Source organism: Kitasatospora sp. NPDC088391 (assembly GCF_044753345.1).
Classification (GTDB): domain Bacteria; phylum Actinomycetota; class Actinomycetes; order Streptomycetales; family Streptomycetaceae; genus Kitasatospora.
Map to the genome: position 1 here is coordinate 56,233 of NZ_JBIVNB010000005.1, position 112,261 is coordinate 168,493.

Below are 112,261 nucleotides of genomic sequence, written 5' to 3' on the forward strand. Positions count from 1 at the left end.
CCCGATCACCCCGTCACCGCCACGGTCCGCGGCCACCTGGAGTTCTGGCGCGCCGATTGCTGAACCGCTTTCTACGCTGGACGTATGGCGGAAGCGGCCGTGGCGTTGGCAGAGGGGTTCCGGGGGGAGATCCTGGTGCCCGGGGACGCGGGGTACGACGGGGCGCGGCGGGTGTGGAACGCGGCGGTGGACCGGCGGCCGGAGGTGATCGCGCGGTGCACGGGGGCCGCGGACGTGCTGCGGGCGGTGCTGGTGGCCCGGGAGCACGGGCTGGTGGCGGCGGTGCGGGGCGCGGGGCACGGCCTGGCGGGGCTGGGGACGTGCGAGGGCGGGATGCTGATCGACCTGTCGGGGATGCGCGGGGTCCGGGTCGACCCGGAGCGCCGGACGGCGCGGGCGCAGCCGGGGGTGACCTGGGGCCTGTTCGACCACGAGACGCAGGCTTTCGACCTGGCGACGCCCGGCGCGCCGTACTCGGCGGCGGGGATCGCGGGCGCGACGCTCGGCGGGGGAGTCGGCTGGCTGGCCCGGGCCTACGGCCTGACCTGCGACAACCTGGTCGAGGCGGACGTGGTGACGGCCGAGGGGCGGCTGCTGGTGGCGAGCGCGTCGGCGCATCCGGAGCTGTTCCGGGGCCTGCGCGGCGGCGGCGGCAACTTCGGGGTGGTGACCTCGTTCACGTACCGGCTGCACCGGGTCGGGCCGCACGTGCTGTGCGGGGCGGTGTACCTGCCGGTGGAGCTGCTGGCGCCGACGGTGGCGGCGGTCCGGGACTTCATGGCGCAGGCCCCGGACGGGCTGACGGCGGGCATCGAGTTCGGCCCGCCGCGCGGCGTGCCGGGGCTGCCGGCCCGGACGGCGCTGCGGGTCGGGATGTGCTGGTCGGGCCGCCCCGACCGGGGCCGGGAGGCGCTCGCCCCGCTGCGCGCGCTGCCGGGGGTGCTGCTGGACACCGTGCAGACCCGCCCGTACACGCGCTGGCAGCGGATGCTGGACGAGGGCCGGGGCCCGGGCGCGGGCAACTACGGGCGCTCGGAGTTCCTGTCGGTGCTGGACGGGGCGGCGATCGACTGCCTGGCGGAGCGGGTCGCGGCGCTGCCCGGTCCGGGCGCGCAGCTCCAACTGGCGTTCCTGGGCGGGGCGGTGGCCCGGGTGGGGCCGGAGGACACGGCGTACGCGTACCGCTCGGCGCCGTACCTGCTGAGCGCGACCGGGCGGTGGACGGACGGCCCGGCGGAGCCCCAGGTGGCCTGGGTGCGGGAGTGCTGGGAGGCGATGCGGCGGTTCTCCTCGGGCGGGGCGTACGTCAACCTGATGGGGCAGGAGGGCCCGGCCCGGGTGGTGGAGGCGTACGGGCTGCCGATGTACGAGCGGCTGGTGGCGCTGAAGGACCGCTACGATCCGACGAACCTGTTCCGGGTCAACCAGAACATCCGGCCGAGCGGGTGACGCCGTCGCCCGCTCGGGCGTGACGCTCGCCACGTCGGGGCGTCCGGAAGGTTGAGGGCGGCTGTCGCGTGGGTAGAGCGGTGGCGAACGTCTCTCTTGACGGTCGCCCGGCCGCCCGGATACTGAGCGTGAGCGCGCGTCAGCCCCGGTGTACCGGACCACCGTCCGGCGGGGCGTGTCGCGCTTTTCCCGGGCCGGGCCGATCCCCGTCCGGGCACACCTCGGACAGGAACCGGTGCCGGACCCTCACTCGTGCGCGCCGGGCACTTAACGATGGAGGCCCCCGCACATGGGCATGAGTGTGATCATCGCAGCGGCGCGACCCGAGGAGGTGGAGCAGGTCCTCAAGCTCCAGTACCTCGGCTACCAGAGCGAGGCGGAGCTGTACAGCGACTGGACGCTGGAGCCGCTGACCCAGACCCTGGAGAGCCTGCGGGCCGAGTTCACCGAGCACCGGGTGCTGGTCGCCCGCCTCGGCGACGAGGTGGTGGGCAGCGTCCGCGGCTGGGTGGACGAGAACGGCGTCGGCCGGATCGGCCGACTGGTGGTGCACCCCCGGATGCAGCGGCACGGCCTGGGCCGCCGCCTGCTGGAGGCCCTGGAGGCGCAGCTGACCGAGGACGGCGCCAGTGGCGGCTTCGAGCTGTTCACCGGCCACCGCAGCCTGGGCAACCTGCGGCTCTACCGCAAGCTCGGCTACCGCGAGACCGAGGTGCGCGAGGTCTCCCGCCGGCTGTCGATCGTGACGCTGGCCAAGCCGGTGGCGGCCTCGCTGGCCGCCTGAACCGCTCCCCGCACGCCCGCGGCGCCCGACCCGAACGAGGGGTCGGGCGCCGCTGCGCTTGTGCCGCAAGGGTCGTGTCCGGATGTCGGACAGCAAGTCCTGAAAACTGGGACGTGGACCAATTGTCTGATTTACTGGGTTCCATGACCACGACGACGACATGCATCCCCACCGGCGCGACGCCGGCAGGTGAGTCGCGCATGTGCGGTCGTCGAATGTGTTGCCGCTGAGAGCCTTCGCCCAGCGCCTGCTGACCCACTGTCCGCTGATGACTCGTCAGGGCTAGGCCCGCGAGCGGACCGCCCGTCCGGCGGTCATGATCGACACGACGGCAGCACCCCGATCCCCTCCCGGCACCCCCGCGTGCCCATCCCGCCATTGGCGCGGACGCCCCCACGGCCGTCCGCCGACGAACTACGGAAGCAGCTGTGATCACCACCAAGGGCCTGACCAAGGTCTACCGCTCCCGGGGCCGCGAGGTCCGGGCGCTGGACGACGTGGACCTGCACGTGCGGCAGGGCGAGGTGTTCGGGGTCGTCGGCACCAGCGGCGCCGGCAAGTCCACCCTGATCCGGTGCGTCAACCTGCTGGAGCGCCCGACCTCCGGCACCGTCACCGTCGACGGCGTCGAACTGACCGCGCTGCCCGGCGGCGAGGAGCGCGCCGGTCGCGAGCTGCGGGCCGCCCGGCAGCGGATCGGCATGGTCTTCCAGCACTTCAACCTGCTCTCCTCGCGCACCGTCCAGGACAACGTCGAACTCCCGCTGGAGATCATCGGCCTGGACCGCCGCGAGCGCCGCCGCAAGGCCGCCGAACTGCTCGACCTGGTCGGCCTCGCCGACAAGGCCCGCAGCTACCCGGGCCAGCTCTCCGGCGGCCAGAAGCAGCGCGTCGGCATCGCCCGCGCCCTGGCCGGCGACCCCAAGGTGCTGCTTTCCGACGAGGCCACCAGCGCCCTCGACCCGGAGACCACCCGCTCGATCCTCAAGCTGCTGCGCGAGCTCAACCAGCAGCTCGGCCTGACGGTCCTGCTGATCACCCACGAGATGGAGGTCATCAAGGCGGTCTGCGACTCCGCCGCCCTGATGCGCGGCGGCCGGGTCGTCGAGACCGGGCAGCTCACCGACCTGCTCGCCGACGGCCACTCCCGGATCGCCCGCGACCTCTTCCCGCTCGGCGACTTCGGCACCGGCGGCGACCCCGACCGCACCGTCCTGGAGATCACCTTCCAGGGCGACGCCCCCGCCCAGCCGTTCGTCTCCCAGCTCGCCCGCACCTACCAGATCGACATCAACATCCTCGGCGCGGCCGTAGAGACCATCGCCGGCCGCCTGGTCGGCCGGATGCGGGTCGAACTGCCCGGCAGCCACACCGACAACGTGGTGCCGATCGGCTACCTGCGCCAGCAGGGCCTGCAGGTGGACGTGCTCGACCAGTCGAACGGAGCGGCCGCATGACCTGGGACCAGATGCAGGAACTCATGTGGCCCGCCACCTGGGAGACCCTCGGCATGGTCGGCATCGCCGGCCTCGCCACCCTGGTGATCGGCCTGCCGCTCGGACTGCTGTTGGTCCTCACCGACCAGGGCGGACTGCTGCAGAACCTCGCGGTCGGCCGGGCGCTCGGGACGGTCGTCAACGTCGGACGCTCCATCCCGTTCGTCATCCTGATCGTCGCGGTGATCCCGCTGACCCGGGCGGTCGCGGGCACCACGCTCGGCTGGCAGGCCGCCAGCGTCCCGCTCGCCATCGGCGCCATCCCGTTCTTCGCCCGGCTGGTCGAGACCTCGGTCCGCGAGGTCGACGGCGGACTGGTCGAGGCGCTCAAGGCGATGGGCGCGGGCACCGGCACCATCGTCCGCAAGACCCTGCTGCCCGAGGCGCTGCCCTCGCTGGTCGCCTCCGCCACCACCACGGTGATCGCGCTGATCGGCTACTCCGCGATGGCCGGCACGGTCGGCGGCGGCGGCCTCGGCGACCTCGCCATCCGCTACGGCTACCAGCGCTTCGAGACCGCCTTCATGTGGGTCATCGTCGCCGAACTGGTCGTCATCGTCACCGCGATCCAGCTGCTCGGCGACTTCGCCGCCCGCCGGCTCTCGCACCGCGGCGACTACCGCAGCCCGCTCGGCTTCTTCCGCTCCGCCACCGCCAAGCCGGACGGCACCGAGGAAGACCTGCTCTCCTCCCACTGACTCCCCGTCCCGCACCACGGGACGGGTACCCCGGCCCCACCAGGGCCGTTCGCACCCCGCAGAAAGGCACTTTTCGTGCGTAACGTTCTGAAGACCGCCGCCCTGACCACCACCGCCGCCGGCCTCGCGCTCACCCTCGCGGCCTGCTCCTCCGGCTCCTCGGGCTCCGGCGCCTCCGCCGACCCGAACAAGGCCCTGGTGGTCGCCGCCAGCCCCACCCCGCACGGCCAGATCCTCAAGTTCGTGAAGGACAACCTGGCGGAGAAGGCCGGCCTCAAGCTGGACATCAAGGAGGTCAGCGACTACGTGACCCCCAACACCTCGGTCCAGGACGGCTCCGCGGACGCGAACTACTTCCAGCACCAGCCCTACCTCGACGACTTCAACAAGAAGAACGGCACCGACATCGTCGCGGTCGAGACCGTCCACCTGGAGCCGCTCGGCGTCTACTCCAAGAAGGTCAAGACCGTCGCCGAGCTCAAGGACGGCGCCCAGGTCGCCGTCCCCAGCGACGCCACCAACGAGGGCCGGGCGCTCAAGCTGCTCGCCGACAACAACGTCATCACCCTCAAGAGCGGCGCCGGCACCACCGCCACCGTCCAGGACATCGCCACCAACCCGAAGAACCTCAAGTTCAAGGAGCTGGAGGCGGCCCAGCTGCCGCGCTCCCTCGACGACGTCGACGCCGCCGTCATCAACGGCAACTACGCCCTCGGCGCCGGCCTCAAGCCGTCCACCGACGCCATCCTGGTCGAGAAGGCCCAGGGCAACCCCTACGCCAACATCCTCGCCGTCAAGAAGGGCCACCAGGACGACCCGCGGGTCAAGAAGCTCGCCGAGCTGCTGCACTCGCCCGAGGTCAAGAAGTACATCGACGACACCTTCCAGGGCTCCGTCGTCCCCGCGTTCTGATCCCCGCTCAGCACCCGCGGTGCCCCCGGCCTCCCCGCCGGGGGCACCGCGCTGACGGGGCGTGAGGCCGCGAACGGGTACGCTGGCACGCCCGACGGAGGGACGGGGCGTACGGTGTGTCCACGACCCGGCGAGGAGAGACGGCATGGTTGCGAACTTCCCCGAGACAGCCATCAGCACCGAACGGCTGCTGCTGCGCGCCCTTGAGGAGCCGGACGCCCCCGCGCTGACCGCGATGCTCGCCGACGAACTCGTCCAGACCTGGACCGGCCACCCCCGGCCCTACGGCCCCGCCACCGCCCACGACCTGATCACCCGTCATGCCCCCGAACGGCGCGCCCACGGCCGAGGAATCGTTTTCGCCGTCACCGAACACCTCACCCAGCGCCTGGTCGGCCTGCTCGAACTCGACCGCACCGACTGGCACCTGCGCGCCACCGAGGTCCGCTTCGTCACCGCCCCCTGGGCCCGCGGCGAGGGCTACGCCCCCGAGGCCGTCCTCGCCACCGCCCAGTGGCTGTTCGAGGACCGCGGCTTCCAACGCCTCGAACTGCGCACCGCCGCCGGCAACACCGCCGCCCAGCAGGTCGCCCAGAAGACCGGCGCGATCAGCGAGGGCGTGCTGCGCAACGCCGCCATAGTCCGCGGCGGCGAATGGGGCCCCGGCCCCGAGGAGCACACCGACCTGATCGTCTGGAGCCTGCTCCCCGAGGACCTCGAACCGCCCGACCACCGCCACCCCGCCGGCCACCACCCCGCGCTGCGCCACTGACCCGGCCCGCGCCGCACCCCCGCACCACCCCGGCCACGCGGTAGCCTCTGCCCCGGGGACCACCGCCGGACAGCGGCAACTCCCCCTCCAGGGGCGGAACACGGCGTAGGGAGAACAGCCGCAGATGGCTGACCGGATCACGGTCATCGGGTGGGACGGCACCCCCTTGACCCAGGCCGCCGCCGGCGCGCTCGCCGGAGCCACCCTGGTCGCCGGGGCGGGCTACCAGCTCGCCGCCCTCCCCGTCCCCGAACGCGCCGAGCGGATCGGCCTCGCCGACCTGCCCGCCGCGGCCCGCCGACTCGCCGAGCACCGCGGCACCGCCGTCGTCGTCGCCGAGGGCGACCCCGGCTTCTTCGGCGTCGTGCGCACCCTGCGCCGCCCCGAGTACGGCCTCGAACTCGAAGTGCTGCCCGCCGTCTCCTCGGTCGCCACCGCCTTCGCCCGGGCCGGCATGGCCTGGGAGGACGCGCAGGTGGTCTCCGCCCACGGCGGCCGCCTGCGCCGCGCCGCCAACGTCTGCCGCGCCCACCCCAAGGTCGCCGTCCTCACCACCGGCGACGCCGGGCCCAGCGAACTCGCCCTGATGCTGCGCGGCGTCCCCCGCACCTTCGTGGTCTGCGAGGCCCTCGGCACCCCCGAGGAGGACGTCACCGTCCTCACCTCCGAACGCGTCCCCGACCACGACTGGCGCGACCCCTCCGTCGTCCTGGTCATCGGCAACGTCCCGCCCGCCGAGGCCGCCGCCGGCTGGCTGGCCGGCCGCCCCCTCGACCACCCCGGCCCGCAGCGCGGCTGGGCGCTCCCCGGCCGGGCGTACGCCGGGGCGGACGCCGACACCCGGCGCCCCCGCGCACTCCCGCCGCACGTCCGCGCGCTCGCCCTGGCCCGGCTCGCGCCCACCGCCGGCGACCTGCTCTGGACGCTCGGCGCCGGCGACGGTGCACTCGCCGTCGAAGCCGCCCGGTTCGGCGCCGCCGTCGTCGCCGTCGAGGCCGAACCCGCCGACTGCGCCCGGATCGCCGCCAACGCCCGCCGGGCCGGCGTCGAGGTCGAGACCGCCACCGGCACCGGCCCCGAAGTCCTCGGCGCCCTCCCCGAACCCGACGCCGTCGCCGTCGAGCACGGCGGCCCCGCCATGGTCCGGGCCGTCGCCGCCCGCAAGCCCGAACGCGTGGTCGCCGTCGCCCGCAGCCTCGCCGAGGCCGCCGAGACCCGGCAGGCCCTCGACGCCGCCGGCTACCGCACCGACGGCCTGCTGCTCCAGTCCGCCCCGCTCCGCGCCGAACAGGGAAGCGGAGCCGGACCGTCCTTCGGCCGCGGCGACTACACCCTGCTGATCTGGGGCGAACCCCACGACTGACCTCCCGGTGACCACCCGGTGGACGGCCCGGCCCGCTGTCCGACCCCACCGGTACGGTGATCCCCGTCGCATCCGGACAGGGTTTCGAGAACGGCCCCCGCCGGGCCGGTAGGGTTCTGCCCGGGGCCGATCCGTCGAAGCGGCACCGTGTCCGATCCGGCCCGGTTGCCACCCATTTGACGGGTTGCCACCCGAACGGCCCGCTTCGCGGGCATTCGACGCGGTGCGCACCGGCCCGGAAGAATGCCGTGAGGGTCCGAAGCGGCCGTGCCGTCGTGCCGGTTTCTCGGGGCTGTCGTTGTTTCTGATGGCATGCCACCCGTGCGGGTGACGGCCGAAGGAGTAAGGGGGACGGGTCGGTGCGGGCCCGCCCCGGCGAAGTGGCGGAGCCCCGGGGCCCCGCCGAGGACGCGCAAGCGCCCTGGAAGGAGCATTGACATGACCGACGGCGGCCACGCCCCCAGCGCCGGTCCCCTCGCGCCCGAACCCGGGCCCGGCGGACCTGTCCCGGAGCACCACCTCCTCGGCGCGCCCCTTCCGCCCGCCGCGCCCGCGGCCGGCCCCGGCTGGCACGGTGAGCAGCGCCCCGCCTACACCTTCCTCGACCAGCCCGACGGCGACGAGGAGGAGGACGAGCTGCTGATGCCCGCCCCCCAGACCGCCTGGGGCGACGCCGTGCACGGCGTCGTCGAGGCCGGCGAGCCGCAGCCCGCCGGGACGCCCGCCGCGGGCACCCCCGTCGCCCCGTCCTGGCCCCCCGTCGCCCCGCCCGCGGCCGCCGAGCCGCAGGGCGTCGCGCAGCAGACCCCGGGCGCCCCGCTCCAGCCGGTCGAGCCCGGTGTTCCGGCCGGGCCGGTCGCCGAGGCGTCGCCCGTCGCCCCGCCCGCGGCCGCCGCCGAGGCCCCCGTCGCGCCGGAGGCGCCCGGCACCCTGCACCTCGCCGCCGGCGTACAGCAGGCGCCCCCGCAGCCGCGCCGCCCGCTGCACGCGGGCCCGCCGATCCCCGACCCCTCGCTGATGACCGGTCACGTTCCGGTCCGCTCGCTCGCCGACCGCGGCCCGTCCACCCCCGGCGGCACCCCCGCGTTCGGGGTGACCGTGCTGCCCGCCGAAACGGTGCAGCAACAGGGGCCCGTGACGGCGCCGCAGCCCGTGCAGGCCCCGGTCGCCGCGCCGCCCGTCGCGGTGCAGCCCGTGCTGGTGCCCGCGCCCGTCCAGCCGCACGTGGTCGAGGCCGCCGCCGCGGCCGTCGCGCCCGCCGAACCGGTTGTGCCGGTCACGCCGGTCGCGGCCGAGCAGGCGGAGGTCGAGCAGGCCGTCGAAGCCCCCGCCGCCGGGAGCGCCCCGGTGGAGGCCGCGCCCGCCGCCGTCGAGACCGCGGAGCCGGTCGCGGCGCCGGCGGCCGCCGAGGCCGCCAGCCTGGCGCCGGTGTTCGTCGAGCCGGTCCAGCCCGTCCAGCAGGTCCAGCAGGTCGAGGCGCCCGTCGCCGTCGTCGCGCCCGTCGCGCCCGAGCAGCCCGCCGTCGTGTCCGAGCCGGTGGCGGTCGCGCAGCCCGAGCCCGAGGCGGTCGCTGCTCCCGGCCCGGAAACTGACGCCCCGTCGGACGCGCAGTCCGAGGCGCCCGCCGCCGTCGTCGAGGCCGCCGAGGCCGGGCAGCCCGAGGCCGCACCGGTCGAGCAGGCCGCGCCGGTCGCCGAGCAGCCCGAGGCCGAGCCCGTGGCCGTGCCCGTCGAGCCGGAGGCCGCCAAGTCGGGCAGCCGCGGTGCGCACCGCCGGATCTCCGCGTTCCTCGCCGCGCCCGCCGGCCTGCCGCTGCTGGAGGCCGCGCCGGTCGCCGCCGTCGACCCCGCGGAGGCCCCGGAGCCGGTCGTCGCCGGGACCGTCGAACAGCCCGCGCCGGAGGAGCCGGTGGCCGAGCCCGCCGCGCCGGTCGCCGAGCAGCAGCCGGTCGACGCCCCCGAGGCCGTCGAGCAGACGGTGGAGGAGCCGGTGGCCGAGGCTCCCGAAGCCGTCGCCGAGACCACGGAGACCCCCGAGGCCGTCGAGGCCGCCGCGGTCGCCGAGGTCGTCGAAGCCGTCGCCGAGACCCCGGAGACCACGGAGGCCCCCGAGGCGGTCGAGGCCGCCGCGGAGACCCCCGAGGCTCCCGAAGCCGTCGAGGCCGCCGAAGCCGTCACGGAGACCCCCGAGGGCGCCGAGGCCGCCGAGCCGGCCGAGGAGGAGCGTCCGCCCGCCGCGCCCGGTTACGACGAGGCCGGGCGGGAGGCCGTCCACCAGGTGATCCGGGAGCGGCGCGACGTCCGCAACGGGTTCCGGCCGGACGCGATCCCGCACGAGGTGCTGATCCGGGTGCTGGAGGCCGCGCACACCGCGCCCAGCGTCGGCTACTCGCAGCCCTGGGACTTCGTGGTGATCCGTTCCGCGAAGACCCGCCGGAAGATCCACGAACTGGCGGAGCGCCAGCGCGAGGCGTTCGCCGACTCGCTGCCCAAGGGCCGGGCGAAGCAGTTCAAGGAAATCAAGATCGAGGCGATCCTGGAGACGCCGGTCAACATCGTGGTGACCGCCGACCGCACCCGCGGCGGCCGGCACACGCTGGGCCGGCACACCCAGCCGCAGATGGCCCCGTACTCGGCCGCGCTCGCCGTCGAGAACCTGTGGCTGGCCGCCCGCGCCGAGGGCCTGGGCGTCGGCTGGGTGAGCTTCTTCGACGAGGAGGAGCTGGTCCGCGAACTCGGCCTGCCCGAGCACCTGGAGGTCGTCGCCTACCTGTGCGTCGGCTACGTGGACGCCTTCCCCGACGAGCCCGAGCTGCAGCAGCAGGGCTGGGCGAAGAAGCGCCCGCTGTCCTGGGTGGTGCACGAGGAGCAGTACGGCAACCGCGCGCTGCCCGGCGAGGAGCCGCACGACCTGCTCTCCGACACCCTGCGCGGCATCCGCCCGCTGGACGCCAAGGCGCTCGGCGAGGCGTGGGACCGGCAGAAGCGGATGACCAAGCCCGCCGGTTCGCTCGGCGTCCTCGAACTGATCGCCGCCCAGCTCTCCGGCCTGGCCCGGAAGTGCCCGCCGCCGATCCCCGAGCCCGGCTGCGTGGCGATCTTCGCCGGCGACCACGGCGTGCACGCCCAGGGCGTCACCCCGTGGCCGCAGGAGGTCACCGCCCAGATGGTCGGCAACTTCCTGGCCGGGGGAGCGGTGGTCAACGCCTTCGCCGCCCAGATCGGCACCGAGGTGTGCGTGGTCGACGTCGGCGTCGCCGCCGACCTGCCGGACGCCATCCAGCAGGGCCGCACCACCGGCCTGCTGCCGCGCAAGGTCAAGCCCGGCACCGACGACATGACGCAGGGCCCGGCGATGAGCCGGGACGAGGCGCTGCGCGCGATCGAGGTCGGCATCGAGACCGCCCGCGACCTGGTCGCGGCCGGCAACAAGGTGCTGATCACCGGCGACATGGGCATCGCCAACACCACCGCCTCCGCCGCGCTGATCTCGGTGTTCACCGGCACCGACCCGGCCGAGGTCACCGGCCGCGGCACCGGCATCGACGACGAGACCCACGCCCGCAAGGTCGAGGTGATCCGGCAGGCGCTGGAACTGCACAAGCCCGACCCGGCCGACCCGATCGGCGTGCTGTCCGCCGTCGGCGGCCTGGAGCACGCCGCGATCGCCGGCTTCCTGCTCGGCGCCGCCTCGCTGCGCACCCCCGTCATCCTGGACGGCGTCATCGCCGGCTCGGCCGCGCTGGCCGCCAAGGCCATCGCCCCCGAGGTGCTGGCCGCCTGCATCGCCGGCCACCGCTCCGCCGAGCCCGGCCACCAGGCCGCGCTCGCCAAGCTCGGCCTGCGCCCGCTGATCGACCTCGACCTGCGCCTCGGCGAGGGCACCGGCGCCCTGCTGGCCCTCCCGCTGGTGCAGAGCGCGGCCCGGGCGATGCACGATGTAGCCACCTTCGACTCCGCCGGAGTCACCGAGAAGGCCTGATCCACCACCGGCGTCCGGCCGTCCCCGCGTGCGAGCGGGGGCGGCCGTCCCCGCCGGCCCGTACCGGCTCAAGGGCGCGTCGGCACCGGGCTCCCGCCCACGGGGCGGCCCGGCCTCCCGCCGGACCTCCCCGCACCGCCGCCCACCCAGGAGCTCCCCCTCATGACCGCGCCCACCCCGCACCCGCACCCCACCACCCAGGGGCTCACCCCGTACCCCGTCGGCCTGCTGCTCGGCGGCCGCCGCGTCGTGGTGGTCGGCGGCGGCCAGGTCGCCCAGCGGCGGCTGCCCGCGCTGATCGCCGCCGGGGCCGACATCCACCTGATATCCCCGGCCACCACCCCCGCCGTCTCCGCGATGGCCGACGCCGGCGAACTCACCTGGCACCGGCGGCCGTACGCCGACGGCGACCTCGCCGACACCTGGTACGCGCTGGTCGCCACCGACGACCCGGCCGTCAACACCGCCGTCTCCGCCGAGGCCGAGCGGCTGCGGGTGTTCTGCTCGCGCAGCGACGACGCCTCCGCCGCCACCGCCTGGACGCCCGCCTCCGGCCACGACGCCGGGGCCACCGTCGCCGTCCTCACCGGCGACCCCCGGCACTCCGCCGCGCTCCGCGACTCCATCGTGGCCGGCCTGCGGGACGGCTCGCTCGCCGCCCGCCAGTACCGCGCCCGCGGCGCCGGCGTCGCCCTGGTCGGCGGCGGGCCCGGCGACCCCGACCTGATCACCGTCCGCGGCCGCCGCCTGCTCGCCGACGCCGACGTGGTCGTCGCCGACCGGCTCGCCCCCCGCGAACTGCTCGCCGAACTCCCGCCGCACGTCGAGGTGATCGACGCCTCGAAGATCCCGTACGGTCGCTTCATGGCGCAGGAGGCGATCAACCGGGCGCTGGTCGAGCACGCCAAGGCCGGGAAGTTCGTGGTCCGGCTCAAGGGCGGCGACCCGTACGTCTTCGGGCGCGGCGGCGAGGAACTGCTGGCCTGCGTCGAGGCGGGCATCCCCGTCACCGTCGTCCCCGGCATCTCCTCCTCGATCAGCGTCCCCGCCGCCGCCGGCATCCCCGTCACCCACCGCGGACTGACCCACGAGTTCACCGTCATCTCCGGCCACGTCGGCCCCGGCGGGCGCTCGCTCACCAACTGGCAGGCCGTCGCCGGGATGACCGGCACCCTGGTGCTGCTGATGGCCGTCGACAAGATCGGGGCGATCGCCGCCGAACTCGTCGCCCACGGCCGGGCCGCCGACACCCCCGTCGCCGTCGTCCAGGAAGGCACCACCGCCGCCCAGCGCCGGATCGACGCCACCCTGGCCACCGTCGCCGAGACCGTCGCCGCCGAAGGCGTCAAGCCGCCGGCCGTCATCGTGATCGGCGACGTCGTCCACGTCCTCGGCTGAACGCCCGGCCCGCCCGGCCCCCGGCGACGTGCGAAGATCGTGCGGTGTCCGAGCCACTGACCGTCACCGACGCCGCCGACCCCCGGCTGAGCGACTACACCGACCTGACCGACGTCGAACTGCGCCGCCGCCGCGAACCCGCCGAGGGGCTGTTCATCGCGGAGGGCGAGAAGGTGATCCGCCGCGCGCTCGCGGCGGGCTACCGGATGCGGTCGATGCTGCTCACCGCGAAGTGGCTGGGCGTGATGGCCGACGTCATCGACACCGCCGACGCGCCCGTCCACCTGGTCGAGCCCGGCCTCGCCGAGCGGGTCACGGGCTACCACGTGCACCGCGGCGCGCTCGCCTCGATGGAACGCAAGCCGCTCCCCGCGGCCGCCGAGGTGCTGGCGGGCGCCCGCCGGGTCGCCGTCCTCGAAGGGCTGGTCGACCACACCAACCTCGGCGCGATCTTCCGCTCCGCCGCCGCCCTCGGGATGGACGCCGTCCTGCTCTCCCCGGACTGCGCCGACCCGCTGTACCGGCGGGCCGTCAAGACCTCGATGGGCGCCGTCTTCTCCGTCCCCTACGCCCGGCTCGACCCCTGGCCGGACGCGCTCGGCACCGTCCGGGACGCCGGGTTCGACCTGCTCGCGCTGACGCCCTCCGGCGCCGAGGACTTCACCGTCGCCCGCCCGGACCTGCTCCCCAAGGCCGCCCTGATGCTCGGCGCCGAGGGCGACGGCCTCACCCCCAAGGCCCTCGCCGCCGCCGACCGGCGGGTCCGCATCCCGATGGCGCACGGCATCGACTCCCTCAACGTCGGCGCCGCCGCCGCGATCGCCTTCTACGCCGTCAACCACGGCTGACCCGGGGCGCGGAACGGCACCCGCGACCTTCTGTTCGAACACCGCCCGGGGCGGCGGGATCTCCGGTAGACAGACCGCGTGACCAGTCTCCGCCCCGGCACCGCCCTCCGCCAGGGTCTCCGTCAGCCCCTCCGTCAGGTCCTCGGCCGGGTCCTCCGCCGGGCCCTGCGCGGCCCGCTGCCGCCGCTCGTCCTGCTGGCCGGACTGCTGGCCGTCATGGTGCTCGCCCCGGGCCGCCCCCGGCCGCTGCACGCGGCGCTCTCGCTGCTCCTGGTGCTCGGCGGCACGGGCGGCCTCGTCCTGCTGGTGCCGCTCGCGGCGCTGCTCGGCGTGCGGACGGTCGCCGCGCTGTCCGGCACCCGCCCGCGCGGCCCCGGGCCCGGCGCGCTGACCGGCGTCGCACTCGGCGTCCTGGCCGTGCTGCTCGGCGCGAGCGTGCCCGGCCACGACCAGGGACTGCTCGGCCTCGGCCTGGTGACGCTGCTCGGCCTGCCGGTGGCGTGGGTCGGCCGCCGCGAATGGCAGCGCTGGGCCGCCGCGGGCGGGGACCGGCACGGCCCCGGGCGGTTCCGGCGCTGGCGGCAGTGGCGGTACCTGGAACGCCGGCAGCGCGAACAGGCGCGGTTCTGGCAGCCGCCCGCCGACGGGCCCGCCCCGGCACCCCGCCGGACGGGCCGGTGGCGCTGGGCGGCGGCCCCGGCCCTGGTCCTGACCGGCGCGGCACTGCTGGTGCTCGGCGTCCCCGGCGAGGCCCGCTTCGCCTGGGCCCGGCCCGACCTGACCGCCTACGCCGTGTTTTGGTTACGGGCCCGTGATCGTGGCAGGGCCGTCATGATCGCTTTGTGGGGCGTGGGGATCTTGCAGAAGAGCAGTGGCTGGTATTGGAGTCGGTGTTGCCTGCGGCAGGGGTGAGCCGCAGGTCGGAGAGCCGGCGGAGGCTGGTCGACGGAGTGCGGTGGCGGGTGCGCACTGGTGCGCCGTGGCGTGATGTTCCGTCCGAGTACGGTCCTTGGCAGACCGTGTACGGGCTGTTCCGCAGGTGGCAGCGCCAGGGCGTCTGGGCGCGGGTGCTGACGCTGTTGCAGGCCAAGGCCGATGCGGCGGGGCTCATCGTGTGGGAGGTGAGTGCCGACTCGACCGTCTGCCGGGCGCACCAGCACGTGGCCGGCGCGCGGCGGGATGGGAAGGCGCAGGCAGAACTGCCTGGCGGAGTGGTCCGCGAGCCGGAGGATCACGGGTTGGGACGGTCGCGGGGCGGGTTCAGCACAAAGATCCATCTGGCGTGCGAGCAGGGCCAGAAGCCGTTGTCGCTGCTGGTGACGGCGGTGCAGCGGGGTGACAGTCCGCAGTTCGTGGCGGTGCTGGAGGCGATCCCGGTGCCCAGGATCGGGGTGGGTCGTCCCCGGCGGACACCTGTGCGGGTACGTGCGGACAAGGCGTATTCCTCGGCCGCCAACCGTGCCTATCTGCGCAGGTGCGGGATCCGGTGCACGATCGCCGAGCCGGCCGACCAGGCTCGGCATCGCAAGCGGCGGGGGCGCTTGGGTGGTCGCCCTCCGGGGTTCGACAGCGTGGACTACCGGGCACGTCACGCGGTGGAGTGCGGGATCAGTCGCCTCGAGCAGCACCGGGCCGTCGCGACGCGGTACGAGAAGCTGGCCTGCCGTTTCGAGGCGACGGTCCAGGTCGCGGCGATTCACCAGTGGCTGTGACGCGGGGCGGCTCCGTCTGCTCGCGGGCGTTGCGGACCGCGGCCGCGGGTTCGGATGGTGCGCCGCATGGCGCAGGGCGGCCGGGAGTCCGGTGGAAGGTCACATCCGGTTTGAGGGCCAAGGGTTGATTGCTCGCTTATCGTTTAATGGTCCGAAATTGCAGATTTGATTGGGTATGTGATGGTGCAGCGCGCCGACGGGGTTGCGGTTGTTCGGTGGAGGGGCTTCTTCGAGCGGCCGACGGTGTGGAAGGCCGTGGTGGTGACCGTCGCCTATCTGGCCTACTACCTGCTGGTCGGCCTGGTCCTGGGCGCCGTCTTCGGTGACGAGGTGGACAAGGACGACCTCCTGTCGACCGGTGCCAGCATCTTCTTCGCCCTGGTGCTGCCGATCGCGGTCGGCGCAGTGACCCTGGTGGGCTTCACCGCCTCCATCGGCTGGCTGGGCCGGGTCTTCGGCCGGCAGGACGTGACGGGGCGCCGGCCCTGGATGTGGGCGGGCCCCGTGCTGGTGATCGTCGCGATCGTCGGCCACGCCGCGGCCACCGACTGGAGCAGCTGGCGGGCGGAGCAGATCGCCCTCCTCGCCCTGCTCGGGGTCTGCGTGGGCCTGGCCGAGGAACTCATGACACGCGGCCTGGTGGTGCAGATGCTGCGCGGCGCGGGCCGCTCGGAGCGGTTCGTGATGGGGGTGTCCTCGCTCCTGTTCGCGCTCATGCACATGGTCAACCTGCTGTCCGGGATGAAGGCGAGCACGGTGCTGGTCACCCTCGTCTACACCTTCGGCTTCGGCGTGTGCATGTACCTCACCATGCGGGTCACCGGCACCATCTGGGCGGCGATCGTCCTGCACGCCTTGACCGACCCGACCACGTTCCTGGCCAGCGGCGGGCTGGACGAGGCCGTCACCGGGCAGAGCGGAGCATGGTCACTCCTCGCCTCGTTGGTCACGATCCTGATGATCGTCTTCTCGCTCGTCGCGGTCTTCCTGGTCCGCGGCAAGCGCACCGCCCCCGCCGTCGGCTGACCGCCGGGGCCCGCACGGCCCCGGCCGGCATGGCTGCCCCGTCGCGGCGGCGGCACGGACGTGCCACCGCCGCGACGTTCCTCAGACGGCCAGGGTCGTCTTGAGCCGCAGGACCGCGATGTCGAGATCGAGGGTCCAGGAGTTGTAGGCGGAGTCGGCCAGCGTCACCGAGCGCACGTCGGCGGCCGGGGCGCAGGCGCCGCCGGCCGGGCAGGACGAAGAGGGCTGGAGCCACAGGGCGGTGGCGGCGAAGGCCGCGCCGACGGCAGCCGCGAGGATCGCGGCACGCCGGACGGCTGGAAACAGGAACTGACGGGCCATCAGATGAAAACTCCTCAACAGATCTACGGACGGGGTGTGGTGGACGGCCGCGCGGTCCGGTGGGGCGTCCGCTCGCGCGATGGTCGCCGAGCGACCCGTGAGCGGACGCCCCTGCGATGGTCGCCGAGCGACCCGTGAGCGGACGCCCCTGCCGGGAGTGGCCCGCGGGGCTCGGCCGGCAACTGTCAGGCGGGCTGGAAGGCGAAGGTGTCGTTGCGGGACCCCTGCCCCCAGCCGTTGGCGGGGTGGGTGATGACGGCTGCCCCGTCGGCGGTGCCGGCCTGGTCGACGTGGAAGGAGAAACTGCTCTCCCCGGACTTGTCGACCGTGAAGATGCTCTCGCCCGGCCACGGGTGGCCGACGCGGATGCGCAGCCACTGGACGGGGTTGTCGACGCAGGGCTGCTGCGTCACCGGGACGGTCGAGTTGTAGTTGCCGCTGCGGGTCAGGCACTTGCCGGCGAAGGTCTGGAGGAAGGACTGGTCGGGTGCGCCGGTGCGGGCGATGAGGGTGAACCGTTGGGACGGGCGGCCGTCGCACCGGTTCTGCACCAGGACCGCGCCGTCGGCCGTGGACGAGTTCCGGATGTCCAGGCACTTGCCGGAGTGGGCCACCGTGATCGTGTAGCCGCCGGGCACGGGTGCGGCCTGCGCGGGGGCCGCGGCCACCAACAGGACCAGGCCGCCGACGGCGGCCGAAGCGGCGAACATTCGCATGCGCAAGGGGTGAGCTCCTCAGACCGATCGGGACTACGGGGGCAGGGGCCTGCCCGGTTCGGCCCGACGGGGCCGAGGCGCCCCGGCGAACGAGCGGCCGGGTGGATGCGGCACTGCGCGGGCCGGCGGCACCGGCCGGTGGCTCTTCCGGTACCGCCCGCCCGTACAGCGCAAGCACGGTCAGCCGAAGGCGCCGGTGAGCGGGCCGACGATCGGCAGGAGTGATTCGAAGAACGCCAGGATGCTCTCTGTCACGGGGTGGTTTCCACCCTTCCGGTGATCATGCGGGAATCTCCCGCCTCAGCAGAGACGTGGGCCTGGGGAGGCCCCTGCCTCCAGGCCCACCTGGAACACGACCGGGTTCTTGGGCTGGTGACTGCCACTTCCCCGGCGCGTTCCTGCGGTCGGCGTGTCACACGATGACCGGGCCGACGTACGCTCCGGCAACCGAGACGATCTGGATCAGGGCTTCGCCCCAACTCATGGAAGACCTTTCGTGGCGGGGCGACCAGGGGACGCGGCGATGCCCGCCGCAAGCTGATCTTGGTCGGGATGATTGTTGCGTGCGCCGCCACCCTCCGTCACCCCCATCGACCAGTTCACTCGTTCGAGTGAACTGGCGCGCCGTGCACCTCAACAGTCGTGCACATCCCGGCCTCGACGCCTCTTCATGCCTCGCCGCGTCAGACTCGGTCATCCTCGTCAGGCCGCCGGCAAGGACGACACCGCCCGCGTCCGGCCAGGTGCCCAGGCCGCACGGGGTACGGACGAGAAGGTCGACCTCCGCAGCCGCCTCCACCCGCCAAAGCCGCACGCCAACGCCTACCTAAAACACGGCCTACGCCCGGCAGAGCCTGGCCGGCGGCCCGCCCGCGCACTCCGTCGGCGGGTACGCCCTGGCCGGCACCGAACTGGTCGACGGCGGCGTCAGACTGCGGATCGCCGGCGCCGGGACGTTCGGCGGCCACGGCTACGCCTACTTCCCCGCCGGCGGGCCCGCCGACCACCCGGCGCGCTACCGCCCGCTCGGCGACGGCTGGTACGCCTGGGACGAGTCCGAGCGGTTCTGACGGCAGCTCAGGACGCGGCCAGCACCGCCGGATCCGCGTCCACCAGCACGAAGCCGTTGTCGAACCTGACCCGGACCGCGACCTGCGGGCCCCGGGCGGTGAACTCCCGCCAGTGCGGCTCCAGTTCGGCGATCTCCGCCTCCAGGCGGCGCAGGCTCTCCACCGGCATGGTGTGCCCGTAGTCCTCGAACAGCGCCCGCAGCCGCTCGTACTCGCGGACCTCTGCGGGCGGCGGCACCTCCCGGACCCGCTCCACCACGCCGCCGGTCCCGGCCCCCAGCAGCAGCACCCCGGCCGCCGCCCCGTCCGCACCGGCGGACGACACCTCGCCCAGCACCAGATCCTCGGCCAGCCCGACCCGCTGCCCCGCCACCAGGCCCATCGTCCCCGCACCTCCCGCTCGCGCCGCCCGCCGCCGGAACCGGCACACGGTGGCACCATTGTCCGACGGCCGGGGACGTCCGTCGCCCGGGGCCCGCCGCCGAACGGCGCGAACCACCGGCCGCGCCGCCCTGCTACGCCGCCCGGCGCGTCGCCGGGGGCCGGATCGGCTGCGGCGCGGGCCGCCGCGGGTCGTGGTGCCGACGGCCCGTCAGGTCGCCGACCCGCAGCACCAGGTCGGGCTCCGGGGGAGCGGGCCACACCGCCAACCGGTGCTCCTCCACCGGGCGGGCCGCCGTGTCGGCCTCCCGCCCCCGGTCCCGGCCCCGGGTCTGCACCCGCACCCGGTACCAGCCCCGCCCGGCGTGCGCCAGGTTCCCGGCCGCCGCGACCTCCACCCCGTCCCAGGCCCGCAGCCGCAACTCCCCGCTGCTGTACAGCGACAGCTCCACCGCGCTCTCCCACTCCGGCCCCGGCTCCGGCGGCCGCACCGCGCACCGCTCCACCCCCAGCCGGATCAGCCCCGTGTGCGTCCCGCACAGCACCGTCAGGTGGTCCGGGCACCCCGCCGCCACCCCGTTCCCGTGGAACAGCCGGTCCAAGGCGTGCCCGTCCCAGCCCGCCGGCAGCTCCGGCCCGTACAGGAAGTACTGGCAGTACGCGACGTGCATCGCATCGGTCGTCCACATCATGCGCACATGCTGCCGCCGCCCACTGACAGCACGTCACCGCCCGCCGGGAGCGGCGAGGCGTCGGCCCGCCGGGGCCGTCAGCTCGCCGAGCCGGAGACGCCCGCGCCCGGCCAGGACTCCTCCAGGCCGCCGTCCGGGCGGACGGTGTAGCGGGTCGAGGAGACCGCGCCGGTGCGGTCGACCCGCTCCTCGCGGATCAGGGCGCCGTTCTCGACCCGCCAGACCGCGCCGGCCTCCGGGTTGGCGGTGGAGGCGCGGTCCGCGATCAGCACCGGCGCGTCGCCGGTGAAGCCGTACAACTGCACCAGGTCGACCGGGACCGAGCCCTCGACCCGGCGCAGCACCACCAGCGCGGCCTGCGCGTCCCGGTAGCGGGCCGGCAGCACGGCCGAGAGCGAGACCGGGGCCCCCGCGCCCGTCCCCCGGCCGTCGCGCAGCCGGATCGTCGGACCGCCCGCCGGGTCCGGGTAGCTCAGGTTCGGCCAGTCGACCTGCGGCTGGCCGCCCAGCGACGGGCCCAGGCCCGCCCCGCCGCGGACCGACGCGCCGTCCACCGACAGCGTCGCCCCCGCGTCCGGCCCCGGCGCGGTCACCGAGGGCAGCGGCGCCACGCCCCGCGCGTCCCGGTTCTCGCAGCCCTGCGCCACCGCGATGGCCAGCGCCACGCCCAGCGTGACGGTGACGAACACCACCAGGCGCTGGCGCAGCAGCCGCTGACGGGCCGTCGGCCGCCCGCCCAGCGTCGGGTGCGGGGTGCGCCCGGGCGGGGGAGTGCGGTCGCGGCCCGGCACCGGCGTGCGCTCCCGCCCGGCCGGGCGCCGCTCGCGCACCGTGTCGCCGTCCCGGGCGGGGCGGCGCGGCCCGGCACCCGCCGGACGCCCGGCGGGACGGCCCTCCGGCCGCCCCTCCGGACGGACGTCCTGCCGGGGCATCGCGGCCGGCCCCCCGGCGGCGGGCGGCCGGAGGGCCGACGCACCGTCAGGACGCCCGTCCCGGACCTCCGGGCGGGCCCCGGCGCGCACCGCGGCCGCCGCCTCGGCCCGGGACTCCGGCCGCCGCCCCGCACCCGGCACGGCCCGCCGCTCGGCACCCGCCGCCGCGCCCGCGCCCTCCGCCACCCGCTCCTCGGCCCGGCCCGCCGCGCCCCGACCGGCCTCGGCGCGGCCGCCCTCGGCCCGGCCCGGGCGGTCGCCGCCGCGCGCGGCCAGCTCGCTGAGGCGCTCGTGCAGCGCGGCCGCGGGCGGGCGCTCGGCGGGCTCCTTGGCCAGGCAGGCCCGCACCAGCGGGGCCAGCACCGGCGGAATGCCCGTCAGGTCCGGCTCCTCGTGCACCACCCGGTACAGCATCACCTCGGAGGACGCCCCCGACCCGAACGGCGACTCCCCGGTCAGCGCGAAGGCCAGCGTCGCCCCGAACGCGAACACGTCGGTGGCGGGCGTGACGGCCGCGCCGCGCACCTGCTCGGGCGCCAGGAAGCCCGGCGAGCCCACCGCGGTGCCGACGTGCGTCAGCGTGGACGCGCCGCGCGACCAGGCGATGCCGAAGTCGATGATCCGCGGGCCCTTGGGGGAGAGCAGGATGTTGGACGGCTTCAAGTCCCGGTGCACCACCCCCGCCTCGTGCACCTTCACCAGCCCGTCGGCCAGCGCCGCGCCGATCCGGGCCGCCTCCGGCCAGGCCATCGGCCCCTCGTCGGAGACCTGCTTGTACAGCGAGGGCCCGGGCACGTACGCGGTGGCCAGCCACGGCCGGTCGGCCTCGATGTCGGACCCCACCACCCGGGCCGTGCAGCCGCCGCGGATCCGCGAGGCGGCGGCGATCTCCCGGGCGAAACGGGTCCGGAACTCGGCGTCCTCGGCCAGCTCGGCCCGGATCAGCTTCAGCGCGACCCGCTGCCCCTTGCGGTCCGAGCCGAGGTAGACCACGCCCATCCCGCCCGCGCCGAGCCGCCGGTGCAGCCGGTACGGGCCGACGATGCGGGGGTCCTCACGCCGCAGCCGCATCATTGCCATCCGCCCGTACCCGTTCCCGTTCTCTCGACCCTTGGGGTGCGGCCCCGTCCGTCCGGGGCGCCGTCAGACAACCGTCTCGGGACAGCTTACGGACTGGTAGCGGTCGCACGTCGACACGCAACACGCGAACCGCCGGTGGGATTGTCGGATATGAGCCCCGCCCGCTGCCCGCCGCTGCCCGGAACCCGCCACCGGACCCACCGCGACCACGGCCCGGACGGCACCTCCGCGGCGCCCGACGCACCGTCAGACCCCGTCGCCCCAGCCCCGGTCGAGCCGCCCCCCAGGGGCCGCCCTCAGGGTTGGCGTCAGGGTGGCCGGGCCCCCGCCTCCGCCTCCAGGAGTACGCCACCGGGCCGCTCCTCCTACCAGCGGAGGCGCCGGGAACGGTACGCGGGCATGACGCCCCCGAAAGCCCTGCCGCCTAACGTTGTTCACAGCGAGGGCGGGCCCCGCTCGTCCCCCGAGAAACCCGCCCCCGCACCGACCGAGCACCACCCACCGACCCGACCGCAGCACCACAGCCCGGCAGGAGCACCGCACCATGGCACCGCTCAGCAGAGCCCTTCGCCGCCGGCCCCTCCCCGACGCGGAGACCCGGCACCCGATGGTCGCCCTGGCGATCGTGCTCCCCTGCGCAGTCCTGCTGATGGCCCTGTTCGGCGCGTGGGACCAACTGGCGACGCAGACCAAGGCCGTCGCCGACCTGATCGGGCGCTGATCCCGCATGGGGTAGGGATCGCGCCGGCCGGAGCAGTCCTCACCAGTCGTGGACGGACGAGGTGAGGAGCATGGCTGCAGCTCCGGCCCCCAGGATGGCCGGGAACGACACGTCGGTGAGGGCGTGCCGTTCCCGGCCACCGCTCTTTCCCCCCCGCGCTTTCCCTGCCACCGCTTTCTCCCGGCACCCCCTGCCGCCTCTCCCGGTGCCGCCCTGCTCCGCGCCCCGCGAACGCCGAGAGCCGCCGTCCGAAACCGGACGGCGGCTCTCAACTGTGGTGCGCGATACTGGGATTGAACCAGTGACCCCTACCGTGTCAAGGTAGTGCTCTCCCGCTGAGCTAATCGCGCGGGTGCGCCGGAAGCCTCGAGGAGCGTTCCGAGTGCGCGATACTGGGATTGAACCAGTGACCCCTACCGTGTCAAGGTAGTGCTCTCCCGCTGAGCTAATCGCGCGGGTCGATCCGTGCGGACCGGGGCCCGAAGGCCGGTGCGCGATACTGGGATTGAACCAGTGACCCCTACCGTGTCAAGGTAGTGCTCTCCCGCTGAGCTAATCGCGCGGGGAGGAATCGAACCGGTCGGAACCGGGTGCTTCCCCTTGGAGGTGGAGACGGGATTTGAACCCGTGTACACGGCTTTGCAGGCCGTTGCCTCGCCTCTCGGCCACTCCACCAGGCAACTCCGGGAAACGATCTTACCCTGTTTCCCATCGAGCGGACGACGAGATTCGAACTCGCGACCCTCACCTTGGCAAGGTGATGCTCTACCAACTGAGCCACGTCCGCCTGTCTTCCAGCGGGCCCCTCCGGTTTTCCCGGCTGCGCTCCCTGGCGACGTGTTGAACTCTAGCGGATGCCCGGCCCAGCTGAAAAATCCGTTCCCGCAGCGTGGCGCGGGGGTGGCCGCCGGATGCCGGACCCGCGGGGTCGCCCCGGGCGTTCCGGCAGGCCCCCGACCTAGACTTTCCGGTACCGGGGCGATCCCCCGGGGCCCGTCCCCGCGCCGCGCGCGGGGCCCGGGCAGCACCGAAATCCGTGCAGGAGAACCGTGTCCGGCCGCACCGCCCCGCTCAGCCCGCACCAGCCGATGGCCCGCTTCGCCGGACGCCTCGCCACCGGCCTGCGCGAGGTCACCCACGACCCGGCCGCCCTCGACCGCGGCGGATTCTGGGCCGTCGCCCACGACTTCGAGGGCCGGCTCACCTGCGCCCGGTTCGCCGACGTCCGCCCCGACCCGGCCCCGCCCGCCACCGGGCGCTGGCGCGGACCCGACCCGGCGCACTGGCGCAGCTCCCTCGACGCCGAGGCGTACCGCGCGGGCGTCCGCCGGGTCCGGGAGCACATCGCGGCCGGCGAGGTCTACCAGGCCAACCTCTGCCGGGTGCTGAGCGCGCCGCTGCCCGACCCGGAGTTCAGCGACATCGACGCCCTCACCGGGCTGCTCGCCGCCCACAACCCCGCGCCGTACGCAGGAACGATTCGCCTGCCCGAGCACGGCGTCGAGATCGCCACCGCCTCGCCCGAGCTCTACCTGAGCCGGCGCGGCCGCACCGTCCGCTCCGGCCCGATCAAGGGCACCGGCCGCACCGAGGCCGACCTGCTGGACAAGGACCACGCCGAGAACGTGATGATCGTCGACCTGGTCCGCAACGACCTCGGCCGGGTCTGCGACACCGGCACCGTCACCGTCCCCGACCTGTGCGCGGTCGAGAAGCACCCCGGCCTGGTCCACCTGGTCTCCACCGTCGAGGGCCGACTGCGGGCGGACGCCGGCTGGGCCGAACTGCTCGCCGCGACCTTCCCGCCCGGCTCCGTCACCGGCGCCCCCAAGAGCAGCGCCCTGCGGATCATCCGGGCCCTGGAGACCGCCCCCCGCGGCCCCTACTGCGGCGCCCTCGGCTGGGTCGACGCCGACCGCGGCGAGGCCGAACTCGCCGTCGGCATCCGCAGCTTCTGGATCGAGCGCCCGGCCGGCGCCCCGCCCGTGCTCAGGTTCGGCACCGGGGCGGGCATCACCTGGGGCTCCGACCCCGAGCGCGAGTGGCAGGAGACCGAACTCAAGGCCGCCCGACTGGTGGCGATAGCCTCCAGCGGCACCCCCGACCGCCCGCTCGACTGACCGCCCGCTCGACCGACCGCGCCCCGCTCGACCGACCGCACCCCGCTAGGAGCAACCCGCCGATGATCTGGGTCAACGGAACCCTCACCGCCGAGGACGACGCCGCGATCTCCGTCCTCGACCACGGACTCACCGTCGGCGACGGCGTCTTCGAGACCGTCAAGGCCGAGGACGGCGCACTCTTCGCCCTCACCCGCCACCTCGACCGCCTGACCCGCTCCGCCCGCGGCCTGGGCCTGCCCGACCCCGACCACGACGAGGTCCGCGCGGCCTGCGCCGCCGTCCTGGCCGCCAAGCCGCTGCCGCTCGGCCGCCTGCGGATCACCTGGACCGGCGGCACCTCCCCGCTCGGCTCCGAGCGCGGCGACAGCGGCCCCAGCCTGGTCGTCGCCCTCGGCACCGCCAAGCCCCGCCCCGACACCACCGCCGTGGTCACCGTGCCGTGGCGCCGCAACGAGCACTCCGCCGTCGCCGGGCTGAAGACCACCTCCTACGCCGAGAACGTGGTCGCGCTCGCCGCCGCGCACCGGGCCGGCGCCTCCGAGGCGCTGTTCGCCAACACCGCGGGCCTGCTCTGCGAGGGCACCGGCTCCAACGTCTTCGTCGTCCTCGACGGCCGCCTGCTCACCCCGACCCTCGCCTCCGGCTGCCTGGCCGGCATCACCCGCCGCCTGGTCGTCGACTGGACGGGCGCCGAGGAGGCCGACCTCCCGTTCGAGGCCCTCGCCGACGCCGAGGAGGTCTTCCTGACCTCCACCCTGCGCGACGTCCAGGCCGTCACCCGGATCGACGACCGCGAACTCCCCGGCCCCGGCCCGGTCACCCGCAAGGCCATGGACACCTTCGCTGCCCGGGCCGCCCAGGACCGCGACCCGGTCGGCCGGGCCCGCTGAACGCGTGACCCCGGTGGGTCGGCACGCGCCGACCCACCGGGGTCGGTCCCCGTCGATCGCCTCACCGGTCTGCGGGTCGTAGCCGGTCAGCCCACAGGACAGGGCCGGTTCGACGACGGTCGGGAACGTGTCGGCCCGGCCGTGGGACAGAGTGAGCAGGACGAACCGCGACAGGTCCTCCTGCTCCTCCAGCGACTCCTCGCTCCCGGGCCGCCCCAGGGTCAGCCGCTCGCGGAACGCGGTGACCAGCGGGCTGGGCTCGAAGCGGTCCGCGATGCCCTCGGCCGCCTCCTCGTAGAGCTCCTCGGGCGACGCGGACGGCTCACCGCGCCACCGTGCCGTCCGGCAACGGCCGGACCCCGCAGATCTGCACGGGCCGGAGCGGCGCCGTCCCGATCACCGTCACCGAACCCAACCCGTCCGGCCCGAACACCTCCGGCCCGGCCTGCCCGCGCCGGGGCCGGGACTCGCAGATCGCCGACGGCTCCTGGCACTGCGGCGGCGCGATGCCGACGGGCAGTCAGATCCCCGGCGTCATCGCCACCCACGGGGGCACCGACCTCCTCTGCGTGCAGGCCGAGGACAGTGCGGGCAGCACCTGACAGACCGGCCCCACCCCGGTGCTGAGCACCTCCACCGGCCTCGACCCGGCCGGCACCTGCGAGTACGCCATCGACAACCAGGCCCACGGCGCCGTGAGCGACGTCCGGATGTACCCGTACACCCTGACCGCCGGGCAGGTGGGCGCACTGTTCGCCAGCTGCCCCCACCGGGCCCCGCGTCGTTCCGGCGGCGGTACAAGCGCCCGGCCAAGGGGAACACCGCCGGTATGACCACCACGTTGCGGCCCGAGGGCCCCGAGGAGGCCGGCGCGGACGGGGGACGGACGCGGCGCTGGCGGATCATGGTGAACGGCCGCCCGGTCGGCGGCCTGCGGACCAGCGCCACCCCCGCCCGCGGCGGCACCCGGGTCGGCTCCATCGCCGAACTCGAGGTCCGCGAAGGCCACCGGCGCGGCCGGGCCACCGTCGGCGCCCTCGCCGCCGAGGAGGTGCTCCGCTCCTGGGGCTGCGGCCGGATCGACGTCACCGTCCCCGCCGACGCCGAACCCGCCCTGCGACTCGCCCGCGCCCTCGGCTACACCGAGACGATGCGCAACCTCGCCAAGCGGCTCGACGACCAACCCCCTCCGCTGCCAACGGAACTGACGCACCGTCCGATCGGCCCCGCCGAGTACCCCGCCTGGCGCGACGCCTCCGTCGCCGCCTACCGGGAACGCCTGACCGCCGCCGGCGCCACCCCCGCCGAAGCCGCCGAACGGGCCGCCCACGACCACCACCGGGCCCTCCCGGCCGGCCCCGCCACCCCCGACACCGCGCTGCGCCACCTGCTCGACCCCGACGGCCGGGTGCTCGGCAGCCTCTGGGTCGCCCTGCGCCAGGACGTCCTCCCGGACGGCCGCCTACTGGCCTGGGTGATGCTGGTCGAGGTCGCCCCCGAACACCGCGGCCGCGGCCACGGCCGCACCCTGATGCACCTCGCCGAGCACGCCTGCCGGGCGGCCGGCGTCCGGGACCTCGGCCTCAACGTGTTCAGCGACAACACCCCGGCCCTCGCCCTGTACGACTCGCTCGGCTACCGGCCCACCCGGCGGGTACTCGCCAAACCGCTGCTCTGAACCGCTGCTCTGAACCGCCGGTCCGAACCGCCGCTCCGGAGCGCCCCGGCCTCAGCCGCCCAGCAGCTCCACGATCCGCTCGCGCAGCCCCTCCTGGGACTGCCCGCCGTCCAGCCGCGTCCCCGCCACCACGTACGTCGGCGTGCCCTTGACGCCGATCGCCCGGCCCTCGGCCACGTCCGCGTCCACCCACAGCATGTGCCGGCCGTCGATCAGCGCGGTGTCGACCTCCTCCGCGTCCACCCCGACCGAGGCGGCGATCTCCACCAGCACCGGGGCCCCGCCGCGCTCGACCTCCTCCAGCCGCTCCAGCACCGCCTCCGCGAACTCCCAGCCCCGGCCCTGCTCGAAGGCCTCGGCCGCGGCCTCCGCCGCCGGGTACGCGTACTTGTGCTTCTCCAACGGGAAGTGCCGCAGCTCCACGGTCAGCGCGTCGCCGAACCGCTCCCGCAGCGCCCGGACGTCGTCCAGGGCGGTACGGCAGTCGGGGCACAGCAGGTCGCACCAGAACTCGACGCGGGGGAGGGGGGAATCGCTCATGCCCCCCAGTCTCCCAGGTCAGTGCCCGGCCGCGGGCACCGCCTCGGCCGAGCGCTGCCGGGCCCGGTACGCGGCGACGTGCAGCCGGTTGCCGCAGGTCCGGCTGTCGCAGTAGCGGCGCGAGCGGTTCCGGGACAGGTCGACGAAGACCCGGGCGCAGCCCGGCGCCTCGCAGCGGCGCAGCCGCTCCAGTTCGCCCGCCATCACGATGAAGGCCAGCGCCATGCCCAGCTCGGCCGCCAGGTGCCGGCCCACCGCGGCGTGCGGGGCGAAGTAGTGGATGTGCCACCCGTGGTGGTCGTGGTTGGTCAGCCGGGGCGTGGTGCCGGCCTCGGCGACCAGGGTGTTCACCAGCCCGGCCGCCTGCTCCACCGACTCGGCGGCGAACACCTCGCGCAGCCGGGCGCGCAGCTCGTGCACCGCGGCCAGGTCCGCCGGGCCGAGCGAGTCGATCTCGCTGATCTCCTGCCGGACCACGAAGCCGCTCAGCGCCGCCACGTCGGGCAGCTGCTCGCTGCCGCACGCCTCGGGCGCCGTGTTCAGCAGCTCCACCAGGATGCTCAGCGCGCACTCGGTGTCATGGGTGATCAGCACGTGGGGGCTCCTCACGCGGCGACGGCCGGTGGGCCGCCGCGTCGGTCATCGCGGGCCGACTCTACCGGCCCGGGCCGCCGCCGGGGCCGGTACGCGCAGTCCGGGCCCGGCGGCGGCCCGGCTCCGGGCACAGCTGAGCCCCGGGCGTCCGCTCCGGTGGGAGGGGACACCCGGGGCCGGACCCCGAGGCCGCGGTGGGCGGCTGCGAACTGCGACCGTGCCCCCGAGTAGGACGGTGCGCAGCGAGGCGATCCCGCCGCCGCGCGACGGCGGGCCGTATCTCGGTCTGGGGTGTTCAGCTCTCGGCGAGGATGTGGGACAGCTCCCGGTCGAGGTCGAAGTGACGGTGTTCGGTGCCGGGTGGGACCGCGGCGTCCGTCCGCTTGAGGAAGGACTCAAGCGCCCGGGCCGGGGCCTCCAGCAGTGCCTCTCCTTCCGGAGAGCTCAGGGCGATGCAAACCACGCCTTGACCGTGGCTGCGCGACGGCCACACCCGGACGTCGCCGGTACCGGTCGGTCGGTGCAGCCCCTCCGCGAGGAGGTCGCGGGCGAACACCCACTCCACGGTCTCGTCTGCTCCGGTGTGGAACGTCGCATGCACGGCATAGGGGTCGGCAGTGTCGTAGCGCAGGCCCGCGGGGACGGGCAGTGACGACTCGCTGGACACGATGAGGCGCAGGTGCAGCTCGCAGCTGACCGTGGTGTTCATAAGCGCCAGGGCCTTTCGCTCAGTGTGCGCTCGGGGAATCGCACGTCGGCGAACGGACCATCCCACCTGAAAGCCCGGTGTAAACCCGTCTGTCCCGATTCCGGTGCGAGTCGTACCCCTTCCGGCGCATTGCGGAATCGTTCGGGCGGCCCGGCCGGACGGGCCGCGGGCCGGTAACGGCAGGGCATTACCGGCGGTCGCACCGGAGCCGGCCGCCGGGGGTCTGGAGGAACGCACGAACCTGCCCCCGGCGGCCCGTCCGGCGCACCGCCCGGGCCCCCGGGGCCGGTCGACCGCGCTGGTCGGGGCCGGGCGGGCGGGCGGCGGTGCGGCGGCGGGCCGGGGTGTTCGGAGCACCCCCGCCGATGGGGTAATGTTTTCCCTGCACCCGGGCGATTAGCTCAGCGGGAGAGCACTTCGTTCACACCGAAGGGGTCACTGGTTCGATCCCAGTATCGCCCACCGGAATGCAAAGGTGCAGGGCTCCGACTTGTTTATCAGGTCGGGGCCCTGTGTCTTTTCCGGCGTACTCCGCCGAACTGCTGACGCGCATTCAACAGTCGTGCCGCGCAGGGGAACTGGCGGAGCGCCGGGGGAACGGATTGGGAGCCGGGGCCCAAGTGGTGCTACAGTTCTTCTCGTTGCCCGGGCGATTAGCTCAGCGGGAGAGCACTTCGTTCACACCGAAGGGGTCACTGGTTCGATCCCAGTATCGCCCACCGCGCACCAACCGAAGGCCCCGACCACCAGGTCGGGGCCTTCGGCGTTCCCCGCACCGGACGGACCGTCAGGCCGCCAACCCGCAGGCGTGGCCCGGCTCCAGGCGCTCGCCGCAGCGGCAGCGGGCCGGGCGCAGCGGCCAGGCGGTGTCCACCCGCTCCGGCGAGCCCGAGCGCTCGAACCAGCGCTCCAGACCGCGCGCCTGCGCCGCGTACCAGACCGCCTGCCGCAGGTGCAGCTCGGCGGGCGTCAGCCCGGCCAGCCGCGCCTCGTACCGGACGGCCACCGCGCGGACCAGCTCCAGCGAGGCCAGCGCGTCCGCCGCCGCGTCGTGCGCGCCCACCAGCGGGACGCCGTAGTGCGCGCACAGGTCGGTCAGCGTGCGGCGGCCCTTGCGGTAGCGGTCCAGCTGCTTGTCCAGCACCCGGGGGTCGAGCACCAGCAGCTCCGCCCCGCCCAGCACCTCGGCCAGCGAACCCGCCCCGTGCCGGCGCAACTCCCGGTCCAGCAGCGTCAGGTCGTACGGGGCGTTCATCACCACCAGCGGCACCCCGGCCCGGGACTGCTCCGCCAGTGCGAGCGCCACCTCCACCGCGACCGCGCGCGGCGGGCGGCCGTGCGCCCGCACCCGCTCGTCCGAGATGCCGTGCACGGCGCGGGCCGGCTCCGGGATCGGGACGCCCGGATTCGCCAGCCAGTCGCGGACGGCGACCGCCCCGCCGGGTGCGGACTGCACCACCAGGCTGGCCGAAACGATTCTGTCCCGCTCGACGTCGACACCCGTGGTCTCGGTGTCGAAGGACGCCAACGGGCCGAAGTGCCAGGAACGGATCTGCTGCATGACGCCCCCTCAGACGCCGCACGGTCCTCAACCGGGCGCCGCTGCCACCGAGGACCGGTGCAGCGGCCGCGCCGTGCTCAAGTGATACCGCACTTGACGGACGGTCAACCGTGCCCGCCGCCCGCACTGTCGCGGAACGTGACCGAACCATCACCGGACGGCCCGCCGGGCCGTGGCGACGGGGACGCGGCCCGGCTCGGTACCATGCACAACGCAGCGTCGTGCTGCGCCACAGTAGCCAGAACGTCAGGAGAGACCGGTGACGGACGTCCGGATCATCATCAACCGCGAACCCGATCGGGAAGAGCGCGTGGTGACCACGGGCACTACGGCCGCCGAGCTCTTCGCCGACGACCGCGCCGTGATCGCCGCCCGGGTCGGCGGCCAGCTCAAGGACCTCGCCTACGCCGTCCAGGACGGCGACGAGGTCGAGCCGGTCGAGATCTCCAGCCCCGACGGCCTCGACATCCTGCGGCACTCCACCGCGCACGTGATGGCCCAGGCCGTCCAGCAGGTCTTCCCCGAGGCCAAGCTCGGCATCGGCCCGCCGGTCCGGGACGGCTTCTACTACGACTTCGACGTCGAGCGGCCGTTCCAGCCGGACGACCTCAAGGTCATCGAGAAGCGCATGCAGGAGATCATCAAGCGCGGGCAGAAGTTCTCCCGCCGCGTGGTCACCGACGAGGCCGCCCGCGAGGAACTCGCCAAGGAGCCCTACAAGCTCGAACTGATCGGCCTCAAGGGCTCCGCCGCCACCGCCGGCGAGGGCGCGGACGTCGAGGTCGGCGCCGGCGAGCTCACCATCTACGACAACCTCGACCCGAAGACCGGCGAGCTCTGCTGGGGCGACCTCTGCCGCGGCCCGCACCTGCCCAGCACCCGGCACATCCCGGCCTTCAAGCTGATGCGCTCCGCCGCCGCGTACTGGCGCGGCAGCGAGCGCAACCCCATGCTGCAGCGCCTCTACGGCACCGCGTGGCCCACCAAGGACGAGCTCAAGGCCCACCTCGACTTCCTCGAGGAGGCCGCCAAGCGCGACCACCGCAAGCTCGGCACCGAACTCGACCTGTTCTCCGTCCCCGAGCAGATCGGCTCCGGCCTCGCCGTCTTCCACCCCAAGGGCGGCATCATCCGCCGCACCATGGAGGACTACTCGCGCAAGCGGCACGAGGAGGAGGGCTACGAGTTCGTCTACACCCCCCACGCCACCAAGGGGAAGCTGTTCGAGACCAGCGGCCACCTCGACTGGTACGCCGACGGCATGTACCCCCCCATGCAGCTCGACGAGGGCACGGACTACTACCTCAAGCCCATGAACTGCCCGATGCACAACCTGATCTTCGACGCGCGCGGCCGCTCCTACCGCGAACTCCCGCTGCGCCTCTTCGAGTTCGGGACGGTCTACCGGTACGAGAAGTCCGGCGTGGTGCACGGTCTGACCCGGGCCCGCGGCTTCACCCAGGACGACGCGCACATCTACTGCACCCGCGAGCAGATGGCCGAGGAGCTGGACCGCACCCTCACCTTCGTCCTCGACCTGCTGCGCGACTACGGCCTGAACGACTTCTACCTGGAACTGTCCACCAAGGACCCGGAGAAGTTCGTCGGCACGGATTCGGACTGGGAGGAAGCCACCGCCGTCCTGGCGGGCGTGGCCGAGAAGCAGGGCCTCCCGCTGGTGCCGGACCCGGGCGGCGCGGCCTTCTACGGCCCGAAGATCTCGGTCCAGGCGCGCGACGCGATCGGCCGGACCTGGCAGATGTCCACCATCCAGTTGGACTTCAACCTGCCGGAGCGCTTCGACCTCGAGTACACCTCGGCGGACGGCTCGCGGCAGCGGCCGGTCATGATCCACCGGGCGCTGTTCGGCTCGATCGAGCGGTTCTTCGCGGTGCTGCTGGAGCACTACGCGGGCGCGATGCCGCCGTGGCTGGCCCCGGTCACCGTCACCGGCATCCCGATCACCGACGAGCACGTGCCGTACCTGCAGGAGGTCGCGGCGGAGCTGAAGAAGCACGGCGTCCGGGTGGACGTGGACACCTCGGACGACCGGATGCAGAAGAAGATCCGCAACGCGCAGAAGACCAAGGTGCCGTTCATGCTGATCGCGGGCAACGACGACGTCGAGGCGGGCGCGGTGTCGTTCCGCTACCGCAACGGCGAGCAGAAGAACGGCGTGCCCCGTGACGAGGCGATCGCCGAGATCGTTGAAGCGGTGCGGAGCCGGGTGCAGGTTTGATTTGCTCCCCGTGAAGACGGGGGTGTTCCGAACCCGATGCCGCAGCGGCTGTAAGGCACGGCTGTTGTGCTTGTAGCCGCAGGCGACGTGCGGGGCGGTCTCCCACGGGAGTCCGTCCCGCACTGCTCGTTTCCCGAGCGGTGCCGCTTATGCTGGCGGGCATGACGAGTGAGCCGGAACTGCAGCGGGGGGTGGGGGAGCCGGACGGCTTCCGTCGCCTGTGGACACCCCATCGGATGGCGTACATCCAGGGCGAGAACAAGCCCACCGGTCCGGCTCCGGACGACGGTTGTCCGTTCTGCTCGATCCCGAAACTGAGCGACGAGGACGGGCTGATCGTGCAGCGCGGCGAGTCGGTGTTCGCGGTGCTGAACCTGTATCCGTACAACGGTGGGCACTTGATGGTGGTGCCGTACCGGCACGTGGCGGACTACACCGAGCTGGACGGGCCGGAGACGGCGGAGCTCGGGGAGTTCACCAAGAAGGCGATGACGGTGTTGCGGGCGGCCTCGGGGGCGCACGGGTTCAACATCGGGATGAACCAGGGCGCGGCGGCGGGGGCCGGGATCGCGGCGCACCTGCACCAGCACGTGGTGCCGCGCTGGGGCGGGGACGCGAACTTCATGCCGGTGGTGGGGCACACCAAGGTGCTGCCGCAGCTGCTGGCGGACACCCGGAAGGTGCTGGCCGAGGCGTGGTCTGCGTGAGCTGACGGAACGTCGGAGGGGCCCGGGCGGAAGACTCCGCCCGGGCCCCTCCGGCATTGCCGCGGGGGTCAGCCGGCGTCGTACTTGTCGGCGCGGTAGGGGCGGGAGCCCTGCATCTCGGAGCGGATCATGTTGCCGCGGTTGGTGATCCGGTCCACGGCGACGTCGTGCTCCTCCAGGAACTCGACGACGGCGGCGTGCACGACGCCGACCACGGGGGTGGGGATGTAGATCGCGTCGTCGGTCTTGAAGCGGTCGGACCAGACGGGGGAGGCCCAGGCCTGGCGGAGGCTGAGCGGTTCGGGGAAGCCGATCGAGCCGCCGAGCCACTTCAGCAGGTTGGGGATCTTGTGGAAGGGGGCCCGGACGGCCTGCCGGACCACCTCGTCGTCGGTGACGATCGGGAGTTGGACGGTGCGGTTCTCCCAGAACCGGAAGGTCTGCGGGACGTCCTTCTCGGGGACCTTGGGCTTGCCGGTGAAGTAGCCGGCGATCGGGCCGAGCGCGTGCGCGGTGACGTGGATCTGCAGGCTGTGCGACAGGACCATGATGTCGATCACCACGGTGGTGACCAACTGGCCGTTGTGCAGCACGAACTGGACAGCGGTGCGGTGCCGGGTGCCGGTGCCGACGCTCTGCTTGCTGGCGAGTTCCTGGACGGCGAAGTCGCGCATCCGGTCGCCGTCCATGTCGGCGCCGGAGGGGCGCTCGATCTCGTCGGCGCCCTCGCCGATGGCGAGCACCACCCACTGGCTGATCTGCGGCTTGGGCAGGCCGCCGTTGGGGACCTCGCTGCCGGAGAGCGCGCCGAGGCGTTCGGTGATCCGGCGGGCGATGTCCCAGACGTGGAAGCTCCGGAAGTCGTGGTGGCCCTCGGCGGGGCGGAGGTCCTCGCGCAGTGACCACTCGGCCCAGCGGGCGCCGATGCCGAGGATGCCCTTGGTGCCGGCGTAGTGCTGGATGTTGGTGTTCTGCTCGGCGGTGAGCCGGTCCAGCGAGGACTTCAGCAGGTTCGCCCGCTTGTCCAGGTCGTCCCGGGGGACGGCCTTGGGGACGACGGCGGCGACGGCGCTACCGCCGACCAGGTCGCCCCAGCGGGCGCGCTGCTGCATCACGCTGGCCACCACCGTGCGCTTGGCCAGGTACCAGCCGAGCACCGGGCCGAGCAGCACGATCCGGCAGTACAGGCCGAGCAGGCCGCCGAACGGCGGGCGGACCAGCAGCAGCAGGGCCAGGACGACGACGGCGAGCAGCGCCAGCGTGCCGATGAAGCCGTCCCGGGCGGCGGACTTCTTGGTGCCGAGCCAGGCCCGGGCCTGGTAGGCGGCGAGCCAGAGCAGCGTGCCGGGCAGGAAGAGCAGGCCGCAGAACACGGTGATGCCGGAGATCCGGCGGTCCCGGGCGTCGCGCAGGTCCTGGGCGGCGAGGCAGTGCTCGACCACCATCCGGACGTCCACCCCGTGCGAGGGCACCAGCGGTTTGCGCTTGCCGCCCAGGGTGCGGTCGATCAGGGCGCGGCTGAACGCCTCGCCGGCGCTCGGCCGGAACAGGGCGAACTTGCCCTTCTTGACCGCCACGCCGTCGAGGGCGCCGAGTTCGTCGAAGTCGCCGGTCCGGTAGGCGGCGGAGGAGAAGGCCTGGGTGACCGCGGTCTGATGGCCGACGTCCGTCCGTGGTACCTGCGCGCCCGGCGTCATGTCGAGCTGAGTCACCTGTGCAGCTCCTCCTCCCCTTGTCGATCTGCCGCAGGGTACCGCGCGGCGGCCGGGGCGCGTGGATCATCAGCTGATCCGGGGTCACATCTCGGCCGGACGAACGGGGTTGCGGGCTTCCCGGGTGATGGTGCCCCGTGCCGGGGTGTTCGACGCAACGGGTTTGCGGGGCGGGGCGGCGGAGGGGCAGGATCGGCGGTATGACGAGTGGGTACGCACCGGGGCCGGTGCTGGTTTTCGACGGCGACTGCGCGTTCTGCTCCAGCTGTGTGCGCTGGGCGGAGCGCTACCCGCGGCAGAGCCTGTCCTCGGCGGGCTGGGAGGCGGTGGCGTTCCAGTTCGCGGACCTGGCGGCGCTGGAGTCCTTCACCGGCGGGGAGGTGACGGCGGAGCGGGCCGCCCGCGAGGTGTTGTGGATCACTCCGGACCGGAAGGTGTACGGCGGGGCGCAGGCGGTGGCGCGGCTGCTGATGCGCTCGGGCGGGCCGTGGGCGTGGGCGGGCGGCCTGCTGGCGCTGGCGCCGGTGCGACCGGTGGCGGACCTGGTCTACCGCTGGGTGGCGCGGAACCGGGACCGGTTGCCGGGCGGTACGCCGGCCTGTGCGCTGCCGCGCCGTTCCTGACCCGTCCGGACCGGCATGGCTGGCCTCCGGCGGCCCGATCGGCGCGGATACCATGGTCCCGCCGGGCGGGGCCATCCGCGCGGACGCCCGGCGGGCCAGCGGTCCGCGGGTGCCAATCCGAGGAGCGGAGCGGACCGGAAGGCCATGCTCAACAAGTACGCGCGTGCCTTCTTCACACGTGTCCTGACCCCGTTCGCCGCGCTGCTGCTGCGCTGGGGCGTCAGCCCCGACGCGGTGACCCTGATCGGTACGGCCGGGTCGGTGGCGGGCGCCCTGGTGTTCTTCCCGCGCGGGGAGTTCTTCTGGGGCACTATCACGATCACCCTGTTCATCTTCTCCGACCTGGTCGACGGCAACATGGCCCGGCAGGCCGGCCGCTCCAGCAAGTGGGGCGCGTTCCTGGACTCGACGCTGGACCGGGTCGCCGACGCGGCGATCTTCGGCGGTCTGGCGATGTGGTACTCCGGGAACGGGAGCAACGACCTGCTGTGCGCGGTGGCGATCTTCTGCCTGGCCAGCGGCCAGGTGGTGTCGTACACCAAGGCGCGCGGCGAGGCGCTGGGCTTCCCGGTGAACGTGTCGGGGCTGGTCGAGCGGGCCGAGCGGCTGGTGATCAGCCTGGTCGCGGCCGGGGTCACCGGCCTGCACACCTTCGGGGTGCCGTACGTGGAGTGGCTGCTGCCGACCGCCCTGTGGGTGGTCGCGGCGGGCAGCCTGGTGACGGTGGCGCAGCGGATGCTGACGGTGCGTCGGGAGTCGGCGGAACTGGAGGCGGCGACCGCCGCGGTCGAGGGGGGCCGGTGAAGGAACGATTGGTCGACGCCGCCTACGCGGCGGGCTGGGCGGGGCTGAAGCACCTGCCGGAGCCGGTCGCGCGGGGCCTGTTCCAGGCGCTCGCGGACCAGGCGTGGCGGCGGCGGGGCAAGGGCGTGCGGCAGTTGGAGGCGAACCTGGCCCGGGTGCACCCGGACGCGGACGCCGCCCGGCTGCGCGAGCTGTCCCGGGCCGGGATGCGCTCCTACCTGCGGTACTGGATGGAGTCGTTCCGGCTGCCGACCTGGAGCCGGGAGCGGATCGCCGGTGCCGTCACGGTGAAGAACATCGAGGAGCTGAACGCGGCGATGGCGGCCGGGCGGGGCGCGGTGCTGGCGCTTCCGCACATGGCGAACTGGGACTTGGCGGGCGCCTGGATCGCCTCGGCCGGCGGGTTCCCGTTCACCACGGTCGCCGAGCGGTTGAAGCCGGAGTCGCTGTTCGACCGGTTCGTGGCGTACCGGGAGAGCCTGGGCATGGAGGTGCTGGCGCTGACCGGCTCCGACGTGTCGGTGATCGGGACGCTGGCCCGGCGGCTGCGCGAGGGGAAGCTGGTCTGCCTGGTCGGCGACCGGGACCTGTCGGCGGCGGGCCTGCGGGTGGACTTCTTCGGCGAGCCGACCCGGATGCCGGCCGGTCCGGCGGCGCTGGCCCAGCGGACCGGCGCGGCGCTGTTCCCGGTGTCGCTCTGGTACGACGGGGCGGTGCTGCGGGCCGAGGTGCACCCGGAGGTGCGGCCGTCCGGCGAGGGGACCAGGCAGGAGCAGACCGCGGCGATGACGCAGGCGATGGCCGACGTGTGGGCGGTGGCGATCCGCGAGCACTCGGTGGACTGGCACATGCTGCAGAAGCTGTGGCTGGCCGATCTGACGCCCCGTCGGGAGGCGCCGTGAGGATCGGCGTGGTGTGCCCGTACGACTGGGACGTGCCCGGCGGGGTGCAGTTCCACATCCGGGACCTGGCGGAGCACCTGATCCGGCTGGGGCACGAGGTGTCGGTGCTGGCCCCGGCGGAGGACGAGGAGGCGCTGCCGCCGTACGTGGTCTCGGCGGGGCGGGCGGTGGCGGTGCCGTACAACGGGTCGGTGGCGCGGCTGAGCTTCGGGATCCTGTCGGCGGCCCGGGTGCGGCGCTGGCTGCGCGAGGGCCGGTTCGACGTGCTGCACGTGCACGAGCCGAACTCGCCGTCGCTGTCGATGCTGGCGGCGTGGGCGGCGTCGGGGCCGATGGTGGGGACGTTCCACACCTCGAACCCGCGCTCGCGGGCGATGATCGCGGCCTCGCCGATCCTGCAGCCGGGCCTGGAGAAGATGTCGGGCCGGATCGCGGTGTCGGAGTACGCCCGGCGCACCCTGGTGGAGCACCTGGGCGGCGACGCGGTGGTCATCCCGAACGGCGTGGACGTGCGGTTCTTCGCGGACGCCGAGCCGAACCCCGAGTGGCAGGGCGGTGCGGCCGACGGCGGGCCGGGGACGATCGGCTTCATCGGCCGGATCAACGAGCCGCGCAAGGGCCTGCCGACGCTGCTGGCCGCGCTGCCCCGCATCCTCGCGGAGCGCCCGGGCGTGCGGCTGCTGGTGGCGGGCAAGGGCGACGAGGAGGAGGCGGTCGCGGGCCTGGCGCCCGAGGCGCGGGCCCAGGTGGAGTTCCTCGGCATGGTCTCGGACCGCGACAAGGCCCGGCTGCTGCGCTCGGTCGACCTGTACGTGGCACCGAACACCGGCGGCGAGTCCTTCGGCATCATCCTGGTCGAGGCGATGTCGGCGGGCGCCCCGGTGCTGGCCAGCGACCTGGACGCGTTCCGCCAGGTGCTGGACGGCGGCGCGGCCGGCGAGCTGTTCCCGGTCGAGGACGCGGACGCGCTGGCCGCCTCGGCGGTGAAGCTGCTGGGCAGCCCGGACCGGCTGCTGGCGCTGCGCGAGGCGGCGTCCCGGCACGTGCGGCGCTTCGACTGGGAGACCGTCGGCGCCGAGGTGCTGTCGGTGTACGAGACGGTCACCGACGGGCGTCCGCCGGTGGCCGAGGACGAACCGTCCGGCCGGCGTTCGCGTCCGGTCCGGTGACCCCGTGCGAGAGGTAGTGCCATGCCGCTGATCACCGTCGACTACACCGACCGGATCGCCGACTCCTTCGACCGGCGCGGCTTCGGGCTGGCCCTGAACCGGCTCGCGGTGAAGCTGCTGGACGCCAAGCCGGCCGGCTGCAAGACCTGGTTCCGGCCGACGGGGGAGGCGGTGGTCGGGGCGGACGCCGAGACGTACGCGCTGGTCGCGGTCGAGTTCCGGATCTTCCCGGGCCGTTCGACCGAGGCCAAGGCGGCGCTCGCCGAGGCGGTGCTGGCGGCGCTGCCCGAGTACCTGCCGGCGCCGGCCGGGCCGGTGCAGGCCACGGTCGCGATCGGCGAGCTGGACAGCGCGGTGTACCGCGCGGCCGCCCTGGGCGGCTGAGCCGGTACCGTAACGCCCCGTGGCTACCTGGATCTGGGCCCTCGCGGCCGTCGCACTGTTCGCCGTCTACCTGAGCTGGACGGCGGGCAGGCTCGACCGGCTGCACACCCGGATCGACACGGCCCGGGCCTCGCTGGACGCCCAGCTGCTGCGCCGGGCCTCGGTGGCGACCGAGCTGGCCACCTCGACGCTGCTCGACCCGGCGGCCTCGATCCTGCTGCTGGAGGCCGGGCACGCGGCCCGGCAGGCGGAGGCCGAGCAGCGCGAGGTCGCGGAGAGCGAGCTGAGCCTGGCGCTGCGCGCGGTGCTGGACGGGCCGGAGCAGGTGGCGGCGCTGCGGGCGGCGCCGGGCGGCGAGGAGGCGGTCCGGGAGCTGGTGGAGGCGGTGCGCCGGGTGCCGATGGCGCGGCGCTTCCACAACGACGCGGTGCGGGCGGCCCGGGCGGTCCGCGAGCACCGGCTGGTGCGCTACTTCCGGCTGGCGGGGCGGGCGCCGTTCCCGATGGCCTTCGAAATGGACGACGAACCCCCGGTGGCCCTCACACCCGAAGGCGCACCCGCGTAGGCTGGGCGCTGTTTCTGCCCCCGGCCGGTTCGCTGGCCTCTTTGTCGTATGCCGAGGACGGCTCTGGACCATGTGGCACATGGGTTCGGAAGACCCCCGGCCTACGATAGATCGATAGCACCGGTTCATCTCTGAGTGAGGTCCTACGTGTCCAGCACCCCCACCACCGCAGACCAGCCGCAGATCGGCACCGCCCGGGTCAAGCGCGGCATGGCCGAGCAGCTCAAGGGCGGTGTGATCATGGACGTGGTCAACGCCGAGCAGGCGAAGATCGCCGAGGACGCCGGTGCGGTGGCCGTCATGGCCCTGGAGCGGGTTCCCGCCGACATCCGCAAGGACGGCGGCGTGGCCCGGATGTCCGACCCGAACATGATCGAGGAGATCATCGCCGCGGTCTCCATCCCGGTGATGGCCAAGTCCCGGATCGGCCACTTCGTCGAGGCCCAGGTCCTGCAGTCGCTCGGCGTCGACTACATCGACGAGTCCGAGGTGCTCACCCCGGCCGACGAGGTCAACCACTCCGACAAGTGGGCGTTCACCACCCCCTTCGTCTGCGGCGCCACCAACCTGGGCGAGGCGCTGCGCCGGATCGCCGAGGGCGCGGCCATGATCCGCTCCAAGGGCGAGGCCGGCACCGGCAACGTGGTCGAGGCCGTCCGCCACCTGCGCCAGATCAAGAACGAGATCGCCAAGCTGCGCGGCTTCGACAACAACGAGCTGTACGCGGCCGCCAAGGAGCTGCGCGCCCCGTACGAGCTGGTCCAGGAGGTCGCCGAGCTGGGCAAGCTGCCGGTGGTGCTGTTCTCCGCCGGTGGCGTGGCCACCCCGGCCGACGCCGCGCTGATGCGCCAGCTCGGCGCCGAGGGCGTGTTCGTCGGCTCCGGCATCTTCAAGTCGGGCGACCCGGCCAAGCGCGCCGCCGCCATCGTGAAGGCCACCACCTTCTTCGACGACCCGAAGATCATCGCGGACGCCTCCCGCAACCTGGGCGAGGCCATGGTCGGCATCAACTGCGACACCCTGCCCGAGACCGAGCGGTACGCCAACCGCGGCTGGTAAGCACCGTCCGCCCCGGCCCGCCGCGCCAGTGTCCTGGGCGGCGGGCCGCTGCGTGGCGTTCCCGACCCACAGTTCGACGACAGAGGTAGTGAGAAAAGCCGTGAGCACCCCCACCATCGGCGTCCTGGCCCTGCAGGGCGACGTCCGCGAGCACCTGGTGGCCCTGGCCGCCGCCGACGCGCTGGGCCGGCCGGTCCGCCGCCCGGAAGAGCTGGCCGAGGTCGACGCCCTGGTGCTGCCCGGCGGCGAGTCCACCACCATCTCCAAGCTGGCCGTGCTGTTCGGCCTGATGGGGCCGCTGCGCGAGCGGGTCGAGGCCGGCATGCCGGTCTACGGCACCTGCGCGGGCATGATCATGCTGGCGGACAAGATCCTGGACGGCCGGGACGACCAGGAGACGGTCGGCGGCATCGACATGACGGTCCGCCGGAACGCCTTCGGCCGGCAGAACGAGTCCTTCGAGACCGCGATCCCGTTCGCCGGCCTGCCCGGCGACCCGGTCACCGGCGTGTTCATCCGGGCCCCCTGGGTCGAGGCGGTCGGCGCGGACGTCGAGGTGCTGGCCGAGGTGCCCGCCGCCGACGGCCCGGACGCCCGGATCGTCGCGGTCCGGCAGGGCAACCTGCTGGCCACCTCCTTCCACCCGGAGCTCACCGGCGACCACCGCGTCCACGAGTACTTCGTCCGCATGGTCGAGGCCGCCGGGCGGTGACCGTGTGCCACCCCGCGGTGGCGGCACCGGTAAGATCTCCCCTGTTCATTTCCCATTGGCGACGAAAAGGAGCTGGCGATGTCCGGCCACTCTAAGTGGGCTACCACCAAGCACAAGAAGGCCGCGATCGACGCCAAGCGCGGCAAGCTCTTCGCCAAGATGATCAAGAACATCGAGGTGGCGGCCCGCACCGGCGGCGGCGACCCGGCCGGCAACCCGACGCTCTACGACGCCATCCAGAAGGCGAAGAAGAGCTCCGTCCCGATCGACAACATCAACCGGGCCGTCAAGCGCGGCTCCGGTGCGGAGGCCGGCGGCGCCGACTACTCGACGATCATGTACGAGGGCTACGGCCCGAACGGCGTGGCCGTGCTGATCGAGTGCCTCACCGACAACCGCAACCGGGCCGCCTCCGACGTCCGGGTCGCGATGACCCGCAACGGCGGCAACATGGCCGACCCGGGCTCGGTGTCGTACCTGTTCAACCGCAAGGGCGTCGTGATCGTCCCGAAGGCCGACGGCGTGGACGAGGACAAGATCCTCGACGTGGTGCTGGACGCCGGCGCCGAGGAGGTCAACGACCTGGGCGAGGCCTTCGAGGTGATGTCCGAGGCCACCGACATGGTCGCGGTCCGCACCGCCCTGGTCGACGCGGGCATCGACTACGACTCCGCCGACGCCAACTTCGTCCCCAGCATGCAGGTCGAGCTGGACGCCGACGGCGCCCGCAAGATCTTCAAGCTGATCGACGCGCTGGAGGACAGCGACGACGTGCAGAACGTCTTCGCCAACTTCGACGTCTCGGACGAGATCATGGCCGAGCTGGACGCCTGAGTCCCCCTCGGCGCATCCCGCCCGGCGGCCCCGCGGCCGCCGGGCGGAGGCGTGTCCGGGGCCGGTTGTCGGCGGCCGGGGGTAACCTGCGCAGACCGGAGAGAGGCGGGGTCGTGCGAGTACTGGGTGTGGACCCTGGGTTGACCAGGTGCGGCGTCGGGGTGGTCGAAGGGCTGCCCGGGCGGCAGCTCGCCATGCTCGGCGTCGGCGTGGTCCGCACGCCCGCCGAGGACGAGATCGGCCCGCGGCTGCTCGCCATCGAGCAGGGCCTGGAGTCCTGGCTCGACCAGTACCGGCCCGAACTGGTCGCCGTGGAGCGGGTGTTCGCACAGCACAACGTCCGGACGGTGATGGGCACGGCGCAGGCCTCGGCGGTCGCGGTGCTCTGCGCGACCCGGCGCGGCATCCCCGTCACGCTGCACACCCCCAGCGAGGTCAAGGCCGCCGTCACCGGCTCCGGCCGGGCCGACAAGGCGCAGGTCACCGCGATGGTCACCCGCATCCTGCGGCTCGACGCCCCGCCGAAGCCCGCCGACGCGGCGGACGCGCTGGCCCTGGCGATCTGTCACATCTGGCGCGGCGGCACCACCAACCGCCTGACGGCGGCGATCAAGGCGCACGGCGCGGGCGTCTCCTGGCACGGCGCCCAGCCGTCCGAACCGGCGGAGCGGCAACCGGCGGCACCGCGGGCGGCGTACGGCCGGGCGCCGGGCCGGCCGCGCAGTTCCCCGCGCCCCTGACGGGGCGTCCAGAACAGTCGAGTCGAGCAGTGGAAGGAACGGCTTCACCGTGATCGCGTTCGTGCAGGGGCCCGTGGCCGTGCTGGGGGCCGGGGTGGCCGTGGTGGAGGTCGGGGGCGTGGGGATGGCGGTGCAGTGCACGCCGAACACGCTGGCGACCCTGCGGCTCGGCGAGGTGGCCCGGCTGGCGACCTCGCTGGTGGTCCGGGAGGACTCGCTGACCCTGTTCGGGTTCGCGGACGACGACGAGCGGGCCACCTTCGAGGTGCTGCAGGCCGCGCCCGGGGTCGGGCCGAAGCTGGCGCAGGCGATCCTGGGGGTGCACTCGCCGGAGGCGCTGCGGGTGGCGGTGGCCGGCGGCGACGAGAAGGCGCTGATCGCGGTGCCCGGCATCGGCAAGGCGAAGGCGGCGAAGCTGCTGCTGGAGTACAAGGACAAGCTGGGCGCCCCGCACGGCAGCGCGCCGGTCCGCAAGCCGGTCGCCGCCGGCCCGGCCCCCTGGCACGAGCAGCTGCACGCGGCGCTGGTGGGCCTGGGCTACGCTCCGCGGGAGGCGGACGAGGCGGTGGTCCGGGTGACCCCGGAGGCCGAGGCGCAGTCCGTGCCGGACGTGGGCGCCCTGCTGCGGCTCGCGCTCCGCGGCCTGAACCGGACCCGCTGAGCCGACCGTCGCGTCCGGCCGGTCCGTGACCATCTGACGATCCGTCGCCAAGTCGACAAAGGGGAGCAGTCTTCCGATGAACCCGTACGAGTCCGAGCCCGCCGACCGCCTGGTGACGGCGTCCGCCGACGGTGAGGACCAGGCGGTGGAGGCCGCGCTGCGGCCCAAGCTGCTGGACGAGTTCATCGGCCAGGAGCGGGTGCGCGAGCAGCTGTCGCTGGTGCTGCAGGCGGCCCGTCAGCGCGGCGCGACGCCGGACCACGTGCTGCTGAGCGGCCCGCCCGGGCTGGGCAAGACCACGCTGTCGATGATCATCGCGGCCGAGCTGAACGCCCCGATCCGGATCACCTCGGGCCCGGCGATCCAGCACGCCGGCGACCTGGCGGCGATCCTGTCCTCGCTGACCGAGGGCGAGGTGCTGTTCCTCGACGAGATCCACCGGATGTCCCGGCCCGCCGAGGAGATGCTCTACATGGCGATGGAGGACTTCCGGGTCGACGTGATCGTCGGCAAGGGCCCCGGCGCCACCGCGATCCCGCTGGAGCTGCCGCCGTTCACGCTGGTCGGCGCGACCACCCGGGCCGGCCTGCTGCCGCCGCCGCTGCGCGACCGGTTCGGGTTCACCGGCCACATGGAGTTCTACGCCCCGGTGGAGCTGGAGCGGGTGGTGCACCGCTCGGCCGGCCTGCTGGACGTCCGGATCGACCCGGCGGGCGCGGCGGAGATCGCCGGCCGTTCCCGGGGCACGCCGCGGATCGCCAACCGGCTGCTGCGCCGGGTGCGGGACTTCGCCCAGGTCCGGCACGACGGGCTGGTCACCGCGGAGATCGCGGCCCGGGCGCTGGAGGTCTACGAGGTCGACGCCCGCGGCCTGGACCGGCTGGACCGGGCGGTGCTGGAGGCGCTGCTGAAGCTGTTCGGCGGCGGCCCGGTCGGCCTGTCGACGCTGGCGGTGGCGGTCGGCGAGGAGGCCGAGACGGTCGAGGAGGTGGCCGAGCCCTTCCTGGTCCGGGAGGGCCTGCTGGCCCGTACCCCGCGCGGCCGGATCGCCACCGCGGCGGCCTGGCAGCACCTCGGCCTCACCCCGCCGCAGGCGCCGGGCGCACCCCGGGGCGGGCGCGGCGGACAGCAGGCCGGGTTGTGGGCGGACGGCAAGGCATAACACCTCTGCCTTATCGGGGGTTTATGTCCATGCCAAGGCTCGCCACTTTCGGCGGCACACTGGCATGCTTGGCGTTGTCCGTTCAGTGCGGGTCGCCTAGACTCCGCCGGACCGCCCCTGTCACCCGACGGGCCGACGTACACGCACTGGCCGCCGCACCGGCGGCCGACAAAGGACCCTGGCTGTGCAATACATCATCTTCCTCCTTCCGCTCCTCGCCATCTTCATGATGATGCGCTCGCAGAAGAAGCGTCAGGCCCAGGCGCAGACCATGCAGAGCACGCTGCAGCCGGGGGCGGGGGTGCGCACCATCGGTGGCATGTACGCCCTGGTGAAGGCGGTCAACGACGAGACCGTCGAGCTGGAGGTGGCCCCCGGCGTGGTGGCGCACTACACCAAGGGCGCGATCGCGGCCGTGCTGGAGCCGCTCGAGTACGACGCGATCATCAACGGCCGCCCCGCCGAGGACGAGTCGGCCGAGGACGCGGTGGAGGAAGCGGACGCCGACGAGAAGCCGCTGAGCCTGTCCAAGGACGAGGCGAAGGCCGACAGCGAGGCTCCCGAGAGCAAGTAACCACGGCCCGGGGCCTTCCCCCGGCCGGCGGCATCCCGCCGCAAGCCCATCAGGACCTCTTGGGCCGCCGTGCGCCCGTCAGACCCTCCTGCTCCCGGCCGGGAGCCGGGAGGCCGGGCGCCGCGCGGCATGGACAGGGAGAAACGAGCAAGGTGGCAACACCCAAGTCGCGGTCGCGCGACGGATACCCGGGACGGGCGCTGGCGCTCATCCTGGTGGTCACCGTCGGCCTTGTGGCCCTCATGTTCGGGACGGGCTACACCAAGCCGCGTCTCGGTATCGACCTCGCCGGTGGCACCAGCGTCACGCTGACCGCCAAGTCGGACGATCCCTCCGCGATCAACAAGACCAATCTGAACACCGCGGTCGGCATCATCCAGAAGCGTGTCAACGGCATGGGCGTCTCCGAGGCGGAGGTCCAGACCCAGGGCGACAGCAACATCATCGTCAACATTCCCGACGGTGGTAACACGCAGCAGTCCATCGACAAGGTCGGCGACACCGCCAAGCTCTACTTCCGTCCGGTGCTCGCCACCGCGATGACGGGCGTGACCGCGCAGCCCAGCCAGCAGCCGTCCGGTTCGGCCGCCCCGAGCGCCGGCGCCTCGACCGCGCCGAGCGCGGGCGCCTCCGCCACGGCCCAGCCGTCCGCGTCCGCCAGCAAGGCCGGCCGCGCGCTCTCCGGCGCCCTGCAGGCCGACCCGACCACCCCCGCCGCCACGGCCCCGGCCTCGGCCCCCGCCTCCGGCGCCCCGAGCGCCGCCGCCAGCGCCCCGAGCGCCGCGGACATGAGCGCCGCGCTGACCCAGGGCACCGTCCCGGCCGACGTGCAGCAGCAGTTCGCCGCGCTGGACTGCTCGGTGGAGGCGCAGCGCGTCAACTACCAGAAGGCCAGTGACCCGAACGCGAACACGGTGGCCTGCTCCTACGACGCCGAGCAGGGCATCTGGTACAAGTTCGCGCTCGGTGGCGTGGCCGTGAACGGCCAGGACGTCTCCAAGGCGCAGGCCGTCTACGACCAGCAGGGCGCCAAGGGCTGGATGGTCGACCTGTCGTTCAACGGCACCGGCTCCGACGCCTTCCGCGAGACCACCGGCAAGCTCTCCACCCAGCCGTCCCCGGCCAACCAGTTCGCGATCGTGCTGGACGGCCAGGTCGTCTCCCACCCGTACGTCCAGGAGGCGATCGCCGGCGGCAGCGCGGTGATCTCCGGCACCTTCACCCAGGAGGAGGCCAAGTCGCTGTCGAACGTGCTCAGCTACGGCGCGCTCCCGCTGGACTTCGTGAAGAGCGACGTCACCACGGTCTCCCCGCAGCTCGGCTCCGACCAGCTGGAGGCCGGTCTGATCGCCGGTCTGATCGGCATGGTCCTGGTGGTCCTGTACTCGCTGGTCTACTACCGCGGCCTGGGCCTGGTCTCGATCGCCGGCCTGGTCGTCTCGGCGATCCTGACCTGGTCGATCATGAGCCTGCTCGGCGCGGGCATCGGCTTCGCGCTGAACCTGCCCGCGGTCTGCGGCGCGATCGTCGCGATCGGCATCACCGCGGACTCCTTCATCGTGTACTTCGAGCGCATCCGCGACGAGGTCCGCGAGGGCGCCCAGCTCCGGGCCGCCGTGCAGCGCGCCTGGCCGCGCGCCCGCCGCACCATCCTGGTCTCGGACTTCGTCTCCTTCCTGTGTGCCGCGGTGCTGTACCTGGTCTCGGTCGGCAAGGTGCAGGGCTTCGCCTTCACCCTCGGCCTGACCACCGTGCTCGACGTCGTGGTGATCTTCCTGTTCACCAAGCCGCTGATCACCCTGCTGGCGCGCACCAAGTTCTTCGCCAGCGGCCACCCCTGGTCCGGTCTGGACCCGAAGCGGCTCGGCGCCCGCCCGCCGCTGCGCAGCTCGCGCCGCCGCCCGGGCCAGCAGACCCGGACCTCGGCCCCGTCCCAGACCCAGGAGGTCTGACCCATGTCGCTCCGCAACATCGGTCACCGCCTGTACCAGGGCGAGGTGTCCTTCGACTTCGTGGGCAAGCGGAAGATCTGGTACTCGATCTCCGCGGTCATCGTCCTGGTGGCCGGCATCGGCCTGGCGATGGGCCTGCACCTGGGCATCGAGTTCAAGGGCGGCTCGGTCTACACCGTGCACAAGGCCGGGCTGACGGTCTCCCAGGCCAAGGACGCCACCAGCAAGATCATCAACTCCAACACCGCGCTGGTCCAGACCACCGACAAGGGTGACGTCCGGATCCAGATCAGCGCCGAGAACTCGGTGTCGGCGACCACCTTCACCAAGGAGTTCTCCCAGGCCGTCGGGGTCGAGGAGAAGGACATCAACGCCCAGGTGATCGGCCCCTCCTGGGGTTCCGACATCTCCAAGAAGGCGCTGACCGGCCTGGTCGTCTTCATGGTCCTGGTGACGGTCTACCTGGCGATCGCCTTCGAGTGGCGGATGGCGGTGGCCGCCCTGGTCGCCCTGATCCACGACCTCCTGATCACCATCGGCGTCTACGCCCTGGTCGGCTTCGAGGTCACCCCGGGCACCGTGATCGGCTTCCTGACCATCCTCGGCTACTCGCTCTACGACACGGTCGTCGTCTTCGACACCGTGAAGGAGAACACCCGGGGCCTCACCAAGCAGTCCCGCCGCACCTACAGCGAGGCCGCCAACCACGGCCTCAACCAGACCCTGGTGCGCTCCATCAACACCACGGTCGTCGCCCTGCTCCCGGTCGCCGCGCTGCTGTTCATCGGCGGCGGCATCCTCGGCGCGGGCACCCTGAACGACATCTCGCTGGCGCTGTTCATCGGCCTCGCGGCCGGTGCGTACTCCTCGATCTGCGTCGCCACCCCGCTGCTCGCGCAGCTCAAGGAGCAGAGCCCGGAGATGAAGGCGCTGGCCAAGCGGGTCGCGCAGCGCCGCGCCGCCGACGCCAAGGCCGCGGCCGAGGCGGAGGCCCGCGGCGAGACCTTCGACGCCGGCGAGGACGACGGGGACGGCGTGCCGGCCGGTATGGTCGGACAGCGGAACCAGCCGACCGGCCGCACCCGGGGCAAGGGACGGCCGTCCGGCAAGCACTGACCCTTCCCCAAAGGAACCCCCGTGACCTCCACCACCGACCCCGCCCTGTCCGAGCTGCTCACCGCCCGGATCAGGGACGTGCAGGACTACCCGAAGCCGGGCGTCCTGTTCAAGGACATCGCCCCGCTGCTCGCGGACGCCGAGGCGTTCGGCGCGCTGACCAGGGCGCTGGCCGGGCGGGCGAAGGAGCTCGGCGCCACCAAGGTGGTCGGGCTGGAGGCGCGGGGGTTCGTGCTGGCCGCGCCCGCCGCGTTCGCGGCCGGGCTCGGCTTCGTCCCGATCCGGAAGAAGGGCAAGCTGCCCGGCGAGGTGTTCTCCCGCTCGTACGACCTGGAGTACGGCTCGGCGACGCTGGAGGTCCAGTGCGACGCCTTCGAGCCGGGGGAGCGGGTGCTGGTGGTGGACGACGTGCTGGCCACCGGCGGCACGATCGCGGCCTCGCTGGACCTGGTCCAGGAGGCGGGCGCCGAACTGGTCGGCGTGGTGGTCCTGATGGAGCTGGGCTTCCTGCCGGGCCGGGAGCGGCTGGTCCCGCACCTGCACGGGGCGCCGTTGGAGACGCTGGTCCTGGTCTGAGCACCCGGTCCGCGCGGAGCCGTCCGGGAACAGGTCCTGTTCGCGGGCGGCTCCTGCGCGTTCCCGGGGCGCGCACGGGGCGCGCGCGGCGGGCGCGCAGACCGCACGGGGGTGCGCCGCCGGTACGATGAAGGTTGAACCGTCTGCACGTAGGAGTGTCCTTGCCCGACGAGGTTGTGCCCACGGCTTCGGCTGCCAGTTCCCGACCCTCGCCGGGCGGGATGCGGGCTCGCCTCGCCCGGTTGGGCGGACAGCGCAGTTCGATGGTCAACCCGGTGCTGGAACCGCTGTTCCGGACGATCCGGGCCAATGACCCCAAGGCCGACCCGGGGCTGCTGAAGGACATCGAGCGGGCGTACGCGGTCGCGGAGAAGTGGCACCGCGGCCAGAAGCGCAAGAGCGGCGACCCGTACATCACCCACCCGCTGGCGGTGGCGACCATCCTGGCCGAGCTGGGGATGGACGCGCCGACCCTGATGGCGGGCCTGCTGCACGACACCGTGGAGGACACCGACTACGGCCTGGAGACGCTCCGGACCGACTTCGGCGACGCGGTGGCGCTGCTGGTCGACGGCGTGACCAAGCTCGACCGGGTGAAGTTCGGCGAGGCCGCGCAGGCCGAGACCGTCCGCAAGATGGTCGTGGCGATGGCCAAGGACCCGCGGGTCCTGGTGATCAAGCTCGCCGACCGGCTGCACAACATGCGCACCATGCGCTACCTGAAGCGGGAGAAGCAGGAGAAGAAGGCCCGCGAGACGCTGGAGATCTACGCCCCGCTGGCGCACCGGCTGGGCATGAACACCATCAAGTGGGAGCTGGAGGACCTGGCCTTCGCCATCCTCTACCCCAAGATGTACGACGAGATCGTCCGGCTGGTGGCCGAGCGCGCCCCCAAGCGCGACGAGTACCTGGCGACCGTGATCGACCAGGTCCAGGGCGACCTGCGCGGGGCCCGGATCACCGCCCAGGTGACGGGCCGGCCGAAGCACTACTACTCGGTCTACCAGAAGATGATCGTCCGGGGCCGTGACTTCGCCGAGATCTACGACCTGGTGGGCATCCGGGTCCTGGTCGACACCGTCCGCGACTGCTACGCGGCGCTGGGCACCATCCACGCGCGGTGGAACCCGGTGCCGGGGCGGTTCAAGGACTACATCGCGATGCCCAAGTTCAACATGTACCAGTCGCTGCACACCACGGTGATCGGTCCCGGGGGCAAGCCGGTCGAGCTGCAGATCCGCACCTTCGACATGCACCGGCGGGCCGAGTACGGCATCGCCGCGCACTGGAAGTACAAGCAGCGGGCGGTGGCCGGCGCGTCCAAGGTGCGCACCGACACGCCGACGCACGGGCGGCAGCACGACAAGGCCGACGCGGTCAACGAGATGGCGTGGCTGCGGCAGCTGCTGGACTGGCAGAAGGAGACCGAGGACCCCAGCGAGTTCCTGGAGTCGCTGCGCTTCGACCTGTCCAGCAACGAGGTCTTCGTCTTCACCCCCAAGGGCGACGTGATAGCGCTGCCCGCGCAGGCCACCCCGGTGGACTTCGCGTTCGCGGTGCACACCGAGGTCGGCTGCCGGTGCATCGGCGCCCGGGTGAACGGCCGGCTGGTGCCGCTGGAGTCGACGCTGGAGAACGGCGACACCGTCGAGGTGTTCACCTCGAAGGCGGAGAACGCCGGCCCGTCCCGGGACTGGCTGAACTTCGTCAAGTCGCCGCGGGCCCGGAACAAGATCCGCGCCTGGTTCTCCAAGGAGCGCCGCGAGGAGGCGATCGAGCAGGGCAAGGAGGCGATCGCCCGGGCGATGCGCAAGCAGGGCCTGCCGATCCAGCGCATCCTCACCGGGGACTCGCTGGTCACGCTGGCCCACGAGATGCGCTACCCCGACATCTCCTCGCTGTACGCGGCGATCGGCGAGGGCCACGTGGCCGCGCAGGCCATCGTGCAGAAGCTGGTCCAGGCGATGGGCGGCGAGGAGGGCGCGGTCGAGGACCTCGCCGAGACCGCCACCCCCTCGCACCAGCCGCGGGCGATGCGGCGCCGCGCCAAGGGCGACCCCGGCGTCATCGTCAAGGGCGTGGACGACCTGTGGGTCAAGCTGGCGCGCTGCTGCACGCCGGTGCCCGGCGACCCGATCGTCGGCTTCGTGACCCGCGGCAACGGCGTCTCGGTGCACCGCGCGGACTGCGTCAACGTGGAGTCCCTGCAGCAGCAGCCCGAGCGGATGATCGAGGTCGAGTGGGCGGCCACCCAGTCCTCGGTGTTCCTGGTCGCGATCCAGGTCGAGGCGCTGGACCGCTCCCGCCTGCTGTCGGACGTCACCCGGGTGCTCTCCGACCAGCACGTCAACATCCTGTCGGCGGCCGTCCAGACCTCCCGCGACCGGGTGGCGATGAGCCGGTTCACCTTCGAGATGGGCGACCCCAAGCACCTCGGCCACGTGCTGAAGGCGGTGCGCGGCGTCGAGGGCGTGTACGACGTCTACCGGGTCACCTCGGCCCGCAAGTAGCCGCCCGGAGTGCAGGCCGCCCCCACCGCGCCGACACTGGCCGGGTGGGGGCGGTCGGCTTTTCCGGGAGGCACCGTGCACGGGATACGGGTGACGGCGGCGACGGGCACGGCGCTGCTCGCGGTTCTGGCGGCCGGCTGCGGTGGCTCCGGTGGCGGCTCCGGCGGCTCCTCGCCGTCCGCGGCGGGCCCGGGCGGCACGACGGCCTCCGCGACGGCGACGGGCACGGCCCCGGGCACGGCCGCAGGGGCGGCCTCGGGCACCGAGAACGGGATCGGGCAGTCCACCGCCCCGGAGGTGCTGCAGCGGGCGGTGCAGGCGCTCAAGGACGCCGGGGCGGTCCGGGCGGTCGGCACCGTCAGCGGCGGCGGCTCGCAGATCGGCATGGACCTGCGGATGGACACCGCGGGCAACTGCACCGGCACGCTCAGCCAGAGCGGCACCGGCAGCTTCCAGGTGGTCAAGTCCGGGCAGCAGCTGTGGGTCAAGCCGGACCTCGCCTTCTGGCAGAGCCACGGCGGCGCGGCCGCGGCCGAACTGGTCGGCGACCGCTACCTGAAGACCACCGCCGACAACTCCGACTTCGCCGAGATCGGCGACCTGTGCGACCTGGGCGCGCTCGCCGACCAGCTCGGCACCGGCCGGACCGGCCTGGCCAAGGGCGCCCCGACCACCGTGCAGGGCCGCCCCGCCCTCCCGCTGACCAGCACCTCCGGCACCACCTCCGGCACCGGCACCCTCTACGTGGCCTCCACCGGATCACCGGTGCCGCTGCGGCTGGAGAAGGCCACCGGGACGGTCGACTTCAGCGACTTCGGCACGCCCGTGCCGTCCGGGACGCCCGGGCCCGCGCAGAGCCTGGACCTGGACCAGCTGCAGTCGCCCGCCGCGTCCTCGCCGGTCTGACCCCGGGAATGACGGAGCCCCCGCCGGAACACCGGCGGGGGCTCCTGACGCGCGATCAGGCGGTGAACTCCTGCAGGGACTTCTGCGCCTGGTCGAGCAGGGACTGCCGGCCCGCCAGCTCGGCCTCCAGCTTGGCGGCCTTCGACGCGTTGCCGGCCGCCCGGGCCTTGTCCAGGTCGGCCTGGAGCTTGTCCACGGCGGCCTGCAGCAGCGCGGTCATGCCGGTGGCGCGGGCCCGGGCCTCCGGGTTGGAGCGCTGCCACTCGGCCTCCTCGGCCTCGCGGACGGCGCGCTCCACCGTGGCCAGCCGGCCGTCCAGCTTCGGCCGGGCGTCGCGCGGGACGTGGCCGATCGCCTCCCAGCGTTCGGCGACCTCGCGCAGCGCGGCCTTGGCGGCCTTCAGGTCGGTGATCGGCAGGATCGCCTCGGCCTCGACCAGCAGCGCCTCCTTGGCCTTCTGGTTCTCGCCCTGCTCGGCGTCGCGCTCGGAGAACGCGGCGGACCGGGCCTGGAAGAAGACGTCCTGGGCGCCGCGGAAGCGGGCCCACAGCTCCTCCTCCGCGTCCCGCTGGGCGCGGCCGGCGGCCTTCCACTGCGTCATCAGGTCGCGGTAGGCGGCGGCGGTCGGGCCCCACTCGGCGGAGGCGGAGAGCGCCTCGGCCTGGGCGACCAGCTTCTCCTTCACCGAACGGGCCGACTCGCGCTCCGAGTCGAGCGCCGCGAAGTGCGCCTTGCGGTGCTTGGAGAACACCGAGCGGGCGTGCGAGAAGCGGTGCCACAGCTCGTCGTCGCTCTTGCGGTCCAGCCGGGGCAGCGCCTTCCAGCTGTCGACCAGGGCGCGCAGCCGGTCGCCGGCCTCCCGCCACTGGCTGGAGTCGGCGAGCTGCTCGGCCTCGGCGACCAGCGCCTCCTTGGCGGCGCGGGTCTCGTCCTGGGCCTTCGCCTTGGCGGCCTTGCGCTCGCCCTGGCGGGTCTCGATCTCGCCGGCCAGGGTCTCCAGGCGCTTGGCGAGCGCGTCCAGGTCGCCGACCGCGTGCGCCTCGACGACCTGCGCGCGCAGGTGCTCCAGCGCGGTCTGCGCCTCCTTGGCGGCCAGGTCGGTCTTGCGCACCCGGTGCTCCAGGAGGGCGATCTCCGCCTCCAGGCCCTGGAACTTGCGCTCGAAGTAGGCGAGGGCCTCCTCGGGGGAGCCGGCCTGCCAGGAGCCGACCTGGCGTTCGCCGTCGGCCGTCCTGACGTAGACGTTCCCCTGCTCGTCGACACGGCCCCACGGGTCGCTGCTCACAGCGCCTCCTCCACATGACGCCACGCCCGCGGGCGGGAGCGTCGTCCACAGTTGATGTCGGCGGACCGATGGAGTCCGCCGTCCCGAGCCGTCCTGGTCGTGCGCCGAGGGTGACGGCCGACGGTCTGGGCACCCTATACAACAGCAACATAGGCGACCAGCGCCGGTGCTGTCCGCATCCGGCGCCGGTCGATTTTCGCGGCGGCTCAGCCCTTGACGGTGGTGATGCTCTTCACGTTCACCGGAGTCTTCGGCGCACCGTCGCCCGACCCGCTCTGGGTACCGGCGTCGGCGATCTTCTGGAGCACGTCCAGACCGGCGGTGATCTTGCCGAACGGCGTGTAGCTGGGCGGCAGTTGGGTGTCCTTGTAGACCAGGAAGAACTGGCTGCCGTTGGTGCCCGGGCCGGCGTTGGCCATCGCCACGGTGCCCGCCGGGTAGGTCGCGCCCTCGAGGTTCTCGTCGGCGAACTTGTAGCCCGGGCCGCCCGATCCGGTGCCGGTCGGGTCGCCGCACTGCAGGACGTAGATGCCCTCGGTGGTCAGGCGGTGGCACTTGGTGTTGTCCCAGAACTGCTGACCGGCCAGGAACACGAAGGAGTTGACGGTGTGCGGGGCCTTCGCCGCGTCCAGCGTGAAGGAGACCTTGCCCGCCGAGGTGTCGACGGTCGCGGTGTACGCGGCCTTGGTGTCGATCGTCATGGCCGGCTCGGCGTCCCACTTCTTGCCGTTGGCCTGCGCGGCGGGCGCGGCCGCCGCCTTGTCGTCCTTCTTGTCCGAGGAGAACACGCCGGAGGCGACCGTGGCGACGCCCGCCACCACCACGACGGCCAGCACCGCGGCGACGATCGCGTTGCGCTTCTTGCGCTGGGCGGCCGCCTCGGCGCGCGCCTGGATCTGGCGCTCGTACTTGTCGCGGGCGAGCTGCCGCCGCCGCTGTTCGCTGGTGACCACCGGCCGTGTCTCCTCATTGGGGGTGTTCGAAAGGGGGTTCGTGACTGTCGTGTGCGGATCATCGCACCCGTCGGCGGCCCAGTGTAAGGACCTCGCGCGTCAGTACGGGATCAGTGCGCGATGAGAGCGGGATGAGAACCGGGACGGGAAGCCGGCCGGGAAAGGGCCGGGCGCCCCCGGCAATCCGGTTCGCCCGCGGCCCCGCGCCGCCGGTAGGCTGCTGGGGTCAACGATCGCCACCGCACGGAACGAAGGACTCGCGTGTTCGTCGCCGGATTCCCCGCCGGGGCCTGGGGCACCAACTGCTACCTGGTCGCACCCGCCGCGGGCGAGGAGTGCGTGATCGTCGACCCCGGCCACGAAGCGGCGCACGGCGTCGAGGAGTTGATCCGCGAGCACCGGCTCAAGCCGGTCGCGGTGCTGCTCACCCACGGGCACATCGACCACGTCGCCTCGGTCGTCCCGGTCTGCGGCGCGCAGGGCGTCCCGGCCTGGATCCACCCCGCGGACCGGTACATGCTGGCCGACCCGGAGAAGGCCCTCGGCCGCTCGCTCGGGCAGCAGCTGATGGGCTCGATCACCGTCGGCGAGCCGGACGACGTCCGCGAGTTGACCGACGGCTCGGTCCTCGAACTCGCCGGGATGCACCTCACCGTCGACCACGCCCCCGGCCATACCGAGGGGTCGGTGACGTTCAGGACGCCCGCGTCGGCAGAGGTTCCGCCGGTGCTGTTCTCGGGCGACCTGCTGTTCGCCGGCTCCATCGGGCGTACCGACCTCCCGGGCGGAGACGGCGGAGCGATCATGCGCTCGCTGGCCCGGGTGTGCCTGCCCCTCGACGACGCGACCGTGGTGCTCTCCGGCCACGGCTCGCAGACCACCATCGGCCGAGAGCGCGCCACGAACCCCTACCTCCAGCAGGCGGCGGGGGCGTCCGGCGCCCCGGCTTTTCCGCGACGAGGAATGTGACGGAAGAGAAGTTGAGCACCTTCACCGCCCCCAAGGGCACCTACGACCTGCTCCCGCCGGATTCGGCGACCTTCCTGGCGATCCGCGAGCGGCTGTCCGCGCCCGCCCGCCGGGCCGGTTACGGGTACATCGAGACCCCGGTCTTCGAGGACGTCAAGCTGTTCTCCCGCGGTGTCGGCGAGTCCACCGACATCGTCACCAAGGAGATGTACAACCTCACCACCAAGGGCGGCGACGAGCTCGCGCTGCGCCCCGAGGGCACCGCCTCGGTCCTGCGCGCCGCGCTCCAGGCGAACCTGCACAAGCAGGGCAACCTGCCGGTCAAGCTCTGGTACTCCGGCTCGTACTACCGCTACGAGCGCGCCCAGAAGGGCCGCTACCGCCAGTTCGCGCAGGTCGGCGCGGAGGCGATCGGCGCCGAGGACCCGGCGCTGGACGCCGAGTTGATCATCCTGGCCGACGACGCCTTCCGTTCGCTCGGGGTGCGCGACTACCGGCTGCTGCTCAACTCGCTCGGCGACAAGCAGTGCCGCCCGGTCTACCGCGCCGCCCTGGTCGAGTTCCTGGCCGGCCTCGACCTGGACGAGGAGACCCGCCGCCGCGCCGGGATCAACCCGCTGCGCGTGCTGGACGACAAGCGCGAGTCGGTGCAGGCCCAGCTCGGGGACGCGCCCAAGCTGCGCGACTACCTGTGCGAGGACTGCAAGGCGTACGACGAGAAGGTGCGCGAACTGCTCACCGCCAACGGCGTCGCCTTCGTCGACGACCCGAAGCTGGTCCGCGGCCTCGACTACTACACCCGCACCACCTTCGAGTTCGTGCACGACGGCCTGGGCGCGCAGTCCGCGATCGGCGGCGGCGGGCGCTACGACGGCCTGTCCGAGATGATCGGCGGCCCGGCGCTGCCCTCGGTCGGCTGGGCGCTCGGCGTCGACCGCACCTACCTGGCGCTGGAGGCCGAGGGCGTCACCCTCGACCTGCCCGCCGCCACCGAGGTGTACGCCGTCGCGCTCGGCGAGGAGGCCAAGAACGTGCTGTTCGCGAAGGTGGTGGAGCTGCGCCGGGCGGGCGTGGCCACCGACCTCGCGTTCGGCGTGAAGAGCATCAAGAACGCCATGAAGTCCGCCGACCGGTCGGGGGCACGGTTCGCCCTGATCGCGGGCGACCGGGACCTCGCCGAGGGCGTGGTCCAGCTCAAGGACATGGAGTCCGGCGAGCAGACCCCCGTCGCCCTCGAGGCGCTCGTCACCACCCTGAAGGAGAAGCAGCTGTGATCCGCACGCACGACGCGGGCACGCTCCGCGCGGAGCACGCCGGCACCACCGTCACCCTGGCCGGCTGGGTGGCCCGCCGCCGCGACCACGGCGGCGTGGCCTTCATCGACCTGCGGGACGCCTCCGGCACCGTGCAGGTCGTGGTCCGCGACCTGGAGTCGGTGCACGGCCTGCGCTCCGAGTACTGCGTCAAGGTGGTCGGCGAGGTCCGGGTCCGCCCCGAGGGCAACGAGAACCCCGACATCCCGACCGGCGCCGTCGAGGTCGTCGTCGAGTCGATCGAGGTGCTGTCCGAGGCCGCGCCGCTGCCGTTCCAGGTCGCCGAGTACGAGCCCGGCTCGGTCAACGAGGAGGTGCGGCTCCGCTACCGCTACCTCGACCTGCGCCGCGAGGGCCCGGCCCGCGCGCTGCGGCTGCGCTCGAAGGTCAACCACATCATCCGCACGGTGATGGAGGAGAACGACTTCCTCGACATCGAGACCCCGTACCTGACCCGCTCCACCCCCGAGGGCGCCCGCGACTTCCTGGTCCCGGTCCGCCTCCAGCCGGGCCACTGGTACGCCCTGCCGCAGTCGCCGCAGCTGTTCAAGCAGCTGCTGATGGTGGCCGGCATGGAGCGGTACTACCAGATCGCCCGCTGCTTCCGGGACGAGGACTTCCGCGCCGACCGGCAGCCGGAGTTCACCCAGCTCGACATCGAGGCGTCGTTCGTCGACCAGGAGGACATCCTGGCGCTCGGCGAGAAGATCGTCGCCCGGATCTGGAAGGACGTGCACGGGTACGAGCTCCCGAACCCGCTGCCGCGCCTGTCCTACGCCGACGCGATGTCCCGCTACGGCTCCGACAAGCCGGACGTCCGCTTCGGCCAGGAACTCACCGACCTGACCGAGTACTTCAAGGGCACCGAGTTCCGGGTCTTCCAGGCCCCGTACGTCGGCGCGGTCGTGATGCCCGGCGGCGCCTCGCAGCCCCGCAAGCAGCTCGACGCCTGGCAGGACTGGGCCAAGGCCCGCGGCGCCCGCGGCCTCGCCTACGTGCTGGTGGACGCCGAGACCGGCGAGCTGCGCGGCCCGGTCGCCAAGAACCTGTCCGAGGAGCACCTGGCCGGCCTGGCCGCCGCGGCCGGCGCCAAGCCGGGCGACGCGGTGTTCTTCGCCGCGGGCAAGAAGACCGCCTCGCAGGAGCTGCTCGGCGCCGCCCGCCTGGAGATCGGCCGCCGCTGCGACCTGATCGACGAGTCCCAGTGGGCCTTCCTCTGGGTTGTGGACTTCCCGATGTTCGAGCCGATCGAGGACGACAAGGGCGAGTTCCAGGGCTGGCACGCGGTGCACCACCCGTTCACCGCGCCGACCGCCGAGTCGCTGGCCACCTTCGACACCGACCCGGGCAGCGCGCTCTCCAACGCCTACGACCTGGTGCTGAACGGCTCGGAGCTGGGCGGCGGTTCGATCCGTATCCACCAGCGGGACGTGCAGAAGCGGGCGTTCGACGCGATCGGCCTGTCCGAGGAGGAGGCCGCCCAGCAGTTCGGCTTCCTGCTGGACGCCTTCAACTTCGGCCCGCCGCCGCACGGCGGCATCGCGCTCGGCCTGGACCGCGTGGTCACCCTGCTGGGCGGCTACGACACCATCCGGGACGTCATCGCCTTCCCGAAGACCTCCACCGGCGGCGACCCGCTGACCGGCGCCCCCACCCCGATCACCCCGGCCCAGCGCCGCGAGGCCGGCGTGGACGCCCAGCCGAAGGCCAAGGACGCGGGCAAGGCCGAGGACGCCAAGTCCGCGGCGGAGAACGCCTCCTGACGCACCGCCGGGCCGTCGGAATCTGACGGCGCATCACAAAGATCACGATTCGTTCCGGCCCCGGCCGGTGTCGGCCCACCAGGAGTAGGCTGCCACCGCCCGGGGCCGGACCGCTGCACGACGGGGTGCAGGCGCAAGAAGGGTCAAGGATGACCGTACGAACCAGAGTCGAACTCCCCAGCGACGCCGCCGAGACGCGGCGCGTGCACATGGCGGCCTTCCCAGGCCCCGAAGAGGCGGACCTGGTGGACGCGCTGCGCCGCGACACCGCCTGGCTGCCCGCCCTCTCCCTGGTCGCGGTGGACGAGCGCGAGGTCGTCATCGGCCACGCGCTGCTCACCCGGTTGAAGATCGGGCACGGCAAGGGGCTGGCCCTCGCGCCGGTCGCCGTCGCCCCCGAGTGGCAGCGCAAGGGCGTCGGCGCCGCCGTGGTGCGGGCCGCGCTGGCCGCCGCCGCGGAGGCCGGGGAGAGCGCCGTCGTGGTGCTCGGCGACCCGGACTACTACGGCCGGTTCGGCTTCGTCCCGGCCGCCGGACACCGGATCAGCGGGCCGTTCGAGGTGCCCGAGGCGTACTTCCAGGTCCTCGCGCTGCCCGGCCCCGACGGCACCCCGCAGGGCCTGCCGCACGGGGTGTGCCGCTACCCGGCGCCGTTCGCCGAGGTCTGAGCCGAGGTCCGGGCCGCGGCCCGCGCGGTTCCCCCCACGGGCGACCGGCCGCCACCGGCCGCCCGGAACTGCACCTCCAGGTGCAGCCGGCAGGACTCCGCGAACGCCGCCATGGCCGGTGTCAGCGCCCGCCCCGGCAGCCGGAACAGCCCCACCAGGCTCGGCGCCAGCCCGCGCACCGGCAGGCAGCGGACGTCCGGCAGGCCCGCCCAGCGGGCCACCGACTGCGGGGCGAACCCCACGCCCTGCCCGTGCGCCACCGCCGCCATCCACTCGTCCGCGTTGTGCGCCACCGCCCCGATCCGGGCCGGCCGGTCGCCGCGCTCCGGGGCGCCCAGCCAGTAGTCCCGCCACAGGCCGGACTCGGCCGGCAGCGCCACGAACGGCTCGTCCCACAGCTCCGCCGCGTCCACCCCGGCCCGCCCCGCCAGCGGGTGGTCGGCCGCCAGCACCACCCAGCGCTCCTCCCGGCCCAGCGGCACGTGCGCGTACCGGGCCGCCATCGAGGCCGGGGCGTGCCAGAGCGCCAGGTCCAGCTCGCCCGAGGCCAGGCCGGAGGACTCCTCGAACCAGTTGTTCTGCCGCATCCGCAGCCGCCAGCCCGGCATCCGGCGGGCGAAGTCCTCCACCACCGCCCGGCCCAGCAGGTTGATCGTCGACCCCTCGAAGCCGACCCGCAGCTCCCCGCCCGCGTCCGCCGCCGCCTGCCGGGTCGCCCGCAGCGCCGCCGCCCAGCCGGACAGCAGCTCCCGCCCGTGCGTCGCCAGCACCGCGCCCGCCGCGGTCGGCACCACCCCCGCCTTCGAGCGGCGGAACAGCTCCACCCCCAACTCGCGCTCCAGCGCCCGGATCTGCCTGGTCAGCGTGGGCTGGCTCACCCCCAGTCGGGCCGCGGCGGCCGTCAGCTGGCCCTCCTCGCACACCACCGTGAGGTACCGCAGCATCCGGGTGTCCACATCCATGCCCGTAGGGTATGGAGCAAGGCATTGGACCCCGCACCCGGGGGTGTTCCACAGTTGTCCGGCCAACCCCGGCGGGGTGGCACCGGCGGTCACGGGGGGCTGCCGGTTCCGACCCGCCGGGGCTGCGCCGACCTGCGCGAACGCCTGACCGACCGTAACCTGAGAGTTCGTCAGCACAGGCGGTTCGGCGGAGGGCAGGCACGGTGGCGGGTTCCAGGAACGGCGCGGGCAAGGGCGGCGGCGCGGGCAAGGGCGGCAAGAAGTCCGGCGCCGTGCAGCGGATGCCCAAGAAGCTCTACGAGCCGGAACTGCTCCGGCTGCAGCGCGAACTCGTGAAGATGCAGGAGTGGGTGCGCACCGAGGGCATCCGGATGGTCATCGTCTTCGAGGGCCGCGACGCCGCCGGCAAGGGCGGCGCCATCAAGCGCGTCACCGAGTACCTCAACCCGCGGATCGCCCGGATCGCCGCCCTCCCCGCCCCCACCGAGCGCCAGCGCGGCCAGTGGTACTTCCAGCGCTACGTCGAACAGCTGCCCGCCGCCGGGGAGATGGTGCTGTTCGACCGCTCCTGGTACAACCGGGCCGGCGTCGAGAAGGTGATGGGCTTCTGCAGCGACGAGGAGTACTGGCAGTTCCTGCACCAGTGCCCCACCTTCGAGCGGATGCTGATCGAGGCCGGCATCGTGCTGCGCAAGTACTGGTTCTCGGTCAGCGACGTCGAGCAGGAGCGCCGCTTCCGCGACCGGCTCTCCGACCCGATGCGGCAGTGGAAGCTCTCCCCGATGGACGTCGAGTCGATCACCCGCTGGGAGGACTACTCGCGCGCCAAGGACGAGATGTTCGTCTACACCGACATCCCCGAGTCGCCGTGGAACGTGGTCGAGAGCGACGACAAGCGCCGCTCCCGGGTCAACATGATCGCGCACCTGCTCTCCTCCGTCCCGTACCACGAGGTGGTCAGGCCCGCCGTCACCCTGCCGCCGCGCCCCGAGCCGCGCGGCTACCAGCGGCCCCCGCGGGACCTGCAGAAGTACGTGTTCGACCACGCCGCGACCGTGCTCGCGCAGTAGGGTCGTCCAATGGCGAAGTACTTCGACGTGCACCCCGAGACCCCCCAGCCGCGCACCGTCTCCACGGTGGTGGCGGGCATCCGGGACGGCGCCCTCATCGCGTACCCCACCGACTCCTGCTTCGCGCTCGGCTGCCGGCTCGACAACCGGGACGGCCTGGACCGGATCAGGACCATCCGGCGGCTCGACGAGCGGCACCACTTCACCCTGATGTGCGAGGACTTCGCCCAGCTCGGCCGGTTCGTCCAGCTCGACAACAACGTGTTCCGCGCCGTCAAGGCCGCCACCCCCGGCAGCTACACCTTCATCCTCCCCGCCACCAAGGAGGTGCCGCGCCGGCTGCTCCACCCGAAGAAGAAGACCGTCGGCGTCCGCATCCCCGACCACCCCGTCACCCGGGCGCTGCTCACCGAGTTGGGCGAGCCGCTGGTCTCCAGCACGCTGCTGCTGCCCGGCCAGGAGGAGCCGATGACGCAGGGCTGGGAGATCAAGGAGGAGCTCGACCACGTGCTGGACATCGTGGTCGACTCCGGCGACTGCGGCACCGTCCCGACCACGGTGGTCGACTTCTCCGACGGCACCGCGGAGATCGTCCGGTACGGCGCCGGCGACCCCGCGCGCTTCGAGTAGCGGCTCCCGGCGGCTCCCGGCGGCTCCCGGCGGCACCGTCCGGGCCTGTCGGTCCGGTCGCATAGGCTCGTGGCGTGGACGAGCCCGACCTTTTCACGCACGCCGCCGAGGAGCTCCGGACCGCCGAGCCCGGGCGGGCCCCGCTCGCGGTGCGGATGCGGCCGCGGACCCTGGACGAGGTGGCCGGGCAGCGGCAACTGCTCCGCGACGGCTCGCCGCTGCGACGGCTGGTGGCGGGCGCGAAGGGCCCGGCGGCGACCAGCTCGGTGATCCTCTGGGGGCCGCCCGGGACGGGCAAGACCACGCTGGCGCACGTGATCAGCCAGGCCGTGGAGGGCCGGTTCGTCGAACTCTCCGCGATCACCCACGGCGTCAAGGAGGTCCGGGCGGTGATCGACGGCGCCCGGCGCGCCATCGGCATGAGCGGCCGCGAGACGGTGCTGTTCCTGGACGAGATCCACCGCTTCTCCAAGGCCCAGCAGGACTCGCTGCTGCCCGCCGTGGAGAACCGCTGGGTGACGCTGATCGCCGCGACCACCGAGAACCCGTACTTCTCGGTGATCTCGCCGCTGCTCTCCCGCTCGCTGCTGCTCACCCTGGAGTCGCTCACCGACGAGGACGTCCGGGCCCTGCTGCGCCGCGCCGTCGCCGACGAGCGCGGACTCGGCGGCAGCGTGGAGCTGGACCCGGAGGCCGAGGACCACCTGGTCCGGCTGGCCGGGGGCGACGCCCGGCGGGCGCTGACCACGCTGGAGGCGGCGGCCGGCGCGGCGCTGGAGCGGGGCGCGCCGGTGCTGACCCTGGAGGCGACCGAGACGGCCGTCAACCAGGCCGCGGTGCGCTACGACAAGGACGGCGACCAGCACTACGACGTGGCCAGCGCGCTGATCAAGTCGATCCGGGGCAGCGACGTGGACGCCACGCTGCACTACCTGGCCCGGATGATCGAGGCGGGGGAGGACCCGCGGTTCATCGCCCGCCGCCTGATGATCTCCGCCAGCGAGGACGTCGGCCTGGCCGACCCGACCGCGCTGTCCACCGCCGTCGCGGCCGCCCAGGCGGTGGCGCTGATCGGCTTCCCGGAGGCCCGGATCATCCTCTCCCAGGCGGCGATCGCGCTCGCCCTGGCGCCCAAGTCGAACGCCGCCTACCTGGCGATCGACGCCGCGCTGGCGGACGTCCGGCAGGGCCTGGCGGGCGCGGTGCCCGCGCACCTGCGGGACGCGCACTACGGCGGGGCGAAGAAGCTCGGGCACGGCAAGGGGTACCGGTACCCGCACGACCTGCCGGAGGGCATCGCCGCCCAGCAGTACGCGCCGGACGAGGTGCACGGCAAGGAGTACTACCGGCCGACCCGGCGCGGCGGCGAGGCCCGGTACGCGGACATCGCGGAGTGGACCAGGGCCCGGCTCAAGGGGGAGTGAGGACCCTGTAGACTGGCTCGCAGTGTGTCCCGGGCCCGGGGTTCCGCGAGGAACGACCGGCCGCACCAGCGGGGCACTGAACGGGGCTCTCCCGCAAGGGAGTTCCCCAGGAGCGGCGCGCACCGGTCTTCGGTGTCGCGGGCAGCCCACCACCCTTCCCGGTCGGTGGGCCTCTCGTGTGCAAGCACATAGTGCCCGGTCGCGGAGAGCGGCTGACCATCCGGCGACGGACGGTTTTTCTCCGGACCGCGAGAAGCGTCCTCCGTCAACACCTGGTGACAGCCGTAATTGAACAGGAAAAGGAAACATGGCGAACCAGAAGCGCCCCAAGGTCAAGATTGCCCGTGCCCTCGGCATTCCGCTGACCCCGAAGTCCGTCAAGTACTTCGAGGCCCGCCCGTACCCGCCCGGCCAGCACGGCCGCGGCCGCAAGCAGAACTCTGACTACAAGGTCCGTCTGACCGAGAAGCAGCGTCTGCGCGCGCAGTACGACCTCAGCGAGAAGCAGATGGCGCGTGCCTTCGAGGCCGCCAAGAAGATCGAGGGCAAGACGGGCGAGGCGCTCGTCGGTCTGCTGGAGATCCGCCTCGACGCCCTGGTCATGCGTTCGGGCATCGCCCGCACCATCTACCAGGCCCGCCAGATGGTCGTGCACGGCCACATCCAGGTCAACGGCGCGAAGGTCAACAAGCCGTCGTTCCAGCTGAAGCCGGGCTACGTCGTCACGGTCAAGGAAAAGTCCAAGGAGAAGGTCCCCTTCCAGGTGGCTCGTGAGGGCGGCAACGCCGGCGAGGGCCAGACCCCGAAGTACCTCGAGGTCAACCTGAAGGCCCTGGCCTTCCGCCTGGACCGCGCGCCGCAGCGTCGCGAGGTTCCGGTCGTCTGCGACGAGCAGCTCGTCGTCGAGTACTACTCGCGCTGACCCGCGAGCGGAACGCCCCCTCGGTCCTCGGACCGCGGGGGCGTTTCCCGTTCCCGGGCCCGTCCGGGGGCCGACCCTCCGGGGAGGCGGCAGGTCCGGAGGCGACCCGCGGTCGCGGTAGGGTTCAACCCTGGGATCGCAGGAGTACGACCGCACAGGCGAGGGAGCGCGCGAAGGTGTCCGTGGGAGAGCTGGCCGGGCTGTTGGTCGCCGTCTTCTGGGCGGTCCTGGTCACCCTGCTCGCCGTGGTGCTGGTCCGGCTGTCCAAGGTGCTGCGGGAGGCGACCGGGCTGGTCGCCGCCGTCACCGAGCAGGCCGTCCCGCTGCTGCGGGACGCGAACAGCGCGGTCCGCAGCGCCAACGAGCAGCTGGAGCGGGTCGACGAGATCACCGCCAACGTGCAGGACGCCGCGGCCGACGCCAAGGCGCTGTCCTCCACGGTGGCGGCCACGCTGGGCGGGCCGCTGGTCAAGCTGGCCGCGTTCAGCTACGGCGTGCGCAAGGCGGTGGCCCGGCAGCAGGCCGGTCCGACGCTGCCTCAGCAGGCCGGTGAGCGCGAGGAGTTGGCCCGGATGATCCGGGCCGAGGTGCGGGCGGCGACGGCGCCGCGCGGCGGGCTGCTGGCCCGGGTCCGCCGGGCCGTGAGGGGCTGACGGCGATGGTGCGCAGGATCTTCTGGATGGCCGTCGGCGCGGGCGCCGCGGTGTGGGCGATGGGCAAGGCCAACGAGGCGGTGCACCGCCTCACCCCGGACTCGCTGTCCGGCACCGCGGCCCGCGGCGCGCTGCACGCCGGCGACGCGGCCAAGCGCTTCGCGCTGGACGTGAAGGCCGGCATGGCCGAGCGCGAGCGGCAGTTGCGCGCGGACCTCGGCCTGGACGGCTCCGCGGTGGTCGAGCCGCCGCGCCGCCTGCGGCGCGGCGCCACCGGTGACAGCGGGGGCCGAGCTATCTCGGCGGCCCCGGGCTCCCCGGCCGCCGCCCTGCCCCCGTCGCGCACCCCGCGCACCCCCCAAGCCATCGTTGCCAAGTCCCGTCAGCGCGAGCTGCCGGGCCGCACGACCGATCGGAAGGACCCCCACTGATGGAGTCGGCAGAGATCCGCCGCCGCTGGCTGCGCTTCTTCGAGGAGCGCGGCCACACCGTCGTACCGTCGGCCTCGCTGGTCGCCGACGACCCCACCCTGCTGCTGGTGAACGCCGGCATGGTGCCGTTCAAGCCGTACTTCCTGGGTGAGATCAAGCCGCAGTTCCAGCGCGCCACCAGCGTGCAGAAGTGCGTCCGCACGCTGGACATCGAGGAGGTCGGGAAGACCACCCGGCACGGCTCGTTCTTCCAGATGTGCGGCAACTTCTCGTTCGGCGACTACTTCAAGGAAGGCGCCATCACGTTCGCCTGGGAGCTGCTCACCGGCTCCGTCGCGGACGGCGGCTACGGCCTGGAGCCCGAGAAGCTCTGGATCACCGTCTACCAGGACGACGACGAGGCCGAGCAGATCTGGCGGGACGTCATCGGCGTGCCGTCCGAGCGCATCCAGCGCCTCGGCATGAAGGACAACTTCTGGTCGATGGGCGTCCCCGGTCCGTGCGGCCCGTGCTCGGAGATCAACTACGACCGCGGCCCCGCGTACGGCGAGGAGGGCGGCCCGGCGGTCAACGGCGAGCGCTACCTGGAGATCTGGAACCTGGTCTTCATGCAGTACGAGCGCGGCCACGGCGACGGCAAGGACGGGTTCGAGATCCTCGGCGACCTGCCGAGCAAGAACATCGACACCGGCCTCGGCCTGGAGCGCCTGGCCGCGATCCTGCAGGGCGTCGACAACCTGTTCGAGATCGACACCTCGCGGATGATCCTCGACCGCGCCGCCGAGCTCACCGGCCACACCTACGGCGCCGACCGCAAGTCGGACGTCTCGCTGCGCGTGGTCACCGACCACTTCCGCACCGCGCTGATGCTGGTCGGCGACGGCGTCACCCCCGGCAACGAGGGTCGCGGCTACGTGCTGCGCCGCATCCTGCGCCGGGCGATCCGCAACATGCGCCTGCTGGGCGCCACCGAGCCGGTCGCCAAGGACCTGATCGACATCTCGATCAAGGCGATGGCCCCGCAGTACCCGGAGCTGGAGTCCGACCGCAAGCGGATCGAGACCGTGGTGGTCGCGGAGGAGAACGCCTTCCTGCAGACCCTGCGCTCCGGCACCAGCCTGCTGGACGCCGCGGTCACCGAGACCAAGCAGTCCGGCGGCGCGGTGCTCTCCGGCGAGCAGGCGTTCAAGCTGCACGACACCTACGGCTTCCCGATCGACCTGACCCTGGAGATGGCCGAGGAGCAGGGCCTCCAGGTCGACGAGTCCGGCTTCCGCCGCCTGATGCAGGAGCAGCGGGACCGCGCCAAGGCCGACGCCAAGGCGAAGAAGATGGGCCACGCCGACGTCGCCGCGTACCGCGAGGTCGCCGACAAGGCGGGCGCGTCGGTCTTCACCGGCTACGCCAACACCGAGGGCGAGGCCACCGTGGTCGGCCTGCTGGTCGACGGCGTCCCGTCGCCCGCGGCCACCGAGGGCGACGAGGTCGAGATCGTCCTCGACCGCACCCCGTTCTACGCCGAGGGCGGCGGCCAGCTCGCCGACCACGGCCGGATCCGCCTCGACTCCGGCGCGGTCGTCGAGATCCGCGACGTCCAGCAGCCGGTGCCCGGCGTGATCGTGCACTCCGGCGGGGTGCTGTTCGGCGAGGTGGTGCTCGGCGCGTCCGCGTACGCCACCATCGACACCGACCGCCGCCGGGCCGTCTCGCGCGCCCACTCGGCGACCCACCTGACCCACCAGGCGCTGCGCGACGCGCTCGGCCCGACGGCCGCGCAGGCCGGTTCGGAGAACGCGCCGGGCCGCTTCCGGTTCGACTTCGGCTCGCCCGCGGCCGTTCCCGGCTCGGTGCTGACCGACGTCGAGCAGAAGATCAACGAGGTGCTGGTCCGCGAACTCGACGTCACCGCCGAGGTGATGACGATGGACCAGGCCCGCAAGCAGGGCGCCATCGCGATGTTCGGCGAGAAGTACGGCGACTCGGTGCGGGTGGTCACCATCGGCGACTTCTCCAAGGAGCTGTGCGGCGGCACGCACGTCGGCAACACCGCCCAGCTGGGCCTGGTGAAGCTGCTCGGCGAGTCCTCGATCGGCTCCGGCGTGCGCCGGGTGGAGGCGCTGGTCGGCGTCGACGCGTACAAGTTCCTGGCCCGCGAGCACACCGTGGTGGCCCAGCTGACCGAACTGGTCAAGGGCCGCCCGGAGGAGCTGCCGGAGAAGATCTCCGGCATGCTCGCCAAGCTCAAGGACGCCGAGAAGGAGATCGAGAAGTTCCGCGCGGAGAAGGTGCTCGCGGCGGCGGCCGGTCTGGCCGAGGGCGCGGAGGACGTCCGGGGCGTGGCCCTGGTCGCCGCCCGGGTCGCCGACGGCACCGGCGCGGACGAGCTGCGCAAGCTGGTGCTGGACGTCCGGGCCCGGCTCGGCTCCCGCCCGGCCGTGGTCGCCGCGTTCACCGTCGCGAACGACCGCCCGCTGACCGTGATCGCCACCAACGAGGACGCCCGTTCGCGCGGCATCAAGGCCGGTGAGCTGGTCCGCGCCGCGGCGAAGACGCTCGGCGGCGGCGGTGGCGGCAAGGACGACGTGGCGCAGGGCGGCGGCACCGACCCGGCCGCGGTCGGCGCGGCGATCGAGGCCGTCCGGGCGCTGGTGGCCGAGCGCGCGTGAGTGAGCAGCCCATCGAGGAGAAGGTCTTCCGGCGCGGTCGGCGGATCGCCGTCGACGTGGGCGACGCCCGGATCGGGGTCGCGGTCTGCGACCCCGACGGGCTGATCGCCACGCCGGTGGAGACCGTCCCCGCCGGTGGCCGCTCGCAGGCCCGGCTGAAGGCGATCGTCGAGGAGTACGACGCGATCGAGGTCGTGGTCGGTCTGCCGCGTTCACTGAACGGCAAGGAGGGCCCGGCCGCGGCCAAGGTTCGCGAGTACGCGGGCCGGCTGGCCGGCCTGCTGTACCCGGTCGGGGTCCGGCTGGTGGACGAGCGGATGACCACCGTCACCGCCGCCGCCGGGCTGCGGGCCTCCGGCCGGTCGGCCAAGAAGGGCCGCTCGGTGATCGACCAGGCCGCCGCCGTGGTGATCCTGCAGTCGGCGCTTGAGACCGAACGGGTGAGCGGTCGGGCGCCCGGTGAGAGTGTCGAGCCGGTCATCTGATCGGTACGGGCTAGCTTCCCGGTAGAGGGGCGCGGGGGGGCGCCCGGCCCCCCCGGCCCCCCCCCCCCCGCCCCCCCCCCGGCGCGCCCCCCGCGCCCCCCCCGCACCCCCGCCCCCCGCGCCGCGGGCCGCCGGGGGGTCCGGCGGCCGGGGGGGGACCCCCCCCCCGGGGGGGCCCCCCCCCCCCCCCGCGGCCCCCCCCCCCCCGGGGGGGGGGGCCCCCCCGCTTCCGTCGTTCCTCAGCGCCGGACGGCGTCCAGCGCGGTCAGCACGGTGGCCAGCGCCTCGTCCCGGCTCAGGCCGAGCCGCACCGTCAGCGCCGCGTACTCGGTGGCGGCGGTGGCGGCCAGGCGCTGCGAGGTGTCGCCGGTCGCGGCGATCGTGGTGCCGGCCCGGCCCCGGGTCTCGACCACGCCGTCGGCCTCCAGCTCCCGGTAGGCGCGGGCCACCGTGTTGGCGGCCAGGCCGAGCTGCTCGGCCAGCGCGCGGACGGTGGGGAGTTTCAGGCCGACCGGCAGTTCGCCCGCCCGGGCCCGGGCCGCGATCTGGGAACGCACCTGCTCGTAGGGCGGGACGGAGGACTGATGATCGATCACCACGTGCACCCGGTCAACATAACAGGGCGTCAGGGCTCCGCGCCGCAGATGACGGAACCCCCACCGGCCGGAGCCGGTGGGGGTTCTGACGTGGCGTGACAGCTACCCGGGATCAGTGGTGGCCGTGGCCGCTGGTGATCTCGTGGTACTCCTCGGTGGTGGGCTTGGAGATCTGGCTGCTCTCGCCGTAGAAGCCCTCGGAGAGCTTCACCCGGGCCTTGGTCACCACGCCGGCCTTGCTGGCCACACCGTTCTCGTCCGTCGCGGCGGGCAGCTCCAGCGGCTGGGGCTGCTCGTGGGCGGTGAGGGTGTGCAGGTCCTTCTGCGCCAGCGGGGTGTGGACCTCGACGAACTCGCCGTGCGGCAGGCGCTTGATGACGCCCGACTCGCGGCCGTGCAGCACCTTCTCCTTGTCACGGCGCTGCAGGCCGAGGCACCAGCGCTTGGTGACGATGAAGGTGAGCACCGGCACCACGAAGAAGCCGACCCGGACGGCGTACGTGATCGTGTTGATCGACAGGTGCAGGTGGGTGGCGAACAGGTCGTTGCCACCACCGACCAGCAGGATCAGGTACAGCGAGATCCAGGCCGCGCCGAGCGCGGTGCGGACCGGGGCGTTGCGCGGGCGGTCCAGGATGTGGTGCTCGCGCTTGTCGCCGGTGACCCAGGACTCGATGAACGGGTAGACCGCGATCGCGGCCAGCACCGCCGGGAAGATCGCCAGCGGGACCATCACGCCGAGGTTCAGCGTGTGACCGCCCCAGACCGAGATCTCCCAGCCCGGCATGATGCGGATCAGGCCCTCGGAGAAGCCCATGTACCAGTCGGGCTGGGCGTCGGTCGACACCTGGTCCGGACGGTACGGGCCGTACGCCCAGATCGGGTTGATCGTGGCGATCGCCGAGATCGCGGCGATGATGCCGAAGACCAGGAAGAAGAAGCCGCCGGCCTTCGCCATGTAGACCGGCATCAGCGGCATGCCGACGACGTTCTTCTCGGTCTTGCCCGGGCCCGCCCACTGGGTGTGCTTGTGGTAGAAGACCAGGATCAGGTGCGCCACCAGCAGGCCCAGCATGATGCCCGGGATGAGCAGCACGTGGATGGTGAAGAAGCGCGGGACGATGTCGTGGCCGGGGAACTCGCCGCCGAACAGGAACATCTGGATGTAGGTGCCGACCAGCGGCACCGCGAGGATCGCGCCCTCCATGAAGCGGATGCCGGTGCCCGACAGCAGGTCGTCCGGCAGCGAGTAGCCGAAGAAGCCGTCGAACATGCCCAGGACCAGCAGCAGGAAGCCGAAGACCCAGTTGATCTCACGGGGCTTGCGGAACGCGCCGGTGAAGAACACGCGCATCATGTGCACGAGCATCGCGGCGACGAAGACCAGCGCGGCCCAGTGGTGGATCTGACGGATCAGCAGGCCGCCGCGGATCTCGAAGCTGATGTTCAGCGTCGAGGCGTAGGCCTCCGACATCCGGATGCCGTTCAGCGGCAGGTACGAACCGTGGTACACGGTCTCGGCCATGCTCGGCGTGAAGAACAGCGTCAGGTACACACCCGTGAGGATGATGATGATGAAGCTGTAGAGGCAGATCTCACCGAGCATGAAGGACCAGTGGTCCGGGAAGATCTTGCGCAGGTTGGCCTTGGCCAGGGTGTAGATGCCCAGCCGGCCGTCCAGCCAGTCCGTCGCCGCCTCGGCCTTGTTGGCAGGCTTGGCGCGGCTGCTGGCCGGCTTGGAGGCACTGTTGGTGCCGCTTGCGCTGCTCATCGCGGACGCTCCCAGTAACTCGGGCCGACGGGCTCGTCGAAGTCGCCGGTGGCGACCAGGAAGCCCTGCTCATCGGTGGTGATCTTCAGCTGCGGCAGCGGGTGGCCGGCCGGGCCGAAGATGACGCGAGCGCCGTCCGCCAGGTCGAAGGTCGACTGGTGGCAGGGGCAGAGCGCGTGGTGGGTCTGCTGCTCGTACAGCGAGATCGGGCAGCCGACGTGGGTGCAGATCTTCGAGTAGGCGAGGATGCCCTCGAAGCCCTTGTCCCGCGACTTGGCGTCCTTGATGTCGTCCGGGGAGATCCGGATCAGCATCAGGGCGTCCTTGGCGATGCGCTGCTGGAAGTCCTCGTCCGACTCCTCCAGGCCCTTCGGCTTGGCGAAGGTCAGCGAGCCCTGGACGATGTCCTCGGGCTTCATCGGCTGGTCGGTGTTCATGTTGACCAGCTGGATCGGCTCGGCCGGGGTGGCCTCCACCCAACCGGTGTGCAGCAGCTTCTTCTCCGGCAGCGGGCCGAGGTCGCGCAGCAGCACCACACCGGACAGCGGCACCAGGGCCATCGAGCCGATCAGGGTGTTGCGGATCATCTTGCGGCGGCCGAAGCCGGACTCCGCGGCACCCGTCCTGAACTGCTCGATGACGTCGTTGCGGACCTCGTCGTCGGCCTCGATCGCGTGCCGCTCGGCCGGCAGCTCGTGGTCCGACATCAGGGTGCGGGCCCAGTGGACCGCGCCCGCGCCGATGCAGAACAGCGCCACGCCGAGGGTCAGGCCCAGGGCGAAGTTGAGGGCGCTGACCTTGCCCAGCGGGAAGATGTAGACCAGCTTGTCGGCGTCGATCGACGCGTACGAGGCGATGAAGCCGACGGTCGCCAGCATCGACACCACGAACATGAACGACACCTGGCGCTCGGCCCGCTTGGCGGCCCGCTCGTCGATGTCGGTCCGACGCGGCTCGTGGGCCGGCAGGCCCGGGTCGGCGAACGGGTCGCCGTGGGTGGCGACGTCCGTGCCGTGGGAGGCGTCGTGCGCCTCCGGCAGGTTCTCTGACATGTCGTGGCTCATGACTTCTTGGCCTTGGTGGTGTGGGCGGCGACCCAGATCGCGATCACGATCAGCGTGCCGAGACCGAAGATCCAACCGAACAGGCCCTCGGTCACCGGACCGAGGCTGCCCAGGGCGAGACCGCCCGGGTTCGGCTCGTTGTCGGCGTTGCGGACGAAGGCCACGATCTCGCGCTTCTGCTCCTCCGGCATGGTGCTGTCGGGGAAGGACGGCATGTTCTGCGGGCCGGTCTGCATGGCCTCGTAGATGTGCTTGGCGTCCACGCCCTCCAGGGACGGGGCGTACTTGCCGTTGGTCAGCGCGCCGCCCTTGCCGGCGAAGTTGTGGCACTGGGCGCAGTTGGTGCGGAACAGCTCGCCACCCTTGGCGACCTGCTCGGCGTTGGTCTTCGGGTCCTCGGAGGGCTGGTACTGGTCCTTGCCCGGGGTGACCGGGCCGGGGCCCAGCGAGGCCACGTAGGCGGCCAGCTGGTCGATCTCGGCCTGCGAGTAGATGTTCTTCTTGCGCGGGACCTGGGCGCCCGGCTGCTGCGCGGGCATCCGACCGGTGGCGACCTGGAAGTCGACCGCGGCGGAGCCGACGCCGACCAGTGACGGACCGTCAGACGTGCCCTGGCCGTTCAGGCCGTGGCAGGAGGAGCAGCCCACGGCGAAGAGCTTCTTGCCCTCGTCGATGGCGAGCGACTGCGCGGAGCTGTCGGCCTGCGCCTTCCCGGCGGGCGCGAAAGCGGCGTACAGCCCCCCGGTGGCCGCCAGGGCGAGAAGTAGAACGACGACCGCCGCCAGTGGGTGGCGCCGTCGTGCGGAGAGCTTTTTCACGGAATAACCCCGGTGTCAGGATCTGGTCGGCAGCAGCCTGCCCCTGACGCCCAGGCGTCCAGGTGACGCCGGGTCAGGGGCGGGGCGGCTGTTACTTGATCAGGTAGATGGTCGCGAACAGGCCGATCCACACGACGTCGACGAAGTGCCAGTAGTACGACACCACGATCGCCGCGGTGGCCTGCTCGTGGGTGAAACGCCGCGCCGCGTAGGTCCGCCCGAGGACCAGCAGGAAGGCGATCAGACCACCCGTCACGTGGAGGCCGTGGAAGCCGGTGGTCAGGTAGAACACCGTGCCGTACGGGTCCGAGGACAGCGACAGGCCGTCCTTCTTGACCAGCTCGGTGTACTCGAAGATCTGGCCGCCGATGAAGACGGCGCCCATCACGAAGGTGATCGCGAACCACGAGCGCAGCTTCTTCACGTCACCGCGCTCGGCGGCGAACACGCCGAGCTGGCAGGTGAGCGAGGAGAGCACCAGGATCGTGGTGTTGACCGAGGAGAACGGCACGTTGAGGGCGTGGGCCTTCTCGTGCCAGAACTCGGCGCCCTTGACCGAGCGGAGGGTGAAGTACATCGCGAACAGGGCCGCGAAGAACATCAGCTCCGAGCTCAGCCAGACAATGGTTCCGACGCTGACCAGGTTCGGCCTGTTGACCGCTCCGTGCGCGTGTCCGGTTTCTGTTGCTGTTGCTGTCGCCACGACGGACATTATGTCGGTCCCTTATTCCGTCTTCACGCCGGGGGGTCTCCCTCGGAGTGTCCGGTGCGTGCGGTATGCCCCGCTCCCGCGCCGCCCGTTTTCTGACGGTTGTTCGGACCGGGTGAGCGAACTGCGCCGACGGGGTGACTCCCGGGCGCGTCGGCTTGAGCGAGATCGCGTCGGGGACTCTCCAGGAGGGCCGCGCCGGAGTAGCATCCGTCCGAGGACGTGGCCCGGGTCACACTGGGCCGTTCGGTCCGGCCGTCAGGCGTTCGGCCGAGACCGTCCGGGCGCGCCCCGCGGAACGGGCGTGCATATAAGAGGACGAGCACCAGGAAGCAGGGGACATGGCGCAGCACTCCGACGAGACGCTCACCGTTCTCGTCTACAGCGACGACCGCAACACCCGCGAGCAGGTCGGCCTCGCCCTCGGCCGGCGCCCCGCCGCGGACCTCCCGGCGGTCGAGTACCTGGAGTGCGCCACCGCCCCCGCGGTGCTGCGCGCCCTGGAGAAGGGCGGCGTCGACCTCTGCGTGCTCGACGGCGAGGCCGTCCCGGCCGGCGGGCTCGGCCTGACCCGGCAGCTGAAGGACGAGATCTACGGCTGCCCGCCCGTCCTGGTCCTGATCGGCCGTCCGCAGGACTCCTGGCTCGCCGCCTGGAGCCGCGCCGACGCCGCGCTCTCCCACCCGGTCGACCCGGTCCCGCTCGCCGAGGCCGCGACCACCCTGCTGCGGGCCCGGCTGGCCCGCCGCGCCCCCGCCGGGCGCTGACCGCCCCGGCGGCGCGTCCCGGCGGCCCGTCTCACGGGCGCGTCTCACCTGGAGAGAAGGGGGCGGTAACTCGCGGCGGCCGTCCCCGCTCGCTCGATAGGCTGACGCCACGTCCCGGGGACGCCCCGGGACGGAGACGAGAGCTGGAGAGTCGGCCATGGTGAACGCGCACTCTGCGAACGGCGGTAGCGACCCCGCGCAGGTGGTCCGCACCTGGCCCGACCTGCTGAGCTCGCTGCTGGGCGGCCAGGACCTCGCCCAGGCCGACACCGCCTGGGCGATGGACCGGATCATGACCGGCGAGGCCACCCCCGTGCAGGTGGCCGGCTTCCTGGTCGCGATGCGCGGCAAGGGCGAGACGGTCGAGGAGATCTCCGGCCTGGTCGAGACGATGTACGCGCACGCCCTCCCGCTGGACATCCCCGGTCCCGCCGTCGACATCGTCGGCACCGGCGGCGACCGGGCCCGGACGGTCAACATCTCCACCATGTCGGCGGTGGTCGCGGCCGCCGCCGGGGCGAAGGTGGTCAAGCACGGCAACCGGGCCTCGTCGTCGGCCTCCGGCTCCTCCGACGTGCTGGGGCGGCTCGGGATCAACCTGGACCTCTCCGCCGAGCGGGTCGCCCAGGTCGCCGAGGAGGTCGGGCTGACCTTCTGCTTCGCCGCCAAGTTCCACCCGTCGATGCGGCACACCGCCCAGGCGCGGGCCGAGCTGGCCGTGCCGACGGTCTTCAACATCCTCGGCCCGCTCACCAACCCGGCCCGGGTCACCTCGCACGCCGTCGGCTGCTTCGACACCCGGCTGGCCGGGCTGATCGCCGGGGTGCTCGCCCGGCGCGGCGCGAAGGGACTGGTCTTCCGGGGGGACGACGGACTCGACGAGTTGACGGTCACCACCACCTCCCGGGTCTGGGTGATCCGGGACGGCGCCGTCACCGAGACCGCCTTCGACCCGCGGGACGTCGGGATCGAGACGGTCGGGATCGAGGCGCTGCGCGGCGCCGACGCCGAGTACAACGCGGAGGTGGCGCGGCGCGTCCTGAACGGCGCCCCGGGGCCGGTCCGGGACGCCGTCCTGCTCAACAGCGCCGCCGCCCTGGTGGCCCTGGAACTGACGGACGCTCCGCTGACGGAACAGCTCGCGGCGGCGATGGAGCGCACCGCGCGGGCGATCGACTCGGGGGCGGCGGGGGCGCTGCTGAAGCGCTGGGCCGAGGCGACGCAGCTGCCGGGGTGAGATCGGGGTCGCTCCCGCGGCCCCTGGCCGCCGTCTCGTGTGGTGGACAGGGGTTGAGCCGGGAGGGGGCTCGTGTATGGTTCTGGATCAGGTCATGAGTGACAGCGCGAAGCCCCAGCTCGCTGTCCGGCAACCCTCCGTCCGTGGCGGGGTGCCCTGGGTGAGGACCGGGCCACGCGGCGAACCGTCCGCGCGGCAAGCGCGGACTTCCGGACGGCACACCTCCGGGGTCCTCACCCCGTGGAGGAGTGCACCCATGTCCGTGACCACCGAGATCTGTGAGCCGCTGGCCGTGCTGGGCCAGGACGTCGAGGTTCCGCTGGCGTCGGGGGAGAAGGTCGGGTACGCGGCGCTGGACTACGCGGCGAGCGCCCCGGCGCTGCAGCGGGTCTGGGACGACGTCGCGGCCTACGCGCCGTACTACGGGTCGGTGCACCGGGGGGCCGGCTACCTGTCGCAGCTGTCGACGGACCTGTTCGAGCAGAGCCGGCGGACCGTCGCCGAGTTCCTGGACCTGCGGGACGGCGACCAGGTGGTGTTCACCCGGGCGACCACCGACTCGCTGAACCTGCTGGCGGGGGCGGTCCCGGCCGGGACCGAGGTGTTCGCGTTCGAGACCGAGCACCACGCCTCGCTGTTGCCGTGGCGCCGCGAGGGCCTGACGGTGCGTTACCTGCGGGCGCCGCGCTCGCACGCCGAGGCGGTGGCCGCGCTGGAGGAGGCGCTGCTGGACGCGGCGGACGGGCCGAAGCTGTTCTGCGTGACCGGCGCGTCGAACGTCACCGGCGAGCTGTGGCCGGTCCGCGAGCTGACCGGGGTCGCGCACCGGTACGGCGCCCGGGTGGTGCTGGACGCGGCCCAGCTGGCGCCCCACCACCGGCTCTCGGTGCGGGAGTTGGACGTCGACTGGGTGGCGTTCTCCGGCCACAAGCTGTACGCGCCGTTCGGCGCCGGCGTGCTGGCGGGCCGCGCGGACTGGCTGGACGCGGCGGAGCCGTACCTGGCCGGCGGCGGGGCGAGCCGGACGGTGGCCCGCGAGCTGGACGGCTCGGTGGCGGTGGAGTGGCACAGCGGCCCGGCCCGGCACGAGGCCGGCTCGCCCAACGTGATCGGCGCGTACGCCGTCGCCTCGGCCTGCCGGGCGCTCACCGAGGCGGGCTTCGACGCGCTGGAGGAGCGGGAGCGGGCGCTGGTCGCCCGGCTGACGGCCGGTCTGGCCGAGGTCCCCGAGGTGCGGGTGCTCAACCTGTTCGGCGAGGGCTCCGACCGGGTCGGCGTCATCTCCTTCGTGGTGCGCGGCTGGAACAGCTCGCACTTCTCGGCGGCGCTGTCGGCCGAGTACGGCATCGGCGTCCGGGACGGCCTGTTCTGCGCGCACCCGCTGGTGCGGACCCTGCTGGGCGGGGAAGAGGCCGGGCCGAGCGAGTGCGGGGCGCCGGAGCCCTCGCTGCCCGGGGAGCGCAGCCTGAACGCGATCCGGGTCAGTTTCGGCGCCGGCACCCCCGTCGAGCACGTGGACCGGTTCCTGACCGCCGTCCGCGAACTGGTCAGCGACGGCGCGAAGTGGAACTACCGCAGCGAGGGCGGCCGTTGCGTGGTCGACACCGCGCGCTGAGTCAGCCGTCCAGGCCGAGCGAGAACGCGGCCTCCAGGTCGACCTGCGAGTAGGTGCGGAAGGCGATGTGGGTCTCGGTGCCGGACACGCCCGGGACCTTGTTCAGCCGGCCGGGGATCACGTCGGCCAGGTCCTCGTGCCGGCGGACCCGGACCATCGCGACCAGGTCGTAGGTGCCGGTGACGGAGTAGACCTCGCTGACGCCCTCGATGGCGGCGATCGCCTCGGCGATCTCGGGGATCCGGTCGACGTCGGTGTTGATGAGGACGATCGCGGTGATCACTGAGCAACTCCTGTTCGAGAAGGTGCGCCCAGGGTATCGCCCGCCGGACGGGCGGCCCAGGCGAACAGCCAGCCCGTCAGGAAGCCGATCACGTGCACCAGGTACGCCACCCCGTCGCCGCCGGAGGTGGCCGACCAGAACTGCAGGGCGAACCACAGGCCGAGCACCAGCCAGGCCGGGAAGCGCAGCGGCAGGAACAGCAGCAGCGGCACCAGCGTGGTCACCCGGGCCTTCGGGTACAGCCGCAGGTAGGCCCCCAGCACCCCGGCGATCGCGCCGGACGCGCCGACCAGCGCGCGGGTGCCGTCCGCGGTGTGCGCCTCGGCCAGCGCGTAGCCGTAGGTGGCCAGGTAGCCGATCGCCAGGTAGCCGACCAGGAACCGGAACCGCCCCAGCCGGGCCTCCACGGCCGGGCCGAAGACGAACAGGAACAGCAGGTTGCCGATCAGGTGGACCCAGCCCGCGTGCACGAACAGCGAGGTCAGCACCGACAGTTCGGGGATCTTGCCCGGGGTCGGCGGCAGCACGCAGCCCGGCGCGGCCGGGGGCAGCGCGGACAGCTGGGCCGCCGTCAGGGGGTGCCCGCCCAGCAGCTCGGCGGGGACCGCGCCCCAGCGGTGCTGGTAGCGCTGCTCGGCGCAGGCCCGGGCGTCGCCGCTGCCGTAGAGCGGGTTCAGGCCGGACGGGCCGGTCAGCAGGACCAGCGCGGACACCGCGATCAGCAGGTACGTGACGGCCGGGGTGCGGACGGCCCGCTCGGCCGCCGGCGAACCGGCCCGGGCGGGGGCGGAGAGCACCATGCCGGTCAGCATTCCTCGGGGGCGTGCCCCCGACACCGGGCGCTGCTCCGGACGGGTGGGCGTCCGGGCTGTGGACCGGAACCCGGCCGCGCGGACGCAGGCAATAGGCTGGAGGCCCGGAACCGGGACCAGCCGAGAGGGACCACACTGATGACCATTGCCGCGCCGACCGCCGAGACCCGCTGGCGCTGCACCCTGTGCGGCAACCTGACCCGTTTCGACGTCACCCGTTCGTCCCGGGTGACCGACTTCCTGCACTTCGACCTCGCGGGCGAGTCCAAGGTCGAGGAGACCCAGGTGCTCGCGGAGACCATCGAGTCGGTCCGCTGCCGCTGGTGCAACGCCGTCGACCAGGTCGAGCTGGTGGCCCGTCCGGGCGCCGAGGAGCCCGCGGACGGCACCGCCGAGCAGGGCTGACCCGCACCCCACCGCCCCGCGCCCCCGTCCGCCCGGACCGGGGGCGCGGGGCGGCCGCGTCGGCGGGGGGTGGTGTCGGTGCGGCACGGTAGACGGGACAATCGACAGCAGCGGCGGAACGACCCCCCGCCCGGCGCCCGCCGGGAGGGACCGCCCGGACCAGGATCGGAGCCGAGGACAGTGGCGGAGGCAGTGAACGCGCCCGCGGGCCCGGACGGGACCGCGCCCGCCCCGGGCCCGGACACCCCCGAGGCGGAGCCGGACACCCACGAAGCGGAGGGCGGCGGCTCCCGCCCGCTCCCCGAGGGGGTGCGCCGCCGGGTGGTCGGCATCGCCTCCGACGCGCTGGGCGCCATCGCCCCGGGCGAACTCCCGCCCGCGCTGCGCCCGTACGCCAAGTTCACCCCCGCCCGCCGGGCCAAGTACGCGGCCACCGCGCTGGCGGCCGCGCTGGAGTCCGACCCGGCGTTCCGGGTCCGGATAGCCGACCGCCTGCGGCTGGGCCAGCCGGACCTGGTGCGCGCCCTGGAGGCGGGCAGCGCGCCCGCCGCCGCCGACCCGATGGACGTCGCGGCCGCCGCCTACCTGGTCCGGCCGGCCGACTGGACCCGGTTGGTCGAGGAGGCCGGCGAGGAGGCCGAGCGGGTCGACGCCGAGGGCGCCGCCGCCGAGGCCGTCCGGCAGGCCGAGAAGTTCCAGGAGGAGCTGGCCGAGGTCCGGGCGGCGGCCCGGACCGAGGCGGACCGGCAGCGCGCCGAGTCCGAGGGCGTCCGCCGGGAGGCCGAGTCGCTGCGCAAGAAGGTCCGCTCGCTGGAGGCCGACACCCGCCGGGCGCAGGCCGAGGGCCGGCGGCTGGCCGGGGAGCTGGAGGCCGTGAAGGCGGCTGCCGCGGCCGAGCGCAGCGCCGCCGAGAGCGAGTCCCGCCGGCTGCGGCACCGGCTCGCCGAGCTGGAGGCCGCGGTGGAGAGCGGCCGCCGCACCGCCCGCGAGGGCCGCACCGTCGAGGACATGCGGCTGCGCCTGCTGCTGGACACCGTGCTGCAGTCCGCGCAGGGCCTGCAGCGGGAGCTGGCGCTGCCGGTGACGGCGCTGCGCCCGGCCGACCTGGTGGAGGCGGTCGAGCCCGGCTCGGCCTCGCCGCACGACGTGGCCCGGCGCGGGCTGGCCGAGGACGACCCGGCGCTGCTGGACCAGCTGCTGGCCATCCCGCAGGTCCACCTGGTGGTGGACGGCTACAACGTCACCAAGACCGGCTACCCCCAACTGCCGCTGGAGCAGCAGCGGATGAGGCTGCTGGGCGGGCTGGCGATGCTGGCCCAGCGCACCCAGGCCGAGGTGACCTGCGTGTTCGACGGCCAGGACCTGGACGTTCCGGTGATCATCGCGCCGCCGCGCGGGGTGCGGGTGCGGTTCAGCCGCACCGGGGAGACCGCGGACGAGCTGATCCGCCGGCTGGTCCGGGCCGAGCCGCAGGGGCGGCCGGTGGTGGTGGTCTCGGCCGACAAGGAGGTCGCGGACGGGGTGCGCAAGGCGGGGGCCCGGCCGGTCGCCTCGGTGCTGCTGCTGAACCGGCTGTCCCGCAGCTGAGCTGGGATGACGTCCCGTCAGGACACCGCTCGGTGACCGGAGTGTGTCGGTGTCGTGAAGGCGGGTCGGGAAGCGCTCCGGGACCGTTCCGGGAGTGGACGCGGGAGAGGGACTTCACTAGGGTCTGGCGTCAAACCTATATTCCGGACTATCACTCCCCCGGGTGAGTCCAGCAGGAAGAAGGAGCCTCCCTTGGCCTCCCACCGCCGTCCCAAGCAGCCGAGCCGTGCGCGGGTCTCCGTGCTCACCGCTGCCGCCGCGACCGCGGTCGCCCTGTCGGCCCAGGTGAGTGCGCACGCCGCGCCCGCGCAGCCGAGCAAGGACGAGGTCAAGGCGCAGGTCGACAAGCTGCTGGACGAGCAGGAGCAGGCCGCCGAGAAGTACAACGGCGCCAAGGACCGGGCCGACCAGCTGCGCAAGCAGGCCGACCAGCTGCAGGACCAGGTGGCCCGCAGCCAGGAGCAGCTGACCGAACTGGCCTCCGGGCTGGCGGCGGTGGCGGGGGACCAGTACCGGCAGGGCGGCGTCGACCCGTCGATGCAGCTGATGCTCTCCTCCGACCCGGACAAGTACCTCACCCAGGCCGCCTCCTTCGACCAGGCCGCCAGCACCCAGGCCGAGACGCTGAAGTCGCTCAAGGACCAGCAGCGCCGCCTGGACCAGCAGAAGGAGGAGGCCGCCCAGGTCCTGCACGAGCTGGACGGCCAGACCCAGGCGCTGAACGACGCCAAGAAGGACGTCCAGACCAAGCTGCAGGAGGCGCAGAAGCTGCTCAACCAGCTCTCCGCCGCCGACCGCGCGGCCATCCTGCGCGGCACCGACGGCGCGGCCTCGCGCGGCACCACCCGGATCGACCCCTCCACCCTCCCGCCGGCCAGCGGCTACGCCGCGACCGCGGTGGCGGCGGCGCTCAGCAAGCAGGGCGCGGCGTACGTGTGGGGCGCCACCGGCCCGAGCACCTTCGACTGCTCCGGCCTGATGGTGTGGGCGTACAAGCAGGCCGGCGTCGGCCTGCCGCGTACCTCGCAGGCGCAGGGCAGCTACGGCACCAACGTGGGCAAGGACTGGTCCAACGCGCTCCCCGGCGACCTGGTCATCTACTACGGCGACCAGCACCACGTCGGCATGTACATCGGCAACGGCATGGTGGTGCACGCCCCGCACACCGGCGACGTGGTGAAGGTGATGAAGGTCGACGCGATGCCGATCTCCACCATCCGCCGGGTCTGACCCGGACGGGTCCGGTCCTGACGGTCCGAAGAATCGGACATATGCCCCCAGGGGGCGACAATTGACGCGATGTGACACGCCCGGGCGGTCGAGATCCTGCTGTGATCTGCGACACGCCCGGCGTCGCGTTTCCGGGCCGAATCGCGGAATGGATCACGCGCTGGGTAACTTTGTGATCACGGTCGGTCATATTCTCAAAAGAATTTGATACAGAATCAGATTTTTTTCCGACAAGGATTTGAACGGATCACGGATCGGTTACTAGGGTCTTACCTCGACCACCGCAGAGTCGATCGCCCAAGGGGGGCGGCGGCGGAGGTCGCCGCCGAGTCCGTGACGCAGCGGGCAGACCGTCAACACCGGGTCTGCCGACGGGGATACCCCAGCCGGGGTGCTGTCGAACGGAGCCGGGGAACCACGTTCCCCCGGGGTGAATCGGTGCCAGGTCCGGCCGCCTCGGCGGGCGGTGAGGCATCGTAGGGCTTCTTCCGGCCCGAACCCGTCAGCTCACCCGGTAGGCGGTGTGAGGAAGAAGGAGTCCGCCTTCGTGGCGTCCCATCGTCGTCCCAAGCCCGCCAGTCGTACCCGGGTCTCGATTCTCACCGCCGCCGCGGCCACCGCGGTGGCGCTCTCCGCCCAGGGCGGGGCGCACGCCGACCCGGCGCCGACCAAGGACCAGGTCAAGCAGCAGGTCGACCAGCTCAACGAGCAGGCCGAGGTCAAGACCGAGAGCTACAACGGCGCGGTCGAGAAGCAGCAGGAACTGCAGAAGCAGGTCGGGCAGTTGCAGGACCAGCTGGCCCGCCAGCAGGACCAGGTCACCACCGTCCAGCAGAGCCTGGCCGGGATCGCGGGCGAGCAGTACCGGACCGGCAACGTCTCGCAGACCATGCAGCTGATGCTCTCCAGCACCCCCGACGCCTTCCTCGGGCAGGCCGGCACGCTGAACGCCGTCGGCTCCACCCAGGCGGACCTGCTGAAGAGCTTCAAGGCCGAGCAGGCCAAGCTCGACACCCAGCGCAAGGAGGCGGAGTCCAAGCTCGCCGAGCTGGACACCACCACCAAGGCGCTGAAGGCCGACAAGGACGACATCCAGGCCAAGCTCGCCCAGGCCCGCGACCTGCTCAACACGCTCACCCAGAAGGAGCGCGACGACCTCGCGGCCGCCGAGGCCAAGGCCGCCTCCGACTCCCGGACGCAGGCCGAGCGGGCCTCCCGGGACACCGCCCGCCCGGACCTGAACACCCCCGCGCCCAGCGGCTTCTCCGGCAACGCGCTCGGCGCGGCGACCTCGAAGCTCGGCAGCTGGTACTCGTACGGCGCCACCGGCCCGACCACCTTCGACTGCTCCGGCCTGATGCAGTGGGCCTACGCGCAGGCCGGCGTGTCGATCCCGCGCACCTCGCAGGCCCAGGCGAGCGCGGGCACCAACATCGGCAGCAACATCGCCGACGCCCGTCCGGGCGACCTGATCATCTACTACGGCGACATGCACCACGTCGGCATGTACGCCGGCAACAACCAGATCGTGCACGCGCCGCACACCGGCGCGCAGGTCCGCTACGAGTCGGCCACCTCGATGCCGATCAACCGGATCGTCCGGATCTGACGGTCCGTCCGAGGCGCTCGGCCCGGTACCCCGCACGGGGTGCCGGGCCGCTCTCGTTCGGATGTCCGATTCGCGGTCAAATATTCGGTGCTGTCGGGGTTTGGACTGGATCGACCTGACTCGCTAACCTCTGCCCCCGGGCCCCCGCGAGGACGGCCGCCCGATCCACGGGCGGCGGCGGAGGCCGGCCGCAGGAACGGAGTCGTCGCGCGTGTCCGTGCATCGTCGCCCCCCACTGCCCGGTGTCCAGCGCCTCGCCCGCGCCCTGGCGCTGACCGCCGCCGCGACCGGGGCGCTCGGCCTCACCGTCGGCGCGGCGACCGCCGCCCCGCTCGCCCCGGCCGACCCGCCGGGCCGCAGCGAGGTCAAGACCCAGGTCGACCAGCTCTACGAGGAGGCCGAACGGTCCTCCGAGACGTACAACGCCGCGCAGGAGCAGCTCAAGCGCCTGCAGTCGGAGGCCGGCTCGCTGCAGAACCAGGTCGCCGCCGGGCAGGACGAGCTGAACCGGATGCGCGGCGACCTGGCCGCCGTCGCCGCCGCCCAGTACCGGGCCCAGGGCCTCGACCCCTCGGTGCGGCTGATGCTCGACAACGACCCCGCCGCCTACCTGGCCGGGGCCCGCTCGCTCGACCAGGCCACCGCCCGGCAGGACGACGCGCTGCACGAACTCGCCGACCGGCAGCGCCGGTTGGACCAGCGCCGGCAGGAGACCACGGCCAAGCTGGCCGAGCTGGAGGGCGTCCGGCAGCACCTGGCCGCCGCCAAGGACGAAGTCCGGGACCGGCTCGGCAAGGCGCAGCGGCTGCTCAACAGCCTGGCCCCCGCCGAGCGGGTCCGGATGGCCGCCGACGACGCCCGGGAGGCCGAGCAGCGCGCCACCCGGGGCACCGACCGGCTCGACCTCGGCGACCAGCCGCCCTCCTCCGACCGGGCCGCCGCCGCGCTGCGGGCCGCCATCTCCAAGATCGGCTCGCCGTACGTCTACGGATCGACCGGCCCCGGTACCTTCGACTGCTCCGGTCTGATGTACTGGGCGTGGCGGCAGGCCGGAGTGACCCTGCCGCGGACCTCGCAGGAACAGGCCTCGGCCGGCCGGCGGGTGAGCCTCGCCGAAGCCCGGCCCGGAGACCTGGTGATCTTCTACAGCGACAGGCACCACGTCGGCATGTACGCCGGCGGGGGCGTCGTCGTGCACGCGCCCTACCCCGGCGCCCGGGTCCGCTACGAGAGCGTGGGCGCGATGCCGGTCAGCTCGGTGGTGCGGGTCTGAGCCTCACCGAGGAACCCCTGGTCACCGACCTGCCGCCGAGGGCGCCGCGGGTCGGTGCTCCGCTGTCCCGGCGGGCCGCCCTGCTGCTGGCCGCGGGCGGCGCGGCCCAGCTCTCGCTGCCCGGCGCCGCGCCGTCCCGGGCCCCCGCCGCGGTCCTCCCGCCCGCGGTGGCGGCCCCGAGCGGCGTCCGCGAGGAGGTGGTCCGGGTGCTGGCGGCCCGCGCCGCCGCCGTCCTCGGCCGGGACGCGGCCGGCCTGGCGGCGGTCGCCGCGGCCGGGGCCGAGGAGGCCGACCGGGACCTGCTCGCCCGCACCGCCGGGCTGCGGCTCACCGGGTACACCCTGAAGCCCGGCTCCTTCGCCGAGCCGGCCCCGGGGGCCGCGGAGCTGACCGTGCCCGCCGAGCTGGGCTACCGGATCGAGGGCGTCGACGAGTACCCGGCCCTGCTGGAGCGGCGGGTCCGGCTGGTCCGCGAGCCGGCCGGCTGGCGGGTGGCGGGCGAGACGCCCGCCGGTGCCGCCGCCCCCTGGGACCTCGGCACGGTGCGGGCCGTGGACGGGCGGTACAGCCTGGTGCTCGGCCTCGGCGAGGAGGCCGAACTGGCCGCGCTCGCCGACCTCGCGGACCACGCCGCCCCGACCGTCCGGGAGGTCTGGGGCGACTGGAGCCCGTCCCGGCTGCTGCTCGAACTCCCGCTCACCGAGCAGCAGTTCGCCACCCGGATGGACGTCTCCGCGGACGCCTACCAGGGCATAGCCGCGGTCACCCTGGCGGTCGGCGGCGCCCCCGTGCACACCCCCGCCGACCGGATCGTGGTCAACCCCGACGCCTACCGGCAGCTCAGCGAACTCGGCCGCCGGGTGGTGGTGACCCACGAGGCCACCCACGTCGCCACCCGGGCCGACACCAAGCCCTGGACCCCGCTCTGGCTCTCCGAGGGCGTCGCCGACTACACCGGCTACCAGGGCACCGGCCGGACCCTGCGGCAGATCGCCCCCGAACTCGCCAAGGACGTGCAGGCCGGGCGGATGCCCGCCGAACTCCCCGCCGACACGGCCTTCGCGGCCGGCTCGGCCGGCATCGCCCAGGCCTACGAGCTCGCCTGGCTGGCCTGCGACCTGATCGCCCGCCGCTGGGGCCAGGACCGGCTGGTCGCCCTCTACCGGACGGTCGGGCAGTTCGGCGCCGGCGGCCTGGACCGCGCGATGCGGGCCCAGCTCGGGACCGGCACCGCCGAGTTCACCAAGGACTGGATCACCGAGGTGGCCCGGCTGAAGAGCTGAGGGGCCGACGGGTGCTCGCCGGGAGCCGGTCAGCCGCGCAGCGCGGCGTCCAGGCCCGCCGCGCCCAGGAACGCGGTGTGGGTGCCCGCCGTGGTGCAGGCGAAGGCCCCGGCGACCGCGCCCGCCCGCATGCACTCCTCGGCCGGGCGGCCCGCCAGCCGCTGCCGCAGGAAGCCCGCGACGAAGGAGTCGCCCGCGCCGTTGCTGTCCACGACCGGCGCGCCCGGGTCGACGGCCGGGAAGTGACGGGGCGCGGCGTCCGCCCGGGTCAGCAGGAAGGAGCCGTGCGCGCCCGCGGTGGCCACCACCAGCTCGGCCCGGCCCTGTTCCAGCACCGCGCGCATCACCGCCTCCGGGCGGTTGTCCAGGCGCGCCGCGGAGAGGAAGACCACGTCCGAGCGGAGCGCGTAGTACCGGTGGTGCTCGTCGGCGCCGTTCCAGGCGTGCAGGTCGGTGGAGCTGGTGCGGCCGAGGCGCTCGATGTCCGGGTACATCTCCCGGTTGACGTTGGTGATCGACAGGTGGACGTGCGCCGAGCGCTCCAGCAGCGGCAGCCAGAACGCGCGCGGCAGCCGGGCGTCCGCCGGGTGCCGGCCGTCGTAGAAGGAGAACCGCAGGCCGTCCCGGTCGACCAGGTTGACGCTGCGCGGGGTGCCCGCGGGGGCGGGCAGGTGGCTGAAGTCCAGGCCGCGCCGGGCGTACTCGGCGAGCACCAGGGCGCCCTGCGGGTCATCGCCCAGGAAGTCGGCGAACTTGGTGCGCAGGCCCAGCGCGTGGCAGCCGAGGGCGACGCCGTTGCCGGTGTGCGCCGGGTAGTCCAGCACCGGGGGGACGCCCACCGAGTCGCGGCCCGCCGGGACCTCCAGCCGGTCCACCCGCACGATGGTGTCCACGCCGACGCCGCCGACGATCAGGATGTCGTAGTCGATCATCCGGCGATGGTGGCAGCGCGGAGCCCCTTGCTGCAAGGACTTTCAGAAACTTGCAGCAGGGGGCTCGGGGCGGCCCGGTCAGGCCCGGTCGGCCGGGGTCAGGTCGTCCAGCAGGTCCTGCTCGTAGGCGATGCCCGGCCGGACCGGGTACTGCGGCGTCACCTGGTCGGTCGGCAGCAGCACCGTGGTCAGCGACTCCCGGCGGCGGGTCGAGCGCCACAGCCGGTACCCCGACAGCACCGTGCTCACCACCAGCAGCACGTTGCGGGCCGTCAGCACCAGCACGCCGCCCAGCTCGCTCCGGTTCACCGCCCCGAACATGATCGGGAACTCCAGCGTGGTCAGCACCGCCGTCACCAGCACCAGCACCGCCACCGGGCGCTGGCTGGTGCCGCGCACCGTCAGGCAGACCGCCGCCAGGCCGACCACCCAGATCATGTACTGCGGGCTGATCACCCGGCTGGTCGCCGTGAAGACCAGCAGCGCGCACAGCGCCGCGTCGAAGGTGGTCGCCGTCGTCCAGCGGGCCGCCCGCAGGCGCCACACCAGCAGCCAGCCGAAACCGGCCACCGACAGGCCCACCATCACCTTGGAGATCACCTGCACCCACGGGCCGAGGAACTCCACCGAGCCGTAGTTCATCGTCACGGTGCCGTGCCAGGACCCCGCCAGCTTGGCGAAGTGCAGCGGCAGCGCGCCCACCGACTCGATCTCGATGCCGCGCTCCGACTGGAACTTCAGGAACTCGAACGCCCCGTTCATCCCCGCCGTCAGCAGGAACCCCAGGGCGGCCGCGAAGGCCGCCGCCGAGGTCCACGCCCGCCTGGTCCGGCGGCCGCGCGGCGTGCCGATCAGCGCCAGCAGCGGCCACACCTTCAGCAGCCCGCCCAGGCCCAGCAGCACCCCGCCGAGCGCCGGACGGCGCAGCATCACCAGCAGGCCCGCGATCGCCAGCGCCGTCACGACGATGTCGTAGCGGCAGTACACCGTCGGCCCGAGCAGCGGCACGCCCACCACCCAGTACCAGCCGCCCAGGTAGCTGCGGCCCCGGCGGACGCCCGCGCGCATCAGCAGCGCCATCGCGGCCGCGTCCACCACGCCGCACACCACCCAGAACGACACCAGGTACGACCAGGGCAGCAGCCCCGGCACCAGCATCACCAGCGCCGCGCCCGGCGGGTACTGCCAGGTCACGTCGTCCAGCGGGAAGGTGCCGGTGCGCAGCACCTCGTACCAGCTGTGGTAGATCACCGAGACGTCCGCGGTCACGTCCGTGCTGGCGAGCCGCAGCACGCCGGCGACCACCAGCACGATCAGGGTCCGGGACACCACCCAGCCGGCTCCCAGCGCCCACAGCGGACGGCGGCTCGGCGCGGGCACGGCGGGCAGTGCCGGGGACTCCGGACTGCCGGGCCGCTCGGCCTGGGCTGACTCCACTGCGCTCCTTCGGATCGTCGGGTGCGTACCGGGGCCCGGCCCCGGGCGCCCCGGGACCGGTGCCGGCGGGTACACCGGTAAGGACCGTACCCGCCCGCGAGCGGTTGCGCGGGCCGTCCGGCAATTCACCGAGCCGTGCGCGAACCGCCCCGGCCGGTGCCGCTCCCGCCACCGTCGGCGGTGCGGGCCGGGCCCCGGCGCACGGGCACGGTGACCTATCGTACGGACCACGCACAGGTACTCCGAGCACCCCCGACCGAGCGAGCCGCGGCCATGCACAAGACCCTCATCGTCACCAACGACTTCCCCCCCAGGCCCGGAGGCATCCAGGCCTTCGTCCACAACATGGCGGTACGCCAGCCCGGCGGCTCGATCGTGGTGTACGCCTCCACCTGGCGGGACGGCACCGAGGTCGCGAAGTTCGACGCGGAACAGCCCTTCCCGGTGATCCGCGACCGGACGAACATGATGATTCCCACACCGCGGGTCACCCGCCGTGCCGCCGAGATCCTCCGTGCCGAGGGCTGCACCTCGGTCTGGTTCGGCGCGGCCGCCCCGCTCGGCCTGGCGGCCCCCGCGCTGCGCCGGGCCGGCGCCGAGCGGCTGCTCGGCATGACCCACGGGCACGAGGCCGCCTGGGCCCAGCTGCCCGGCTCCGCGCAGCTGCTGCGCCGGATCGGGGCCGGCACCGACGTCCTCACCTACCTCGGCGAGTACACCCGCTCCCGGATCGCCCGGGCGGTCGGCCCCGCCGCGGCCGCCCGGATGGTCCAACTGCCGCCCGGCGTCGACGAGTCCACCTTCCGGCCGGACTCCGGCGGCGCCGCCGTCCGGGCCCGGCTCGGGCTCACCGACCGGCCGGTGGTGGTCTGCGTCTCGCGGCTGGTGCCGCGCAAGGGCCAGGACACCCTGATCCGGACCTGGCCGCGGGTGCTGGCCGCGCACCCCGACGCGGTGCTGCTGATCGTCGGCGGCGGGCCGTACCGGGCCGAGCTGGAGAAGCTGGTCGACACCGTCGGGGTCCGGCCGTCGGTGGTGTTCACCGGCGCGGTGCCCTGGGCGGAGCTGCCCGCGCACTACGGCGCGGGCGACGTCTTCGCGATGCCCTGCCGCACCCGGCGCGGCGGCCTGGACGTCGAGGGCCTCGGCATCGTCTACCTGGAGGCCTCCGCGACCGGCCTGCCGGTCGTCGCCGGGGACTCCGGCGGGGCGCCGGACGCCGTCCGGGAGGGCGTGACGGGCTACGTGGTGCCCGGGAAGGACGGGGAGCGGCAGCTCGCGGAGCGCCTGGTGCGCCTGCTCGGGGACGAGGGGCTGCGCCGCGAGCTGGGCGGGGCCGGCCGCGACTGGGTGCACGCGGCCTGGCGCTGGGACATGCTCGCGGAGCGCCTCACGGGACTGCTGCAGGCGCGCTAGCGCGTGTAGAGGGCCTCGATCTCGGGGGCGAAGTCCTTGAGGACGACGTTCCGCTTGAGCTTGAGGGAGGGGGTGAGGTGCCCGCTGGCCTCGGTGAAGGTGCTGGTGAGGAGGCGGAACTTCTTCACCGCCTCGGCGTGCGAGACGGCCTGGTTGCCGTCGTCGATCGCGGACTGGACGGCGGCGAGCAGGTCGGCGTCCTCGCGGAGGTCGGCGACCGTCGCGTCGGCGGGCTTGCCGTTGAGGGCCTTCCAGCGCGGGAAGAACTCGTCGTCGACGGTGACCAGGCAGGCGATGAAGGGCTTGCGGTCGCCGACCACCATGACCTCGCCGACGATCGCGTGGGCGCGGATCCGGTCCTCGATCACGGCGGGGGCGACGTTCTTGCCGCCGGCCGTGACGATGATCTCCTTCTTGCGGCCGGTGATCCGCAGGTAGCCCTCGTCGTCGAGGGTGCCGAGGTCGCCGGTGGCGAACCAGCCGTCCTGGAGGGCCTCGGCGGTCGCGGTGGGGTTGTTCCAGTAGCCGGTGAAGATCTGCGGGCCCTTGAGCAGGACCTCGCCGTCCTCGGCGATCCGGACCGAGGAGCCGGGCAGCGGCTGGCCGACGGTGCCGATCTTCGGCCTGTCGTCCGGGTTGAAGGTGGTGGCGGCGCAGGACTCGGTGAGGCCGTAGCCCTCCAGCACGGCGAAGCCGATGCCCCGGTAGAAGTGGCCGAGCCGCTCGCCGAGCGGGGCGCCGCCGGAGATGGCGGTCTTGCAGCGGCCGCCGAGGGCGTTGCGGAGCTTGCCGTAGACCAGCTTGTCGAAGACCGCGTGCCGGATGCGCAGCCCGAGCGAGGGGCCGCCGGCGTCGAGGGCCCGGCTGTAGGCGACGGCGGTGTCGGCGGCGCGGTCGAAGATCTTGCCCTTGCCGTCGGCCTGGGCCTTGGCGCGGGCGGTGTTGTAGACCTTCTCGAACACCCGGGGGACGCCGAGGATCAGGGTCGGCCGGAAGGAGCCGAGCTCGTCGGTGACGTTCTTGATGTCGGAGACGTGGCCGAGCTTGACCGGGGCGATGGCGGCGGCGATCTCGGCGATCCGGCCGAGCACGTGCGCCAGCGGCAGGAACAGCAGGACCGAGGACTCGCCGGTGCGGAACAGCTCGGGCATCCGGGCGGTGACGTTGCCCAGTTCGGCGAGGAAGTTGCCGTGGGTGAGCTGGCAGCCCTTGGGGCGGCCGGTGGTGCCGGAGGTGTAGACGATGGTGGCGATCGAGTCGGGCCCGGCGAGCACCCGGCGCTCGGCGACGTCCGCGTCCGGGACGTCCTGCCCGGCCCGGGCGAGGGCGGCGACGCCGTCGCGCTCGATCTGCCAGGTGTGCCGCAGCCCGGGGAGCCGGTCGCGGACCTCGGCGACCACCGCGGCGTGCTGGTCGGTCTCGGTGACCACGGCGAGCGCGCCGGAGTCGCCGAGGATCCACTGCACCTGCTCGGCGGAGGAGGTCTCGTAGACCGGGACGGTGATCGCGCCGGCCGTCCAGATCGCGAAGTCGAGCAGCGTCCACTCGTAGCGGGTGCGGGACATCACGGCGACCCGGTCGCCCGGGGTGACGCCGGAGGCGATCAGGCCCTTGGCGACCGCGTGCACCTCGGCGAGGAACTGGACGGCGGTGAGGTCCTGCCACCGACCGTCGGTCTTGCGGCTGAGGACGGCGGTGCCCGGGTGCCGCTCGGCGTTCTGGTGGACCAGGTCGGCGAGGTTGCCGTCACTCGGGACCTGGTAGCGGGCCGGAAGGCTGAACTCCTCGAGCAAGACTGCTCCTCGTCTGCGACGCTGCGGGACGACTGGACGTTACTGCCCGGTAGGTGAGTTCGACCAGGGGGGTCGGCCCGGTGTTCCAATCGTCACACCGCAGGTCGGAAGTGCGGATGGACCACTGGAACCCTACGGCAGAGCGCGGGTGACCCGCCGGTAGGTGCCCGCGCGGGAATCGCGCGGCCCCGCCCGCGATAGCCTCTGCTGGGCGCACAGCAGCACAGGGAGATCGCGGAGGCCGCAATGGCGGAGCACACCAGGTCGAGCATTGTCATCGACGCCACCCCGGCCGAGGTCATGGCGGTGATCGCCGACTTCGCCGCCTACCCGGAGTGGACCGGCGAGGTGAAGGAGATCCACGTCCTGGAGGACGGCCCGGACGGCCGCGCCGCCCAGGTCAAGCTGCTGCTGGACGCCGGGGCGATCCGCGACGAGCACGTCCTCGCCTACACCTGGGACGGCGACCGCGAGGTCAGCTGGACCCTGGTGCAGAGCCAGATGCTGCGCGCGCTGGACGGCTCCTACGCGCTCGCCCCGCGCGGCGCGGACGCCACCGAGGTCACCTACCAGCTGGCCGTGGACGTCAAGATCCCGATGCTCGGCATGATCAAGCGGAAGGCGGAGAAGGTCATCATCGACCGCGCGCTGGCCGGCCTGAAGAAGCGCGTCGAGGGCTGACCGGGCCCGTGGCCACCCGCACCGTACTGGTCAGCGGCCCGGAGTCCGCGAGGATCGCCGCCGCCACCGCCCTGCACCACGCCCGGCGGGGCAGCGACACCCTGCTGCTGGCCGCCGACGACCCGCACCGCGTCCTCGACGACCTGCTCGGCGTCCGGCTCGGCCCCGACGGGGTCGGACCGGAGCCGCACCTGACGGCCGCCCGGCTGGACGAGCAGGCCGCGTTCCGCTCCGCGCTGGACGGCTGCCGGGACCGGATCGCCCCCGCCCTCGACCTGATCGGCGCCCAGCCGCTCGACCCCGAGGAGCTCGCCCCGCTGCCCGGCACCCGGGCCCTCGCCCTGCTGCACGCGCTGCCCCGGGCCAAGGCCGAGGTGCTGGTGGTCGCCGCCCCGCCGCCCGCCGAACTGATCGCCACCCTGGCGCTGCCCGCCCAACTGGAGCGCTACCTGGCCCGGTTGCTGCCCGAGCAGCGGCAGGCCGCCCGGGCGCTGCGCCCGCTGCTGGCCGGGCTGGCCGGCGTCCCGATGCCCACCGACCGGCTGTTCGAGGCCCGGGCCGCGGCCTCCGCCGCGCTGGCCGCCGCCGCTGCCGCGATCACCGCGCCCGGCACCACCGTCCGGCTGGTGCTGGACGCCGCCCGCCCCGCGCCGCGCACGCTGGCCCGGGTCCGGGCCGGGCTCGCGCTGCACGGCCTGCCGCTGGACGCGGTGGTCGCGCACGGCGCGCTGCCGCTCGCCGCGGCCGGTTCGCCGGACCCCTGGCTGGCCGCGACCGCCGCCCGGCAGCAGGAGCAACTCGACGCCGTCGCCGAACAGTTGGGCGACATTCCGGTGCTGACCGCCCGGCAGGGCGACAGCACGCTGGCGGCCCTCGCCGAGCGGCTCTACCCGGACGGGGCCCCGCATCCGCCGGCCCCCGCCGAGCCCCGGGTGGAGGACCGGCTGGCCGCCGAGAACCTGCTGGTCTGGCACCTGCCGCTGCCCGGCGCCGACCGCACCGAGCTCGAACTGCTGCGCCGCGGCGACGAGTTGGTCCTGGGCGTGGGCAGCTACCGGCGGGTGCTGGCACTCCCGTCGGCGCTCCGCCGTTGCACCGTCAGCGGGGCCGGGCTGGCGGACGGGACGCTGTCGGTGCGGTTCACGCCCGACCCCGCGCTGTGGCCGCGCGGCCAGTGAGAGCGACGAACGGGAGCACGACATGAGCACGGAACAGCCCGGCGGGGGCGGCGACTTCGCGCCGCTGGTGGACGAGGTGCGGAAGTTCGCCGCCGCGGTGGGGGTGAAGGCGGTCGAGATCGGCGGCCGGCTGCGCGAGTCCAACCCCGAGGTCTACGGGCACCTCGCGTCGGCCGGCGGGGAGCTGCTGGCCGCGTACCGGGCCGCGGTGGCCGGGCACGAGCGGCGCTGGTCCGGACCCGAACCGACGGAGGCCGAACGGGTGGATCTGGACGGGGCCGGGCCGGGCGCCGACGGAGTGTCCGACAAGTAGTGAAATAAGTGGACCGATGCCGTCACGCTGCGGCTTCATGACATTACCGAACGGTACCGTTGGTATGACTTCTGAAGGCACCATGACCAGTCCGCCGGGAAATGCCTTCGGATAATGTACGCCGGACTGTATACGTGGGCACCCCCGAGCCGGTACCGTCTCCGCTGAGCGGGAACGAGTGAATAGCTGAGGGACACATGGCTCTGACCATCGGCGTGGACGTCGGCGGGACCAAGATCGCAGCAGGCGTCGTCGACGAGTCGGGCGAGATCCTGGCCCGGACCCGGGTGCCCACCCCGGCCGACCCCCAGTGGGCGGTCGACGCGATCGCCCAGGGCGTACGGGACTTGAAGGACCAGTACCCCGACGTCGCGGCCGTCGGCGTCGGCGCCCCCGGCTTCGTCGACAGCGACCGCTCCACCGTGCTGATGGCCCCGAACATCGCCTGGGAGAACGAGCCGCTCAAGCAGCGCGTCGAGGAGCTCACCGGCCTGCCGACCGTCGTCGAGAACGACGCCAACTGCGCCGCCTGGGCCGAGTTCCGGTTCGGCGCGGCCGCCGACTACCAGGACATGGTGCTGATCACCGTCGGCACCGGCATCGGCGGCGGCATCGTCCTCGACGGCCGGCTGCACCGCGGGCGGTTCGGCGTGGCCGGCGAGATCGGCCACCTCAACATGGTCCCCGACGGCCTCGACTGCGGCTGCGGCGGCCACGGCTGCTGGGAGCAGTACGGCTCCGGCCGGTCGCTGCGCCGCTACGGGCGCGAGCGCGCCGCCGCCGACCCGATCGCCGGCAAGCGGATGCTCGAACTCAACGACGGCGTGGCCGAGACCATCCGCGGCATCCACATCACCGAGGCCGCCGAGGAGGGCGACCCGCTGGCGCTCTCCTGCTACGCGGAACTCGCCGACTGGCTCGGCCGCGGCATGGCCGACCTCGCCGCGCTCTTCGACCCGGCCGTCTTCGTCCTCGGCGGCGGCGTCTCCGACTCCGGGAGCCTGCTGCTCGACCCGGTCACCGCGAGCTTCGGCCGCTACCTGACCGGCGGCCCGGCCCGCCCGCGCGCCAACGTCGTGCTGGCGTCCATGGGTTCGGCCTCCGGCATCGCGGGCGCGGCGGACCTCGCCCGGATCTGAGCCACGCCGCGACGAACCGGTGGTTGTCCGCGCGACCACCCTGTTACTGTCGGTCAGGTGACGGACACTGAGGTTGCGCTGGCGTCCTCCGGGGTGGAACCGGACGGGGCGCGGCGGGTGCGGGTGCTGAGCTACAACGTGCGGTCGCTGCGCGACGACCGGGTCGCGCTGGCCCGGGTGATCCGGGCCTGCGACCCCGACGTGGTGTGCGTGCAGGAGTCGCCCCGGTACTGGAAGACCGAGAAGGCGGCGGCCTGGCTGGCGCACAGGACCGGGCTGGTGATCCTGGCCGGCGGCGGCCGGGTCGCGGCCGGGCCGCTGCTGCTCGGCCGGATGCGGGTGGACGTCCTGGAACTGCGCGACACCCTGCTGCCGAAGACCCGCGGACTGCACGCCCGCGGCTTCGCCGGCGCGCTGCTGCGGATCGGCGGCTCCCGCCCGTTCTCGGTGACCAGCTGCCACCTGAGCCTCGAACCCGCCGAGCGGCTGCGGCAGTTCGACCTGCTGCGCCGTCAACTCCGCGACGGCGAGCCGGGGGTGATCGCCGGCGACTTCAACGAGCACCCCGACGGCCCGGGTTGGCGCGCGCTGGCCGAGGAACTGACCGACGCGCACGCGAAGGCTCCCTGGGGCGGGACGTTCACCTCGGTGCCGAAGGAGCCCTACCAGCGGATCGACGGGGTGTTCGCCACCCCGGACGTCGAGGTGCTGGGCTGCGGGGTGCCCTACCCGCTGCCGGGCGTCGCCGAGGCGGACCTGCGGGCGGCCACCGACCACCTGCCGGTGCTGGCCGCGCTGCGCATCCCCGCCCCGTAACACCCGGGCGCGGCCGGGGAGTTCAGACGACCGCGCCGCCGCCCGGGTCCTCCGGCTCGTCCTCGTCGCGGTCCTTCATCCGGGACACCAGGGTGCCGAAGCCGCCGAGGAAGGCCAGGAAGCCCACCCAGGCGGGCCAGCCGGAGACCTCGCGCCAGACCACGGCGTCGAACAGCAGCAGCGCGGGCCCGCCGAGCACGGCCAGCCAGGCGAACTTGGCGGTGGTGTCGGCGGGCGGCAGCGGCGGCGGCTCCGGCGGGACGAAGTGGCCCTCGTCCTCGTCCTCGGCCAGCGAGTAGTTCCGGCCGTCCTCGGGACGTGGCACCGGGCGGGGGGTGAAGTCGCCGAGACCGGCGGGGCCGGGGGCCGGGGGGGCGGGGCGCTCGTTCTGCGCCCGCAGGTTCTCGATCTCCGGCCAGGCCGGGTCGGTGAGGTCGACCGGGTCGTCGAACTGGGCGACCAGCGCGGCGAAGATCGCGTCCTGCTCGGCCTGGCTGCCCGCGGCCGGGCGGCGCGGGGCCGGGGCGGGCGCGGCCTCCGGGGCCTCGGCGGGGGAGTCGGCGGGCGCCGCGCCGTCGCGGGGCAGGTCCTCGTCGTCGTTCGCCTTGCTGGTCTCGTTCACATTCGGCCTTTCAGCCCGAGTGGTTCCCGGCATCGACCGCCGCTGCCGGGGCCAGCCGCCGGACGAAGTCGAGGCTCGCCCCGAAGATCAGACCGGCGTCGTGGTCCAGCGTGGCCACGTGGTAGCTGCGTTCCAGCAGCAGCTCCGTCACATCGGTCGAGGATATCCGGGCGAGCACCGTCGCCGAGTTGCGCGGCGAGACGACGTGGTCCTGCGGACTGTGCAACAGCAGAACCGGCCGGGTGACCGCCGGCATTCCCTCCTGGACGCTCCGCCACAGCCGGGCCAGCGACCAGGCGGCGTGCAGCGGCACCCGGTCGTAGCCGACCTCGACCGCGCCCGGCCGGGCGATGTCGCCGGCCACCCCGGGCAGCGTCGGCAGCAGGTGGCGGAGCACCGGAAGAAGCACCGTCCCGGGGTTGTCGGAACGCACCGAGGGGTTGACGAGCACCAGTCCGGTGATCCGGTCGCCGTGCTTCTCGGCGAGCTTCAGGGTCAGCGCGCAGCCCATCGACAGCGCGCAGACGAAGACCTGCCCGCACTCGGCGGCGAGTTCCTCGAAGGCCGTCTCGACGGTGGCGTACCAGTCCTCCCAGCGGGTCGGCTGGAGGTCCTGCCAGCGGGTGCCGTGACCGGGCAGCAGCGGCACCGAGACCGCGAGCCCGGCGTCGGCCAGGTGCTCGGCCCACGGGCGCATGGACTGCGGGGAACCGGTGAAACCGTGGACCAGCAGCACGCCGACCGGCCCGCCCGGACGGCGGAACGGCTCGGCTCCCGGCAACAGCGGCATGCAGGACTCCTGGAGGTGCGGGCAGGGTGAGGGTGGCTCGATGGTCCCACGGGCACGATGCCCCGTACAGAGGCCCGGTACGGGCGCGCACGGTTCGCCGGTGCACGGGGCGGCGGGCGCAGGCATTACGATCGTCCGGTCCGCACAACAGGAGGCCCCGGTTGTTCTACCGACTGATGAAGATGATCGTCGCACCGCTGCTGCGGATCTTCTTCCGGCCGTGGATGGAGGGCGAGGAGAACATCCCGGACGACGGTCCGGCCATCCTCGCCAGCAACCACCTGTCCTTCTCGGACTCGTTCTTCCTGCCCGCCCTGCTCAAGCGCCGGGTGACGTTCATCGCGAAGGCCGAGTACTTCACCACCCCCGGCCTGAAGGGCCGGCTGACCGCCGCGTTCTTCAAGGGCGTCGGCCAGCTGCCGGTGGACCGCTCGGGCGCCCGCGGCGCCGGCGAGGCGGCGATCCGCAGCGGCATCGCGGTGATCGAGCGCGGCGAGATCTTCGGCGTCTACCCGGAGGGCACCCGCTCGCCCGACGGCAAGCTGTACCGCGGCAAGGTCGGCGGCCTGGCCCGGGTCGCGCTGGCCACCGGCGCCCCGGTGATCCCGGTCGCGATGATCGACACCGAGAAGGTGCAGCCGCCCGGCCAGGTGATGCCCAACTTCGGCGTCCGGCCCGGCATCCGGATCGGCCGCCCGCTGGACTTCTCCCGCTACCAGGGCATGGAGAACGACCGGTTCATCCTGCGCTCGGTCACCGACGAGGTGATGTACGAGATCATGCGGCTGTCCGGCCAGGAGTACGTCGACATCTACGCGACCGCCGCCAAGCGGCAGCTCGCGGAGGAGAAGAAGGTCGCGGACGCCGACCGCAAGGCCCAGCAGAAGGCCGAGAAGGCGGCGGAGAAGGAAGCCGAGAAGGAGGCCGCCGAGAAGGCCGAGAAGGCCGAGAAGGAGGCCGCCACCGGACCGGCGGCGGACCGGCAGAAGGACACCGGGGCCTGATCGGCCGTCAGGGGGCGTGCGGGTGAAGGAGCGTGGAACCGTCGCGGTGCCGGGCCGGGCCCCGGCCCGGGCCGGGGAGCCGGTCGGCGGCCCGGCCGCGCCCGCCGCGGTCGCGGCCGGCGGCATGTCGGTCGAACTGCCGCTGTGGCGCGCCATGGGCTACTTCCGGGTGCTCGCGCTGTCCTACGCGGTGCTGCGCTACCTGGCCTCCTTCCACGAGTTCGCGCACCCGGTCTCCGGCTGGATCTACCTCGGCGCGCTGACGCTGTGGACGCTGGCCTCCACCCGGGCCTTCGCCGGTCCCGACCGGTGCACCTGGCCGGTGCTCGGCACCGACCTGGCGTTCACCCTGACCGGCATCGGGTTGAGCGGCTTCGCCGACACCGCCGCCCGGATCCACGCCGGCGCGCCCACCCTGCCGACCATCTGGGCGGCCGGCACCGTGCTCGGCTTCGCCGGCAAGGGCGGCTGGCGGGCCGCCGCGTTCGCCGGCGGCCTGATCGGCGCCGCCAACATCCTCGGCCACGGCGGCACCACCGCCGACAACGTGCACAACATCGTGCTGCTGCTGGTGGCGGGCTGCGCGATCGGCTACGTCATCGAACTGGCCCGGGCCAGCGAGGCGGTGCTCACCCGGGCGCTCCAGGTGGAGGCCGCCACCCGGGAGCGCGAGCGGCTCTCCCGGGACATCCACGACGGCGTCCTGCAGGTGCTCGCCCTGGTCCACCGCCGGCAGGGCGACGCCGCCGAGCTGGGCCGGCTGGCGGGCGAGCAGGAGCGGGCGCTGCGGGCCCTGATGACCGGCGCCCGGCTGCCCGAGCAGGACGCCGCCGAGGCGGACCTGCGGGCCCTGCTGGCCCGGCACGCCGACGAGCGGATCACCGTCTCCGCGCCCGCCACGCCGGTGCTGCTGCCCGGCCCGGCGGCGGCCGAGCTGGCCGCGGCGGCCGCCGCCGCGCTGGACAACGTCCGCCGGCACGCGGGGGAGGGCGCCCGGGCCTGGGTCCTGGTCGAGGACGAACCGGAGGCGGTCACCGTCTCGGTCCGTGACGACGGCCCCGGCTTCCCGTCCGGGCGGCTCGCCCAGGCGCAGGCCGACGGCCGGCTCGGGGTGGCCCAGTCGATCCGCGGCCGGATGCTCGACCTCGGCGGCACCGCCGAGCTGTACTCGGTGCCCGGGGAGGGCGTCGAGGTGGAACTGCGATGGCCGAGGAGGGGCGCGTGACGGAGGACCTGACCGTCCGGGTGATGGTGGTCGACGACCACCCGATGTGGCGCGAGGGCGTGGCCCGGGACCTGGCCGAGGCCGGGTTCGCGGTGGTCGCCACCGCCGGGGACGGCGAGGAGGCGGTCCGCCGGGCCCGGGCCAGCGGTCCGCAGGTGGTGCTGCTGGACCTCAACCTGCCCGCGCTGCCCGGCGCGGAGGTGTGCCGCCGGGTGGTGGCCGCCGACCCGGCGGTGCGGGTGCTGGTGCTGTCCGCGAGCGGCGAGCACGCCGACGTGCTGGAGGCGGTGAAGGCCGGCGCGACCGGCTACCTGCTGAAGTCGGCCGGCCGGGAGGAGCTGATCGACGCCGTCCGCCGCACCGCGGCCGGCGACCCGGTCTTCACCCCCGGCCTGGCCGGTCTGGTGCTCGGCGAGTTCCGCCGGCTCGCCACCGAGCCCGGCACCCCCGCCCGGCCCGCCGCCCCGCAGCTCACGCCCCGGGAGACCGAGGTGCTGCGACTGGTCGCCAAGGGCCTGTCGTACCGGCAGATCGCCGACCGCCTGGTGCTCTCGCACCGCACCGTGCAGAACCACGTCCAGAACACCCTGGGCAAGCTCCAGCTCCACAACCGGGTGGAGCTGGTGCGCTACGCCATCGAGCAGGGGCTGGACGAGGAACTGGGCTGACGGCCCGTCAGGGCCGGGCGGCCGCGGCGGTGCGCAGCAGGTCGGCGACGATCTGCACGCCCTCGCGGGTGAGCACCGACTCGGGGTGGAACTGGAGGCCGGCGAAGCCCGGGCCGCGCAGGGCGTGCACGTCGCCGGTGGCGGCGTCCCGGGCCAGCTCGACGCCCTCGGCGGCCAGCCGGGCGGCCGCCGCGTCGTCGCAGCGGGCGGTGAAGGTGTTGTAGAAGCCGACGGTCCGCCGGGTGCCGAACAGGTCGATCGCCTCCTGGGCGCCCTGGTACGGCACGGCCTTGCGGGCCAGCTCCAGGCCGAGCTGCGCGGACAGCAGCTGGTGGCCGAGGCAGACCGCGAGCAGCGGCGCGGTGCGGGCCCCGGAGCGGACGGCGGCCAGCGCGTCGGCGGCGATCGGGCGCAGCCGGGCCATCTTGGCGTCGGCCGGGTCGGCGGGGTCGCCGGGGCCGGGGCCGAGCACCAGCGGGCCGGGGTGCGCGGCGACCCGTTCGCGCAGGCCGGGCAGGTCGTGCCGGAGCACCTCGACGGTGTGGCCGAGCGAGCGCAGCAGGTGGCCCAGCATCGCCGTGAAGGTGTCCTCGCCGTCGACCACCAGCACGTGCGCCTCGGCGCCGAGCGGCGCGGCGGGCTGCTGCATCCGCAGCCAGAACGGGGCCAGCCCGGCCCGGCGGGCGTCCAGCGCGGCCTGCACCCGGTGGTCCTCGGCGAGCCGGGGCCGGGGCGCGTTCGCCCCGCCGGGCCGGGCCGGGCGGGCGCCGATCGCGGCCAGCACCCCGGCGGCCTTGGCGTGCGTCTCGGCGACCTCCGCGTACGGGTCGGAGTGCCGGACCAGGGTGGCGCCGACCCGGACCACCAGCGAGCCGTCCGCGGGGTCGATGTCGGCGGTCCGGATGCAGATCGGCGAGTCCAGCTGCTGGCCGCCGCCGGCCGAGCGGCCGATCAGCGCGAGCGCGCCCGAGTAGTAGCCGCGCCCGCCGCGCTCGTACCGGTCGATCACCCGGGTGGCGTTCTGCACCGGGCTGCCGGTGACGGTGGCGGCGAACATCGTCTCCCGGAGCACCTCGCGGACGTCCAGCGAGGTGCGGCCGCGCAGCTCGTACTCGGTGTGCGCGAGGTGCGACATCTCCTTGAGCCGGGGGCCGAGCACCTGCCCGCCGAGGTCGCCGACCGCGCACATCATCTTCAGCTCCTCGTCGACCACCATGGTCAGCTCCTCCAACTCCTTGGGGTCGTGGAGGAATTCGAGCAGCGACCCGGCGGTGGGGCCGGTGGCCGGATAGCGGTAGGTGCCGGAGATCGGGTTCATCACCACGGTGCCGCCGGACTGCCGCACGTGCACCTCCGGGGAGGCGCCGACCAGCACCCGGTCGCCGGCGTGCACCAGGAAGGTCCAGTACGCGCCGCGCTCGTGCTCCAGCAGGCGGCGGAACAGGGTCAGCGCGGTCGCGGTGGAGTACCCGGCCAGCTCGGCCCGGAAGTCGCGCCGGATCACGAAGTTGGCGCCCTCACCGCGCCCGATCTCGTCCTCGATCACCCGCCGGACGATGCCCGCGTACGCGTCGTCGTCGAGGTCGAACTCCCCGCCGCGCAGCTCCACCGGCGCGTCCGGGAGCGCCGCCAGCACCTCGGCCAGCGGCAGCGCGTGCTGTTCCTCGACGGCCAGCGCCCGCAGCGGGGTGCCGTCCTGGCGGGCCGCGAAGCCGCGCTCGCGGATCTGCGCGTACGGGACGAGCGCGAGCAGGTCGTGCCGCGGGCCGCCGGCCGGGACGCCGGCGCGGACCGGCAGGTCGGCCAGGGTGTCGTGGTCGGAGACGGTGCCGAGCAGCAGCTCGACGGTGTCCGGGGCGAGCCGCGGCGCGCGGCGGTGCAGCAGGGCGAAGGCCGGGGCGCCGGGCGCGGTGAGCCGGGCGAGCAGGTCGGCGGTGCGGGTGGTGGTCACGACTGCGGTGTTCCTTCCGGGAGTTGCTGCGGGGGTTCCGCCGGGTCCGGGAGGGCCGTGACGCTGCACACACGCCGACGGCCGCCCCGAGGGGCGGCCGTCGTTCGTCAGCTAGGGACGCGCGATCCGTGGGCCGCCCAACGGGCTGGCCCACCACCAGGAGAAGGTGTGCGGCGCGGTCACGGGGGAGACCCTAGCCCACCCGCGGGCGGCACGGGGAGATGTCCACGACTCGTCTCACCCAGCGGGCGGAAGCCGCAATCCGCTCCACGCACCCCGTAGCCTTGGCCCTGTGACCGTGACTAACCACTCCTGGCAGTCCCTGCCCGCGGCGCAGCAGCCCGAATGGCCGGATCAAGAGGCTCTGCGCAAGACCCTTGCGGAGCTGGCCTCCTATCCGCCGCTCGTCTTCGCCGGCGAGTGCGACCAGCTGCGCGCCCGGCTCGCTGCCGTGGCGCGCGGTGAGGCCTTCCTGCTCCAGGGCGGTGACTGCGCCGAGGCGTTCGACGCCGTGTCGGCCGACCAGATCCGCAACAAGCTGAAGACCCTGCTCCAGATGGCCGCGGTGCTCACCTACGCGGCCTCGGTGCCGGTGGTGAAGGTCGGCCGGATCGCCGGCCAGTACTCCAAGCCGCGCTCGAAGAACACCGAGACCCGGGACGGCGTCACCCTGCCGGTGTACCGCGGCGACTCGGTCAACGGCTTCGAGTTCACCCCCGAGTCCCGCATCCCGGACCCGGAGCGCCTGAAGCGGATGTACAACGCCTCCGCGGCGACGCTCAACCTGGTGCGCGCCTTCACCACCGGCGGCTACGCCGACCTGCGCCAGGTGCACGCCTGGAACCAGGACTTCGTGCGCAACTCCCCGGCGGGGCAGCGCTACGAGCAGCTGGCCCGGGAGATCGACCAGGCGCTGGCCTTCATGAACGCCTGCGGGGTGGCCCCGGAGGAGTTCAGGACGGTCGAGTTCTTCTCCTCGCACGAGGCGCTGATCCTGGACTACGAGACGGCGCTGACCCGCACCGACTCGCGCACCGGCGAGCTGTACGACGTCTCCGGCCACATGGTGTGGATCGGCGAGCGGACCAGGCAGCTCGACCACGCGCACATCGAGTTCGCGTCGAAGATCCGCAACCCGATCGGCGTCAAGCTCGGCCCGACCACCACGGTCGACGACGCGCTGACCCTGATCGACCGGCTCGACCCGGAGCGCGAGCCCGGCCGGCTCACCTTCATCACCCGGATGGGCGCGGGCAAGATCCGCGAGCACCTGCCCACCCTGGTGGAGAAGGTCACCGCGTCCGGCGCCCAGGTGGTGTGGATCACCGACCCGATGCACGGCAACACCTTCGAGGCGTCCAGCGGCCACAAGACCCGCCGCTTCGACGACGTGCTGGACGAGGTCCGGGGCTTCTTCGAGGTGCACCGCGCGCTCGGCACCCACCCGGGCGGCATCCACGTCGAGCTGACCGGCGACGACGTCACCGAGTGCGTCGGCGGCGGCGACGAGGTGCTGGTCGACGACCTGCACCAGCGCTACGAGACGGCCTGCGACCCGCGGCTCAACCGCAGCCAGTCGCTGGACCTGGCCTTCCTGGTCGCCGAGATGTACCGCGGCCAGTGAGGCGCCGGTGACCTGAGGGTCCGATGTGACGAAGGCCCCTCCGCTTCCGGGTGATCCGGGACGGAGGGGCCTTTTTCGTACCCGGAGCAGCAGGTAAGGTAAGGCTCAGTAAACCGCACCAACCGTGGAAGGGGCCGCACATGTACGTGTGCATGTGCCACGCGGTCACCGAGGCCCAGGTCAAGCAGGAGATCGACGCGGGCGCGACCACCCCGCGGCAGATAGCCCAGGGCTGCCGGGCCGGCACCGACTGCGGCTCCTGCGTGCGGCGCATCCAGGCGCTGCTCGGCGAGCACGGCGCCCGCCCCTGCCCGACGGCCCGGCTGGCCGCGCGACTCGGCCTGGCCGAGCCCGACCCGGGCGCCCCGCGGGCCGCCTGACCGGGCTACCCGGCCGCTCCCGGGCTCAGCTGCCCTCGGGCTGTTCGATCAGCTGCGCGATGTACAGCGCCTCGCCGAGCTTCTCCAGCAGTTCCAGCTGGGTGTCGAGGTAGTCGATGTGGTGCTCCTCGTCGGCGAGGATGCCCTCGAAGATGTTCGCCGAGGTGACGTCGTTCTTGGCGCGCATCACCACGATGCCCCGCTTCAGGCGGTCGATCGCCTCGACCTCGACCTGCCGGTCGGCCTCGAACATCTCCTTGACGGTCTGCCCGATCCGGACGTGGAACAGCCGCTGGTAGTTCGGCAGGCCCTCCAGGAAGAGGATCCGGTCGGTCAGCACCTCGGCGTGCTTCATCTCGTCGAAGGACTCGTGCCGGGTGTACTTCGCGAGCTTGGTCCAGCCGAAGTTCTCCTGCATCTTCGCGTGCAGGAAGTACTGGTTGATCGCGGTCAGCTCGGCGGTCAACTGCTCGTTGAGGAACTCGATGACCTCGGGATCGCCCTGCATGGCGTGCCTTCCGTACGGGTAATTTCCGGTGGGTGCCCGGTTGCCCGCATCGTGGCAGTTGAACGGGTGCGCTTCCAGTAAGTTCACGCTTACAGGCGGCACCGGAACGGGTGTTTTTCTCGCCTTCGCACCGCGCTGACCTGCGGTTATTCCTGAAACATTGCGCCATTCGGGGGTATCTGGCCCGAACGCCTGCGCGGATTCGCACCGTGTTGCCCCCCTCCGGTGGAGCGGATTTCCGCGCGGGGCGTGCGGCGGGGGCGCGCGCGGTTCCGCGCCCGCCGTCTGTCACCATGGGGGACATGGGTCAGCACGAATCGGAACCGCCGCCGCCGTCCGATCCGAGGCTCCCCCCGGGCCAGCGCCGACAGCTCGGCTGGCCCGTCCTGCACTACGGCCCGGTGCCCCGGTTCAAACCGCAGAGCTGGGACTTCCAGGTGTTCGGCGCCACCGCCGACGCGGAGAAGACCAGCTGGGACTTCACCGCCTTCCGCACGCTGCCCCGGACCACCGTCCGCGGCGACTTCCACTGCGTCACCAAGTTCTCCATGCTCGACAACGAGTGGAGCGGCGTCGCCGGGCGGACCGTCCTCGACCTGGTGCCGCCCGACCCGGCCGTCACCCACGTGATGGTCTGGGCCGAGTACGGCTACAGCGCCAACCTGCGGCTCGCCGACCTCGCCGACCCGGCCACCGTGTTCGCCACCCACCACGACGGCGAGCCGCTCACCCTCGAACACGGCTTCCCGGTCCGGCTGGTGGTGCCCCGCCTGTACGCCTGGAAGGGCCCCAAGTGGGTGCGCGCCGTCGAGTACATGCGGGCCGACCGGCGCGGTTTCTGGGAGGAACGCGGCTACCACAACCTCGCCGACCCCTGGCACGAGCAGCGCTACTCCTACCAGGAGCAGCCCGGCGAGGGCCCGCTGCGCTGAGGCCCCGCAGGGCGCTCAGAACAGGCTGACGGTGATGGTCACCGCGGACTTCTGCGGGCGCGGCGTCCCCGCCGCCGGGGACTGGCCGGTCACCTTGCCGAGCGGGATCAGGCCGGCCACCTGCGCCGTGAAGCCCTCGGCCTGGAGCGCCTGCACGGCGTCCTCCTTGCTCATGCCGCCGACGTCCGGCACCAGGTGCATGCCCTTGGAGACGGTCAGCGCCACCGGCGAGTTCGGCGACAGCCGCCCGCCCGCCGACGGGTCCGCGGCGATCACCGCGCCCTTCGGCACCGTGTCACTGAACTGCTCCGTGACGGTGCCCGCCGTCAGCCGGGCGTCGGCCAGCGCCTTCGCGGCCTCCGCCTGCGGGCGGCCCGCCAGGTCCGGGACGGCGACCCGCTCCGGGCCCCGGGAGAGCAGCACCCGGACGTCGTCGCTCTTGCGGACCTTCGCGCCCACCCCCGGGTCGGTCGAGATCACCTGCCCGGCCTGCACCGACTCGCTGAACTGCTCGCTGAACGCCCCGTGCAGCCCCTGCCGGTCGAGGATCGCGGACGCCTGCTCCCGGCTCTGCCCCAGCACGCTCGGCACCGTCGCGTACACCGCGCTCGACAGCGTGTACGTCACCCCGCCGACCACCAGCAGCAGCGCCGCCAGCACCGCCGACCAGATCAGCGGCTTGCGCCCGCGCGGCGGCCGGGCGGCCCGGCGCGCGGCCCGGCGGCCCGGGGCGGCCTCCGCCGGCGGGCGGGGCGGCAGCAGCAGCTCCGGCGGGACGTCCAGCACGCTGGTGCGCTCCAGGCCGCCCGGGGCCGGGATCACCGCCGTCGCCTCGCCCGGGTTGAACAGCGGGGTCGGCCGGTTCGAGGCGGGCGGCTCCGCGTCCAATTGCGCGGCGGACAGCGCCCGGCGGGCCCGCTGCAGCGCGGCCAGCAGCTCCACCGCGTCCCACGGCCGGGCCAGCGGGTCGCGGGCGGTCGCCGCCGCCACTATCGCGTCCAGCTCCGGGCCCACCGCGGGCGCGGTCCGCGAGGGCGGCGGGACGTCCTCGTGCAGGTGGCGGTACATCACCTGGGCGGCGTTCTCGCCGGTGTGCGGCTTCGCGCCGGTCAGCGTCTCGTACAGCAGGATGCCGGCCGCGTACACGTCCACCCGCTGGTCGGTGTCCGCGTCCTGGCGGATCTGCTCCGGCGCCAAGTACGAGACGCTGCCCAGCAGTTGGCCGGCCTGGGTGGTGCTGGACCCGCTGTCCTGGCCGGTCAGCAGCCGGACCAGGCCGAAGTCGGCGACCTTCACCAGGCCGTTGTCGGTGATCAGCACGTTCTCCGGCTTCACGTCCCGGTGCACCAGCCCGGCCCGGTGCGCCGCGCCCAGCGCCGCCAGCACCGGCTCCAGCACGTCCAGCGCGGCCCGCACCGACAGCGCCCCGCGGTCGTGCAGCACGTCCCGCAGGTTCCGGCCGGGGACGTACTCCATCGCCATGAACACCGCGTGCGGGTCCGCGCCCTGGTCCAGCACGTTCACCACGTTCGGGTGGGCCAGGCGGGCGACCGCCTTCGCCTCCCGGATGAAACGGGCCGTGAAGTCGGCGTCCCCCACCAGCGAGGGGTGCATCACCTTCAGCGCGACCGTCCGGTCCAGCCGGGTGTCCGTCCCCCGGTACACCGTCGACATGCCACCGACGGCGATCCGCTGCTCGACCCGGTACCGGCCGTCCAGCAGCACGCCGTACAGGGGATCGTCGATGGTCATGTCCACCAGAGGAGTGTAGGGGGCGGGCGGTTCGGCGGGGGGTCAGAAGGCGGGGCGCTCGCGGGTGTCGGCGAGGCCGCCGGTGGGGGAGGACGCCTCGGCGTAGTAGCGGCGGGGGATCCGGCCGGCCCGGTGGGCGAGCCGGCCGGCCTCGACGGCGTGGCGCATCGCCCCCGCCATCAGGACCGGCTCCTGGGCCCGGGTGACGGCGGACGCCAGCATCACCGCCGAGCAGCCCAGCTCCATCGCCAGGGCGACGTCGCTGGCGGTGCCCGCACCCGCGTCCAGCACCACCGGGACGCCCGCGGCCTCCACGATCAGCTGGAAGTTGTGCGGGTTGCGGATGCCCAGGCCGGAGCCGATCGGCGAGCCCAGCGGCATGATCGCCGCGCAGCCGACGTCCTCCAGCTTCCGGGCCAGCACCGGGTCGTCGTTGGTGTACGGCAGCACGGTGAAGCCGTCGTCCACCAGGGTCTCGGCGGCGTCCAGCAGCTCGATCGGGTCGGGCAGCAGGGTCCGCTCGTCGGCGATCACCTCCAGCTTGACCCAGTCGGTGCCGAGCGCCTCGCGGGCCAACCGGGCGGTCAGCACGGCCTCGCCTGCGGTGTAGCAGCCCGCCGTGTTCGGCAGCACCCGGATGCGGTTGCGGGCCAGCACGTCCAGTACCGAGCCCCGGGTGGCGGTGTCGACCCGGCGCATCGCCACCGTGGTCAGCTCGGTGCCGGAGGCCAGCAGGGCCTGCTCCAGCACGTCCAGGCTCGGCGCGCCGCCGGTGCCCATGATCAGGCGGGAGCCGAACGCGGTGCCGGCGATGGTGAGCACGTCGTCCGCCATCGGTCAGCCCCCCTGGACGGCGGTGAGGATCTCGACCCGGTCGCCCGCGCCGAGCACCGTGGCGGCCCACGAACCGCGGGGCACCACCGCCTCGTTGACGGCGGCGGCGATCCCGGTGGGGGCGGCCGACACCTCGGCGACCACGGTGTCGAGGGTGGTGGCGGCGGGCACCGTGCGGGGCGCGCCGTTGACGGTCAGGGTGATGCGGTTCATGCGGGGACCTCGGTGCGGAAGCGGCGGGGGGTGAAGTCGGCGGCCAGGGCGGGCAGTTCGCCGGTGGCCAGGTAGTCGGCGAGCAGGTCGGCGGTGACCGGGGTGAGCAGCACGCCGTTGCGGTAGTGCCCGGTGGCGGCGGCCAGCCCGGGCAGCGCGGTCGGGCCGAGCAGCGGCGCGTTGTCGGGGGAGCCCGGCCGCAGCCCCGCGCCCGTCTCCACCAGCTCCAACTCGGTGATGCCGGGCACCAGTTCGTGGGCGTCCCGGAGCAGCTCGTACACCCCGCCGGCCGTCACGGTGGTGTCGTGGCCCTGCTCCTCGGTGGTCGCGCCGACCACCAGTTCGCCGTCGGCGCGCGGCACCAGGTAGATGTGCTGCCCGCGCACCACCGCGCGGACGTTGCGGGACAGGAACGGCGCGTACCGGGGCGGCACGCGCAGCCGCAGCACCTGGCCCTTGACCGGGCGGATCGCCGGCAGCACCCCGTCCGGCAGGCCCGGCAGCAGGTGGCTGCGCGGGCCCGCGGCCAGCACCGTGCACCCGGCGGACAGCTCCGCGCCGGTCGACAGCCGGACGCCGGTGGCCCGGGCCGCGCCCGGGTGCCCACCGGTCAGCAACTCGGCGGCCGCGGCCCGGTGGAAGACCACCCCGAGCCGCTCGCAGGCCGCCACCAGCGCCGCGGCCAGCCGGCGGCCGTCCACCTGGTGGTCGTCGGCGACGTGCAGGCCGCCGCGCACCCCCGGCGCCAGCATCGGCTCCAGCCGGCGGCACTCGCGGCCGGTCAGCCACTCCGAGGACAGGCCCAACCGGGCCTGGAAGGCGTGCAGTTCGCGCAGCTCGGCCCGGTCGTCGGCGTCCAGCGCGACCGCCAGCGTGCCGGTCGCCCGGTAGCCGGTGTCCAGCCCCGTCAGCTCGGTCAGCTCGGCCGTGAACGCCGCGTACCGCTCGTTGGACGCCACCCCCAGCCGCAGCAACGGCTCCTCGCCGTACTGCAGTTCGGTCACCGGGGCGAGCATGCCCGCGGCGACCCGCACCGCCCCGCCGCCCGGCGACGGGTCCACCACCGCCACCGACAGGCCGCGCTGCGCGGTCCGCCAGGCCACGCCCAGACCGATGATCCCCCCGCCGACCACGAGCACGTCGGAATGTGCCACAGCGGCTTCTTCTCCCTTCGCCGGCATGACCCGGATCAGGTTCGGACGGTCGCGGGCCGCCGCAGCCCGCCTCTCAGCCCGGTGCGCCGGGCTCCCGTGATCAAGTGACTCCCCTCCACCTTAACGCCGCGCCGATTCCGCCCCGAAGACGCCTGCCCGCGGCGGACCCCGCTCGGTAGGGTGGACGCCGTGGCTGAGCTGAGGACAACGGACCGGGCCGTCGTGGTCGGGGCGGGCATGGCGGGCGCGCAGGCCGCGCTCAACCTCCGGCAGGGCGGCTGGCGGGGCCCGATCGCCCTGCTCGGCGACGAACCCCACCCGCCCTACGACCGCCCCCCGCTCTCCAAGGACGTCCTGCTCGGCAAGGCCGACCGGACCACCTTCGAGATCGACTGGGCCGGACTGGACGTCGACCTCCTCGCCGACCGCCGCGCCACCGGCCTCGACGACGGCGTCCTGCGCACCGACCGCGGCGAACTGCGCTACGACGCCCTGGTGATCGCCACCGGCGCCGGACCGCGCACCCTCCCCGGCCTGCCCGCCGCCCGCACCCTGCGCACCGTCGATGACGCCCTCGCGCTGCGCGCCGCGCTCACCCCCGGCCGCCGGATCGTGCTGGTCGGCGCGGGCTGGATCGGCGCCGAGACCGCCACCGTCGCCCGCGCCCTCGGCTGCGAGGTCACCGTCGTCGAGGCCGCCGCCACCCCGCTGCCCGGCGCGCTGCCCGCCGAACTCGGCGCCCTGATGGCCGACTGGTACGCCGCCGCCGGCGTCGACCTGCGCCGCGGCGCCACCGTCGCCGGGGCCGCCGACGGCGGGGTGCTGCTCGCCGACGGCACCCACCTGCCCGCCGACGAGGTCGTGGTCGGCGTCGGCGCCCGCCCCGCCACCGACTGGCTGGCCGGCGGCCCGCTCGCCCTCGACCCCGGGGGCACCGTCCCCGTCGACGACCGGCTGCGCACCGCGCTGCCCGGCGTCTGGGCGGCCGGCGACTGCGTCTCCTACCCGTCCGCCCGGTTCGGCACCCGGCTCGCCGTCCAGCACTGGGACCACGCCCTGCACTCCGGCGGGGCCGTCGCCGCCTCGGTCCTCGGCACCCTGGACGCCCCCTACGACCCCGTCCCGTACTTCTGGTCCGAGCAGTTCGGCCGCACCGTCCAGTACGCCGGCCGGCACGCCGGGGCCGACCACCTGCTCTGGCGCGGCTCCCCGTCCGACCCCGCCTGGACGGTGCTCTGGCTGCGCGACGTCGCGCTCGTCGCGCTCCTCGCCGTCGACCGCCCCCGCGACCTCGCCCAGGGCCGCCGGCTGGTCGAGCGCGCCACGGTGCTCGACCCGGCCCGCGCCGCCGACCCGGCCGTCCCGCTGAAGGCGGCCGCCGCCCAGTAGCTGGGTAGGCTGGGGCCGTGAGCACGATTGATCCCAAGACTGACGCCCTGGTCCCCGCGTGGGTGTACCTGCCCGACATCGCCGAGCGGTGGGGGGTGGTGATCACCGAGATCCGCGACATGGTGCGCGCCCGCACCCTGCTGGCCGTCCGGCGCGGCGCGAACAACTCCCTGCAGGTCCCCGCCGACTTCATCGAGGACGACGGCCCGGTCAAGCACCTGGTCAGCACCCTCACGGTGCTCCGCGACTGCGGCTTCTCCGACGAGGAGATCCTGGAGTGGATGTTCACCGAGGACGAGTCCCTCCCCGGCACCCCCATCCAGGCCCTGCGGGAGAACCGCGGCACCGAGGTCAAGCGCCGCGCCCAGGCCCTGGCCCTGTGACGGCCCGTCGGCGACTGGCGGACGCCCGGCTCTACCTCTGCACCGACGCCCGCCGGGAGCAGGGCGACCTGCCCGAGTTCCTGGACGCGGTGCTGGCGGGCGGCGTCGACATCGTCCAGCTCCGCGACAAGGGCCTGGAGGCCAAGCAGGAGCTGGCGCACCTGGAGGTGTTCGCGGACGCGGCCCGGCGGCACGGCAAGCTGCTCGCCGTCAACGACCGGGCCGACGTCGCGTACGGCGCCCGGCCCGACGTGCTGCACCTCGGCCAGGACGACCTGCCGGTGCCCGTCGCCCGCCGCATCCTCGGCGAGGACGTGCTGATCGGGCGCTCCTGCCACGCCGAGGACGAGGTCGACACCGCGCTCGCCGAACCCGGCGTCGACTACTTCTGCACCGGCCCGGTCTGGCCCACCCCCACCAAGCCCGGCCGCCACGCGCCCGGGCTCGACCTGGTCCGGTACGCCGCCGCGGCCCGGCCCGAGCGCCCCTGGTTCGCCATCGGCGGCATCGACCTCGGCAACCTCCAGCAGGTCCTGGACGCGGGTGCGAGCCGGGTCGTGGTGGTCCGCGCGATCACCGCCGCCGAGGACCCGGGCGCGGCCGCCGCCGCACTGGCCCGCCGACTGCGGTAGCCCCGGCCGGGAACCGGGCGGCCCGGGTTCGCACTCCGTGCGGGCATGGAGTCCACCGCACCCGCCGCCCGGCGCGCCCGCCGGGCCGCCCTGCTCGTGCCCGCGCTGCTCGGCGCGGCCGCCGTCGCGTTCCTCGCCCAGCGGCCGCTCGGCCGCCGCGCCGGGTGGCACGGCTGGGTCGGCACCGTCAACGGCGTCGTCTTCCTGACCGCGGCGGCGCTGCCGGTGGCCGCCCTGGCGGTGTGGGCGCTGGCCGCGCGGCGGCGGGCGGCCGGGGTCGGGCCCGGGTGGGCGCGGCGGTCGGCGCTGGCCGAGGTCGGCATGGTCTACGGGACGCTGCCCTGGGTGTGGATGATCCTGCTGCCCGGCGCCGACCCGGGCGGTCCGCGCCGCCGGGTCAACCTGGTGCCGCTGCACGACATCGCGGAGATCGTCGGCGCCGGACCGCCCGCCACCGCGGTGGCGCAGATCGTCGGCAACATGCTGGTCTTCGCCGCGCTCGGCTTCTTCGCCCCGGTGCGGTTCACCGCACTGGCCTCCGTGCGCCGGGTGCTGCTGCTCGGCGCGGCCTGCTCGGTGCTGGTGGAGACCGCCCAGTACGTGCTGCGGCTGGACCGGGTCTCCTCGGTCGACGACGTGCTGCTGAACGCGGGCGGGGCGGCGCTGGCCGCGCTGGCCGCCCGCCGGTGGCGCCGCCCGGCCTGACGCCCCGTCAGTACGCGCGGACGGTCGCCGCGCCGGCCAGCTCCCCGAGCGCCTCGCGGGCGGCCTCGTCGGCCAGCGGGGCGGCGGCCAGCGCGGCCAGCGACTCGGCGAGCAGCGCGTCGATCCGGGCCTCGACGGCCGCCGGGGCGCCGCTGCGGGTGATCAGCGCGCCCAGGTCGGCGA

General features: G+C 73.6%; 106 protein-coding genes, 7 tRNA genes, 2 pseudogenes and 3 riboswitches (1 of these 118 cut by a window edge). Of the genes and pseudogenes, 78 read left to right on the forward strand and 37 right to left on the reverse strand.

Annotated elements, in window-relative coordinates; genetic code table 11:
• The first annotated feature begins 84 nt into the window (after positions 1–84).
• The 13 genes from ACIQBJ_RS16780 to ACIQBJ_RS16840 all read left to right on the forward strand — a co-directional run bounded on the left by ACIQBJ_RS16780 (position 85) and on the right by ACIQBJ_RS16840 (position 16,439).
• The gene (locus ACIQBJ_RS16780) at positions 85–1,449 is read left to right on the forward strand and encodes an FAD-binding oxidoreductase (protein WP_400709973.1); all 1,365 of its coding nucleotides are present in this window, start codon (positions 85–87) and stop codon (positions 1,447–1,449) included.
• 289 nt (positions 1,450–1,738) lie between these two features.
• Positions 1,739–2,233 (forward strand): GNAT family N-acetyltransferase, encoded by a 495-nt coding sequence (locus tag ACIQBJ_RS16785; RefSeq protein ID WP_400709976.1) that lies wholly within the window; start codon positions 1,739–1,741, stop codon positions 2,231–2,233.
• Positions 2,234–2,661: 428 nt separating this feature from the next.
• Positions 2,662–3,690, forward strand: coding sequence for a methionine ABC transporter ATP-binding protein (locus ACIQBJ_RS16790; protein WP_400709979.1), 1,029 nt, complete (start codon positions 2,662–2,664; stop codon positions 3,688–3,690).
• Positions 3,687–4,427, forward strand: coding sequence for a methionine ABC transporter permease (locus ACIQBJ_RS16795; protein ID WP_400709982.1), 741 nt, complete (start codon positions 3,687–3,689; stop codon positions 4,425–4,427). Before ACIQBJ_RS16790 ends, ACIQBJ_RS16795 begins: the two co-directional genes overlap by 4 nt.
• 75 nt (positions 4,428–4,502) lie before the next feature.
• Complete coding sequence (locus ACIQBJ_RS16800) at positions 4,503–5,339, forward strand: MetQ/NlpA family ABC transporter substrate-binding protein (RefSeq protein WP_400709985.1); 837 nt, start codon at positions 4,503–4,505, stop codon at positions 5,337–5,339.
• Between the two features lie 145 nt (positions 5,340–5,484).
• Positions 5,485–6,111: a GNAT family N-acetyltransferase gene (locus ACIQBJ_RS16805; protein ID WP_400709988.1), complete on the forward strand. Its 627-nt coding sequence runs from the start codon at positions 5,485–5,487 to the stop codon at positions 6,109–6,111.
• 124 nt (positions 6,112–6,235) lie between these two features.
• On the forward strand, positions 6,236–7,474 hold the full coding sequence (gene cbiE / locus ACIQBJ_RS16810; RefSeq protein ID WP_400709991.1) for a precorrin-6y C5,15-methyltransferase (decarboxylating) subunit CbiE: 1,239 nt from the start codon (positions 6,236–6,238) through the stop codon (positions 7,472–7,474).
• Between the two features lie 438 nt (positions 7,475–7,912).
• The gene (gene cobT, locus ACIQBJ_RS16815; RefSeq protein WP_400709994.1) at positions 7,913–11,455 is read left to right on the forward strand and encodes a nicotinate-nucleotide--dimethylbenzimidazole phosphoribosyltransferase; all 3,543 of its coding nucleotides are present in this window, start codon (positions 7,913–7,915) and stop codon (positions 11,453–11,455) included.
• Positions 11,456–11,617: 162 nt separating this feature from the next.
• On the forward strand, positions 11,618–12,853 hold the full coding sequence (cobA, locus tag ACIQBJ_RS16820; RefSeq protein WP_400709997.1) for a uroporphyrinogen-III C-methyltransferase: 1,236 nt from the start codon (positions 11,618–11,620) through the stop codon (positions 12,851–12,853).
• A gap of 44 nt (positions 12,854–12,897) precedes the next feature.
• Positions 12,898–13,701 carry a TrmH family RNA methyltransferase gene (locus ACIQBJ_RS16825; protein WP_400710000.1) on the forward strand — a complete coding sequence of 268 codons (804 nt, stop codon included), beginning with the start codon at positions 12,898–12,900 and terminating at the stop codon, positions 13,699–13,701.
• Positions 13,702–13,779: 78 nt separating this feature from the next.
• Positions 13,780–14,613: a hypothetical protein gene (locus tag ACIQBJ_RS16830; protein ID WP_400710003.1), complete on the forward strand. Its 834-nt coding sequence runs from the start codon at positions 13,780–13,782 to the stop codon at positions 14,611–14,613.
• A complete protein-coding gene (locus ACIQBJ_RS16835) occupies positions 14,544–15,413 on the forward strand; it encodes an IS5 family transposase (protein ID WP_400710006.1) in 870 nt (289 codons plus the stop codon). Before ACIQBJ_RS16830 ends, ACIQBJ_RS16835 begins: the two co-directional genes overlap by 70 nt.
• 261 nt (positions 15,414–15,674) lie before the next feature.
• Positions 15,675–16,439: a CPBP family intramembrane glutamic endopeptidase gene (locus ACIQBJ_RS16840; RefSeq protein WP_400710009.1), complete on the forward strand. Its 765-nt coding sequence runs from the start codon at positions 15,675–15,677 to the stop codon at positions 16,437–16,439.
• A gap of 81 nt (positions 16,440–16,520) precedes the next feature.
• Here ACIQBJ_RS16840 and ACIQBJ_RS16845 read toward each other — a convergent pair whose 3' ends face one another.
• The 5 genes and pseudogenes from ACIQBJ_RS16845 to ACIQBJ_RS16865 form a co-directional block, all read right to left on the reverse strand.
• A complete protein-coding gene (locus ACIQBJ_RS16845) occupies positions 16,521–16,760 on the reverse strand; it encodes a hypothetical protein (protein WP_400710012.1) in 240 nt (79 codons plus the stop codon).
• Positions 16,761–16,945: 185 nt separating this feature from the next.
• Entirely contained in the window at positions 16,946–17,476 is a 531-nt protein-coding gene (locus ACIQBJ_RS16850; protein ID WP_400711321.1) for an RICIN domain-containing protein, read from the reverse strand.
• A gap of 1,077 nt (positions 17,477–18,553) precedes the next feature.
• Entirely contained in the window at positions 18,554–18,928 is a 375-nt protein-coding gene (locus ACIQBJ_RS16855; protein WP_400710015.1) for a hypothetical protein, read from the reverse strand.
• A 133-nt stretch (positions 18,929–19,061) separates the two neighbouring features.
• Entirely contained in the window at positions 19,062–19,619 is a 558-nt protein-coding gene (locus tag ACIQBJ_RS16860) for a hypothetical protein (protein WP_400710018.1), read from the reverse strand.
• Positions 19,620–20,248: 629 nt separating this feature from the next.
• A pseudogene (locus ACIQBJ_RS16865) lies at positions 20,249–21,631 on the reverse strand (protein kinase); the annotation flags it as partial.
• Positions 21,632–22,175: 544 nt separating this feature from the next.
• Here ACIQBJ_RS16865 and ACIQBJ_RS16870 point away from each other — a divergent pair.
• The gene (locus ACIQBJ_RS16870; RefSeq protein WP_400710021.1) at positions 22,176–22,352 is read left to right on the forward strand and encodes a hypothetical protein; all 177 of its coding nucleotides are present in this window, start codon (positions 22,176–22,178) and stop codon (positions 22,350–22,352) included.
• Between the two features lie 275 nt (positions 22,353–22,627).
• On the opposite strand, the gene ACIQBJ_RS16875 is transcribed toward ACIQBJ_RS16870, so the two are convergent.
• From ACIQBJ_RS16875 to ACIQBJ_RS16895, 5 genes are all read right to left on the reverse strand, one after another.
• Positions 22,628–22,702, reverse strand: a tRNA-Val gene (locus tag ACIQBJ_RS16875).
• A 33-nt stretch (positions 22,703–22,735) separates the two neighbouring features.
• Positions 22,736–22,807 (reverse strand) — tRNA-Val (locus ACIQBJ_RS16880).
• Between the two features lie 35 nt (positions 22,808–22,842).
• Positions 22,843–22,914, reverse strand: a tRNA-Val gene (locus ACIQBJ_RS16885).
• A 39-nt stretch (positions 22,915–22,953) separates the two neighbouring features.
• Positions 22,954–23,027 (reverse strand) — tRNA-Cys (locus tag ACIQBJ_RS16890).
• Positions 23,028–23,066: 39 nt separating this feature from the next.
• Positions 23,067–23,139, reverse strand: a tRNA-Gly gene (locus ACIQBJ_RS16895).
• A 301-nt stretch (positions 23,140–23,440) separates the two neighbouring features.
• On the opposite strand from ACIQBJ_RS16895, the gene ACIQBJ_RS16900 reads away from it, so the two are divergent.
• From ACIQBJ_RS16900 to ACIQBJ_RS16920, 5 genes are all read left to right on the forward strand, one after another.
• On the forward strand, positions 23,441–24,472 hold the full coding sequence (locus ACIQBJ_RS16900) for a chorismate-binding protein (protein ID WP_400711323.1): 1,032 nt from the start codon (positions 23,441–23,443) through the stop codon (positions 24,470–24,472).
• A 62-nt stretch (positions 24,473–24,534) separates the two neighbouring features.
• Entirely contained in the window at positions 24,535–25,365 is an 831-nt protein-coding gene (locus ACIQBJ_RS16905) for an aminotransferase class IV (protein WP_400710024.1), read from the forward strand.
• 335 nt (positions 25,366–25,700) lie between these two features.
• Positions 25,701–25,967 (forward strand): hypothetical protein, encoded by a 267-nt coding sequence (locus ACIQBJ_RS16910; protein WP_400710027.1) that lies wholly within the window; start codon positions 25,701–25,703, stop codon positions 25,965–25,967.
• A gap of 18 nt (positions 25,968–25,985) precedes the next feature.
• On the forward strand, positions 25,986–26,198 hold the full coding sequence (locus tag ACIQBJ_RS16915; RefSeq protein WP_400710030.1) for a hypothetical protein: 213 nt from the start codon (positions 25,986–25,988) through the stop codon (positions 26,196–26,198).
• Complete coding sequence (locus tag ACIQBJ_RS16920) at positions 26,195–27,043, forward strand: GNAT family N-acetyltransferase (protein WP_400710033.1); 849 nt, start codon at positions 26,195–26,197, stop codon at positions 27,041–27,043. The genes ACIQBJ_RS16915 and ACIQBJ_RS16920 overlap by 4 nt, the downstream gene beginning before the upstream one ends.
• Before the next feature lie 51 nt (positions 27,044–27,094).
• On the opposite strand, the gene ACIQBJ_RS16925 is transcribed toward ACIQBJ_RS16920, so the two are convergent.
• From ACIQBJ_RS16925 to ACIQBJ_RS16935, 3 genes are all read right to left on the reverse strand, one after another.
• The gene (locus tag ACIQBJ_RS16925; protein WP_400710036.1) at positions 27,095–27,583 is read right to left on the reverse strand and encodes a DsbA family protein; all 489 of its coding nucleotides are present in this window, start codon (positions 27,581–27,583) and stop codon (positions 27,095–27,097) included.
• A gap of 18 nt (positions 27,584–27,601) precedes the next feature.
• Positions 27,602–28,177 (reverse strand): CGNR zinc finger domain-containing protein, encoded by a 576-nt coding sequence (locus ACIQBJ_RS16930; protein ID WP_400710039.1) that lies wholly within the window; start codon positions 28,175–28,177, stop codon positions 27,602–27,604.
• A 295-nt stretch (positions 28,178–28,472) separates the two neighbouring features.
• Positions 28,473–28,886 carry an SsgA family sporulation/cell division regulator gene (locus ACIQBJ_RS16935; RefSeq protein WP_030056266.1) on the reverse strand — a complete coding sequence of 138 codons (414 nt, stop codon included), beginning with the start codon at positions 28,884–28,886 and terminating at the stop codon, positions 28,473–28,475.
• A 390-nt stretch (positions 28,887–29,276) separates the two neighbouring features.
• Here ACIQBJ_RS16935 and ACIQBJ_RS16940 point away from each other — a divergent pair.
• Positions 29,277–29,348 (forward strand) — tRNA-Val (locus ACIQBJ_RS16940).
• Between the two features lie 185 nt (positions 29,349–29,533).
• Positions 29,534–29,605: transfer RNA gene (locus ACIQBJ_RS16945), tRNA-Val, on the forward strand.
• Between the two features lie 68 nt (positions 29,606–29,673).
• Here ACIQBJ_RS16945 and ACIQBJ_RS16950 read toward each other — a convergent pair.
• A complete protein-coding gene (locus tag ACIQBJ_RS16950; protein ID WP_400711326.1) occupies positions 29,674–30,438 on the reverse strand; it encodes a 3'-5' exonuclease in 765 nt (254 codons plus the stop codon).
• 268 nt (positions 30,439–30,706) lie between these two features.
• Between ACIQBJ_RS16950 and thrS the strand changes: the two genes are divergently transcribed.
• Both thrS and ACIQBJ_RS16960 read left to right on the forward strand, forming a co-directional pair.
• Positions 30,707–32,686: a threonine--tRNA ligase gene (thrS, locus tag ACIQBJ_RS16955; protein ID WP_400710042.1), complete on the forward strand. Its 1,980-nt coding sequence runs from the start codon at positions 30,707–30,709 to the stop codon at positions 32,684–32,686.
• Between the two features lie 149 nt (positions 32,687–32,835).
• Positions 32,836–33,393, forward strand: a complete 558-nt coding sequence (locus ACIQBJ_RS16960) for an HIT family protein (RefSeq protein WP_400710045.1) — start codon at positions 32,836–32,838, stop codon at positions 33,391–33,393.
• A gap of 68 nt (positions 33,394–33,461) precedes the next feature.
• Here ACIQBJ_RS16960 and ACIQBJ_RS16965 read toward each other — a convergent pair whose 3' ends face one another.
• Entirely contained in the window at positions 33,462–35,105 is a 1,644-nt protein-coding gene (locus tag ACIQBJ_RS16965) for a hypothetical protein (protein ID WP_400710048.1), read from the reverse strand.
• 200 nt (positions 35,106–35,305) lie between these two features.
• Between ACIQBJ_RS16965 and ACIQBJ_RS16970 the strand changes: the two genes are divergently transcribed.
• From ACIQBJ_RS16970 to ACIQBJ_RS17055, 18 genes and pseudogenes are all read left to right on the forward strand, one after another.
• A complete protein-coding gene (locus tag ACIQBJ_RS16970) occupies positions 35,306–35,728 on the forward strand; it encodes a thiol-disulfide oxidoreductase DCC family protein (RefSeq protein WP_400710051.1) in 423 nt (140 codons plus the stop codon).
• A gap of 144 nt (positions 35,729–35,872) precedes the next feature.
• Complete coding sequence (gene pgsA, locus ACIQBJ_RS16975; protein WP_400710054.1) at positions 35,873–36,532, forward strand: phosphatidylinositol phosphate synthase; 660 nt, start codon at positions 35,873–35,875, stop codon at positions 36,530–36,532.
• Positions 36,529–37,434 carry a phosphatidylinositol mannoside acyltransferase gene (locus tag ACIQBJ_RS16980; RefSeq protein WP_400710057.1) on the forward strand — a complete coding sequence of 302 codons (906 nt, stop codon included), beginning with the start codon at positions 36,529–36,531 and terminating at the stop codon, positions 37,432–37,434. The genes pgsA and ACIQBJ_RS16980 overlap by 4 nt, the downstream gene beginning before the upstream one ends.
• Positions 37,431–38,603 carry a glycosyltransferase family 4 protein gene (locus ACIQBJ_RS16985; RefSeq protein WP_400710060.1) on the forward strand — a complete coding sequence of 391 codons (1,173 nt, stop codon included), beginning with the start codon at positions 37,431–37,433 and terminating at the stop codon, positions 38,601–38,603. Before ACIQBJ_RS16980 ends, ACIQBJ_RS16985 begins: the two co-directional genes overlap by 4 nt.
• A gap of 21 nt (positions 38,604–38,624) precedes the next feature.
• Entirely contained in the window at positions 38,625–38,987 is a 363-nt protein-coding gene (locus ACIQBJ_RS16990; RefSeq protein ID WP_400710063.1) for an isomerase, read from the forward strand.
• A 19-nt stretch (positions 38,988–39,006) separates the two neighbouring features.
• Entirely contained in the window at positions 39,007–39,552 is a 546-nt protein-coding gene (locus ACIQBJ_RS16995; RefSeq protein WP_400710066.1) for a hypothetical protein, read from the forward strand.
• A 147-nt stretch (positions 39,553–39,699) separates the two neighbouring features.
• Complete coding sequence (pdxS, locus tag ACIQBJ_RS17000) at positions 39,700–40,611, forward strand: pyridoxal 5'-phosphate synthase lyase subunit PdxS (RefSeq protein ID WP_400710069.1); 912 nt, start codon at positions 39,700–39,702, stop codon at positions 40,609–40,611.
• A 100-nt stretch (positions 40,612–40,711) separates the two neighbouring features.
• A complete protein-coding gene (gene pdxT, locus ACIQBJ_RS17005; protein WP_400710072.1) occupies positions 40,712–41,323 on the forward strand; it encodes a pyridoxal 5'-phosphate synthase glutaminase subunit PdxT in 612 nt (203 codons plus the stop codon).
• Positions 41,324–41,401: 78 nt separating this feature from the next.
• Positions 41,402–42,157, forward strand: a complete 756-nt coding sequence (locus ACIQBJ_RS17010) for a YebC/PmpR family DNA-binding transcriptional regulator (RefSeq protein WP_014134592.1) — start codon at positions 41,402–41,404, stop codon at positions 42,155–42,157.
• Positions 42,158–42,270: 113 nt separating this feature from the next.
• The gene (gene ruvC / locus ACIQBJ_RS17015) at positions 42,271–42,897 is read left to right on the forward strand and encodes a crossover junction endodeoxyribonuclease RuvC (RefSeq protein WP_400710075.1); all 627 of its coding nucleotides are present in this window, start codon (positions 42,271–42,273) and stop codon (positions 42,895–42,897) included.
• A 49-nt stretch (positions 42,898–42,946) separates the two neighbouring features.
• Positions 42,947–43,558 carry a Holliday junction branch migration protein RuvA gene (gene ruvA / locus ACIQBJ_RS17020; RefSeq protein WP_400710078.1) on the forward strand — a complete coding sequence of 204 codons (612 nt, stop codon included), beginning with the start codon at positions 42,947–42,949 and terminating at the stop codon, positions 43,556–43,558.
• 76 nt (positions 43,559–43,634) lie between these two features.
• The gene (ruvB, locus tag ACIQBJ_RS17025) at positions 43,635–44,720 is read left to right on the forward strand and encodes a Holliday junction branch migration DNA helicase RuvB (RefSeq protein WP_400710081.1); all 1,086 of its coding nucleotides are present in this window, start codon (positions 43,635–43,637) and stop codon (positions 44,718–44,720) included.
• A 184-nt stretch (positions 44,721–44,904) separates the two neighbouring features.
• Positions 44,905–45,294, forward strand: a complete 390-nt coding sequence (gene yajC, locus ACIQBJ_RS17030) for a preprotein translocase subunit YajC (RefSeq protein WP_400710084.1) — start codon at positions 44,905–44,907, stop codon at positions 45,292–45,294.
• Positions 45,295–45,446: 152 nt separating this feature from the next.
• The gene (gene secD, locus ACIQBJ_RS17035; protein ID WP_400710087.1) at positions 45,447–47,246 is read left to right on the forward strand and encodes a protein translocase subunit SecD; all 1,800 of its coding nucleotides are present in this window, start codon (positions 45,447–45,449) and stop codon (positions 47,244–47,246) included.
• Positions 47,247–47,249: 3 nt separating this feature from the next.
• On the forward strand, positions 47,250–48,362 hold the full coding sequence (gene secF, locus ACIQBJ_RS17040; RefSeq protein WP_400710090.1) for a protein translocase subunit SecF: 1,113 nt from the start codon (positions 47,250–47,252) through the stop codon (positions 48,360–48,362).
• Between the two features lie 21 nt (positions 48,363–48,383).
• Positions 48,384–48,938 (forward strand): adenine phosphoribosyltransferase, encoded by a 555-nt coding sequence (locus ACIQBJ_RS17045; protein WP_400710093.1) that lies wholly within the window; start codon positions 48,384–48,386, stop codon positions 48,936–48,938.
• A 221-nt stretch (positions 48,939–49,159) separates the two neighbouring features.
• Positions 49,160–51,448, forward strand: a pseudogene (locus tag ACIQBJ_RS17050) (RelA/SpoT family protein); the annotation flags it as partial.
• A 75-nt stretch (positions 51,449–51,523) separates the two neighbouring features.
• Positions 51,524–52,354: a hypothetical protein gene (locus ACIQBJ_RS17055; protein WP_400710096.1), complete on the forward strand. Its 831-nt coding sequence runs from the start codon at positions 51,524–51,526 to the stop codon at positions 52,352–52,354.
• Between the two features lie 55 nt (positions 52,355–52,409).
• On the opposite strand, the gene ACIQBJ_RS17060 is transcribed toward ACIQBJ_RS17055, so the two are convergent.
• Positions 52,410–53,639, reverse strand: coding sequence for a DUF349 domain-containing protein (locus ACIQBJ_RS17060; RefSeq protein ID WP_400710098.1), 1,230 nt, complete (start codon positions 53,637–53,639; stop codon positions 52,410–52,412).
• 206 nt (positions 53,640–53,845) lie between these two features.
• Entirely contained in the window at positions 53,846–54,592 is a 747-nt protein-coding gene (locus ACIQBJ_RS17065) for a peptidylprolyl isomerase (protein WP_400710102.1), read from the reverse strand.
• A 261-nt stretch (positions 54,593–54,853) separates the two neighbouring features.
• Between ACIQBJ_RS17065 and ACIQBJ_RS17070 the strand changes: the two genes are divergently transcribed.
• From ACIQBJ_RS17070 to ACIQBJ_RS17085, 4 genes are all read left to right on the forward strand, one after another.
• Positions 54,854–55,561, forward strand: coding sequence for an MBL fold metallo-hydrolase (locus ACIQBJ_RS17070; protein ID WP_400710105.1), 708 nt, complete (start codon positions 54,854–54,856; stop codon positions 55,559–55,561).
• An 11-nt stretch (positions 55,562–55,572) separates the two neighbouring features.
• Entirely contained in the window at positions 55,573–56,835 is a 1,263-nt protein-coding gene (gene hisS, locus ACIQBJ_RS17075) for a histidine--tRNA ligase (protein ID WP_400710108.1), read from the forward strand.
• Entirely contained in the window at positions 56,832–58,637 is a 1,806-nt protein-coding gene (gene aspS / locus ACIQBJ_RS17080) for an aspartate--tRNA ligase (RefSeq protein ID WP_400710111.1), read from the forward strand. Before hisS ends, aspS begins: the two co-directional genes overlap by 4 nt.
• Positions 58,638–58,786: 149 nt before the next feature.
• Positions 58,787–59,305, forward strand: a complete 519-nt coding sequence (locus ACIQBJ_RS17085) for a GNAT family N-acetyltransferase (protein ID WP_400710114.1) — start codon at positions 58,787–58,789, stop codon at positions 59,303–59,305.
• Here the strand turns inward: ACIQBJ_RS17085 and ACIQBJ_RS17090 are convergent.
• The gene (locus tag ACIQBJ_RS17090; protein ID WP_400710116.1) at positions 59,278–60,267 is read right to left on the reverse strand and encodes a LysR family transcriptional regulator; all 990 of its coding nucleotides are present in this window, start codon (positions 60,265–60,267) and stop codon (positions 59,278–59,280) included. The genes ACIQBJ_RS17085 and ACIQBJ_RS17090 overlap by 28 nt on opposite strands.
• Before the next feature lie 281 nt (positions 60,268–60,548).
• Here ACIQBJ_RS17090 and ppk2 point away from each other — a divergent pair, with 281 nt between their 5' ends.
• The 8 genes from ppk2 to ruvX all read left to right on the forward strand — a co-directional run bounded on the left by ppk2 (position 60,549) and on the right by ruvX (position 68,548).
• Positions 60,549–61,337 (forward strand): polyphosphate kinase 2, encoded by a 789-nt coding sequence (gene ppk2 / locus ACIQBJ_RS17095; protein WP_400711329.1) that lies wholly within the window; start codon positions 60,549–60,551, stop codon positions 61,335–61,337.
• A 9-nt stretch (positions 61,338–61,346) separates the two neighbouring features.
• Entirely contained in the window at positions 61,347–61,967 is a 621-nt protein-coding gene (locus ACIQBJ_RS17100; protein ID WP_400710119.1) for an L-threonylcarbamoyladenylate synthase, read from the forward strand.
• 74 nt (positions 61,968–62,041) lie between these two features.
• A complete protein-coding gene (locus ACIQBJ_RS17105; RefSeq protein ID WP_400710122.1) occupies positions 62,042–63,391 on the forward strand; it encodes a replication-associated recombination protein A in 1,350 nt (449 codons plus the stop codon).
• 307 nt (positions 63,392–63,698) lie between these two features.
• The gene (rpsD, locus tag ACIQBJ_RS17110) at positions 63,699–64,313 is read left to right on the forward strand and encodes a 30S ribosomal protein S4 (protein WP_400710125.1); all 615 of its coding nucleotides are present in this window, start codon (positions 63,699–63,701) and stop codon (positions 64,311–64,313) included.
• Between the two features lie 176 nt (positions 64,314–64,489).
• A complete protein-coding gene (locus tag ACIQBJ_RS17115; protein WP_400710128.1) occupies positions 64,490–64,966 on the forward strand; it encodes a DUF948 domain-containing protein in 477 nt (158 codons plus the stop codon).
• Between the two features lie 5 nt (positions 64,967–64,971).
• On the forward strand, positions 64,972–65,397 hold the full coding sequence (locus tag ACIQBJ_RS17120; protein WP_400710131.1) for a DUF6167 family protein: 426 nt from the start codon (positions 64,972–64,974) through the stop codon (positions 65,395–65,397).
• Positions 65,397–68,063, forward strand: a complete 2,667-nt coding sequence (alaS, locus tag ACIQBJ_RS17125; protein ID WP_400710134.1) for an alanine--tRNA ligase — start codon at positions 65,397–65,399, stop codon at positions 68,061–68,063. Before ACIQBJ_RS17120 ends, alaS begins: the two co-directional genes overlap by 1 nt.
• A gap of 11 nt (positions 68,064–68,074) precedes the next feature.
• Entirely contained in the window at positions 68,075–68,548 is a 474-nt protein-coding gene (ruvX, locus tag ACIQBJ_RS17130; RefSeq protein WP_400711332.1) for a Holliday junction resolvase RuvX, read from the forward strand.
• Positions 68,549–68,787: 239 nt separating this feature from the next.
• Here the strand turns inward: ruvX and ACIQBJ_RS17135 are convergent, their stop codons facing one another.
• From ACIQBJ_RS17135 to ACIQBJ_RS17155, 5 genes are all read right to left on the reverse strand, one after another.
• Positions 68,788–69,153 carry a GntR family transcriptional regulator gene (locus tag ACIQBJ_RS17135; protein WP_400710137.1) on the reverse strand — a complete coding sequence of 122 codons (366 nt, stop codon included), beginning with the start codon at positions 69,151–69,153 and terminating at the stop codon, positions 68,788–68,790.
• Between the two features lie 103 nt (positions 69,154–69,256).
• Entirely contained in the window at positions 69,257–70,915 is a 1,659-nt protein-coding gene (locus tag ACIQBJ_RS17140; RefSeq protein WP_400710140.1) for a cytochrome bc complex cytochrome b subunit, read from the reverse strand.
• Positions 70,912–71,967, reverse strand: coding sequence for a Rieske 2Fe-2S domain-containing protein (locus tag ACIQBJ_RS17145; protein ID WP_400710143.1), 1,056 nt, complete (start codon positions 71,965–71,967; stop codon positions 70,912–70,914). The genes ACIQBJ_RS17140 and ACIQBJ_RS17145 overlap by 4 nt, the downstream gene beginning before the upstream one ends.
• Positions 71,968–71,975: 8 nt before the next feature.
• The gene (locus ACIQBJ_RS17150; protein WP_400710146.1) at positions 71,976–72,797 is read right to left on the reverse strand and encodes a c-type cytochrome; all 822 of its coding nucleotides are present in this window, start codon (positions 72,795–72,797) and stop codon (positions 71,976–71,978) included.
• A gap of 91 nt (positions 72,798–72,888) precedes the next feature.
• Positions 72,889–73,509: a heme-copper oxidase subunit III gene (locus ACIQBJ_RS17155; RefSeq protein WP_400710148.1), complete on the reverse strand. Its 621-nt coding sequence runs from the start codon at positions 73,507–73,509 to the stop codon at positions 72,889–72,891.
• Positions 73,510–73,847: 338 nt separating this feature from the next.
• Between ACIQBJ_RS17155 and ACIQBJ_RS17160 the strand changes: the two genes are divergently transcribed.
• From ACIQBJ_RS17160 to ACIQBJ_RS17170, 3 genes are all read left to right on the forward strand, one after another.
• The gene (locus ACIQBJ_RS17160; protein ID WP_400710151.1) at positions 73,848–74,273 is read left to right on the forward strand and encodes a hypothetical protein; all 426 of its coding nucleotides are present in this window, start codon (positions 73,848–73,850) and stop codon (positions 74,271–74,273) included.
• A gap of 157 nt (positions 74,274–74,430) precedes the next feature.
• Positions 74,431–75,510 (forward strand): anthranilate phosphoribosyltransferase, encoded by a 1,080-nt coding sequence (gene trpD, locus ACIQBJ_RS17165; RefSeq protein WP_400710154.1) that lies wholly within the window; start codon positions 74,431–74,433, stop codon positions 75,508–75,510.
• Between the two features lie 90 nt (positions 75,511–75,600).
• A riboswitch (SAM riboswitch) is annotated at positions 75,601–75,718 on the forward strand.
• A 48-nt stretch (positions 75,719–75,766) separates the two neighbouring features.
• Positions 75,767–77,125: an aminotransferase class V-fold PLP-dependent enzyme gene (locus ACIQBJ_RS17170; RefSeq protein ID WP_400710157.1), complete on the forward strand. Its 1,359-nt coding sequence runs from the start codon at positions 75,767–75,769 to the stop codon at positions 77,123–77,125.
• A 1-nt stretch (position 77,126) separates the two neighbouring features.
• Here ACIQBJ_RS17170 and ACIQBJ_RS17175 read toward each other — a convergent pair whose 3' ends face one another.
• Both ACIQBJ_RS17175 and ACIQBJ_RS17180 read right to left on the reverse strand, forming a co-directional pair.
• Positions 77,127–77,408 carry an Lrp/AsnC ligand binding domain-containing protein gene (locus ACIQBJ_RS17175; RefSeq protein WP_400710160.1) on the reverse strand — a complete coding sequence of 94 codons (282 nt, stop codon included), beginning with the start codon at positions 77,406–77,408 and terminating at the stop codon, positions 77,127–77,129.
• The gene (locus ACIQBJ_RS17180) at positions 77,405–78,208 is read right to left on the reverse strand and encodes a rhomboid family intramembrane serine protease (protein WP_400710163.1); all 804 of its coding nucleotides are present in this window, start codon (positions 78,206–78,208) and stop codon (positions 77,405–77,407) included. The genes ACIQBJ_RS17175 and ACIQBJ_RS17180 overlap by 4 nt, the downstream gene beginning before the upstream one ends.
• Positions 78,209–78,358: 150 nt before the next feature.
• On the opposite strand from ACIQBJ_RS17180, the gene ACIQBJ_RS17185 reads away from it, so the two are divergent.
• The 6 genes from ACIQBJ_RS17185 to ACIQBJ_RS17210 all read left to right on the forward strand — a co-directional run bounded on the left by ACIQBJ_RS17185 (position 78,359) and on the right by ACIQBJ_RS17210 (position 85,607).
• Positions 78,359–78,625, forward strand: coding sequence for a hypothetical protein (locus tag ACIQBJ_RS17185; protein WP_400710166.1), 267 nt, complete (start codon positions 78,359–78,361; stop codon positions 78,623–78,625).
• Positions 78,626–78,805: 180 nt separating this feature from the next.
• Positions 78,806–80,212, forward strand: a complete 1,407-nt coding sequence (locus ACIQBJ_RS17190) for an NYN domain-containing protein (protein ID WP_400710169.1) — start codon at positions 78,806–78,808, stop codon at positions 80,210–80,212.
• 192 nt (positions 80,213–80,404) lie between these two features.
• Positions 80,405–81,442: an NlpC/P60 family protein gene (locus ACIQBJ_RS17195; RefSeq protein ID WP_400710172.1), complete on the forward strand. Its 1,038-nt coding sequence runs from the start codon at positions 80,405–80,407 to the stop codon at positions 81,440–81,442.
• Between the two features lie 374 nt (positions 81,443–81,816).
• Positions 81,817–81,979, forward strand: a riboswitch (cyclic di-AMP (ydaO/yuaA leader).
• A 10-nt stretch (positions 81,980–81,989) separates the two neighbouring features.
• Positions 81,990–83,051: an NlpC/P60 family protein gene (locus ACIQBJ_RS17200; RefSeq protein ID WP_400710175.1), complete on the forward strand. Its 1,062-nt coding sequence runs from the start codon at positions 81,990–81,992 to the stop codon at positions 83,049–83,051.
• Positions 83,052–83,262: 211 nt separating this feature from the next.
• Positions 83,263–84,324, forward strand: coding sequence for an NlpC/P60 family protein (locus tag ACIQBJ_RS17205; RefSeq protein ID WP_400710178.1), 1,062 nt, complete (start codon positions 83,263–83,265; stop codon positions 84,322–84,324).
• Between the two features lie 167 nt (positions 84,325–84,491).
• On the forward strand, positions 84,492–85,607 hold the full coding sequence (locus ACIQBJ_RS17210) for a hypothetical protein (RefSeq protein WP_400710181.1): 1,116 nt from the start codon (positions 84,492–84,494) through the stop codon (positions 85,605–85,607).
• Between the two features lie 29 nt (positions 85,608–85,636).
• Here the strand turns inward: ACIQBJ_RS17210 and ACIQBJ_RS17215 are convergent, their stop codons facing one another.
• Both ACIQBJ_RS17215 and ACIQBJ_RS17220 read right to left on the reverse strand, forming a co-directional pair.
• Positions 85,637–86,539: a carbohydrate kinase family protein gene (locus tag ACIQBJ_RS17215; protein WP_400710183.1), complete on the reverse strand. Its 903-nt coding sequence runs from the start codon at positions 86,537–86,539 to the stop codon at positions 85,637–85,639.
• 78 nt (positions 86,540–86,617) lie between these two features.
• Positions 86,618–87,976 (reverse strand): glycosyltransferase 87 family protein, encoded by a 1,359-nt coding sequence (locus ACIQBJ_RS17220; protein ID WP_400710185.1) that lies wholly within the window; start codon positions 87,974–87,976, stop codon positions 86,618–86,620.
• A gap of 273 nt (positions 87,977–88,249) precedes the next feature.
• Here ACIQBJ_RS17220 and ACIQBJ_RS17225 point away from each other — a divergent pair, with 273 nt between their 5' ends.
• Positions 88,250–89,392, forward strand: a complete 1,143-nt coding sequence (locus ACIQBJ_RS17225) for a glycosyltransferase family 4 protein (RefSeq protein ID WP_400710188.1) — start codon at positions 88,250–88,252, stop codon at positions 89,390–89,392.
• Here ACIQBJ_RS17225 and ACIQBJ_RS17230 read toward each other — a convergent pair.
• A complete protein-coding gene (locus ACIQBJ_RS17230; RefSeq protein ID WP_400710191.1) occupies positions 89,389–91,185 on the reverse strand; it encodes an AMP-dependent synthetase/ligase in 1,797 nt (598 codons plus the stop codon). The two genes, ACIQBJ_RS17225 and ACIQBJ_RS17230, sit on opposite strands and share 4 nt — an antisense overlap.
• Positions 91,186–91,431: 246 nt before the next feature.
• Here ACIQBJ_RS17230 and ACIQBJ_RS17235 point away from each other — a divergent pair, with 246 nt between their 5' ends.
• The 5 genes from ACIQBJ_RS17235 (at position 91,432) to ACIQBJ_RS17255 (ending at position 95,312) form a co-directional block, all read left to right on the forward strand.
• Positions 91,432–91,866: an SRPBCC family protein gene (locus tag ACIQBJ_RS17235; RefSeq protein WP_400710194.1), complete on the forward strand. Its 435-nt coding sequence runs from the start codon at positions 91,432–91,434 to the stop codon at positions 91,864–91,866.
• A gap of 8 nt (positions 91,867–91,874) precedes the next feature.
• Positions 91,875–93,044, forward strand: a complete 1,170-nt coding sequence (locus ACIQBJ_RS17240; RefSeq protein WP_400710197.1) for an ArsA family ATPase — start codon at positions 91,875–91,877, stop codon at positions 93,042–93,044.
• A gap of 22 nt (positions 93,045–93,066) precedes the next feature.
• Positions 93,067–93,357 carry a DUF5304 family protein gene (locus ACIQBJ_RS17245; RefSeq protein ID WP_400710200.1) on the forward strand — a complete coding sequence of 97 codons (291 nt, stop codon included), beginning with the start codon at positions 93,067–93,069 and terminating at the stop codon, positions 93,355–93,357.
• A gap of 197 nt (positions 93,358–93,554) precedes the next feature.
• Entirely contained in the window at positions 93,555–94,496 is a 942-nt protein-coding gene (locus tag ACIQBJ_RS17250; protein ID WP_400710203.1) for an ROK family glucokinase, read from the forward strand.
• A gap of 57 nt (positions 94,497–94,553) precedes the next feature.
• Entirely contained in the window at positions 94,554–95,312 is a 759-nt protein-coding gene (locus ACIQBJ_RS17255) for an endonuclease/exonuclease/phosphatase family protein (protein ID WP_400710206.1), read from the forward strand.
• Positions 95,313–95,334: 22 nt separating this feature from the next.
• Here ACIQBJ_RS17255 and ACIQBJ_RS17260 read toward each other — a convergent pair whose 3' ends face one another.
• Positions 95,335–95,934, reverse strand: coding sequence for a hypothetical protein (locus tag ACIQBJ_RS17260; RefSeq protein WP_400710209.1), 600 nt, complete (start codon positions 95,932–95,934; stop codon positions 95,335–95,337).
• A 10-nt stretch (positions 95,935–95,944) separates the two neighbouring features.
• Positions 95,945–96,724: an alpha/beta hydrolase gene (locus ACIQBJ_RS17265; RefSeq protein WP_400710212.1), complete on the reverse strand. Its 780-nt coding sequence runs from the start codon at positions 96,722–96,724 to the stop codon at positions 95,945–95,947.
• A gap of 176 nt (positions 96,725–96,900) precedes the next feature.
• Here ACIQBJ_RS17265 and ACIQBJ_RS17270 point away from each other — a divergent pair, with 176 nt between their 5' ends.
• From ACIQBJ_RS17270 to ACIQBJ_RS17280, 3 genes are all read left to right on the forward strand, one after another.
• Positions 96,901–97,728, forward strand: a complete 828-nt coding sequence (locus ACIQBJ_RS17270; protein WP_400711335.1) for a lysophospholipid acyltransferase family protein — start codon at positions 96,901–96,903, stop codon at positions 97,726–97,728.
• Between the two features lie 124 nt (positions 97,729–97,852).
• Positions 97,853–98,953: a MacS family sensor histidine kinase gene (gene macS / locus ACIQBJ_RS17275; protein ID WP_400711338.1), complete on the forward strand. Its 1,101-nt coding sequence runs from the start codon at positions 97,853–97,855 to the stop codon at positions 98,951–98,953.
• Positions 98,932–99,621, forward strand: coding sequence for a response regulator (locus ACIQBJ_RS17280; protein ID WP_400710215.1), 690 nt, complete (start codon positions 98,932–98,934; stop codon positions 99,619–99,621). Before macS ends, ACIQBJ_RS17280 begins: the two co-directional genes overlap by 22 nt.
• Positions 99,622–99,628: 7 nt before the next feature.
• Here the strand turns inward: ACIQBJ_RS17280 and ACIQBJ_RS17285 are convergent, their stop codons facing one another.
• Positions 99,629–101,572 (reverse strand): anthranilate synthase family protein, encoded by a 1,944-nt coding sequence (locus tag ACIQBJ_RS17285; protein ID WP_400710218.1) that lies wholly within the window; start codon positions 101,570–101,572, stop codon positions 99,629–99,631.
• A 292-nt stretch (positions 101,573–101,864) separates the two neighbouring features.
• Between ACIQBJ_RS17285 and ACIQBJ_RS17290 the strand changes: the two genes are divergently transcribed.
• Positions 101,865–103,196: a class II 3-deoxy-7-phosphoheptulonate synthase gene (locus ACIQBJ_RS17290; RefSeq protein WP_400710221.1), complete on the forward strand. Its 1,332-nt coding sequence runs from the start codon at positions 101,865–101,867 to the stop codon at positions 103,194–103,196.
• Positions 103,197–103,336: 140 nt separating this feature from the next.
• Positions 103,337–103,576: a bacterioferritin-associated ferredoxin gene (locus ACIQBJ_RS17295; RefSeq protein WP_400710224.1), complete on the forward strand. Its 240-nt coding sequence runs from the start codon at positions 103,337–103,339 to the stop codon at positions 103,574–103,576.
• A 25-nt stretch (positions 103,577–103,601) separates the two neighbouring features.
• Here ACIQBJ_RS17295 and bfr read toward each other — a convergent pair whose 3' ends face one another.
• Positions 103,602–104,084, reverse strand: a complete 483-nt coding sequence (gene bfr / locus ACIQBJ_RS17300) for a bacterioferritin (RefSeq protein WP_400710227.1) — start codon at positions 104,082–104,084, stop codon at positions 103,602–103,604.
• Positions 104,085–104,377: 293 nt separating this feature from the next.
• Between bfr and ACIQBJ_RS17305 the strand changes: the two genes are divergently transcribed.
• Complete coding sequence (locus tag ACIQBJ_RS17305) at positions 104,378–105,016, forward strand: molybdopterin-dependent oxidoreductase (RefSeq protein ID WP_400710230.1); 639 nt, start codon at positions 104,378–104,380, stop codon at positions 105,014–105,016.
• A gap of 15 nt (positions 105,017–105,031) precedes the next feature.
• Here ACIQBJ_RS17305 and pknB read toward each other — a convergent pair whose 3' ends face one another.
• The 4 genes from pknB to thiO all read right to left on the reverse strand — a co-directional run bounded on the left by pknB (position 105,032) and on the right by thiO (position 108,996).
• Positions 105,032–106,768 (reverse strand): Stk1 family PASTA domain-containing Ser/Thr kinase, encoded by a 1,737-nt coding sequence (gene pknB / locus ACIQBJ_RS17310; protein WP_400711341.1) that lies wholly within the window; start codon positions 106,766–106,768, stop codon positions 105,032–105,034.
• Between the two features lie 42 nt (positions 106,769–106,810).
• The gene (locus ACIQBJ_RS17315) at positions 106,811–107,602 is read right to left on the reverse strand and encodes a thiazole synthase (RefSeq protein ID WP_400710233.1); all 792 of its coding nucleotides are present in this window, start codon (positions 107,600–107,602) and stop codon (positions 106,811–106,813) included.
• A gap of 3 nt (positions 107,603–107,605) precedes the next feature.
• Positions 107,606–107,815 (reverse strand): sulfur carrier protein ThiS, encoded by a 210-nt coding sequence (thiS, locus tag ACIQBJ_RS17320; RefSeq protein ID WP_400710236.1) that lies wholly within the window; start codon positions 107,813–107,815, stop codon positions 107,606–107,608.
• Positions 107,812–108,996 carry a glycine oxidase ThiO gene (gene thiO, locus ACIQBJ_RS17325; protein ID WP_400710239.1) on the reverse strand — a complete coding sequence of 395 codons (1,185 nt, stop codon included), beginning with the start codon at positions 108,994–108,996 and terminating at the stop codon, positions 107,812–107,814. Before thiO ends, thiS begins: the two co-directional genes overlap by 4 nt.
• Positions 108,965–109,077, reverse strand: a riboswitch (TPP riboswitch). Its footprint overlaps the gene before it by 32 nt.
• A gap of 72 nt (positions 109,078–109,149) precedes the next feature.
• On the opposite strand from thiO, the gene ACIQBJ_RS17330 reads away from it, so the two are divergent.
• The 4 genes from ACIQBJ_RS17330 to ACIQBJ_RS17345 are packed head-to-tail and all read left to right on the forward strand — an operon-like array spanning position 109,150 to position 112,078.
• Positions 109,150–110,358 carry an NAD(P)/FAD-dependent oxidoreductase gene (locus tag ACIQBJ_RS17330; RefSeq protein ID WP_400710242.1) on the forward strand — a complete coding sequence of 403 codons (1,209 nt, stop codon included), beginning with the start codon at positions 109,150–109,152 and terminating at the stop codon, positions 110,356–110,358.
• A 17-nt stretch (positions 110,359–110,375) separates the two neighbouring features.
• Positions 110,376–110,741, forward strand: coding sequence for an Rv2175c family DNA-binding protein (locus ACIQBJ_RS17335; RefSeq protein ID WP_400710245.1), 366 nt, complete (start codon positions 110,376–110,378; stop codon positions 110,739–110,741).
• The gene (gene thiE, locus ACIQBJ_RS17340) at positions 110,738–111,373 is read left to right on the forward strand and encodes a thiamine phosphate synthase (RefSeq protein ID WP_400710248.1); all 636 of its coding nucleotides are present in this window, start codon (positions 110,738–110,740) and stop codon (positions 111,371–111,373) included. The genes ACIQBJ_RS17335 and thiE overlap by 4 nt, the downstream gene beginning before the upstream one ends.
• Positions 111,374–111,418: 45 nt before the next feature.
• Positions 111,419–112,078: a VanZ family protein gene (locus ACIQBJ_RS17345; protein ID WP_400710251.1), complete on the forward strand. Its 660-nt coding sequence runs from the start codon at positions 111,419–111,421 to the stop codon at positions 112,076–112,078.
• A gap of 7 nt (positions 112,079–112,085) precedes the next feature.
• On the opposite strand, the gene ACIQBJ_RS17350 is transcribed toward ACIQBJ_RS17345, so the two are convergent.
• On the reverse strand, positions 112,086–112,261 hold the final stretch of the coding sequence (locus ACIQBJ_RS17350; protein ID WP_400710254.1) for a polyprenyl synthetase family protein. Its footprint extends 931 nt past the window's final position; the window shows 176 of its 1,107 coding nt (coding positions 932–1,107); its start codon lies beyond the right edge, outside the window; it ends in the stop codon at positions 112,086–112,088.

Bases quoted from the DNA above. Each gene is read 5' to 3' on its own strand.
- ACIQBJ_RS16780 (WP_400709973.1), top strand. From the start codon at position 85: ATGGCGGAAGCGGCCGTGGCGTTGGCAGAGGGGTTCCGGGGGGAGATC.
- ACIQBJ_RS16785 (WP_400709976.1), top strand. From the start codon at position 1,739: ATGGGCATGAGTGTGATCATCGCAGCGGCGCGACCCGAGGAGGTGGAG.
- ACIQBJ_RS16795 (WP_400709982.1), top strand. From the start codon at position 3,687: ATGACCTGGGACCAGATGCAGGAACTCATGTGGCCCGCCACCTGGGAG.
- ACIQBJ_RS16805 (WP_400709988.1), top strand. From the start codon at position 5,485: ATGGTTGCGAACTTCCCCGAGACAGCCATCAGCACCGAACGGCTGCTG.
- cbiE (WP_400709991.1), top strand. From the start codon at position 6,236: ATGGCTGACCGGATCACGGTCATCGGGTGGGACGGCACCCCCTTGACC.
- cobT (WP_400709994.1), top strand. From the start codon at position 7,913: ATGACCGACGGCGGCCACGCCCCCAGCGCCGGTCCCCTCGCGCCCGAA.
- cobA (WP_400709997.1), top strand. From the start codon at position 11,618: ATGACCGCGCCCACCCCGCACCCGCACCCCACCACCCAGGGGCTCACC.
- ACIQBJ_RS16845 (WP_400710012.1), bottom strand. From the start codon at position 16,760: ATGGCCCGTCAGTTCCTGTTTCCAGCCGTCCGGCGTGCCGCGATCCTC.
- ACIQBJ_RS16850 (WP_400711321.1), bottom strand. From the start codon at position 17,476: ATGCGAATGTTCGCCGCTTCGGCCGCCGTCGGCGGCCTGGTCCTGTTG.
- ACIQBJ_RS16855 (WP_400710015.1), bottom strand. From the start codon at position 18,928: ATGGGCCTGGTGGCGGGGCAGCGGGTCGGGCTGGCCGAGGATCTGGTG.
- ACIQBJ_RS16860 (WP_400710018.1), bottom strand. From the start codon at position 19,619: ATGATGTGGACGACCGATGCGATGCACGTCGCGTACTGCCAGTACTTC.
- ACIQBJ_RS16870 (WP_400710021.1), top strand. From the start codon at position 22,176: ATGGCACCGCTCAGCAGAGCCCTTCGCCGCCGGCCCCTCCCCGACGCG.
- ACIQBJ_RS16900 (WP_400711323.1), top strand. From the start codon at position 23,441: ATGGCCCGCTTCGCCGGACGCCTCGCCACCGGCCTGCGCGAGGTCACC.
- ACIQBJ_RS16905 (WP_400710024.1), top strand. From the start codon at position 24,535: ATGATCTGGGTCAACGGAACCCTCACCGCCGAGGACGACGCCGCGATC.
- ACIQBJ_RS16920 (WP_400710033.1), top strand. From the start codon at position 26,195: ATGACCACCACGTTGCGGCCCGAGGGCCCCGAGGAGGCCGGCGCGGAC.
- ACIQBJ_RS16925 (WP_400710036.1), bottom strand. From the start codon at position 27,583: ATGAGCGATTCCCCCCTCCCCCGCGTCGAGTTCTGGTGCGACCTGCTG.
- ACIQBJ_RS16935 (WP_030056266.1), bottom strand. From the start codon at position 28,886: ATGAACACCACGGTCAGCTGCGAGCTGCACCTGCGCCTCATCGTGTCC.
- ACIQBJ_RS16960 (WP_400710045.1), top strand. From the start codon at position 32,836: ATGCTGGCGGGCATGACGAGTGAGCCGGAACTGCAGCGGGGGGTGGGG.
- ACIQBJ_RS16970 (WP_400710051.1), top strand. From the start codon at position 35,306: ATGACGAGTGGGTACGCACCGGGGCCGGTGCTGGTTTTCGACGGCGAC.
- pgsA (WP_400710054.1), top strand. From the start codon at position 35,873: ATGCTCAACAAGTACGCGCGTGCCTTCTTCACACGTGTCCTGACCCCG.
- ACIQBJ_RS16990 (WP_400710063.1), top strand. From the start codon at position 38,625: ATGCCGCTGATCACCGTCGACTACACCGACCGGATCGCCGACTCCTTC.
- ACIQBJ_RS17010 (WP_014134592.1), top strand. From the start codon at position 41,402: ATGTCCGGCCACTCTAAGTGGGCTACCACCAAGCACAAGAAGGCCGCG.
- ruvB (WP_400710081.1), top strand. From the start codon at position 43,635: ATGAACCCGTACGAGTCCGAGCCCGCCGACCGCCTGGTGACGGCGTCC.
- secF (WP_400710090.1), top strand. From the start codon at position 47,250: ATGTCGCTCCGCAACATCGGTCACCGCCTGTACCAGGGCGAGGTGTCC.
- ACIQBJ_RS17085 (WP_400710114.1), top strand. From the start codon at position 58,787: ATGACCGTACGAACCAGAGTCGAACTCCCCAGCGACGCCGCCGAGACG.
- ACIQBJ_RS17090 (WP_400710116.1), bottom strand. From the start codon at position 60,267: ATGGATGTGGACACCCGGATGCTGCGGTACCTCACGGTGGTGTGCGAG.
- ppk2 (WP_400711329.1), top strand. From the start codon at position 60,549: ATGCCCAAGAAGCTCTACGAGCCGGAACTGCTCCGGCTGCAGCGCGAA.
- ACIQBJ_RS17100 (WP_400710119.1), top strand. From the start codon at position 61,347: ATGGCGAAGTACTTCGACGTGCACCCCGAGACCCCCCAGCCGCGCACC.
- rpsD (WP_400710125.1), top strand. From the start codon at position 63,699: ATGGCGAACCAGAAGCGCCCCAAGGTCAAGATTGCCCGTGCCCTCGGC.
- ACIQBJ_RS17120 (WP_400710131.1), top strand. From the start codon at position 64,972: ATGGTGCGCAGGATCTTCTGGATGGCCGTCGGCGCGGGCGCCGCGGTG.
- alaS (WP_400710134.1), top strand. From the start codon at position 65,397: ATGGAGTCGGCAGAGATCCGCCGCCGCTGGCTGCGCTTCTTCGAGGAG.
- ACIQBJ_RS17140 (WP_400710140.1), bottom strand. From the start codon at position 70,915: ATGAGCAGCGCAAGCGGCACCAACAGTGCCTCCAAGCCGGCCAGCAGC.
- ACIQBJ_RS17145 (WP_400710143.1), bottom strand. From the start codon at position 71,967: ATGTCAGAGAACCTGCCGGAGGCGCACGACGCCTCCCACGGCACGGAC.
- ACIQBJ_RS17155 (WP_400710148.1), bottom strand. From the start codon at position 73,509: ATGTCCGTCGTGGCGACAGCAACAGCAACAGAAACCGGACACGCGCAC.
- ACIQBJ_RS17160 (WP_400710151.1), top strand. From the start codon at position 73,848: ATGGCGCAGCACTCCGACGAGACGCTCACCGTTCTCGTCTACAGCGAC.
- trpD (WP_400710154.1), top strand. From the start codon at position 74,431: ATGGTGAACGCGCACTCTGCGAACGGCGGTAGCGACCCCGCGCAGGTG.
- ACIQBJ_RS17170 (WP_400710157.1), top strand. From the start codon at position 75,767: ATGTCCGTGACCACCGAGATCTGTGAGCCGCTGGCCGTGCTGGGCCAG.
- ACIQBJ_RS17180 (WP_400710163.1), bottom strand. From the start codon at position 78,208: ATGGTGCTCTCCGCCCCCGCCCGGGCCGGTTCGCCGGCGGCCGAGCGG.
- ACIQBJ_RS17185 (WP_400710166.1), top strand. From the start codon at position 78,359: ATGACCATTGCCGCGCCGACCGCCGAGACCCGCTGGCGCTGCACCCTG.
- ACIQBJ_RS17215 (WP_400710183.1), bottom strand. From the start codon at position 86,539: ATGATCGACTACGACATCCTGATCGTCGGCGGCGTCGGCGTGGACACC.
- ACIQBJ_RS17225 (WP_400710188.1), top strand. From the start codon at position 88,250: ATGCACAAGACCCTCATCGTCACCAACGACTTCCCCCCCAGGCCCGGA.
- ACIQBJ_RS17235 (WP_400710194.1), top strand. From the start codon at position 91,432: ATGGCGGAGCACACCAGGTCGAGCATTGTCATCGACGCCACCCCGGCC.
- ACIQBJ_RS17245 (WP_400710200.1), top strand. From the start codon at position 93,067: ATGAGCACGGAACAGCCCGGCGGGGGCGGCGACTTCGCGCCGCTGGTG.
- ACIQBJ_RS17250 (WP_400710203.1), top strand. From the start codon at position 93,555: ATGGCTCTGACCATCGGCGTGGACGTCGGCGGGACCAAGATCGCAGCA.
- ACIQBJ_RS17265 (WP_400710212.1), bottom strand. From the start codon at position 96,724: ATGCCGCTGTTGCCGGGAGCCGAGCCGTTCCGCCGTCCGGGCGGGCCG.
- ACIQBJ_RS17270 (WP_400711335.1), top strand. From the start codon at position 96,901: ATGAAGATGATCGTCGCACCGCTGCTGCGGATCTTCTTCCGGCCGTGG.
- macS (WP_400711338.1), top strand. From the start codon at position 97,853: ATGTCGGTCGAACTGCCGCTGTGGCGCGCCATGGGCTACTTCCGGGTG.
- ACIQBJ_RS17280 (WP_400710215.1), top strand. From the start codon at position 98,932: ATGGCCGAGGAGGGGCGCGTGACGGAGGACCTGACCGTCCGGGTGATG.
- ACIQBJ_RS17295 (WP_400710224.1), top strand. From the start codon at position 103,337: ATGTACGTGTGCATGTGCCACGCGGTCACCGAGGCCCAGGTCAAGCAG.
- bfr (WP_400710227.1), bottom strand. From the start codon at position 104,084: ATGCAGGGCGATCCCGAGGTCATCGAGTTCCTCAACGAGCAGTTGACC.
- ACIQBJ_RS17305 (WP_400710230.1), top strand. From the start codon at position 104,378: ATGGGGGACATGGGTCAGCACGAATCGGAACCGCCGCCGCCGTCCGAT.
- pknB (WP_400711341.1), bottom strand. From the start codon at position 106,768: ATGACCATCGACGATCCCCTGTACGGCGTGCTGCTGGACGGCCGGTAC.
- ACIQBJ_RS17315 (WP_400710233.1), bottom strand. From the start codon at position 107,602: ATGGCGGACGACGTGCTCACCATCGCCGGCACCGCGTTCGGCTCCCGC.
- thiS (WP_400710236.1), bottom strand. From the start codon at position 107,815: ATGAACCGCATCACCCTGACCGTCAACGGCGCGCCCCGCACGGTGCCC.
- thiO (WP_400710239.1), bottom strand. From the start codon at position 108,996: ATGCCGGCGAAGGGAGAAGAAGCCGCTGTGGCACATTCCGACGTGCTC.
- ACIQBJ_RS17345 (WP_400710251.1), top strand. From the start codon at position 111,419: ATGGAGTCCACCGCACCCGCCGCCCGGCGCGCCCGCCGGGCCGCCCTG.